Source organism: Allosphingosinicella indica, from assembly GCF_900177405.1.
GTDB classification, from domain to species: Bacteria; Pseudomonadota; Alphaproteobacteria; order Sphingomonadales; family Sphingomonadaceae; genus Allosphingosinicella; species Allosphingosinicella indica.
This window is the reverse complement of sequence record NZ_LT840185.1, coordinates 1-110663: the sequence shown is the minus strand read 5'-3', so window position 1 is coordinate 110663 and position 110663 is coordinate 1. Positions and strand designations below refer to the sequence as shown.

The following is a 110663-nucleotide window of genomic DNA, read 5'->3' as shown; positions in this document are numbered from 1 at the left end:
CAGGGAATGATCCTATGCGACAGCATCGAGCGCCTCTTCGAGCGAGAAGCGTCCTTCCCAAAGGGCGCGGCCTACGATCACCCCGGCGCTCGACAGACGTCGCAGATCGTCGAGCGAAGAGACGCCGCCGGACGCCTGCACCCGCGCTTCCGGTAACCGCTCTGCGACGTCGTCGAGCAATGTGAGATTGGGGCCCTCAAGCATGCCGTCCCGGCCGATGTCGGTGACGAGAAGATGCACGTCGGGCGGAAATTCCGCGGCGACCTCCCAAAGCGAACGGGCGGCACTTTTCGTCCAGCCAGCGGTCATCACGACGGGATTGCCGCGGACAAGCGAGACGTCGAGCGCGAGCGCCAGCTGCTCGGTGCCGAATTCCTCGAGCCAGCCGCGTACGCGGCGCGGATCGTCTGCCGCCAGGCTTCCGACGACCACCCGTGCCACTCCGGCATCGAGCAGGCGTGCGACCTCGTCGCGGCGGCGGATGCCGCCGCCGACCTGAAGAGCGAGCGACGCGCCGGACCGGACCAGGCGCATGATTGCCTGATGCTGGACCGTCGTGCCGGCATGGGCGCCGTCGAGATCGACGACGTGCGCCCATGTGGCGCCCGCCGCCGCGAAGGCCGCGAGCGCTGCGGCCGGATCGGCCGAATAGGATGTCGCATCGTCGAAGCGGCCCTGCTTCAGGCGCACCACTTCGCCGCGCATCAGGTCCATCGCAGGATAGAGGATCATTGCGACAACCAGGCCTTGAGGAAGCGGGCGCCCGGCTCCGCCGAACGCTCGGGATGGAATTGCGCGCCCCAGACATTGTTGCTGGCGACGAGCGCGGCGATCGTCCGGCCATAAACGACCTCTGCCGTCGTCGCGGCGCTGGCGTCGCAGGCGAAACTGTGCGCGAAATAGAGATGGTCGCCTGCATCGAGGCCGAAGCCGGACTCGGCGCGCGCAAGGCTGTTCCAACCCATGTGCGGGACCGGCAGGCCGCGCGCGCTCTTCAATGCGCGCACGGTGCCGGGCAGGATGCCGAGACAGGCGGTGCCGCCTTCCTCGCTTCGCTCGAAGAGCAATTGCATGCCGAGGCAGATGCCGAGCAGTGGCTGGCGTAACTGTTGGATCACTTCCGCCAGTCCCAGCGCATGGATGCGTGCCATGGCGTAGCCGGCGGCGCCCACCCCGGGCAACACGATGCGGTCGGCGGCCGCGATCGCGCCCGGATCGCAGGTCGTAACCGGCGCCAGGCCGAGACGCTCGAAGCCGGCGCGGACGGACCCGAGGTTGCCGCAGCCGAGATCGACGATCGCAAGCATCACAGGAGGCCCTTGGTGCTGGGGACGCCTCCCGCCTCGCGGCGGATCGCCTGGCGCAGCGCCCGGCCGAGCGCCTTGAAACAGGCTTCGGTCTTGTGATGGTCGTCCTCTCCCGCGACGCGCACATGGACCGTCGCGCGGAGCGCATCGGCGAACGAGCGAAAGACATGCGCGGTCATCATCGTCGGATAGGCGCCGATATGCGTCGCGGCGAAGCTGCCCTCGAACAGGCTGTACGGCCGGCCGGACAGGTCGAGCAGAATTTCGGCGCGCGCTTCGTCCATCGGCAACGAGAAGCCGTAGCGGCCGATACCGCTCCGGTCGCCCAGCGCCTTGGACAGCGCCGATCCGAATGCGATCGCGCAATCCTCGATGCAGTGATGCGCATCGACGTGAAGATCGCCCGTGCAGGTCAGCAGCAGCGAGAAGCCGCCATGGGCTGCGACCTGGTCGAGCATATGGTCGAAGAAGGGGACGCCGGTGTCGATGCGGCGCGGCGCGGCAGCATCCAGGTCGATTGCGACGGCAATGCGGGTTTCGTTGGTGTCGCGCGCGATGTCGGCGCGCCGCGATCCGACCGGACTGTCGCCGATGCCCAGCGCGGCGAGCACCGCGTCATTCTCCGCGCGCGTGCCGATCGTCAGGCGGACACCGCCGGGTGCCGCCGTTTCGCGGAAGCGGGCAAGGATGCCGGCAGCAGCGAAACTTTCCCTGAGCTTCGCGGGATCCTTCGCCTCGAGAAACAGGAAATTGCCGCCGCCGTCGCGAACCCGGTCGAGGCCGGAGGCGCGACGCAGCCGCTCAGCCATGCGCGCGCGTTCTGCGATGATGCGCGCGATGCGATCGGCATGGAGTCTGCGCCGTTCCGGCGCGAGCGCGTCGAGCGCAGCGGCGATGGAAAGGCTCGACAGCGGATAGGGCGGCAAGGCGCGTGCGGCGAGCGCGATCAACGCCCGGCTTCCGATCGCAGCTCCGATCCGTGCCCCGGCGAGGCCAAAGGCCTTGGACAGGGTCCGTAGCACAACGAGATTGGGCCGGCGGACAGCCTCGCGCGCGACGCTCTCGGCACAGGAGAATTCGATATAGGCCTCGTCGACGACGAGAATCGTCTCGGGGAGCGCGTCCGCGATCGCGCACAGGGTGTCGGCAGCGACGATTCCGCCGGTCGGATTGTCGGGCGAGCAGAGGAAGGCGAGTTTGAGGCTAGGCGTCGCGCGTGCGGCAGCGACGAAGCCTTGCGCATCCAGCGCGAAGTCGGGGCCAAGGTAATGCTCGACGACGCGGGCGCCCTGGAGCCGGGCGAAATGCGCATAGGCCGTGAAGGTCGGCGGCGCGATCAGGATCGCATCATCTCCCGGACGGCAGAAGGCGCGGATCAGCATGTCGATCGCATCGTCAGCGCCGCGCGTGACGACGAGCGCGTCGGGATCGACGCCATAGAGGCTCGCCAGCATGGCCTTCAGCCGGGCGGGCTGCGGCTCGGGATAGCGGTTGACGCTGGCGGCGAGCGCAGCGGGTCCCAGCGGCTCGAAGGGATTTTCATTAGCATCGAGCTTGATCGTGTCGCCCGGCACTGCGCGCGGCGGGATGTCGAAATCCCCCAGCGCAACGATTTCTGGCCGCGCGAGCCGTTCGGCGAGGCAGGTCATGCCGCCACCTGTTCGGCGCGCGCCTCGGCGGCGCGCGCATGGGCTTCGAGACCTTCCAGCCGGGCCAGCGCCGCGGCAGGCGCGGCGATCGCGGCGGCGGCGGCGGCATCGATCGACTGGACCGTAATCGCCTTCAGGAAGCTGTGCACCGATATGCCGCTCCAGGCGCGCGCGGCGCCGTCGGTCGGAAGGACATGGCTCGAGCCGGCGAGATAGTCGCCGAACGTCTCGGCGGCATGGCGCCCGACGAAGACCGCTCCGGCGTTGCGCACCCGTTCGAGCAACGGCGCGGGATCGGCCACGGCAAGCGCGAGATGCTCGGGCGCATAGAGATTGGCGATAGTGACGGCCTCGTCGAGATCGCGCGTCAGGAGGATGCGCCCGTTGCGAAGGGCGCTTCGGGCCGTCTCCACGCGCGGCAGCAAGGGCAGCTGGCGCTCCAGTTCGGCTGCGACGCGCGCCGCGACATCCGCGCTATCGGTGGCCAGGAGCACTTGCGCCGCGGCATCATGCTCGGCCTGGCTCAGTAGGTCGGCGGCGATCGTCGCGGGGTCGGCGCCGGCATCGGCGATGACCAGCAATTCGCTCGGGCCTGCCGGAAGGTCGATCGCCGGGCCTCCGGCCATGCTCGCCACCAGCGCCTTCGCCGCGGCGACCCATGCGTTTCCGGGGCCACAGATCTTGTCGACCCGCGGGATGTCGCCAGCGCCGAAGGCGAGCGCTGCGATCGCCTGAGCGCCGCCCACCGTCCAGATCGCGTCGATGCCGCAATACTCTGCGGCAAGGGCGATCGCGGGATCGAGGCCGCCTGTAGCCGGCGGCGCCACGACGACGAGCTCGGGCACGCCTGCCGCGCGCGCTGGAAGCGCCAGCATGAGCAGTGTCGAGAAGAGCGGTGTCGCTCCGCCCGGGATGTAGAGACCGATGCGCTCGATCGGGCGCCAGACCTTGGCGACATTGAGGCCGGGCATCGTTTCGACGGTCACGTCGCGCGGCCGGCAGGCATCATGAAAGGCGGCGATGTTGCGAGCGGCGAGCGCGATCGCGGCTTGATCCTTGTCGGCCAGCTCGCGGCGGGCGGCTTCCGCCGCGGGTCCGACGGCAAGCCGCTGCGGAGGCGTCTCGTCGATGCGGATGGCGATCTCGGCCAGCGCGTCCCATCCTCCGTCGCGGACATCCTCGACGATCGATCGCACGGCGTCACGCAGTCCAGCCTTGCTGCGCTGGGCCGGCCGCACCAGCGCGGCGGCGCGGTCCGCCGCGTCCAACCTCTCCCAGTCCAGGATCTTCACAGCATCATCTTCTCGATGGGAAGGACGAGAATGGCCGATGCGCCATTGGCCTTCAGCTTGTGGAGCGTCTCCCAGAAGACCGACTCCTGGCAGACCGCATGCACCGCGAATTGGCCCGGCCGCGCATGAAGCGGAAGGATGGTGGGTGCCTCGGCGCCGGGAAGCAGCGCGCTGATCGCCGGCAGCGCCGCTTCCGGCGCGTTGAGCATGATATATTTGGACTCCTTGGTGGCGAGGACGCCGCCGATGCGGCGGACGAGGCCGTTCATGGTCTCTTGCCGCGCTTCATCGAGCGCGCCGCGGGTGCGGACCAGTACCGCTTCGCTTTCGAACAATGTCTCGAGCGGCCGAAGCCCGTTCGCCTCGAGCGTCGCGCCGGTCGAGACGAGATCGCAGATGAACGGCGCGATGCCGAGACGCGGTGCGAGTTCGACCGCGCCGTTCATGGTGACCACGGTGGCGGCGATCTGCCGCTGCTCGAGGAAATCGCGCACGATGTGGGGATAGGACGTGGCGATGCGGGCTTCGCCTAGGTCGGCGAGGCCGTGCCAGTCGCTTGTAGCCGCGGCCGCAAGCTTGAGCGCGCAGCGTCCGAAGCCCAGCGGCGAGAGGATCTCGTACCGGCTGTCGCGCTCGGCGAGCTCGAACTCGCGCAAAACATTGCTGCCCACGATCCCGAGCTCGCAAACCCCGTCGGCGACGAAGGTCGGGATGTCATCGTCTCGGACATACATAAGGTCGGCCGGAAAATTCTCGATCCGCGCGGTGAGGGCGTTCTTACCCTCCTGCAGGCGGAGCCCCGCGTCGCGCAGCAGCCGGCGACTCTGCTCGGCGAGCCGGCCCGATTTCTGGATCGCGATGTGCAGGCGACTGTCATCGGTCCGCATCGCGGGCCTCCAGCGCGGCGATGGCATCGCGATAGCCCTGGTGGGGCTCCTGGTTGAGGAACCGGGCCACGCGAACGACCGTGGTTGTGCTGACACCAGTAGCCTCATGGATTTCCCGGTAGGACATGCCTGTGGTGAGCAGTCGCGCGACATGCCAACGCTCGGCCAGGCTGTGCACCTCCGCTGGCGTACAAAGGTCGCGCAGCAGCCGCAGCATCGCTTCCCGGTCCGCCGGGGTGAGCAGGGCGTCGCACAGATCGTCGGTAAGATCCTGCGAAGACTTGACAGAGGACACGAGCAGTCTCGTTTGTTACATCACGATAACACGGTGTCACGGTGTTACAGGCGAGTTTTCGCACATGCAAGCCCCGTCGGCGAAGCCAGGTGGGAGTGGCACACGTCGGACGGCGGCATGGCTGACGCGAACGACGTCAGGTCTCAGGATGGCTGCGCGCGAGCGTCCTGAACGTGATCGACCATCGGCAGGCTGCGATCGGGGCGATGCTATGCTCCCACTCCGTTCGCACAGGGCCGGACAGGCAGTATAGCGAGCGAGGCGGAATCGGCACGGTCGCGCGCTCGAAGCCGCGGACGCTGCGACGGCGGAAGCGGAGCGCCGCTTCGGCGCCGAGCGACACACCGAATATCTCGTCGAAGTCGGGGCGGTCGCGGTGCCACCCGATACCCGCGCCCGGATCGTAGCGCGTGAGGAGGACCTGCGCCAAGGCGTCGGCATCCCGCTTCGCGCGAGCGGCGATGCGAATTCTGAGCGCCGTCAGCCAGTCCGGGAGGGGATTTGCTGGAGCGAGGCGCTGGCGCTCGAAGTCATAGTGCCAGCCGTAAGACGCGGTAAGCCGCTTGCCGAGCCATTGCTGGAAGCGAAACGGTGCCAAGCCGCTCGCGTCGATCTCGCGCTTGAGCGCCTCTTCTTCGCCTTCCTGGATCAAGCCTTCCCACAGCTGGAAGCCGTTGGGGAAGGTGCTCCCGAAAAGGTCGGACTGTTGCGCGGACATGTTGCCGAGATGGTGCGGTCTCTCCAAAGTCCAAGCCAGGCGGCCTCGAACCGATAGGGACGCGTGCATCGGATCGCCGCGACGGGACGTTGAAGCGGCATGACATGGGACGTGAGCGCGGAATGGCAGCCGCTGGCTCTTTATGCGGTGGTCGGCGCATTGTTGCTGGCCCTCCTGTTCCGGCTTCCCTTCATCGGAGGCTTGCTGCGATCGCTGTTTTCGCTGGCGCTGCTCGGTCTATGCCTGTTTCTCCTGCTCCAACAGGCGCCCTTCGATGCCAATCTCTCCAGGCTGACGGCGCCGTTCGGCCTCGACCGGCAGCAAGTCGAGGGCGGAGAGGTTCGGATCCCCTTGTCCGGGGACGGCCACTATTGGGCGAACGTGTCGCTCGACGGCGTCGAGCGGCGCATGCTGATCGACAGCGGTGCCACCGTAACCGCGCTTTCGGAAGCGACCGCACGCGCCATGGCACTTGAGCCCGATGCCGGGCTGCTGCCTGTGGTGATGCAAACCGCAGGAGGCCTCGTCACGGTTCGGACCGCAACCCTGTCGCGGATGCAGCTCGGCCCGATCGAAGCGCGCAACCTCAAGGTCGTCATCAGCCCGGCGCTCGGTGACTTCGACGTCCTCGGCATGAATTTCCTGTCGCGTCTTGCCGGCTGGCGGGTCGAAAATTCGGTGCTGATCCTGACGGGCTCGAACGGGACGGCCGATAGCAACGCCGTGCCTTTCAGCGCCCGATCAGGCGCATGATCAGCATTACGATCCCGGAGACGATCGAGCCGACGACTGCCAGCGACAGGAGGGCTGCTTCGACCCGGATGCCGAGGGAAGAGCGTTCAGGCTCGGGATCGCGGAAGGGCATTTTTCGATGATCTGCGCGAACCACGGTTCGTGCAAGCCTCAAGAATGGAAGCGGCCGGAGCCAGAATTGCGGCAGTGGGGCGACTTCCGGTCAGCCGCAGATAGAGGGGTCGGTGTGCTCGAGCCGCCTGCGTGGCTCGTTGCCTGCCGCCAGCGACCAACGGCGCTAGCCGTCGCGATGGCCGGCGTACCAGTCCGCATAAGGCGTGCCCCCGATCAGCCTTCGATTGAGGTCGGGAGCGCCGTCGCTCCACCAGACAGGACCGCGCTCTCCCAATGAAATCTTGGCCTCGTCGACCGCCGCGCGCGCCGTGCGCTCCTGCTCCGGATCGCCGTTGCGCCGTGCGGCGCCGACTGCGCGTCGGGCCTCCATGAGTTTCGCCACGAGTGTCGCGCGACGGTCTTCGGTAAGCGACGGGTCGGACATCCGCCAGAGCCGGCCGCGCACGACGAAGTAACGGCCATCGGGCGTGACGGGATGACCTTCGTGTCCAACGCGTGTCACCGCTCCCGACTTGTGGTCGCTCAATGCGCCGGTCCGGGGGGCGCCAGCAGCTCTTCCGCCTTGGCCATGATGTTGCACCAGGTCCGGTAACCGCCGGTGTCGCCGCGGTTCAAAAGCGCGTCGGCCCTTTGTGCCGCCTGACAGAGGGCATCCTCGCCGTGCCGCTCCACCATGTGATGCGCACACGCCCAGAGCTCCCAGTCCGAAAGACGGCTCACGCGGTTGCGCGCCGTGTGACCCATGGATCGCTCGTTCGGCGCATGATGATGCTTTCAGCCGGGAAGCAACGCGCCTGGAAGGCGAGCACGTCCTGGAAGCTGCCGCGAAGCCAGGCATCATATTCGTCCCGGCGCAACAGGACCGGCATGCGGTCATGCACGGGGCGGATGGCGTCGTTGCAGTCGGTCATGACACCGGAATAAACCGAGCCCCACTCGGCACTGTCGCGCCACAGGCCCGCCCAGCCGAACAGGGGCTCATCCTGCACGCTGAACCACGTCCTCGTCTTGCTCCCCTTCACGCCTTCCGCCTCGGCGAATTCAGTGACGGGAATGATACAGCGCCATTGCGGCTTACGCGCGAAGCCGATCCACATCGCCTTGTTGAGGTCGGCAATATTGTTGACCGGCTTTGGCTGTGAACCGGGCTTCATCGTCTTGAGCCGGAGCGGAAAGCCCCAGATCATCGATTGAAGGCGACGACTGTCGCCTTCGCCGCGCACGACGAGTCCAGGCTGGCCCGGATATACGTCCGGTCCCGCGTTGCTTGCGACCGGATCGGGAACGCCGAAATGAAGGGCGATTTCAGCGGCGCTTTTCCGGACAGTGTAGAGATTGCACATGGCGCAAGCTTAATCGCGGGTTCCGAAATTCAAAGCCGCGAATGCGCGCTATGCTGCAATCAGCGATCTAGGATGTCGCGAAGACTCCGTCGCGGTGATAGACCGCGGTACGGGTCGGCTCGATCGCTTTGCGATCAGAGCGACGTAGACATCGTGGATTCGGATATCCGCGCACGGCTTCGAACCTGTCGCCGCGTCAGCACAGTCCCCGCGCTCTCAGACTCGTCCAGCCCGCGCGCGCGACGATGACGTGATCGACGAGGCGCAGGTCGAACGTTCGCGCCGCCTCCACGAGTGCGCAGGTCGCTTCGATGTCGGCGCGGCTGGGCTCCGGATCGCCACTCGGATGATTGTGAACGAGGATCAATCCGGTGGCAGCGCAGTCGAGGGCGCGCTGCAGGATCGCACGGATCGGAAGGTGGGCGCTATCTACCGCGCCCCACGCAATGACGCCCTCGTCGATCAGCCGGTTGTCGGCCGCGAGAAATAGGACGCAAAGCGTCTCGACCGTTCGAAAGCCGGCTTCGAGCTTCAGATATTGGGCGAGCGCCTCGCTGCTGCCGATGATCGGGCGGGAGAGTGCCTCATGCCGGAGGGCATGGCGATGGATCGTGGCGCAGAGGTCGAGAACGTCCTGCGCACGGCCTTCGGTCACGACCGCTGCGCGCGCATGAGCCGAGGCGGCGAGCGTTGCTCCCAGCGATCCGAAGCGGCGGAGGAGATCATGCGCAAGCTTCGACGCTTCGGATCGGGCTGCAGGCGCCAGCAGGCAGGTCAGAAGACGGGCCGCTTCCGCCCGATCCGCGTCACGATCGCAATCAGGACAAGCTGCGGATAGCTCCAGACTGCCATGACGAAGCCATAACCGTTGCGCATCATATCGGGGTCCGCGAAGCGCGCGCCGTGCGCGAGGACGGCGAGCAATTGCAGGGCGCTCAGCCATAGCGGCCAGTAGCGTTCACTGCGCAGGGCGACCGCAACGAACAGCGCGAACATGGCGAGATCGACGGCGAGGATCGCCGGCTCGACCGCGGCATAGCGCGTGGCCAGCGGCGAATTGACCGCCCAGGTCGCGACGCAACCGGTGAACATGATCAGCGCCGCGGCGCGTTCTTCGCGGGCGCCGCGCGCCAGCGCATAACCGCAGCAGGCGAGGAGCAGCACGAGAAAGATCACCATCCGCACCAAGCGAGGCAAGCATTGCCGGTCTCATCCCGTCAATACCGCTCAAGCGGCCTCGCTGTCGCTGGCCAATCTTGGCCCGAGGATCTTCCAGGAATCGGGGCATTCGGAAAGGTCGCCGGCAGCAAGTTCGCGCAGATCGAGCCCGGCCAGACCCTCATGGGCATCGATGACCAGTTCGCGCGCTCGAGCGGAGCAGGCGATAGCTTCGATGAGCTTGCCGACCGCGTCCCGGCCGGTGCGTGCCGGCACGCCGGCCGCGACGCGGCTTTCGAGCAATTCGGCCGTCAGCCGCGCCTTTGCGGCGAGCGCCGCGTCGGAGAGGCCTTCGGTCGATTTGATTTCCTCGGCGATCCGCCGCGCGGAAGCTATGATGGCATTGGACATGCGTTTCTCCCTTGCGCCGGCGCGCCGACGCCTTGTTGATGGTGTTGCGGGAAGCTCAGCCGGCGGCGCGCAGAAGATGACCGACGATGCGCACGATCCCCCACGCGATGGACACCAGGGCGCCAAGTGCCGCTGCCAGTCCGACCGCGATCGCGCCGATCCACATCAGCCTCGCCCTTGCGCTCAACCGGTTCGGCTCGCCTGGCCAGCTCGGCAGCGGCCAGCGTTGCCTGTCGCCTCGCGCAAGTCGATACGGCGCCCTTTCTTCTCTCACCTCCCATGGCGCGCCGACCCGTTCCTCCCGCCTTGGGAATGCGGGAGGCGCGCCGTCCGGGGCAAGCGGCGGCGGGTCGCATACAACGCGCTTGTAGTCGGCATAGTCTTCCAGCTCTTCGAGCAGCCGCGCTGCTTCGATGCTGGTCGCAACGCCGAGCACGCGGCGCGCGGCGCGCAGGCGTTCGTTGACCGCGAAATGGCTGATGCCGATCTCGCGCGCGATTTCCTTGGCGGACTTGCGGGTGCGGAAGCGGCGCAGCACCTCGCGCTGCGCGTCGGTGAGGCGGCGGATGCGATCCACGTCCGATGTCATGGCATCGGTCTCGGCGGTCCGACGTGGGCCTCCGTGCACAGATGCCGACGTGCGATGAGCCTCCGAGTCATGCGGGGCAATCATGCGCTGCGCGGGCGCCCAAGGCTAGCTCACAGAAGCCGGCGCCATCCCGTCCGCACGAAGTCGCGTGCATCGCGCGCCAGCCGCTGGGCGCGGAGGCGCAGGGCAGGATCCTCAGTGCGCCAGTTCGAAGGCGCCACGCGCGCGATCAGATGCTGGGCGATCTGGCGCTGGGTGGCACCGAAAGCGAGCGCGTCATGAGCCCTGAGCAGGAGTACCCATCTTCTGGCGCGGGCTTCCGCCGGAAATAACGCGCCGGTGAATGTGCCGGTGCTGGCGAAGCGAAGCCAGCGCTGGAGCGTCGCAAGCGGCGCTTTCGCGCTCGTGAGCCCGGCGATGCGATAGCCGATCCTGACGGGCCATGGTCCGGCGCGGGACGCGCTGAGGTCGAGCCGAAGCGCGTGGAGGCCGTCGGTGAAAAGAATATGGCGAACGCCGTGGCTGGCATGAACCGCGGCAGCGCCCGACCAGAGTGCTGGCGCGATATGATCGCTGGGATCATCGCAAGCGGGGAGGACGGTTGCTTCGAGAACGTGCGGATGGGCCTCGCGCCTCCAGAGCGGCGCCGCGGCTTGAAAGGCGAGCGATGGCGGCGCCGGGCAAACCAGCCCCCATCGTTCTGCCATGCCGCTCGCCCCGGCTTCGAACTCAGCGCGATAGGCGGCGTTGCGGCGGAGACCCTCCCAGGCGAAGACGGAGCGGCCGGCTCCGAGGAGATGGGCATAGGCGTCCGCATCCTGCCAGCAAGGCGCAGTGGGCGGCATCGCCGACCGCCCGGCCTAGCGGGACGCGGGATCCACCATATTCGCCATCGCATCCCGCTCCTTCCGTGACGAAGGATGGCGGCGGCTGGCACTATGGGACTATCCGCCCATTCGGGGGGATTGCTGCGGGAAGGGAATGACATGGTCGCGCAGCGCGCAGACGACAAGCTGCGCCCTGGTCGCGACGTCGTAGGCTGCGCGCGCGCGCTTCACATAGCCATGCACGGTCTCGGCGCTCAGCCCGAGGATCACGCCGATCTCCCAGTCCGATTTACCCTCCGCAATCAGCCGCACGCATTGCCGTTCGCGGCGCGAAAGCCGCGGCGGGGCAGTCCGGTCGAGCAGCCGGAGCGCTGCGCCGAAGGCGTGGACCGCGATACTTTGCGCCGCATGCCGATGATGGGCTTCGAGCATCACACCGCGCGCGCCGACGAAACTGCATGAGGCGACCGGCTCACCAGCCGCGTGAAGTGGAACGGTGATGCCATTCTGCATCCCGAACGCGCGCCCTCGGGCGAGCAGGCGGCGGTCCGCATCGGTCATCGCCACTAGGCGCGCGACGCTTCCCCATGAGAAAGCACAGGGCGTCCGCGCACAGGCGCGGTGGATCGGGTCGCCACGGACGGCGAGCCGCTCGAGCTCCTGAAGCCAGTCTTCGGGGTAGGTGTGCAATCGTATCAGTCCCGGACGGTCCTCGCGGCTGGCAGCATGATGGAGGAGCGCAAAGTATCGGAAACCGAGTTTGGACGTAGCCGCGCCCAGCAGCCGGCCAAGACTTCGAAAACTGTCGCAGCGCCCGGCGCGGGCCGCAAAGCGATCGGTCAGGCGGGCGTTTCGAGTGGACATTCGCGCGGAACAGTTGCGTGCCCGGCGGCATGCCATTTGTGCCTTGCAGTATAGTAATCGATATATGTCCGATACGGATTCATAAATATTCCCTATGAAAGGCGATGCTTTGGGTAGATCGAACTATGCTCTCCAAAGTAACGCGAACGCTATAAACGTGATACTCGCTATAAATATTTAATTTTTCTGGTAGGTTAGCCTTTTCAGGCGTCGACGGGGCCGTTTGAGACACGGCGAAGCGCGGCAGAATGGAAAGGCGACTGCGGGAATTTGCGGCTTGGATCGCATTTTCCGCGGGCGACGGGAGCGCTGTTCAGGGAATTCGACAGGATCGACGTCTTCACGCGTGAAATCGCCGCCTTGCGAAAGGATGAGGACCTTGCCCACGCACTTACGGAAATCGCGAGGGACATGGGGTTTCGCTATTTTGCCTTGACGCACCATCTTGACGTGAAAGTCGCCGCTTCGCCAAACGTTCGGTTGCACAATTACCCGCCTGACTGGGTGCGCTATTTCGACGACAATGCGCTCGGCCCTTCCGATCCGGTCCATCGCGCGACCCATATGACGAGCGTCGGTTTCCCCTGGTCCGAGCTCTCCCGCCTCATCCCGCTCTCCGCTCGCGACGAGGACATACTCGAGCGTGCCGCGGCGAGAGGTGTGGGCGAGGGCTTCACGGTGCCGGTGCACGTGCCGGGCGAAGCGCATGGTTCCTGTTCCTTCGCCACGGCGCACGGCCAGGCGCTCGACGCAGGTCAGTTTGCGGCGGCGCAACTCGTCGGGGCCTTCGCGTTCGAAGCGGCGCGGCGGATCGCCTGTATGCGGCGGCCCCTCGCCGAGCGCCCGATGCTGACCGACCGGCAACGCGATTGCGTGCTCTGGGCGGCGCGCGGCAAATCCGATTGGGAGATCGCTCAGATCCTCGGGGTCAGTCACGAGACCGTCATCCGGCATCTCAAGCTCGCCCGCGAGCGCTACGACGTGTCGCGCCGATCGCAGCTGATGGCGCATGCGCTATATGACGGCGCGATCGGGTTCGCTGACATTTTCGACCGGTAATCAATGCCCATTTCTGGGAATAGCGCGCCGTCCCGGACGGCGCGACGCTCACGGCCTTCCCGCAAGGAGGTTGCCGATGACCATGTCGACGCTCAGGGGGCACGCACCGATCGGCGGGCTTCTTCTCCACACCATGTTCGAGGCACGAAAGCGCGTCTTCGTCGACCTGCTCGGCTGGGACGTGCCGGTGATCGCCGGCCGCTACGAGATCGATCAGTTCGACGACGATCATGCGACTTATGTCATTGTCGGCGATGACGATGGCCGGCATCGCGCCTCAGCGCGGCTGCTGCCGACTACGCGGCCGCACATCCTTGGCAGCTTGTTTCCCCAGCTTTGCATCGGCGATCCGCCCCGCGGCGAGGATATCGTCGAGATCACGCGTTTCTGCCTCGATCGCTCGCTGGTGGCGTCACAACGCCGCGCCGCGCGCAATTGTCTGGTGGCGGGGCTTGCGAACCACGCACTCGAGCTCGGCATTCGCTATTATGTCGGTGTCGCCGAGATCGGGTGGCTGGAGCAGATCGTCGCGTTCGGCTGGCAGTGCCGGCCGCTCGGCTTTCCTGCCAAGTGCGGATCGCATATCCTGGCGGCGGTCGAGATCGAGATCTGCGCCGAGACCCCGGCGTTGCTCGCCGCCAACGGCATCGCGTCGGACGATGCCCCCGACGCGCTTGCGGCGTGACGCGGACATGACGACCGCCCCTCGCAACAGCTCGGCAATCGCCGCCGCGTTGCGCCGCGACGGCTTCTGCATCGTCCGGCGCGCAGTGAGCCCGGCCCTGGTCGCGAAAGTCGATCGCGCGCTGGCTCGAGACTTCGAGGCGACGGCCTTTTCGCGCGGCCCGTTCTACGGCGAGCGGACGAAGCGCTTTGGCGGTCTGCTCGCCCGCTCGCGCCACTGCGCTCGCCTTGTCCTCCAGGATGTGATCCTGGCGGCGGTCGAGGAACTGCTCTTGCCCTGGTGCGATAGCGTGCAGCTCAACCTGACGCAGGCGGTGGCGCTTCACCCGGGCGCGCTGGCACAGGCTCCGCATCGCGACCAAGACATGTGGCGCGGTACGATCGGCGAGGTCGAATATCTGGTCAACGTCATGTGGCCGTTCACTCGCTACGACGCCGACAACGGCGCGACTTTGGTCTGGCCGGAAAGTCATGGCGCCGCAGCCCTTGCGGCCGAGCCTGCCGGCGATCCGCTGGTGGCGACGATGGAGCCTGGCGATGCGTTGGTTTTCCTGGGATCTGCGCTGCATGGCGGTGGCGCCAATCGCAGCGATGCGGTCCGCCGCGGCGCGATCATCTCTTATTGTCTCGGCTGGCTGAAACCCTACGAAAATCAGTGGCTGGTCTATCCGCCCGACGTCGCGCGCGATTTCTCGCCGGAGCTCGCCGCGCTGGTCGGCTATCGCCAGCACCGGCCCAATCTCGGCAATGTCGAAGGCCGCTGTCCGTCGCTCCTTCTCCAGGAAAGAATGGAATGGGCGGGCGCCGAGGACGCGTTGCGACCGGATCAGGCGGAGATGGTGGCGGCGCATGCGGCCGAGCAGCGCGCGGCACAGAGATGAGTCCCGGGGCAATCTTCGAGCGGGTATATCTCGCGCTTCGCGACGAGCTCCGCTCGGGCCGGCACCCGCCCGGCGCGCATCTCGAACCGGCAGCGCTGGCAGATGCGCTCAATGCCAGTATCACGCCGGTGCGCGACGCGCTGCATCGCCTGGTGGGTGAGCGTCTCGTCGAAGCGCCGCGCGGTGACGGCTTTCGAACGCCGATGATCACCGAAATGGGACTGCGCCACCTTTATGACTGGATCGCCGCGCTCCTGAGGTCGGCGATACCGCACGGTGGTCTGACGGCGGATGATCCAGGCGCCGGCGGACCTGAAACGCCGGCAGACTGGCTGCGCGCCATAGCTGCCGTCGCCGCCAATCCCGAGCAGCGTGCCGCGATCGAGCAGCTGCTCGATCGACTTGCACCCTATGCGCCGGCGGAACGAAACGTCCTCGGGACGGCCGACGAAGCAGAGGCGCAGACGTGGCGGGACGCGGCGGTCGCGGTATCGCCCGTGCCGCTCAGGCGGGCGATCGCGGAACATTTCCGAAGGCGCCGCCGCGCGGCGCACCTTGTTGTCGCGGCGCTGCACGCGCTGGCGAGCGACCCGCCCTGACGAAGCCCAGTTTTGCGGATGGGACGGCCCACCGTTCAGATTTACGCTCGGCAGGTTTGGGTGAATACCGAAAGAAGAACCATCGCTTGGCGGGACTGCGTCAAGAAAGCACGCCCGGTCCATTCATATCCGGGATCGTCAACACAGCCTGTTCCAGGGCGGCGTGGAAAAAGCAGGGCACCTTCCGGCCCTTCTCGTATCGATAATCGAGGAGCATCCATCCAAGGTCGCGGTTAGCGAGGCCCGGCGGCACGGTTGGCGTTATGTCCAAGCCTGTTGCATCCACAAGGGTAGCGGGAAATTCCATCGCACCGAGATGTGGAGGGCGAAAGAAGCGTTGCTGGCGCAGCCTCCGGTGAAACATGTCGATGTGCTTGCCGGCGGCAGCGGTCGGTTCTTCGTCCTCGCCGATGTCGAGATGCGCCTCGATGAGATACTCCACATCTTCGAGCCACACGGCAGCGCTACCGCGTTCAAACATTTCGCGACCCCGCACCGCGATCGGCCGGCGCACGGCGATGCTCGACACGCGCCAGTGGATGCCGGGTTTCCAGTGAACCGCTTCGAGCAGGCCTCGCGCCGCGCTGGCTGTCATCACATCATAGGTGACACGTGCGGTTCGGAATTCAGGGCGCGCGAAGCAGGCCCGCGGTCCGGTGGCGAGGAGTTTTATCGGCATCGTCGAACCACACTATGCGGCCAGGCAGCGTCGCAACACCGGGCGGCAGACGAAAATGCCCGCCGGGCAGCTCGACCGCCGATCATTGCGACCCTCGCCCAGTCCAGTACCGATCCCACCGAGCCGCGAACCCTGAGCGTGCCATCGCCGTGCTGAGGTCGCCGGCCGTGGAATTGGAGCACCATGCGGCCGTTCTATCGCCCTTGCCCGATCCTGCCGAGCGGCAGACGAGCGTCTCGCCGGAGACGAGAATATGGCCCGTCGGCGCGCGGCCGACCGGCTTTCCGATGAGGCGGACGAGATAGTCGCGCGCGCGGATCGGGTCGGCGGCAGGGCAGGGATGTCCTTTCTTGCAGCTGCCGTCCATTTCGCGCGCGGCGATGCCCGACAGTCGGATCTTCGGACCTTCCGCGCACCATATCGGACCGTCGCCGTCCCACACATGCGTCGGCGTGCAAGCAAAGGCGAGCCCGGCGGCGATTACTTCGGCGAACATGTTTGCTTAATCTCCCCTCACGCGATGTCTCAAGGTCCGGCGAGAGCGTTTGGGCAAAGGACCTCTCGCCTTAATTGCCTTGCACGGTCGATATTTAAACTAGATTGTGAAGTGGTCCAGTTCGCGGCACTCGACATATGAACCGGTGTGTAGGCTGGCAGTCATATTATCTGCATATCGATGCAAAATTATTTCGGTATATCGAATCTTTGTTTGCATCCTGGTTTTGCTGCCCAAAGCAGCGAAAGGAGAGAATGCGATGAAGATCATGTATAGGCCGGCGCCATCCCGTGCCCTCGGTTCCGTCAGCCGTGCGACCAAGGGGTCTGGCGGCATGATGCCGGAGGCGAGCGGGCTCTGGTATCGCGCCGGGGTGACCGCCGACTGAGCGACGGGCAGGCGGGGCGCGCGGCGCGCGTCCCGCCTGCTCCAACAATCGCCAAATATCATCCGTATAAGTTTCGTGCTTCCGGATGCCGCACCTAGCCTTCTTCGAGCCGCCGCATCGATGCGGCGTGCCAAGCAAGGAGAAGATGCGATGAAAAAGAACAGCAACGCCCGCGCCGTGCCGCTCGGCGTCGTCACCACCGACACGCGTGGTGGCCCCATCGGCGTGTTCGAGGAAACCGGGCTCAAGGCGCAGAGCGGCATTTCGGCCGACTGAGCAGCCGGCGCGCGGGGCGATGCGCCGCCCCGCGCGCCACGCCATCGCTGACCGTCATGCCATACCCTCACCCTACGGGTCTCGCCATCGTCGATGGGCAGGCAGTGGTCCTCGACCTTGCCGCCGATCGCTATGTCGCGATCGGTGAGCCCGGCATGAGCGAAGAAGCGCTAACGCGGGCGCTGCGCGATCAAGGCCATCTACGCAACGGCGAACCGCTCGCGTCCCTCCAGCCGGACATTGTGCCGCCCGAAGCCGAAATCGGCGAGGGCGCTGGCGCACAGTGCCGCGCTCGCATGTTCGAGCTGCTTCTCGACCAGCTCGCAATACGCACGGCGTTGCGGCTCGGAGCGATCGCGCGGCTGGCCGCGCCACCCGCGATTGCCGTGTGCGCCGAGCGAGGCAGTTTGGAAGCCGAGGCCGCAGCCTATCGCGACGTGCGGCGCCTGATCCCGCTCCCGCCGATCTGCCTGGCCGATTCCCTGGCGATGCGGCGCTGGCTCGCCCGGCGCGGCATCGCCGTGGCGCTCGTGTTCGGCGTGAAGCTGTCGCCGTTCGCCGCGCATTGCTGGCTCCAGGCGGGGAGCCGCGTCGTCAACGACAGTCTCGACAATGTGCGGCCGTTCACGCCGATACTCGCGACATGACGGGCTGGCGCTACGCCGCAATGCTCGGGCCGCAGGATGCCGTGGCCGAACGCGCCGCCGATCGCCGCCTGCGCGATTGCGGCCTCGTGCCGGCAGCACGGCTGCCTGGAATATCCTTGTTCGTATCGCGCGACTGCCCGTGGCTTTCGAGCAGGGACGGTGTGCTCGTCGTCGGGAGGCTGCTGCGCCGTACCGATGGCCGACCGTGCGATCCGGGCGATGCGGAATGGGGTGCGGCAGCCAATGCCGCCGAACGGCTGACTCGCCGCTTCTGGGGATCTTATGTCGCCTTCATGCCCGATGGCGGAGGGCATGCCGTGCTGCGCGATCCGTCGGGCGGCGTTCCGGTCTATGGCTTCGGCCTTGGCGACGTGACAGTGTGGTGTTCGGACATAGCGGTGGCGCGGGCGCTGGAGGTCGCGCTCCATCCTGATCCCGATTTCATCGGCAGCTGGCTGCTCCATCCTTATCTTCGCGGTGCCCGTACCGGCTGCGCGGGCGTGTCCGAACTCGTGCCGGGGACCATGGTGCGCGGCGCAGCGCCACCCGTAATGATCTGGAACCCGTGGACCTTCGCGGCTCCCGAAGCCCGTATCGATGATCGGGAACAAGCGATCGAGCGGCTCGGCCGCGCGCTCCGGATGGCGATCGCCGCTCCCTTTCGCGACGAGCGGGATCTGTGGGTGCAATTGTCCGGCGGGCTCGATTCCTCGATCGTCGCGGCGGCGCTCGGCGCAGCAGGAGCCGCACCGCATGCGCTCAACTATCGCACCAGCACGCGCGATGGGGACGAGCGCGAATATGCGCGCGCCGTCGCGCAGCGGTTCGGACTTGCGCTGGACGAGCTGCTTGCGCCGGATCCCGCCCCAGGACTGCCGGATATCGGGCCTGCCGGATTCCGGCCACCACCCAATCATGCGATCCTTGCCCTCCAGGCGGCGATCCGGGATCATGCGGTCGCCCGGGGTGCGCGCTGGCTGATCGACGGCGCCGGGGGCGATAATATCTTCTGCCATTCGACCACGGTCGCGCCGCTCGCCGACGCCTGGCGCGCGGGCGGGCTTGCGGCCGCAGCACGGTGCGCCGGCGACCTGTCGCGCATCACCGGCAGTCCTATCGGACGGGTCATGACGATGGCGCTGCGTCGCGGTCTCCGCCGCCGGCGAGCCTGGAAGCAGGACCGCACCTTCCTGTCGCGCGCGTTTGCCGGCGACCGTCCTGAAGCCCACCCATGGCTAGACGCGCCCGGAAATGCCTGGGCGGGCAAGCGCGAGCATGTCGCCGCGCTGGTCAGCATCCGCCATTTTCTCGAGCGCGGCCTCGAGGAAGTAGGCCCGCACCTAGTCCATCCCCTGCTCGCCCAGCCGCTCATGGAGACGTGCGTAGCCATTCCCGCGGAAATGTGGGTCGCGGGCGGCCGCGACCGGAGCGTCGCCCGCGACGCCTTCGCCGACCTGCTGCCGCCCGCCGTGCGCGATCGGCGCGGCAAGGGGCGGCTCGAAAGCCTCTTCCTCAAGACCTACGTCCGCGACCGCCCTGCGCTGCGCACGATTTTGCTGGATGGGGAACTGGCGCAGCGCGGACTGATCGACCGGGCCGCGCTCGAGACCTATCTCGCACGTGAGGGCGAACCTGGCGACGTGCTTTACGTGCGGATCCTCCACATCGCCGCGCTCGAACTATGGCTCGCCGCGCTCGCCGCGCCAGCGTGAGGCGAGTGCTTCCCAGCGCGCAAATTGCTCTGCCTTGAGCGGGTCGGGGTCGCGCACGCCCTGCAGCCAGAAGCGGAACCAGTCGAGGTTGCGGGCATAGGCGGCCGCCTTGTGGCGTGGCTGCAGTTTGTAATGCGCCTCGTCGGGAAAGCCGTACATCTCGACCGGTGTCGGCAAGTTCGAAAGCCGCGCGTGCAGCTCGGTCGCGCCGCGCAACTCGTGCTCGGGGAGCTGGAGCAGCAACGGCGCGCGGATGCGCGCCGCGTCTAATGCGGGCGACAGCAGGCGCCAGTGCTCGGGGGTCGCCTCGGGAGCGCCCAGTCCCCAATAGTCGCGCAGGACGCCCGGATGCATGCGGCCGCGCATGGCGTTCGCCCAATAATAATGTGGCTCTGGCTGGGTCGAAGCGAGCGACAGTGCCTTGAGCAGACTGCTGTTGCGCGCCACCCACATGGTGACCTCGCTGCCGAAGCTGAAGCCGCCCATCCCGACGCGGTCGCGATCCACACGCCCGGCTTTGGATTCGCGCACCACCAACTTCTCGATTGCATCGAGCGCGTCGCGGTAACTGGTGACGCCATCGGAGTTGCCGGGCCGGTCGACCGCGTTGATGCAGACGACGGCAAAGCCGGCGTCGATCAGCGCGGCGAACGGCCACTCGTCGCCTTCGCCGCCCCGCAGATAGCCCTGGCAGCGATAATAGCTGATGAAGAGGGGACGAGGAACCGGCGGCCCGCGCGGCGTGAGCATTAGCCCATAGGCAGTGCCGCCCGCCGACGCCCATGCAAGACGTTCGACCTGCGGGAGATCGCGTGCACGCAGCGCTGCATTGGGATCATGGAGGAGGCGCGTCGATCCGGTGGCGATGTCGATCGCGACGATACGCGGCGGGGCGATGGGGCTGCTCGCCACGCAGATCAGCGCCGATGGCGCCGCGGCGCACGGCGTCTGACCGTCCCGATCGCCGGCGAGCAGACCGTCGCCGCCGGCAAGCCTGCGAACGTCACCGTCGGCGACACTCCAGCGAAAGAGTGTCTGGTCCCGGAAGCCATCGCGCATCGCGACGAGCAGCACGTCTCGGCCCGGTTGCCACGCCATCCAACTGAACCGGCCGGCGGCGCAAAGCGTTTGCGGACATTCGTGGCGCACACCGGCGACGGTCTCGACTTCCAGCCGCATGCGTCCGTCGTCCCAGATCGCCCGCGCGAAATTCCCGGTCGTGCTACGCGTCTCGAGCGGAGGCGGCGTGAACTGGATCGGCGACACGACCGGCGGCAGGGGAGGGGCCTCGGAGGACGCGTCCGCCAGCGTCTGGAGATTTAGGCTCCGCCAGGTGAGCGGCGTATCGGCGAGGAGCCCCTTACGCGCGAACCAGACACCGGTCAGCCGCTGGGTCGCCTTTCTGCCGTCGATCATCCCGCCGCCGGTCAGCGCCTGCATGAGATCGACGGAAGGGTCGATCCGGATGCCGGAGTCATATTCGGCCCGCTCGGCGCGCTGCACGGCGGCGCGGCTCGCACCCGTCGCATATCGCAGCGTTCGGCCGCCGGACTCTGCGACGACAGCCCGGATATTCCCGTCGTGGACGGCAACCGGCGCGCTCGCGCTGCCGTCCGCCGCGGTGCGCCACAGACCGATGGCACCATCGGCCAGCACTCGGTGAAAAAGTGCGGAGCCATCGGCAGACCAGACCGGCGCCGCTGCATCGATCGCGCCGGGATCGACATAGACCGGCGCTCCACCGCCGCCGACCCGGCGGTCGGCGCCGCCATCCACTTCGGCAACCCGCCATTCGAGGGCGTAGTCGTTGCGCGCCAGATCGGCGCGGTGCACGCGATAGGCGACGCGCAGTCCGTCGGGCGACACTGCCAGCCCCGTGATGTCGGCCACCTCGACGATCTCGGCAATGGTCGGCGCTGCCGCGGGGGCGGCGCTTGCTGCCGCCGCGAAAGCGAGTGCGAGCAAGCGATGCCGCGTCACCATGTTCGCCGCACCTGGAGCGACACCGAGCGGCCGCGCGCGCTCGCATTCACCGGGTCGTAGCCGATACCGCGAACCGATCCCGGATCGGGCGCGAGGAACGGCGGGTCGCGGTCGAAGGCGTTGAGCACGCTGAGCCCCAGGCGCGTGCCGCGCAGCCATTCCGGATCCCCGGTCCCAGCGCTGTAGCCGAGGAAGAGGTCGACGGTGGCGTAGCTGGATACCGGAACGCGCTCCGCCCGGCGGTTGTCATTATAAGCGCCGCTGTAGTTGACGATCGCGCTTGCCGTCCACGGACCGCCCTCCCAGGTCAGCCCGCCACGCAGCCGCCAGTCGAGCGGGCGATAGGGGGTGTCGACGGTTTCGACCGCGGGTGCGGCGGCGGTGAGCTGATCCTTGAAGCTGAGGATGTGGCTGGCGTTGAGATCGACGCTCATGCGCCCGGTCCCGAGCGCGAAGCCGTAGCGCAGGCCGACGTCGAAGCCGCGCGTCTTGGACACGGCGGTATTGTTGAACCGCGCATCGACGATCGCGATGACCTGGTCTGCGGTTGCTCCGCCCGGCGTGAAATTCGGTCCCGAGAAGTCGAGCACCTGGCCGGCCCCGGCCAGAAGATCGCGAACCAGCGCCTCGGCGGGCGACCGCGTCACCACCGGCTCGTAGGCGGGATCGCCGATCACCACCACCGACTGGACGGGAATGGCGATGCGATTGGTGAAGCGGATGGCATAATAATTGGCGGTCAGTTCCAGACCCGGCACGGCCGGGGGCCTGAAATCGCCGCCGATCGTCCAGCTGCGCGATCGTTCGGGCTGGATGGCCGGATTGCTGCCGACGAGGGCCATCGAGACACCGGGTGGCGCTTCTGCGGGATTTATGAACAGCAGTCCGGACGGATAGAGGAAGGCATTGTAGTAGCCGGTGGTTTCGGGAAGCAGCGGCGCGCGGAACGAAGTGTCGTAGGAGCTTCGGAACGCGAGTCCCTCCAACGGCGACCACAGGATCCCGACCTTGGGATCGAAGGTTGCCTTGTAGCTGTCATAATCCTCGAGCCTGCCCGCTGCCGTCACCACGAGCCGCTCGACCAGCGGCATCCGGTTTGCCGCCGACACCAGCGGGATGTTGAGCTCGCCGAACAGCGCGCGAATGACCCGGTCGCCGGTGCGGATCGTCGGGGCGTTCACCTGGGTCTCGAAATAGTCGCGATACTCTTCGCGGCGGTGCTGCGCACCGAGCGCGACCCGCAGCGGCCCGGCCGGCAATTCGAGCAGCGAGCCATCGAGCTTCGCCGCGAATTCGAGCATGGCGTTTCGCGTGTCGAAGATGTTGACGAGGCCCTGACCGGCCGACTCGTCCTGGCGCTGGCGCGTGGCATTGACGAAATAATTGCCTTCGGCGCGAAGCCGCCAGTCGCCCCCGAGGTCGGCGGTCATCGTTCCGGCAAGCCCGGTTGCCCGCGAGCGCGCCTGGACATTGGTGACGATGAGGCCGCCGCCGGTATAATAGTCGCGGTCGGTCCGCCGGTCGGAGTGCGTACCCGTCACTTCCAGCGAGATCGCGTCGCTCAGATCCTGCGCGACCACGCCGTAGACGCTGTGCCGCCGCTCCTTGGGAAAGAGGAAGAGATCCTCATTCTGCCCGATTGGAAAGTCGCGGTCGCCTGCGCGGATTTCCCCGTCGTCGCGATATTCGTAGGAGAGGAGCGCCCGGCCGCCGGACCAGTCGGTCCCGGCATTGGCGCCGAGCAGGAGCTGATTGCCGCCGCCCTGGGTCGTCGTCCCGATCTGCGCCAGCGTTTCCACTCCGGTGAAGCGGCTCTTGAGGATGAAATTCACTACCCCGCCGACCGCGTCCGAGCCGTAGATGGCCGATGCGCCGTCGGTGAGGATTTCGACGCGCTCAATCGCCGAAACCGGAACGAGCGAGATATCGACGAACGAGCCCGTGCCGCTGGGCGCGAGACGGCGGCCATTGACCAGCACCAGCGTGGCGCGCTGTCCGAGACCGCGCAGGTTGACGCCAGCGCCGTGCGAGGTGATGTCAACGATTCCGGGGCCGTTGAAATTCTCCTGGTTCACTCCGCCGCCAAAATTCTGCGGCACCTGCCGCATCAGCTGTTCGGTCGACGTGGCGCCCGACCGTTCGATCTCCTCGCGCGTCACGGTGACGATCGGCGACGTCGGCGCGCCGCCGCGGATATTCGTGCCGGTGACGACGATCGGATCGCCGTCCGAGGCGCCGGCCATCTCCACGATCGCGATCGCGTCGCCAGCCAGGCGCGCCTCCAGCCCGCTTCCGCCGAGCGCTGCGCGCACCGCCTCGAGCGGCGTCAGCCGGCCACGAACGGTCTGGGCTTTTCGACCGGCGACCAGCTCGTCCGGCGCGATGATCGTGACTCCCGCTTGGCTTCCGATCGCGCGGAGCGCGGCTCCGAGGGGCTGTGCGCCGAGTGCATATTCGAGCGGCGCGGCATCGGGCTGCGCTCCCGATGCCGCACCGCCCGGCGCCGCAGCTACAAATGCGAGCGCGGCGCTGGCTCTCAAAAGAAAGGTCTTGGTCATCGGCATCTTCCCCCTCGCTGCGCGCCCTTGGGCAGGCGCGTCTGTGGGGATTGATGCGGATGGGGATGCTTACCCCCCCCTTTGGCCGAAAATTATTCTCTGGCCCGGAGGACGATCTCGTCCGGTGTCCGCCGGATCGTCAGATCGAGCGCGGCGGCAGCGGCGCGAGCGAGACCGTCGGTGTCGCCGGCTCGGACCGTGCCGGTCAGGCGGCGTGCGCCGGCGGACGCGGCGCTCAGCCTTATCTTGACTTTGCTGTAGCGATTGGCCTCCGCAACGACTTCGGCCAAAGTCATTCCGTCGAGTTCGATCAGCCCCGAAGGCCAGTTGCGGGGCCGTGATGCAGTCACGCGGGCGAGCCGTCCGTCCGCCCTTCCGGAGGCCCCCTGGGGCGGCGAAAGACCCAAGGCGCCCGTGGGGGATTTCACGGTGAGGCGTCCTCGCAGCAGACGGACATCCACGCCTTGCTCGGTCGCCATGATGTCGAATAGGCCGCTCCCGGATATCGTGAACTGCGCGGCCCGTACCGTTTGGACATGCTCATCCGATGAGATGCGAATGCGGCCTGCATCGAGCCGGACAATGTTCTGCTCGGAATCGAGCATGGTGACCGAAGTCGCAGTGTCGAGCGACATTGTGCCACCATCCGGCAACGCAGCGCTCCGGATTTCGCCGACCGCCGTCTCGAGGGTCGCGGCAATGGCTTGCCGGTCCCCAGTGATACGCCCGGCCAAGAGCATCACGGCAAATATGGCGAACAAGGCCGAAGCAGCGACCGCGAGTCGCGGTGCAAGCCGGCGCCCGGTTTCGACTGTCGGCGCGGACCGCGGCGCGCGGTCGGCAGATTCGAACGTGCGCGACACGGCGTCGAACGCGTCGGCGTGAAGCGGGTGCGCGGCATACCAGTGCTCGAATGCTGCCCGGTCTTGGGGGCTGGGCCTGTTTCGAAGTCGCGCAAGCCAGGCGCCGGCTTCGCGGCGCAGGCGTTCCCGCTTTCCGAACCGGCCTATCCTCAATTCAGTCCCGTTCCATCAACCGATCGAGATCGGCAATCGCCTTTCCCATGATCTTCTCAACCCTCCGCTCCGATACCCCGGCGCGTTCCGCGATCTCGGCATAGCTTAGACCATGGACGCGGTGGGCGAGAAAGATGTGCCGGGAACGGGGTTTCAGCGCGAGCAGCGCCTTCTCGACACGGCGAAGGCGATCGCGCTGCTCGAGCTGCTGGTGATAATCGTGCGTGGTCGCCTGCTCTTCGACCAGAAGATGAGCCTTGCTCGCTCGTGCAGTTGCCGCTCGCGCCCGTTCGCGAAGCAGATTGGCGGCTGCGCGAGACATATAGGCGGGTGGATTTTCGACTTCGCTTGACTGGCGACGGCCGGCAAGACGCGCAAACAGGTCGTGCAGCAAATCACCGGCCTCATGCCGAGAGGCACGACGTCCGAAGAATGCGAGCATCCTTGCAGCATGGGCCCGGTAGAGGTTGGCGATCGGGAGCGTATGGTCCGCGCCGCCCATCTCGTCATCGCCCTCGAGAGCAAGCCAGAAAGCGATCTCCTCGTCGTCATGCGCCATGGCTCCCGTGACCTTCACGGCATGACTCGCGAGAAATAGAAATCTTGTTGCATCGCCTCTTTCCCTCGAGGCGAACCGGCAAAGAGCCGGGTGTTGAGAACGCGCTTGGACGCGCGCCGCCGTCTTTAATCGCAAGCGATCTGGACATTCACGGCGGCCACCCGGCCGAATCTCGGCTAAACAAGCGAGGTTCTCACGCCTCGACGCCGCATCGGGCGCTTCAGCACTCTAGCAGAGTGAATGGCCCGCGCAATGCTTCTACTAGTTCACTGTCCGGGGTGAGATAAAGACAGAGAGAGTATTGCCAAATTATCCCTCTGTTGCGGCCACTTATTATAAAGCGCGATATCGTTATTGGACTGATACCCAACGACAGTCCAAAATGTGGAGCCGCCGAGCCGGGAACGGCTTCACGTCGGACCGACACGCGACATCTCCCGCGTAGCTCGAAGTGGTTTGCCCGAGTGAGGAGAGGAGTGAGTCCGTCTGTCGCTCGTTTGATGAGCTCGCAGCTGCCTAGAAAATAAGGGGCCATCGATGGGGCCACGGCGCATATTTAGATCAAAAAAACCAGCAAAAACAACGAGATACAAAGCTGTTTCGAGTCCGACCGGGGGCACCATTTGTTTCGGCAGCACCGGGAATCCGGCGGGGGAGGCGCGATCCCTCAACGACGAGGCGCCCTGGAACATTGTGGGTCCCCCGGGGCCGCCGGCCACCCGGCTCACATCGCGGCGTCGATTGTGAGATCGGTTCAGAAGTCGCGGCGGCGGTTCTGCGTGCCACCGGCGAGCGGCAATCGCTCCTCGTCGATCAACTGGCCGCCCTTCATCACCCAGACGATCTTCTTGGCATTGTCGATATCGACCGTCGGATCGGCGCTGAGCAGCACCATGTCGGCGAGCTTGCCGGGCTCGATCGATCCGAGGATGTCGTCCTTGCCGAGGTGCTTGGCGCCGTTGAGCGTGGCGATGGTAACGATCCGTGCTGCGGGCACGCCGGCTGCCTGGAGCAATTCCATCTCGCGATGCACCGCCGGCCCCAGCGTCTGATCGGTGGCTATGGCGATCACCCCGCCCGCCGCGTCGATCATGCGCATATTTTCCTGCGCGATGGGCGTCATCAGCTTCATCCACCAGGTCCAGCCGCGCTCCTTCCACGCCGGCAGCGTCTTGCTACGCATCTCCCCGATCTCGGCCGCGTTGTAGGCGGCGCGGTAGAGCGGCTGGTCGAGATATTCGGGGTGCTCGACGAGGCGGCTATAGCCCTCGCCGATCGTCAGCGTGGTCGCCATGGCAACCTTCTTGGCGCCCATCAGCTTGGCGAATTCCTCGCTGATCGGGCCCTGGATGACGGGATGGGCGAGGCTGTCGATGCCGGCGAAGATCGCTTCGGTGGCGCGCAGCTCGCTGGACGTGTGCGCCGTAGTGCGGATGCCGTGGCGGTTCACCTCCAGGATGATCTCCTGCATCAGATCGAGCGGCAGCAGCGTGATCAGCGGGCGGGTCCCCCAGCCATGCTCGTCGAGCGTGAGCTTGACGATATCGGGCTTCTGCTCTTCCAGATATTTGAGGAGCTTGGGCTTGTCCTCGCTCCAATTGTCGATGGTGATCGCCATGCTGTCGCCGTGGCTGCCGGGATAGGTGACGAGATTGCCGGTCGCGAAGATGCGCGGCGACTGGATCTTGCCAGCGCGCTCGTCGGCGCGCAGGCCCAATATATGCTCGGGCACGTTACCCGCGTCATAGACCGTGGTGACGCCGGAATAGAGATAGCTCGCGAGCGCCTGGAGGCCGGCGACACGGGCCGCTTTGGCGTCGGCCTGTGCGGTCGCGGGGATGGGCGCCGACGGATTTTTCGGATCCTTGCCTACCATGCGGCGGCCGTCGCCGCCGCGGGCGCCCTGGAGATGGATGTGGACGTCCATCAACCCAGGGATGAGGTACCTGCCGGTCCCGTCGATACGCTGGCCGGACACCTTCGGCGCCACGGCGGTGGGCGTGACGAAGGTGATCTTCCCCTTGTCGATGCCGATCGACATCGCTTGCTGATTGGGCTGGCCGGTTCCGTCGATCAGCGTCACATTGTCGACGATGTAGTCCTCGGCAGCCGCCGGAGCGGCGAGAACGATCGCGATCGCGCTGGCGGCGATGCCTCCGACGAACTTTATTGCGTGCCGCTTCATTCGCTCACCCCCTTGCCAGCCTGCTTGAACACGATGCCGTCTCGCATCACGAAATCGACGTCGAGCACGGCGCGGATGTCCTGCAGCGGATCGGCGTCGAGCGCGATGATATCGGCGGCGAGCCCCGGCGCGATCTTGCCGCGATCCGGCACGCCGCCGGCCATCGCCGCGTTCACCGTGCCGGTCTTGAGCGCCTCCATCGGCGTCATGCCGGCCTCGACATATTCCAGCATTTCGTAGCCGTTTGTGCCGTGCGGGGCGATACCGTTGTCGGTGCCCAGCGCGATGTTGACGCCCAGCCTGATCGCCATCCGCACCAGCTTCTTCGGCTGGTCGCCGAGCTGGTAGAGCTTCGCCAGCGAATTGGGCGCCAAGTCCTTGAACGGCCCCTGCCGCACCTTTTCCGGCGTGTCGCCGACCCAGGTGATCGGCCACACCGTCGGGACGAGCCAGGTGCCGCGCTGCTTCATCAGCTTCAGGCTTTCCTCGTCCGCCCACATTGCATGTTCGATCGAATCATAGCCGGCGCGCACTGCGGCATCGATGCCCGCTTTGCCGTGCGCGTGGGTGGTGACCTTGCGGCCCATGGCGTGGCCGGCCTCGACGATGGCCTCCAGCTCTTCCTGGGTGAATTGCTGCCCGGTGCCGGCGTCCGATTCATCGAGGACCCCGCCGGTGACATGTACCTTGATGACGTTGGCGCCATATTTGATCGCGTTGCGGACCGCGCGCCGGCAATCGTCGGCACCATCGCAGACGCCCGGGCGGATCTGCGCTTCCATCAGGTCGCGGCGCAGGCCGTGGGCATCGGCATGGCCGTTGGTCGGGCTGATCCCTTCGCCTGCCGCGATGATCTTGGGACCGGCAACGATCCCGTCGCGGATCGCATCGCGTAGGCCGAACATCGAGTCGCCCGGCGATCCGAGGTCGCGGACGGTGGTGAAGCCCGCCATCAGTGTACGGTAGCCGTTGGCATAGGCGTTGACGGCATAATATTCCGGGCCTTGCCGCAGCCGCGTCATCGGGCTTCGCGCGGCTCCGCCGGACGATAGGTGGACGTGCATGTCCATGAAGCCCGGGAGTACGAACTTGGTCTTGAGGTCGATCACGGCGGTGTTCGCAGGCAGACCGAGCCCGGCCGCATCGAAATAGCCTTGCCGGACGGAATTGATCCGGCCGTCGCCGCCGACGATGATCGTCGCCTGCTCCATCGGCCGCTCGCCCGGCACCGCCAGCAGCTTGCCGGCATGGAGGATGCTGGGCGTTGCGGCGAATGCGGCGGGGTGGGGCGGCGTGCCCGGCACCGGCGTCGTTTCGGCGTTCGCCGCGTTACCCAGGACCATGGTCAGCGCCGCGGCGCACACCCATCGCATCTTCATCTCGCACCCCCGTCTACCGTCACAGCGGATCGCAGGCTAATCGCATGGCCGATAAAAGGGAATATGAAAATGGATATGAATATGTAGAAGCGGCGGCGAGCGAGACACTCACTCGACCCATTCGAAAAATTCGATCGTATAGCCTTCCGGATCGCGCACCTTGAACTCTACGGTGCGACCGTTGCCGCCGCGGTGCAGCTCGTGGCCGATCCCCTCGGCCTCGTGGCTCGCGATCCGCTCGTGCCACTGTTGCAGCGCGCGCGTCTGAATCGACAGGATCGCGCCCTTGTTGGTTCCGGCAAGGGGCTGCTGGCTGCCATATCCCTTCCCGACCAACGCGAGCTGGCTGCCCTCATGGATGCGGAACAGCACGAGGCCTTCGGCGATCAGGATCTTCTCGAAGCCCAGGACCCGATGATACCAGTCCGCCGCCGCCTGCAGATCGTTGTAGTAGAACATGGTGAGCACACCATCGACCGGCGGGATCGGCGTGGTCTGGCTCGGGGAGTCGGGCATGGGATCATCTAGGCGCGAAACGCCGGTCATTCATAGAGATCGATATTGCGCTCGATGCGCTGCAACGTTTTGCGCAGCGAAGACAACAGTTCCGCGTCCAGCCCCTCCAGCGCCATCTTCTCATGCCGGTAGGCGGATTCGCGGATTGCGTCGAATGCCTCCGCGCCTTTTGCGACCAGGGTGATGTCCGACATTCGCGAATCGTCGGCGGAAATCCGCCGGGTCACCATGCCGTCCTGCTCCAGTTGCACGACCACGCGGCTCACCGTCGGCTGTTCCATCAAGGTATAATCGACGATACCGCTGATGCTGAGCGTGCCGTAGGAGCGCAGCACGCTGAGCACCCGCCATTGCGACAGATTGATCCCGATCGCCTTCAGCCGGCCCTGCAACCGGACGTTCAATCGGTTGGTGACGCGATAGAGCTGATAGGGGAGGTAGTCGTCCATCCACCGGTCGCCCTTTTTGAACGCGCCCTCGGCGGCAGTCGTCGCCCTTTTCGTCGGTCCGGCCAACGCATCCCCCACGGTCATGTGCTCGTTCCTATTGCACGCTATTGAGGGAAGACGCAAAATCTATATGCAAAGGGATATATATTTGCATATAGACAAATTGCGGCTTGCGAGTGAGGGGGTGGCATGAACAAAGCGTCCGACAAGGTGGCCGGCGAAGTCTGGACGTCGAAGCTCGCTTTCCTTTTCGCGACCGCGGCGGCGGCGATCGGCCTCGGCAGCCTCTGGCGCTTCCCCTATGTCGCGGGCGCCAACGGCGGCGGCGCGTTCGTGCTCCTCTACATTCTGTTCGTGCTGGTCATCTGCGTGCCGATCATGATTGGCGAAATGGCGATGGGCCGGCGTGGCCACGGCAGCGTGATCGGCAGCATGAACCGGCTGATCCGTGCCGAAGGTGCCTGGAGCGGCTGGCGGGCGATCGGCTGGCTGAGCATCGCCATCCCCTTCTTCGGCCTCAGCTATTACAGCGTCGTCGCGGGGTGGGGCGTGGATTATGCCCGGCTGGCGATCGTGCGCGGCTTCGCGGGCATCGACGCAACCGGATCGCGCGGCGTGTTCGAGGAACTGATCGGATCGCCCTGGCGGCAGGCGGCCTTCCAGTTCGCCTTCATCGCCGGGGTGGCCATCGTCGTGGCGCTGGGCGTGCGGCGCGGCATCGAGTTCGTCTCTAAGATCAAGATGGTCGCGCTGTTCGTCGTGCTGATCGGGCTGGTCCTCTACAATGCCGTCACCGTCGGCCTCGGCCCGTCGCTCACCTTCCTCTTCTATCCGGATTTCAGCGCGCTGACGGGCGCCGGTGTGCTTACCGCGCTCGGCCAGGCCCTGTTCTCCACCGCAATCGGCGTCGGCGTGCTGATGACCTACAGTGCCTATCTGCCCAAAGGCGTCTCATTGCCCCAGTCCGCGGCGATCGTGTCGGGATCGGTGATCTTCATCGCAATGATGGCGGGGCTGGCGATCTTCCCTTCGGTGCTGTTCTACGGGCTTGAGCCGACCGAGGGGCCGAACCTGATTTTCGTGACGCTTCCGGTGGCGTTCGGCGGCATGCCGGGCGGACGGATCGTGAGCATCGCGTTCTTCAGCCTTATCGCATTGGGGGCGTTCACAACGGCGGTGGGCATGCTCGAACCGGTGGTCGCCTGGCTGATGGAGCGCACCGGCCTGCCGCGCGCGCGCCTCTCCTATCTCACCGCGCTCGCCATCTTCGGCGTCGGCCTGCCGTCCACCTTGTCGTTCAACCTGCTGAAGGACGTCCATCCGCTCGGCTTCCTGCCGCCCTTCGCGGGCAAGACCTTCTTCGACGTGCTCGATTTCGGCATCGCGGACTTGTTGCTGCCGCTGAATGCGCTGCTGCTCGCGCTGTTCGCGGGCTGGGCGATCCGGCGGACCATCACCCCGGTCGAAACCGATCTCAGCCCGTCCGCCTTCCGTATCTGGCACCTGACCGTCGCCATTGTCGCGCCGGTCGCCATCGTCGGGCTGATGATTCACATCCTGGCCTGAATCGAACCTGCCGATCCTGCCATCCTTCGGAGTATCCCTGCCGTGACCCTGATCCCCGATCTCGACGCAGTCCGGGCGCGTTTCGCCTCGCTGCCCGACCTCGCCTATTTCAGCAGCGGGTCCTACGGCCTGATCGCCGACAGCGTTAGCGGCGCATTCGAAGACTATATGGCCGATCGCATCGCCAATGGGGCGAATTGGGGCGGCTGGGTCGGCCGGCTGGAATCGGTGCGCGGCCAGGTCGCGCGGATGTTCGGCGTCGATACGGACGAAATCGCGATCACCGGCTCGGCATCGGCGGGCATCAACGCGATCGCCAGCGCGTTCGACTTCACCGGGCCGCGCAACAAGATCGTCCTCTCCAATTTCGAATTCCCGACCAGCGGGCAGATCTGGCACGCGCAGGAGCCGGCCGGCGCGCGGATCGAGCATGTCGAGGAAGCCGGGGACGGCACGATCGCGCTCGAGAATTTTGCCCAAGCCATCGACGATCGCACCGCCATCGTGGCGATTTCGCACGTCTGCTATCGCCACGGCGGCAAGATACCGGATGCCGACATCCGCGAGATCGTCCGCATCGCGCATACCCATGGCGCTATCGTGATCCTGGATTGCTACCAGTCGGTCGGTGCGGAGCGCATCGACCCGCGCGACCTTGGCGTCGACATCTGCGTCGGCGGCATGTTGAAATATCTGCTCGGCACCGCGGGCATCGGCTTTCTCTACGTGCGCGCCGATCTGACGCAGGAACTCGCGCCGCGCGCCACCGGCTGGTTCGCGCAGGACGATCCGAACGCGATGGATATTTTCGCCAATGCGCCCAGCGCGACGGCGCGGCGGTTCGAGGCGGGAACGCCGCCCGTGCCGAGCCTGTTCGCGGCGGGAGCGGGGCTCGCGCTGATCCTCGACATCGGCCTCGACGCCATCGGCGATCATGTGCGCACGATCACCCGTTACGCGCTCGATCGCTTCCAGGCCGAGGACATCCGGGTCTTCACCCCCGATGACGACGCCCGGCGCGGCCCGCTGATCGCCTTGCCGTCTCACGAGGAGGTGAAGCTGGTCGATGCGCTGGCCGCCGACAAGGTGATCACGTCCAGCCGCGACGGCAGGATCCGCGCCGGCTTCCACTTCTACAATGACGAGGCGGACGTCGAGCGACTGGTTGCCGCCCTCATCAAGAACCGCGATCTGCTGGGGCCAGTTGGCTGACGGCATCACGGGGCTGCATGCGCAGGACGGGGGAGGGCGTGAGCCCTCAGGAAGCGCGCCGCCGAGTCAGTAATTGATCCCGGGATTGTCGCCGGGGTGAATGAGGCCCACGACGTCCATGCCCTCTGGCGCTGTGCACTCCAGCGCATGAAGATGCTTGCGCGGGAAGAAGATCACGTCGCCTGCGCGCACCCGCGCCGCGCTGCCCTCGTTCCAGATGATCCCCTCGCCCGAAAGGATGACCAGCGCCTCTTCGTAGAGATGGCGGTGCATCTCGGCGCGAGAGGTCGGAATATGGCCGATGAACTGCGCAGCTGTGGTCGAGCCGATGCGTTTGTCGACCAGCATCTGGAACCAGCGCGGCCCCATCGCGGTGCGGCCAGCCTCGTCGATCGGCACCACGCGTTCCGGCCATGCCTGATCGAAATGGGGCGGCATATCGGCCTGCTCGTCCAGTGCTTCCACCGCCGGGCAAGCGGAGACATAGGCCGTCAGCGCGGTTGCGGCATGGACGCGAAATGCCTCGCCGGCGCGGACATAGACACCGCAGGGCGCGGAAAGCGCGAAGCGGCGCTCGCCGATCTCGATCTCGCCATTGCCGCTCCGCACCCACAGGATCGCATCTACGCCACGCGCCGATAGCACCGGCGAAGCGCCACTGGTCAGCCGCAGGTGGAATTGCGATTGATGCTGCGCTCCCAGCGAAGGCGCGACCAGCGTGCTCAGTTGATAACGATCACCGGAGTCAGGGGGCGACACGACGAAGCAGCAGCCATCGAGGCGGGCGAAGCCGTCGGTCCCGGCCGCGACGATTGGCGGCTGCGGCCCGGCGGCGGCGGTGTCGTCATCCTCATATCCGCCAGGCAGGTTGCTATGCGTTCCATCACAGAAGGGCGGCGTCTGGGTGTGCTTGCAATCGCAGAACAGCACCTCTTCGCCATCCGCCTTGGCAACATATTGGACGGGTTCGAAGCCCGTCCCGATATGCGAGCGGCCATCGCAGAACGGCTGCCGGGTCGAACGGCCGCAAGCGCACCAGGGATAGGTGCGTCCGGCCCTCAGCTCGCGATAATAAGGCTTGCGGTTCGCGATGCGCGGGCAATCCAGCGAGCAGTCATGGCCGGTCACGACATCTGTCCCACATGCTGAAAAAGGGGAGGGGAGCCGTCGCCCCCCTCCATGTCAACTCAGAAGCGCTTGGTCAGTTCGATCCCGACCGTCCGGGGGCGGTTGGTGATCTTCGTGGTCGGCACATTGGCTGCCGCCGCCAGGAACACGTCGCCCTGCACGTCGAAGATATTGTCCATGAACAGCGCCACGCCCAGGCCATTATCGTCATTGTTCGCGCCGATCCGGGCATTGACGAGGCTGAAGCTGCGCTGCGTGCGATAAAGGTTGAGCGCGCCCGCAGGAACGACGGGACGCAGCTCCGTACCGGACTTGCCCTTGAAGCTGTAATCGCCGCGGATGAACCCGTTCCATCCTTCGACGAGTTCGGCGCTGTACTGCGCTGAGAAGTTGGCGGTGAAGGCCGGGATGCGAGGTATCTTGTCGCCCTTCCTGCCGGGGGCCGCGATGTCGGCGCTGACCTGGTCCTCGGTCAGCTCGCGCTTCGGCAGCCAGTTGAAGCCCGCCGAAATGTCGAGCCCGTCGGCCGGGCGCGCCTGCACTTCCACTTCCATGCCCTGGATGCGGGCAGCGCCGGCATTGCCGATGAAGCCGAACGAATTGGTCGGATCGCGGCCGGTGACCTGGATATTGTCCCAGTCGATCTGGTAGATTGCCGCATTGAAGATCAGGCGGCGATCGAACCAGGTCGATTTCATGCCGAGCTCGTAATTCCACAGAGAATCCGATTCGTAACCATCCGGCACCGCCACTGCGGCGGACTGGTTGGTGCCGCCGAGGCGATACCCCTTTGCCGCGAGCGCGTAGAAGGTGAGGTCCTGGGTGGGCTTGAACGATATCTGGCCCTTCGGAATGAAGCGGTTTTCGTCCACCCGGCGATTGTAGGGAGCGGGCAATGTGCTCCCGAAGGTCGGGAACTGGAACAAGGTGGCGCCATTGTCGCGCTGCTTCGCTTCGAACCAGCGCAGGCCGGCCATCACCTCCAGGCTGTCGGTAATGTCGAACGTGCCTTCGCCGAAGATCGCCTTTTCCTTGATCCGGCGCGTGTTGATGCGGGCGAAGGCACACGGGTTGCATCCCTCGATGCCGGCGCCGGGAGCGGTGGAGAAGCCGGTGGGCGGCGTGCTCGCGACGATCACATCGCCATTCTCGTCGACCAACGGCGAGAAGCTGCGAAAATCGGAATCGCGATCGCGGTAGAATACGCCGGTGACCCACTGGAACGGCCCGCTGCCGGTCGAGTTGAGGCGCGCCTCGAAGGTCTTCTGGTTCAGATCCTGCGTCTGATCGGTGAGCTGTGGCACGAGATCGGGCCGGACGCAGGGATTGCCGCTGGGGCAGATTTCGCCTGCTGGGCCAACGCCAAGGGACCAGACGAAATTGTCGCGATAGAATTGCAGATTGCGCTTGTAGACCGACCCCGTGACGGTCAGCGCCGCGAAGCCCAGATCGCCATTGGCGGTCAGCGAGTAGAGCTCCTGCCGGTCCGGACGCGGCGATTTGACGTAGCTGCCGGAATTGAATTTCCCCGTTTCGAAATAAGCGAAGCGCGGCACCCGGTCGTTCCAGCCCGGATCGCTGCTGTCGCCGCGCTCGCGGAAGCTGTCGTACGGGCTGTATTCGCTGGCGCCATTCGTGTCGCGCCGCTGATACCAGGCCATGGCGTCGATCGACCAGTCGGGCGATGGCTCCAGCCGCAGGATCGCGCGGAAGCCGGCCGTGTTGTCCGAATTGATGTTCTTGTTGCCCAGCCGGACGTTGTCGACATAGCCGGCGGTGCGATCATAATAGCCGACGACGCGCAGGCCCAAGGTGTCCTGCACGATCGGCATGTTGATCATGCCATAGATGTCGCCGCCCTCGTTGCCGCCGGACACGATATTGGCTTCGACCTTCACCGATCCTTCGACGGTGGACAGGTTCGGCTTGTTGGTGATGAAACGGATCGCGCCCGTCTGCGAATTGGCGCCAAACGTGGTGCTCTGCGGCCCCTTCAAAACCTCGACGCGCGACATGTCGTAAAGCTGGAGGTCGCCGATCTGCGAGCCGCTGTCTCCGGTCGAGCTCTGGATGCCGGGAATGGGCACCTCGTCATAATAGACCGCGACCTGTTCCTGCCCGGCCGACTGGATGCCGCGCAAGGTGTAGCGCTTGAGACCCGGTCCCTGATTGGTGAAAGTAAGGCCAGGGACTTGATAGGCGAAATCTTCGAAGCCCGAGACACCGCGTCGCGCCAGCTCCTCGCCGCCGATGGCGCTGATCGACGCTGGAATGTCCTGCAACATCTCCTCGCCGCGCTTGCGGGCGGTGACGACGATATCGCCGCTTAGCCCCGCGTTCGACGCTGTCGGCCGCGGCGGCGCGGCGTCCGGGGCGGGCGCTGGCGCGGCCTCCTGAGCGAGCGCAGGCGCGGCGGCGGCCACGCATGCGATCAGCGATGTCGCGGTTAGAAGTCCGGTTGCGCGATGCCCCATCTCGAATCCCTTCCTCTCAGAATGTTATTTTCTCATTCAATCATTCATATTCTTTTTCATACTTTATGGTTGATTTAAGCTTGAAGCAAGTGGCCTTGACGCGAAGTGACAAGCCTTTGTTATCTATATTTAAAAACTGGAAAGGCGCTTGCTCACGCGTTCTGTGGAGCTCCATCGGATGCGTTATTCGCCGAGCCATCTCGCGATAAAGTTCCGCCTTGGCTAAACGGCCGGTGCCGTCACCACGCGGTCGGGGCCATCGTTTGATGCTTCGGCGCCAATTGCGATTGTTTTACATTGCCCGCCTGCTGCCGACTCAGGCGGTCCATCTCCCGCCCAGCGCCTTCAACAGATCAATCTGAGAACGGCTGATTTGGGCGTCTGCGAGGGCAAGTGCGGCTTCTGCGTCCGCGAAGGTCCGTTCCGCATCAATTTGGGCGAGGCTGTCGATCTGGCCTTCGCGTCGCTGCGCGCGCGTGATCCGGGCGGCTATCGCTGCCTCGTCGCGCGCCGCCAGCAACGCCTGCCACCGCTCGATCGCTTTCGCGTAGTTCGACAGTCCGGTCTCGGTTTCCTCTAGCGCCGTCAACACGATGCCGTCGAAGGCGGCGAGCGCTTCTTGCGCATCCGCCTCGGCGCCAGCAATCCTTGCGCGTGCCTGGGTGGGATTGACGGCCCAGCTGATCAACGGGCCCAGCAGCCAGTTCAGCGGCCCGGCGCCGAACAGGTTGCCGAGCCCAGAGCTGGTCGACCCGACCGATCCGCCGAGGGTGATCCGCGGATAGAGGTCGGCGGTAGCGACCCCGATCCGGGCGGTCGCCGCAGCGAGACGGCGCTCGGCGGCGCGAACGTCCGGCCGGCGCGCGAGGAGGGCAGCGCCGTCTCCGACGGGGATCGGGTCGTCGAGGCGAAGCGTCTCTTGGCGCGCGGCGGCGACCGGCGGCAGCCCCGCCGGGGTCCGTCCGGTCAGCGTCGCAAGCCGAAAGAGCGCAGCCTGCCGCTCGGCGGCGATGGCGGGCACCTCCGCCTGGCGCTGATTGCGCAGCGCTGCAACGCGCGCCGTGTCGAGGCCGGTCGTCATGCCGACCTCGGCGCGGCGCTGCGTCACCTTCAGCGATCGATCGAGAAGCGCGACGATCCGCTCGGCGACGGCGAGCCTCTCGGCGGCCGACGCGGCATCGGCATAGGCGCGCGTCGTGTCCGCGACGATCGCAACGCGCACGGCATCCGCATCCGCCTCGGCTGCGGCGACATCGCCGCGGGCGGCTTCCACGCCGCGGCTGACCCGGCCGAACAGATCGACTTCGTAGGCGACGTCGAGCCCGGCATCGACGGTCCAGTCCTCACGCGCGGCGCCCGCCGGGCGCTGGATCGCCGATGCGCGGCCATATGTCGCGCTGGCTCCGGCGGTGACCTGCGGCAGCCGGTCGCCCTTTACTTCGCGCAGGCTTGCGCGTGCCTTCATCAGGCGCGCGGCGGCGACGCGGATGTCGGTATTGGCGGCAAGCGCGTCGGCGATCAGTCCGTCGAGCACCGGATCACGATAAAGCTGCCACCAGCGGTCGTTGGCGGTCGGGGATGGGCTGACGGCGGCGCTGGCCGACACAAACGGGCCGGCGGCGCCCGTCGGGACGGCCGGAGGCGCATAATCGGGGCCGGTCGCACACGCCGCGAGCGCGAGCGCTGCGGTGGAGGACAATAGAGTGCGGATCATGGAGACATCTCCTTATTCGGCGGGCTGCAGCAGCGCCGGCGGTGCGGCGCGGCGGCGCCGCAATCGGTCGCCGAGCGCGCGGCAGACGACATAGAAAGTGGGTGTGAATACGAGGCCGAAGCCGGTGACGCCGAACATGCCGAAGACGACCGCGGTGCCCAGCGCCTGGCGGAGTTCCGCGCCGGCGCCGCTGGCGATCATCAGCGGGACGGCGCCGAGGATGAAGGCGAAGCTCGTCATCAGGATCGGGCGGAGGCGATCGCCCGCCGCGCGGATCGCCGCCTCCACCGGCGACAGCCCGTCCTCCGCTTCGGCCTGCCGCGCGAACTCGACCACCAGGATCGCATTCTTGGCGGCGAGCGCGATCAAGACGACCAGCCCGATCTGCGTCAGCACATTGTTGTCCATGCCGCGCAGATTCACGCCGATCATCGCGGCGAGCAGGCACATCGGCACGATCATGATGATCGAGAGCGGGAGGACCAGGCTTTCATATTGTGCCGCCAGTACGAGGAAGACGAACAAGACCGCGAGCGCGAACACCAGCGCTGCCGTGTTGCCCGCCAGTTGCTGCTGGAAGGCGATGTCGGTCCATTCGGTGCCATAGCCGTTGGGCAGCGTCTCGGCGGCGAGCCTTTCCATCGTCACCAGCGATTGGCCCGACGAGAAACCGGGCGCGGTGTTGCCGTCAACTTCGACCGCCGGGAACATGTTGTAGCGCACCACACGATAGGGGCCCGTCTTGTCCTCGAAGGTCGCGACCGATCCGATCGGGACCATGCCGCCGGCATCGGACCGCGTCTTGAGGCTTGCGATATCCGCCGGGGTCTGGCGGAACGGCGCGTCGGCCTGCGCGGTGACGCGGTAGGTGCGGCCGAGCAGGTTGAAATCGTTGACGAAGACCGAGCCGAGGTAGACGTGGAGCGCCTCGAAGACGCGTTCGGGCGGCACGCCCAGCATGTCGGACTTGCGCCGGTCGATGTCGACGAAGATCCGCGGCGTCGACGTGTCGAAGAAGGTGTAGGCGCCGGCCAGTCCCTCGGCCTGATTGGCCTTGGCGATCAGCGCGTTGGCTTCATTGCCGAGCGCCTGGTAGCCGTGGCCGCCCCGGTCCTGCACCATCATCCGGAAGCCGCCGGCGGCGCCGATGCCCTGAATGACGGGGGGCGGCACGATCATCAGCCGCGCCTCGGTGATGTCCGCGGTCGCCTTCTGCGCCTCCGCCATGATCTGGTCGACGTGCAGGCCCGGCCGGTCCTTGAACGCTTCGAGCGGGATGTAGGCCGCCGCCGCATTGGGCGCGAGCGTCTGCGACGGCCCGTCGAACCCGGCGAGCATCACCGCACCCTTGACGCCCTCGAGCGGCAGGATGCGGCCCGCGACCTTGCGCATCACGGCATCCGTCCGTTCGACCGAAGATCCCGACGGAAGCTGGATGACGGTCAGGAAATAGCCCTGGTCCTGCTGGGGGATGAAACCGGTCGGGGTCGTCCAAAGCATCGCGCCGGTGGCGGCGATGAAGCCGGCATAGGCGATCATCACGCGCCTCGGACGCGTGACCAGCACGCGGGTCATAGCGCCGTAGCGCGCGCTCATCGCATCGAATCCGCGGTTGAAGGCGTCACCCGCGCGGCGGACGCTGCGCATGAACCGGGAGTGCGCCGGCGCGTCCTCGGCATGATCTTTGAGCAAGAGGGCCGCGAGGGCGGGGGACAGCGTCAGCGACACGATTAGCGAGATGATGGTCGCGGTCGAGATTGTCGCCGCGAACTGCTGGTAGAAGGCGCCGGATAGGCCGGTCATGAACAGGGTCGGGATGAACACCGCGCAGAGGACCGCGACGATGGCGACCAACGCCGCCGAAACCTCCTCCATCGAGGTGAACGCCGCCTGCAGCGGCGACATGCCGCGCGCGAGGTTGCGTTCGACATTCTCGACCACCACGATGGCATCGTCGACGACGATGCCGATGGCCAGCACCAGACCGAAGAGCGACAGATTGTTGAGCGAATAGCCGGCAACGAGCAGGACCGCGAAAGTGCCGATCAGCGACACTGGTATCGCGACGACGGGAATAATCGCGGCGCGCCAACGCTGGAGGAAGACGACAATGACGAGGACGACGAGGACCACCGCCTCCAAGAGCGTCGTCATGACCGCGTCGATCGACTGGGCGATGAACTCGGTCGGATTGTAGATGACCTTGTAGGCAAGGCCCGGCGGGAAGCCCTTCTCGAGCGATTCCATCTCGGCGGTGATCGCCTCGGCGGCCGCGAGCGCGTTAGAACCTGGGCGCTGGAACACGCCGAGCAGGACGGTCGGCTCGCCCGAGAGATAGGTGTTGGTCGCATAATCGGCCGCGCCGAGCTCGACCCGTGCAACATCGGAGACGCGCACTTGGCGTCCGTCGGGATCCGAGCGGATGACGACATTGGCGAACTGCTCGGGTTCGGTCAGCCGGCCCTGCGTCTCCACATTGAGCTGGAAGGCATTGCTCTGATTGTAGGGCGGCTGGCCGAGCGTACCGGCCGCAACCTGGACGTTCTGTGCGCGCAGAGCCTGGACGATGTCGCCCGCGGTGAGGCCCAGCGCCCCGGCGCGGCCCGGATCGATCCATACCCGCATCGCATAATCGCGCGCGCCGAAAAGCTGGACATCGCCGACGCCTTCGATCCGCGCCAGCCGGTCTTTCACCTGCGTTAGCGCGTAGTTGGACAGATATTGGGTATCGTGCGAGCGGTCGGGCGAGACGAGGTTGACGACCATCAGGAAGTCCGGCGTCGTCTTCTTGGTGACGATGCCGAGGCGCTGGACTTCCTGGGGCAGGCGCGGCGTCGCGATCGCGACGCGGTTCTGAACGAGCACCTGCGCGGCGTCGAGATCCGTGCCCGACCTGAAGGTAACCGTGATCGTCACCCGCCCGTCGCCGGTCGATTGCGACGATTGGTACAGCATCCCGTCGACGCCGTTGATCTCCTGCTCGATCGGCGCGGCGACCGTTTCCGCGACCGTCTCGGCCGAGGCGCCGGGATAGGTCGCCGCGACTGTCACCGTCGGCGGCACGATGTTGGGATATTGGGAGACCGGCAGCCCGAGATAGGCGAGCGCGCCGACGATCGTGATGACGATCGCAATGACGGCGGCGAAGATCGGGCGGGTGATGAAGAAGCGCGAAAGGCGCATGGGAGGCTCCCCGTGTGGAGGATCGAGAGAAGGCGCGGGAAAAGCGGCCTAGCGGGTGGCGAAACTCGCTTCGTCGGCGGGCGGCGTTGGCGGCGGCGTGGTCCCGGCGCGGACCGTGGCGATCCGCCCGGCGCGCACCGCAACCTTGCTGCCTGGGCTGGCGAGTTGGGTGCCGTTGACGATGACGCGATCCGCGAGCGAAAGGCCGGTGCGCACGATCCGCAAGCCCTCGACGACCGGGCCCAGCGTGACCGGCCTTGCTGAGACAATTCCGTCGCGGCCGACTGTCAGCACGATCTTCCGCGCCTGATCGGTCTGGATTGCGGTGTCGGGCACCAGCAATGCCTGTGCGGTTGCGCCGTTGGCGAGCCGCATGTTGCCGAACATGCCGGGAGTCAGGAACAGATCTGCGTTCGACAGGACAGCGCGCGCGCGCACTGTCCCCGAGCGTGGGTTGAGACCGTTGTCGGTGAAGTCGAGACGGCCGGTGCGAGCATAATCGGTCTCGTCTTGCAGCTTGACCTCGACGCTTGCGCCGTCCGATCCCGACCGCTTCGATTTGAGAAACAGCGCTTCGGACGCGTCGAAGGTGAAGTGGATCGGATCAAGCGCGTTGATCGTCGTCAGCAGCGTTCCGCCGGTGTCGCCCGCCGACACGAGATTTCCGGCATCAATGCGCCGGTCCGAGATGCGGCCCGCGATCGGCGCCCGCACGCGGGTGAATTCAAGATCGAGCGCGCGGGCCTCGACGCGCGCGCGGCTGGCCGCGAGCGCCGCCGTCGCAGCCCGGACGCGCGCGCGGAGCTGGTCGAGATCGCTGGTCGACACTGCATCGTCGGTCACCAGCCGGTTGGCGCGGTCGAGGTTGGCCGTGGCAAGCGCGAGGTCGCTGGCCGCGCTCGCTACGCTGGCACGCGCCTCGGCGAGAGCCGCGGCATAGGGGCGGGGATCGATCGTGAAGAGGAGCTGGCCCTTCCCGACCATCGCTCCGTCCGTGAAGTGCACGGCGGTGACCGCTCCGGACACCCGCGGGCGCACCTCGACTGACTGGGATGCCTCAAACCGACCGACATAATCGTCCCATTCGATCACCGCGCGGACGAGCGGGCTAACCACTTCGACCACGGGGGGCGGCGCTGCGGCGACGGCGGGCGCTTCCCGATGCAGAAGCGCCCAAGCCGCGGCGGCTATGACAACGCCGAGCGTGATGAGGCCGGCCCAGCGCCAACGTCTCCCCAGGACCGTATCCGTGACGCTGCCGTCGGCTTGCACCTTGCTGATCATGTTCATGCCGCGGCCTTTTCCTGCGCTCGCGCCGCATCGATGCTGGCCGCCATCCGATCGAACTGGCCTGGCGTGAAGCCGACTTCGTGGAAGGCCTCACGCTCGGCGGCCGGAAGGGTGCTTCCATGATGCCAATAGAGAACGGCGATCCGGCGAAGCGCTTCCAGGCGGGGGTCGGCCAGCTGCAGGTTGTGAAGCCCGGCACGGAAGACCTTGCCGAGCGCCACCGCCAGCCGACCCGGCGTCGCGAGCGATGATAGGCGATCGAAACGAGCAAGCGCCACCACCGACCATTCGAGCGCCGTCAGCCGGGCAGCGGGCAGCGCGGCCGCAGGCTGAACGACGCCACCCAGGGCAGCAAGGGCAGGGGTTTGGGCGAAATCGACATATGCCATGGAAGTTTCCCTGAAGGCGCACGTCTGCCTCACCGCAGCTTCGAGCTGCGGCAGCGGCGCATGCAGTTTGTCTAAAGCGCGAGCTGCCGTCGCCCGCATCGGTGGCGGGACAGGGTAAGGCTCGCGCTGGATGGGTTAGTCTTGTCCGCCCGCTAAACCGCCGCGGTCCCGCTACATCGATGGACTGTTCGCTCTGTCATTTTCCGGTACCTCCCGGCACGCCGCCCTTCGCAGCCTTTCCATACCAATTGGTATAGAAAGCGGTTCAGCGGTCGTCAATGTCTTTTATACCGGTCGGTAAAAATATTTTATCGGCCCGGCCACATGAGGAGGCTGGTCTCCACCACGCGCTCCAGATCGGCGCGCGACGCGCCCGATCCGGCCTGTACCGCCATGCCTTGGAGGATTGCATAGAGATAAGCTGTGAGGCCGGCGACATCGACATGGTCGGGGAGATCGCCGTCGCGCTTGGCCTGTTCGAACCTCCCTACAAGCGCGGCCTGTGAGGACGCGCGCCGCTGGATCACATCGGCTTTGATCGATTCGGCTTCGGCGCCGCAGGCCGTTGCACTGATGACGCCGAGACAACCCTTGGGGTCGCATGCGCTGGTCTGCGCATCGATCGCGCCCCGCATGAAATGTTCGGCGACGGCACGGGCGGTCGGCTGCTTCAGCGCCTCGCGCGTATATTCGAGCTTTTCGGCCTCGTAGAGGTCCAGCGCCTTGTGGAACAGCGCCTCCTTGTTGCCGAAAGCAGCATAGAGGCTCGGCTTGGTGATGCCCATCGCCTCGGTAAGATCGGTCATCGAAGCGCCTTCATAGCCCTTTGACCAGAAGACGCCGAGCGCAGCGGCAAGCGCCTGATCCACGCAAAATTCCCGAGGGCGGCCCTTCTGAACTTTGAGCGCATTTTCCATAATGATCGGTATATAAATTCGCTTGGCGGGCCGTGCAAGGGTACGAAGGTCCGGGCGCGGGGACGCGCCCGGACCGGTCAGTCGTCAGGCGGCTTCGCGCTCGGTCTCGACGGCGCTCAGCGGCGGATTGGTGCCGGTGATCGGGATCTTGCGAGGCTTCATTGCCTCGGGAATTTCCCGTTCCAGCGAGATGGTGAGGAGGCCATTCGCGAACTCCGCAGAGCGGACCTCGACGAAATCGGCTAGCTCGAAGCGTCGCTCGAACGGCCGCGCCGCGATCCCGCGGTGCAAATAGTCGCCGTCGTCACGGTCCTCGGTCCTGCGCCCGGTGACCACGAGTTCGCCCTGTTTCGCGACGATCTCGATGTCATCCGGGCCGAAGCCGGCGACCGCGAGGGTGATGCGATAGCGATCGTCGCTGAGCTTCTCGAGATCGAATGGCGGGTAATTGTCGCCCGCCTCGGCCCGCATCCGGCCCTCGAGCATGTCGAAGAGCCGGTCGAAGCCGATCGTGGAGCGGCGATAGGCGGTCAGGTCGAAGTCGTTTCTCATTTCCAAATTCTCCTGTTGAAGCAATTTGGGCGTGAGACGCGCCGGATGAGAGCCGGCGCCCTCTTGTCCCAGCCGGGCCCCGGAAGGCAGCCGACGACCGGAAAATTGGTAACGCCTTCGCGGTGTTCAAGAGGATGATTGGCGGGGAAGTCGTGGCGTGTCGGCGGCGTTCTCACCAGGCGCCCAGTTACTGCGCATGAATTCGTGCAAGCTGCCTCTTGCGGCATAAATGTCTACCGTTTTGTGTCTAGGCGCGCCTCCGGGCCGGCCGAGATTCACACTTAAGCGTTTATGTACGCCCAAACGCGCGAAATGACGACCGAGCCTTCGCCGACCGCGGACGCCACCCGTTTTACGGAGGCCGCTCGCACGTCACCGACGGCGAAGATGCCCGCCCGCGATGTGGCGTAGGGTGAGTCCGCGCCAGCTTGGTCCCCGGTCAGCACGAAGCCCTTGCCATCAAGGGCGACAAGCCCAGAAAGCCAGCCGGTATTGGGCGCGGCTCCGACCATCACGAACATTGCGCAGGTCGATATCGGGCGCGCTTCTCCGGTTCGGGCGTTGCGCAGCGTCACTTGCTCGAGCCCGTCACCACCGTCGACTGCCACGATCTCGGCACCATATTCGATCGTGATTGCAGGGTCCGCCTCCAAGCGGTTGGTGAGATAGCTCGACATCGACTGGGCGAGGCTGTCACCACGCACGACAAGGCGCACGTGCCGTGCCGAGCGCGAGAGATACATTGCCACCTGGCCCGCCGAATTGCCCCCGCCGATGACAATCGCTTCCGCATCTCGGCAATAGCGCGCTTCGTTTTCAGTCGCGGCATAATAGACGCCGGCACCTTCGAACTCACCCAGACGATCGATCGGCAAGCGGCGATATTGCACGCCTGTCGCAACGACTACGGCGCGGGCGCGGACCCGCTGGCCGTTGTCAAAGGTGGCGCAGAAACTGCCGTCATCAAGCTCCGCGAGGTCGACGACGCGGCGGGGCATGGCGAACCGGGTGCCGAACTTCATTGCCTGCACCTCCCCGCGCCAGACGAGGTCGGCGCCCGAGATGCCGGTCGGAAAGCCCATATAATTTTCGATACGGCTCGATGTTCCCGCCTGGCCCCCGATCGCGGTATCCTCGACGACCAATGCTGACAGTCCCTCCGCCCCGGCATAGACTCCGGCGGCGACGCCCGCAGGACCGCCGCCGACGACGAGAAGGTCGAAACATTCCTCGTCCTCGAACTGACGGCTGAGGCCAAAGAGCTGCGCGAGCCGGTCCGGGCTCGGATCGTCGATCACCTGGTTGCGGCCGAAGACGACCAGGGGGCGGTCGGGTGCCATCGCGCAGCTCGCCGCGACCGCGCGTGCCTCCGGGCTTCCCAGATCGTGCGACTGGTAGGGCAGGTGATTGCGGCTGGCGAAATCGGCAATGCGCCGGATCGCGCGATCCTGATCTTCGCCCACAAGAACCAGCGATGCGTCCCGTGCGTCGAGCTGGCGGCGGCGGCGCGCGGCTAGCACCGTGATGATGATGTCCGACATCTCCGGGATCTCGGACATCAGCTTCAATATGGTGTCGCGCGGAACCTCGATGACGCGCGTATCCTGCGCGGCGCGCATCGGCATCGTCCAGCTGCCTCCGCCGAGCAGCCCGATCTCCGCCATGAATTGCGTCGGGCCGAGCGTCGAGGGCACGAGCCGTTCGCCGGTATAGGCGTTTACGACCTCAATCTCGCCTTCCTCGACATAGACGAACCGGTCGGCTGGCTCTCCCGGCTGGACCAGCATCGTGCCGGCGGGAAAGAAGGCAGCGCTGCCGACGGCGCGGATGGCTTCCACATGCGATGGTGCGAGTGGTACGCGCTGCATTTCGCGAAGGTCCCGGCCGATCGTCTCCATAAGCTCTCCCGGAAGCTGCCCGCCGATGTCGCGCGGGCCGCCAGCTTAGCACGACGCGCCGATGTTCAACGAGCCCGCATGCGCGATCGGTATCCGCGCGCGACAGGCCTGCAGGAAGCGGCTTGCGCGCGGGCGCGCGGCGAGGGATGATCGGTCATGGCGATTGGGGGGCGTGCAGGATGACGGCTGGGGTCGGTGGAACGGGGGAGGCAGACGCGCCGCCGACGGGCCAGGCCTCCGCACAGGTGCCGGCGCCGGATGCGGATGCGCCAGTTGTTCACGCCCATCACCATGAAGAGCATGACGATACGCAGACCGCCGCCTACCGGCGCGATCGGCTGCTCGCTGCCTTAACCCTGATCGCGGGCGTCGGGCTCGCGGTGGCACTACCCTTCGCGCTGCGGGCCGGCGCCGAATTTTTCCTGCCGGTGACCGCGGCGCTGGTGATCGCGATCGCTTTGGTGCCGCTGCTCGAATGGTTCGAGCGGCGCCGCGTACCCTCGGGTCTCGCCGCCTTCAGTTGCGTGCTGCTTTTCCTGGGCATCGCCAATGCCGCCGTGGCGGCGATCGTGGTGCCGGCGACCGCCTGGGTGCAGATGCTGCCCGAGCGGATCGGTCGCGTCCGCGATACGCTGGCGCCGATCCTCGACGTCTATGCCAGCCTGGAGAAGTTCATCGACGATGTCGTGCTCCAATTCGGCAAGGGCGGCGGCGAGGTTCAGAAAGTGGCAGTGGAGACGCCCAACTCGATGCTCGATCTCATCGCGACCTCGGCGCCGTACGCGCTGATCCACGCCTTCTTCGCCCTGCTCGTCATCTTCTTCTTCCTCGCCGGCTGGACGCGGATGCGCAAAGCCACGATCACGACACGCGCCAGCTTCGACGGTGCGATGACGACGGCGCGCGTCATCCAGCAGGTGGTCGATTCGACCTCCACCTATCTCGGCACGATCACGCTGGTGAATATGTCGGTCGGGCTGCTGATGGCGCTGCTGCTCTGGGCGATTGGGATGCCGACGCCGCTGATGTGGGGCGGCATCGTCGCTGTGCTGAACTATATCCCCTATCTCGGGCCGATCGCGTCCTCGGCGCTGCTCGCGCTCGGCGGGCTGATGGTGTTCTCCGATCCCTGGTATGCGCTGCTGCCGGTCGTCGCGTTCGTCGGCGTCCACATGATCGAGGCGAACATCTTGACGCCGGCGCTCGTCGGGCGGCGGCTGACGATCAATCCGCTGCTCATCCTGGTGGCACTCAGCTTCTGGACATGGGTGTGGGGGACGACCGGCGCGCTTCTCGCGGTGCCGCTGCTCATCATCTTCAAGACGGTGCTCAACGCCGCCGGGCGGCCGGATATCGCGGGGTTCCTATTCGAGGAGGGGACGCTCACCGGCCACCATCACGACGACGATGATTAGCGAGGCTCGGCCGCCCCGATAAAAAGCCGCCCGGGCTTGTTGACAGCATTTGGCGGCTCCACTAGTCCGCCGCTCACCCTACGCGGGTGTAGCTCAGTTGGTTAGAGCGCCGGCCTGTCACGCCGGAGGTCGCGGGTTCGAGCCCCGTCACTCGCGCCATTTTCTCATTCGAGTTTTCTGTCTTGCGCGTCACGGGCACCCGTTGGCCGCGGCAACGTATTTCGTATACGCTGCGCGCGAACCGACCGGAGATGCTATGCGCACGATCCTTCTCCTCGCCGCCGCGACGATCCTGATCGCGCCGGCGATGGCCGCTGCACAGCCTGTCGCTCAGGCGCAGCCAGCGCCCGGCAAGGCCGACACCCGCCTCAAAGCGATCTACGATGCCGAGTGGGACTGGCGGCTGAAGGAGATGGCGCGCGAGGAGGATGAGGAAGGCCGCGACATCGCGTCCGACCGCATGCCGCGCGTCGATGCTGCTTCGCAGCAGCGGCGGCTTGCTTACTGGACGAAGGCGTTGGCCGATGTCCGCGCGATCCCGAAATCCGATCTTTCCGCCGAGGAGCAGGTCAACGCCGCAGTGTTCGAGACGATGGTCGAAGCCGACATCAACGACATCCGCTACAAAAATTACGAAGCGCCGTTCAATTCGGACACCTTTTTCTGGACCAGCTTCACGCCCCGCCAAGGATTCAAGGATGCCGCATCCTACCGCCGCTATCTCGGCCGCCTGCGCGACGTGCCGCGCTATTTCGATGAGGAAACGGTCAACATGCGCGCCGGGCTCGCGCGCGGCTTCACCGTGCCCCAGGTGTCGGTGACGGGGCGCGACAAGACGATCGAGCCCTATCTCCAGACCGGCGAGGAAAACCCGCTCTACACGCCGTTCAAGGACATGCTGGCATCGATGCCGGAGGCCGAGAAGGCGCGGCTGCGCGCCGAGGCGCGGCAGGTGATCGACGGTCAGGCGGTGCCCGCCTACACCAAGCTTCTCGCCTTCATCCGCGACGAATATCTGCCCAAGGCGCGAACCAATATCGGCGCGTCCACGCTGCCCGACGGCAAGGCCTATTATCAGGCGATGATCGAGAAGTTCACGACGCTCAAGCTCACGCCCGCGCAGATCCACAAGATCGGCCTCTCAGAAGTTGCGCGCATCCGCGCCGAGATGGAAGCGACGAAACAGGAAGCGAAGTTCGAAGGATCGCTCGCCGAATTCATGACCTTCCTGCGCACCGATCCGCAATTCTACGCCAAGACACCGCACGAGCTGCTCGCCGACGCGTCCTATTGGGTGAAGAAGGCGGACCTGAAGCTCAAGGACACGATCGGCTTCCTGCCGCGCTACCGCCACGGCATCCTGCCGGTGCCGCCCGCACTCGCGCCGATCTACACCGGCGGGCGCGGCGGGCTCGAAAGCTGCCTGTTCAACACCTACAATTTGCCGGCGCGCCCGCTCTATACGCTGCCGTCGCTCGCGCTGCACGAATGCACGCCGGGGCACAGCTTCCAGGCCGCGCTCGCGCTGGAGGGGCCGGATCGCCCGGCGTTCCGCGACAACATCTATTTCTCGGGCTATGGCGAGGGGTGGGGCCTCTACACCGAGTGGCTCGGCACGGTAATGGGCATCTATGAGACGCCTTACCAGAATTTCGGGCGGCTGACCTACGAGATGTGGCGCGCCGTCCGCCTCGTCGTCGATACCGGTATCCATGAATATGGCTGGAGCCGTGATCGTGCGATCGCCTATATGAAAGAGAATGTCGCGCTCTCGGACCACGAGATTACGACCGAGGTCGATCGCTATATCGCCTGGCCGGGCCAGGCCGTCGCCTACAAGCTGGGCGAGCTCCAGATCCGCCGCCACCGCAACGAAGCCGAGGAAGCGCTAGGGCCGAAGTTCGACCAGCGCAAGTTCCACGATGCTATCCTGGCGCTGGGATCGGTGCCGCTGCCGGTACTGGAAGCGCGGATGAAGCAATTCATCGCCGACGGCGGCGAAAACCCGCCGAGGCCTGCAACGGCGCCGTAGATCCGATGCCGGGGAACAGTCCTTACGATCGTTCTTCCGCCAGCATGTCGCGGGTGAGGATGCTGCGCGCACGACCATAGAGCAGGTAGACGGCAAGCCCGATCAGGTTCCAGATCACGAAGCGCATCAGCGTCAGCTCGGGCAGGCTCAGCATCAGATAGGCGCAGCCGAGGATGGCGAGCGTGCCGACCACATAAGGCTGCGGGCAGCGAAACACACGCGGCAGATCGGGCCGGGTGCGGCGCAGGATCATCAGGCACGCGCCGACCGCGATGAAGGCGAGCAGCGTCCCCGCATTAGCGAGCTCCGCCAGATCGCCGATCGTGAAGAAGCCCGCGAAGGCGGCGACGAAGAGCCCGGTGACGCCGGTGATGAGCACCGGCGATCCGGTGCGCGGCGAGACCTTGCTCGCCCAGCGCGGCAGCAGCCCATCGCGTGCCATCACAAAGAAAATGCGGCTCTGGCCATACATCATCACCAGGATGACCGAGGGCAGCGCGATGATTGCCGCCATCGCCACCGCGGTCGCCGCAAACGGATGGTCGAGCGAGCGCAGCACGAAAGCCAGCGGCTCGGCCGATCCGGCGAGCAACGTGTAGCTGACCGCGCCGACCGCACCGACCGCGACCAGCATGTAGATGGACGTCGCGGTCAGCATCGATCCGATGATGCCGATCTTGAGATCGCGGCCCGGATTCTTCGCTTCCTCGGCCGAGGTCGCGACCGCGTCGAAGCCGTAGAAGGCGAAGAACACGATCGCCGCCGCCGCCATCACGCCGCGCGTTTCGCCGCCCTGCACCGTGCTGCCGAAGCCGTAGGGCATGAAGGGCGAGAGATTGTCGGCATTGAAGGTGGGAAGGGTCAACGCCACGAACACGGCGAGCGCGGCGAGCTTGATGAAAACGAGGATGATGTTGAACGTCGCGCTCTCACGTGTGCCGGCCATCAGCATACCCGCGATCGCCAGCGCGACGAGCACCGCGGGGAGATTGACGATGCCGCCCGCATGCGGGCCGACCAGCAGCTCAGGCGGCAGCACGATTCCTGCCGATTGCAGCCAGCCGACGAGATAGGCGGACCAGCCCACCGCGACCGCGCTGCATGCCACCGAATATTCGAGGATGAGGCTCCAGCCGACGACCCAGCCGATCGTCTCGCCGAGCACCGTATAGGTGTAGGTGTAGGCGCTGCCCGAGGTCGGAATCATCGTCGCCAGCTCGGCATAGGCGAGCGCGGCGCAGGCACAGACCGCGCCGGCGATGGCGAAGGCTAGGATCACCGCCGGCCCGGCGCGGTCGGCGCCGACGCCGGTCAGCGTGTAGATGCCGGTGCCGACGATTGCGCCGACGCCGAGTGCGACGAGGTGCGGCCAGCTCAGCGTCTTACGCAGTGTTTGTTCCGCGCCGACATGATCCGCGGAATCGAGCGGCTTGCGCGGCCCCCGCACGCGCGCCCAGGCATTATGCGCCACCAGCATCCCCCTCTGTCCGGCCGGCGTCCGCCGGCTCTTGTTGTCCCGTCAGGCCGGTAGCTGCCGGCGCAGATCCTCCAGCGTCTGATCGATGTGCATGCGCAGCAGCCGCGCGACGTGATCGCCGTCGCGGCTCAGCCAGGCGTCGATGATGTGGCGATGCTCCTCGTTGGCGCGCTCGTTGCGGCCGAGCGGCTCGAGATGCACGCGGACATAGCGTTCGGAAAGGATGTGCATCCGCTCGATGATGGTCGCGGTCACCGGCTGCGCGGCGGGGCGGACGAGCGCGAGATGGAAGGCGCGGTTGGCGGCGCCGACGCTGAGGTCGTGCTGTGCGGTCACCCGCTCGAGTTCGACGAGTGCGGCCTCGGCGCGGCGACGCTCCTCGTCGCTCGCCTGGCTCGCGGCGGCGGCGGTCGCGTCGGGCTCCAGCTTCAACCTCAGCGCGAACACCTCCTCCGCCTCGGCGGCGCTGAGCTGGCGGACGAAATAGCCGCGGTTGGCCTGCGATCGCAGCAGTCCCTCCTGCTCCAGCCGGGTAAGCGCCTCGCGCAGCGGAATTTTACTGACGCCAAGCTCGGCGGCGAGCGCGTCCTGCCGGATTGGCAGATCCTGGGGGACCGATCCCGCGAGAATGCGGTCGCGGACCAGTTCCGTAAGCTGTTCGGAAAGGTTGCGGACGACGATGCTCATCGTCCGCTCATAGCGCCTTCACATAGCTTGTCGTCATGTTCGTGTAGAAGGCGCGCGCGGCACGGCCTTGCTCGCGCGGGCCGTAGCTGGAGTCCGCGACACCGCCGAACGGCGCGTGATAATCGACGCCGGCCGTGGGCAGATTGACCATCTTCATCCCCGCCCGCGCGCGCCGCTTGAACTCTTCGGCGTGGAGCAAGGATCGCGTGCAGATGCCCGCCGACAGGCCGAAGCGGTTGCCGTTGAGCACCGTCATCGCCTCGTCGAACCCCGAGACGCGGAACACGCCGGCGACCGGGCCGAAAATTTCCTCCTGCCCCAGCGTTCCTTCCGGCGCGGCGCAGTCGAAGAGGGTGGGGGCGTAGAAGCACTGCTCCATCGCCGCCCCGCTTCCGCCGAATACCGGCTTGGCGCCCGAGGCCTCGACCGCAGCCACCTGCCGAGCGATCGTCTCCTTCTGGTGGGGCGCGGCCAGCGGACCGACCTGAGTTGCGGCGTCGGTGGGGTCGCCGATCTTGAGCGCCGCCACGCGCTCCCGCACGGCGTCGATGAAGCGGTCGGCGATCGCATCCCCGACGATCATCCGGGAGGTCGCGGTGCAGCGCTGGCCGGCCGCGAAGAAGGCGCCGTTGACCGCGCAGTCTACGGCATTGTCGAGGTCCGCGTCGGCCATCACGATCAGGCCGTTGACGCCGCCCATCTCGAGCTGGACGCGTGCGCCGCGCTCGGCGGCCGCGGCGCGCACCCGCGCGCCGGTGGCGACCGATCCAGTGAAGCTCACCGCATCGACGCCGTCCGCCTCGACGATCGCCCTGCCGGCATCGCCCATGCCGAGCAGCATGTTGACGCTGCCGTCCGGAAGCCCGGCGCCCGCGATGACCGCCATCAGCGCGTCGGCGGTGGCGGAGGCAATCTCCGACGGCTTCCAAAGCACCGCATTGCCGTAGGCGAGCGCGGGGGCGATCTTCCAGGCGGGGATGGCGATCGGGAAATTCCACGGCGTGATCGCGGCGACGACGCCGACGGGGACGTGATCGACCTCGACGATCGCACCGGGGCGGGTGGAAGCGAAACGCTCGCCCGCGTTGCGCAGGGTCTCGCCGGCGAAGAAGTCGAACAGCCGCGCGGCGCGCATCACCTCGCCCTTGGAATCGCCCAGCGTCTTGCCGGTCTCGCGCGCGATGAGCAGCGCAATGCGGTCGGCCTCGGCGCCGAGCGTCCGCCCGATCCGCGCCAGCGCGTCGGCACGCGCTTCGATGCCCGCTGCGGCGAGCGCCTCGACCGCCTGTCGCGCCGCGTCCACCACCTCGGCCACCAGCGCCGCATCCGCCTCCGGCCCCTCGACGTGAAGGTCGTCCGCACGCGCGGGATTGTCCTGCGCGAAGGCGGCAGCGCCTTCGCGGCGGTTTCCGGCGATATGATGGGCGAGTGTGATGGTTTCGATCATTGCTCTCTCATGAGACTGAGAAGCCCGCCCAGAACGGGTCTTCGCGGTCGATCCAGATGGTGTTGTAGCCGGTAGCGATCGCCGATCCCTCGATCGACGGGACGATGGCCGGCAGCTCGCCGACGCGCGCCTCGGCTTCGACCCGGCCGGTGAAGCGGCTGCCGATATAGCTTTCGTGAACGAAAGCGTCGCCCACCGACAGGCGACCCGTACCGGCAAGCTGCGCCAGCCGCGCCGAAGTGCCGGTGCCGCACGGGCTGCGGTCGATCGCGCTGTCGCCGTAGAAGACGGCGTTGCGGCCGTCGGCGCCGTCACCTTTCGGCGCGTCCGCCCACAGCACATGGCTGACGCCGCGGATCGATGCATCGAGCGGATGGACGGGCTCGTAAGCGGCGCGCACCTGCTCGCGTACGATGCGGCTCAGCGCCACCAGGCGCTCGGCGCCGAGATCGTCGAGGCCCGTATAGGCGCCCTGCGGCTCGACGATCGCGTAATAATTGCCGCCATAAGCGACATCGACGGTCAGCGGACCGAAGCCTGGCACGTCGATCTCCAGTGCCTGCCTGGCGAGATAGGCGGGCACGTTGTGGATGCGCACGGAGCGGACGCGATCGCCATCCGTGCGATAGGCGATATCGATGATGCCGGCGGGGACTTCGATCCGCAGCCCCCCTGCCTCACGCGGGGTGATGAGGCCGTTCTCCAGCCCGAAGGTCACCATGCCGATCGTGCCGTGGCCGCACATCGGCAGCGATCCGCTTGTCTCGATGAAGAGGATGCCGCAATCGCTGTCGTCGCGCGTCGGCGGATAGAGGAACCCGCCCGACATCATCGCGTGGCCGCGCGGCTCGAAGCAGAGGCCGGTGCGGATCCAGTCGAACCGTTCGAGGAAATCCAGCCTCCGCTCCGCCATCGACGCGCCGCGCAGCGGCGGCGCGCCGCCGGCCACCAGCCGGACTGGGTTTCCAGCGGTATGGCCGTCGATGCAGAAGAAGGTGTGGCGCATCGGCGTCAGGCGGCCGCCCTGGTGAGCGTCGGCCGCGTCGCTGCGGCTTTCTCGACCATTGCGATTACCTCCGCGCGGCGCGCGCCGGCGAGCGGCATGCGGGGCATGCGCACGCGCTCCGATCCGCGGCCCATCACCTGCTCGGCGAGCTTGATCGACTGGACGAGATCATGGTCTGCGTCGAGATGGAGCAGCGGCATGAACCAGCGGTAGATCGCGCGCGCTTCGTCGAGATCGCCGCGCTCGACCGCCGCGATCAGCGCGACGGATTCCTGCGGGAAAGCGCTGGTCAGCCCAGAGACCCAGCCGACAGCGCCGAGCAGCAGCCCTTCGAGTGCCACATCGTCCAGGCCCGCCAGGACGAGCAGGCGGTCGCCGCAGCGGTTGATGACGTCGGTCACGCGCCGCGAATCCGGCGCGCTTTCCTTGATCGCGACGACGTTGGGGATTTCGGCCAGCCGTTCGAGCACGTCGAGCCCGATTGAGACGCGATAGGCGGGCGGGTTGTTGTAGAGCATCACCGGCAGCGCGGTCGCCTCTGCGACCGTCTTGAGATGGGCGTAGAGCTCGTCCTCGGTGGGGACATAGACCATCGCGGGGAGGACCATCAGCCCATCGACCCCCGCGGCTTCGGCATCGCGCGCGAAGGCGACGGCACGGTCGGTCGAGAGTTCCGAGACGCCCGTAATCAGCGGCACGCGCCCCTTGAGCTTGCCGACCGCCCCTTCGAGCACGGCGCGCTTTTCGTCGGGGAGCAGCGAATTGTTCTCCCCCACCGTGCCGAGCAGGACGAGCCCGTCTACCCCGTTATCGACTAGCGCCTGCTGCACCTTCACGGTGGCGGGAAGATCGAGGGATAGATCGTCGGCAAATTGCGTGGTGGCCGCGGGATAGACACCGTGCCAAATCGGTCGCGTGTATTTCACCAAGATCCTCCATTGAGCCTCGGTATCGTATACGGTATATTATCGAGTATGCCAATCGGGAAATCGGGACCTGCCGAAACGGCGATCGTCATCGGCGGGGGGATCATCGGGTTAAGCTCCGCGCTGCATTTGGCGATCAAGGGCCTTCGCGTCACGATTGTCGATCCCCAATTTCCGTGCCGGGCGGCGTCGTGGGGGAATGCGGGCCATATCGCGGTGGAACAGGTCGAGCCGCTGGCCTCGATGGCAGTGGTGCGCAGCCTCCCGAAACGGCTGTTTCCGGCGGGCCCGGTGGCGCTGCCGTTGCGCGATATCGACACTTGGCTGCCTTTCACGCTGAAGCTGGTCCGCGCCGCCGCACCCGATCGGTTCGCGCGCGGCAAGCGGGCGCTCGGCGCCTTGCTGGTCGAGGCACTTCCCGCCTGGCAACGGCTTGCCGATACGGCAAGCGCGGGCGATCTCGTCGTCGCGGACGGCCATTACGTCGTCTGGGAAAGCCCCGCGACGGCCCGCGACGGCCGTGCGGCATGGGAAGCGGCGGACAAGGGCACGACGCACATCCGCGATCTGACGGCGGACGAGCGCGCCGGGCTGGCGGCGCTGCTCGGGCGCGATCCGGCTGGTGCGGCCCGTTTCGAGGGGACGGCACGTATTGCCGATCCCGATCTGCTTGCGGAGGCGCTCGATGCGGCCTTCGCAGCACTGGGCGGCGAGAGGCATACAGCGGCAGTGCGCCGCATCGCGTCCGACCAAGCCTCCGTGGTTCTCGACGACGGCAGCATCTTGTCCGCCGATTGCCTCGTCCTCGCGGCCGGCGTCGCCTCGCGCGATCTTCTCGCGCCGCTCGGCCACAAGGCGCCGCTGATCGCCGAGCGTGGCTATCATATCCAGTCCGCGGCCAGTGATTGGCCTGCGGACTTTCCGCCGGTCGTGTTCGAGGACCGGTCGATGATCGTCACCCGCTTCCGCTCCGGCATCCGTGCTGCCGGCTTCGTCGAGTTCGCGCGATCCGCGAGCCCGCCCGATCCGCGCAAGTGGGATCGGCTGGAGGCGCATATCGATGCGCTCGGCCTGCCGTTCGATAGGCCTCGTGCGCGCTGGATGGGCGCGCGGCCGACCTTGCCTGACTATCTTCCGGCGATCGGCCGCAGCCGCCGTGTGCCCAACCTCTTTTATGCCTTTGGGCACCAGCATCTCGGCCTCACGCTCGCGCCTGCGACCGGCGAGGCGATCGCGGCGCTCGTCACCGGCGATGCACCCGCGCTAGACCTTTCGCCATTCGACATCGCACGCTTCGAGGGACACGCATGACAATCGGTATCGGCGGATCGACGGCTGCGGCGGAGCTCGCCGCGCTCACTCCCTGGCAGGACCGCGCGCCGCCCATCATGCGCGAGGAGAGGCTCGCGCGGATCGAACGCGCGCGTTCGCTGACCGCCGCGGCGGGCGCCGATGCGCTGCTGATCGGTGCGGGCGCCAGCCTCCGCTATTTCGCCGGCGTGCCGTGGGGTGCGACCGAGCGGCTGGTCGCGATGCTGCTGCCCGTCAAGGGCAGCCCGGTCGTCATCTGCCCGCGGTTCGAGCTCGGCACGCTGGAAGCGGATCTCGCGATCGATGCCGACATCCGGCTGTGGGAAGAAGACGAGAGCCCGTCGGCGCTCGTATCCGGTGCCTTGAAGGATGCGGGCGCGGCGCGACTGGCGGTCGATCCCGATATGGCGTTCGTGATGGTCGATCGCATCCGCAGCGCCGCGCCATCGGTCGCGCTGATCGACGGATCGCAGATCGTGACCGGTTGCCGCTCGATCAAATCCGCTGTCGAACTGGCGCTGCTCGGCCAGGCGAAAGCTATGACGCTGGAGGTGCAGCGCCGCGCCGCGCGCATCCTCGCGCCCGGCATCACCGCCGCGGAGGTGCGCCGCTTCATCGACGAGGCGCATCGTGGCTTGGGCGCCGCGGGGAGCAGCTTCTGCATCGTCCAGTTCGGCCGCTCGACCGCCTTCCCGCACGGGCTTCCCGGCGAATCGGTGCTCGCCGAGGGCGACATGGTGCTGATCGATACCGGCTGCACCGTCGAAGGCTATAACAGCGACATCACCCGCACTTATGTGTTTGGCGATGCGGATGCCGAGCAGTGCCGCATCTGGGAGGTCGAGCGCGAGGCGCAGCAGGCCGCTTTCGATGCCGTCCGACCTGGCGTGCCCTGCGCCGCCGTCGACGATGCCGCCCGCGCGGTACTGGAAAAGGCGGGGCTTGGGCCGGACTACCGGCTGCCCGGCCTGCCGCATCGCACCGGTCACGGCATCGGCCTTTCGATCCACGAAGGCCCCTACCTGGTGCGCGGAGACCTGACCCCGCTCGTCCCCGGCATGTGCTTCTCCAACGAGCCGATGATCGTAGTCCCTGATCGCTTCGGCGTCCGCTTGGAAGATCATTTTCATGTGACCGAAGACGGCGCCGTCTGGTTCACGGAGCCCTCGCCCTCGCTCGACGCGCCGTTCGGAGAAGCCAGATGAAGATCATGCCGTGGATGCTCGCCGCGCTCGCGCTTTCCTTAGCTTCGCCCGTCACCGCCGCGCCGTCGGCCGAGCAGGAAAAAGCCGCGATCCGCGACGTGATCGCGCGGATGCAGGCGGCGTGGAACCGGGGAGATTTCCGCGGCTATATGGCAGGCTTCGCCAACCCCGACGTGATCTTCGTATCGCGCGGTAAGTTGCAGGACGGCTGGCAGGGGACGCTGGATCATTACATCCGCGATTATGGCGGCTCAGAGAATCTGCGCGGCAATCTGCGCTTCTACGATATCCGCATCGAGATGCTGGGGCCCGATGCCGCGCAGCTCATCAGCCGCTATCGGCTCAGCCGCCCGAAGAACACGCAGGACGGGATCAACACCCGGCTGATGCGCAAGCGCGAGGGCAAGTGGGTGATCGCGCTCAATCATGTCTCGGCGACCGAAACGCCCTAGGGGCGGCGCCAGTGGCCCGTCTCCATCCAGCGGAGCAGCGGCTTCAGCGGGAAGATCCAGATGATGCCCGCGACGGTGTAATAGAGCGCGAGCAGCGGCCACGGCGCCGTCTCGATCATCTCGCCGATCGTGACCGCGATTACCGCCCAGCCCGCGATCAGCAGCAGGATCATCGCCATGCCCACCGGCTGGCGCCATGTCGGTTCGCGCCTCACCGGCAGTCGATCCAGCGCGAAGGGGTGACGATCGCATCGAGCGGGGCGTCCCACGGATCGGCGGGCAGGGCGTCTTCGCTGATCTGCATGTCCCAGGCCACGCCTATGGCTTTCACGTCGCTCGCGGCGCGGAGATGCGCGAGCGCGCGGTCGTAATGGCCCTTGCCCAAGCCGATGCGGGTGCCGTGCCGATCCGCTAGCACCAGCGGCACCAGCACGATGTCGGGCGCGAGCGCTTCGGCATCGCCGGGTGGCTGGAGCACGCCCCACGGCCCGGGTTCGGTCGCCGGCGCCGCGCGGAACATCATCCGCGAATCGCGGTCAGCGAACCACGGCAGCGCCGCGGCCTGGCCGGGGGTCAGCGCGTCGAGGATCGCGAGCGGGCTGATTTCGTCCCTCATCGGATGATAGCCGGCGACCGCGCGCGCGGAGCCAAGATGGGGCAGGGCGATCGCGGCCAGCGCCGCCTCCTGCGCATTACGCGCGTCGGCGTCCAGCGCACGCGCAAAGGCACGCCGCGCATCGCGCGCCGCTTGCCGCCTGTTGGGCTTGGAGGGGGGTGACGGGACCGCCATGGCCGTTTGCCGGAATATCCTCTGACGCCTCAACGTCAGGTGGGGACCATTTGCGTCGGACCAGGGTCCGGGCAGGGACAGCCCCCGAGGATGTCTTATCGCCTCAGGGATGTTCGCAAGAGCTCGTACCGGGCAGAACCCGTCATCGCCCTATCTAGGAAGTCGCGGCGTCCTTCTCAAGCCTGTCGGCCAGCGACTCGAAACGCGCGGCAAGCTGCTCCAGCGCCTCGGCCATCGCCGGATCGGCAGCAGGCGCGGGCGCGCGCCCGGCGCGGATTTCGACCAGCTCGTCCGCCATCAGCAGCGATGCGAACAGCAGGTGCCGCGCCTCGCCCATGTTGCCGACCGCAGCAGCGGCTTCCTTCGCCTTGGCATCGACTGTGCGGGCGAGCGTCTTGAGATGCTCCTCCTCGCCGTCGCGGCAGGCCACCGGATAGCTCCGGTCGCCGACCATGAGGTCCACGGTCGCCATCAGCGCGCCTCCACTTCGAGCAGCCGGTCGATCTGGGTGATCGCGCTCTCCACCTTGTTGCGGAGCGCCTGATGCGTCGCGCGGAGTTCGATGAGTTCGCCGTCGTCGCGCTGCGGTTGCGGGCGCGGCGCGGATGCCGCCGCCTCGATCCGGGCGAGGGCCCGCTCGATCCTCTGAATCGCCGCCTGGGCGCGTTGGTCTGCCATGCCCGACGAATAAGCCTGCCGCGTTCAGGCGGCAAGCGTCCAGCGCGCGGCTCGGCGCCGGGGCGGGGCGGTTGACGGGCGCGGCTCCGCGCTTAAAGGAGCCGGGCAGGCCGGGCCGCGAGTCCGCGCCCCTTCCCATGCCCGATGAGGACCCAGCCTTGACCGCGCACCCCAAGATGCTTGCCGACGCCATCCGGGCCTTGTCGATGGATGCGGTGCAGGCGGCCAACAGCGGCCATCCCGGCATGCCGATGGGCATGGCCGACGTCGCGACGGTGCTGTTCACCGAAGTCCTCAAATATGATCCGCAGGATCCCGACTGGGCGGACCGCGACCGTTTCGTGCTGTCGGCGGGGCACGGATCGATGCTGATCTATTCGCTGCTCCACCTCACCGGCTACGCGCACCCGACGATCGAGGAACTGTGTGGCTTCCGCCAGCTCGGCAGTCCCTGTGCCGGACATCCCGAAAATTTCATGCTCAAGGGCGTGGAATGCACCACCGGACCGCTGGGGCAGGGGTTCGCGATGGCGGCCGGCATGGCAATCGCCGAGCGGCACCTCAACGCCGTGTTCGGCGACGATCTCGTCGATCATCGCACCTGGGTCATCGCGGGCGACGGCTGCCTGATGGAAGGCATCAATCACGAGGCGGTCGGCCTCGCCGGCCATCTGAAGCTCGGCCGGCTCAACGTGCTGTGGGACGACAACCGGATCACCATCGACGGCGGCACCGATCTCTCGACCTCGGAGGACATCCCCGCCCGTTACGCCGCCTCGGGCTGGCACGTCGCCGAGTGCGACGGCCATGATTTCGATGCGATCCGCAAGGCGCTCGCCGAGGCGCAGGCCGATCCGCGGCCCAGCCTCGTCCGCTGCCGCACGATCATCGGCAAAGGCGCACCCAACAAGCAGGGCACCAGCGCCACCCACGGCTCGCCGCTGGGCGCCGACGAAGTGGCGGCCGCGCGCAGGGAGCTGGACTGGAGCTATCCGCCGTTCGAAATCCGCGATGAGGTGCGCGATACCTGGGCCGAAGCAGGCCGTCGCGGTACGGAGGCACGCCGCGCTTGGGCCGGCCGGCTTGACGCGCATTCCGACGCGGCCGATTTCCACCGCCGCATGGCGGGCGAGCTTCCCGCCGATATCGGCATCAAGGCGCATGTCGATGCTCTGATCGCCGCGCCGCAGAAGATCGCGACGCGCAAGGCATCCGAGCTGGCGCTCGAGGCAATCAACGCGGCGCTGCCGGAGACGGTCGGTGGCTCGGCCGATCTCACCGGATCGAACAATACCAAGACCAAGGCGATGACACCGCTGACCGCCGACGACTACGCCGGCCGCTACATCTATTACGGCATCCGCGAATTCGGCATGGGCGCGGCGATGAACGGCATGGCTCTGCATGGCGGCGTCATCCCCTACGGCGGCACTTTCCTGGTGTTCAGCGACTATTGCCGCCCGGCGATCCGCCTGTCGGCGCTCCAGAACGCGCGCGCGATCTACGTGATGACGCATGATTCGATCGGCCTCGGCGAGGACGGGCCGACTCACCAGCCGGTCGAGCATGTGATGAGCCTGCGCCTCATCCCGAACCTCGCGGTTTTCCGCCCCGCGGACGCGGTGGAGACGGCGGAATGCTGGGAGCTCGCCCTTAAGCGCAGGGACGGCCCGTCGGTGCTGGCGCTGACCCGCCAGAACCTGCGCCAAGTGCGGACCGAGGCTGCGGGCGAGAACCTTTCCGCGCGCGGCGCCTATCGCCTCCGCGCCGCCAAAGCCGAGCGCCGCGTCATCCTCATCGCCACCGGTTCCGAAGTCGAGATCGCGCTCGACACCGCCGACCGGTTGGAGGCGAAGGGCATCGGCGCCGATGTCGTCTCGATGCCGTCCTGGGAGCTTTTCGCGCAGCAGGCTGCCGCTTGGCGCAATGATGTGCTGCCCGATCTGCCGCCGGAAAAGCTGCTCCGCGTCTCGATCGAGGCGGGCACCACGCTCGGCTGGGAGCGGCACACGATGGTGAAGGGGCTGCGCTTCGGCCTCGACCGCTTCGGCGCCTCCGCGCCGGCGGAGGATTTATTCAAGCATTTCGGCCTCACCGCGGACGCCATCGCGCCGCAGATCGAGGCCGCGCTCAAAGGAGATCAATGACATGGCGACCAAAGTTGCGATCAACGGTTTCGGGCGTATCGGCCGCCTCGTGGCGCGCGCGATCCTGGAGCGCCCCGACAGCGGGCTCGAACTGGTCGCGATCAACGATCTCGCCGACGCCGAATCCAACGCTTTGCTGTTCAAGCGTGACAGCGTCCATGGCGCCTATGCCGGCGAGGTAAAGGCCGACGGCAATGACCTCGTCATCGACGGCAAGCGCATCAAGGTTACAGCGGAGCGCGATCCCGCGGACCTGCCGCACAAGGATAACGGCGTCGATCTCGTCCTTGAATGCACCGGCTTCTTCACCGATCGCGCGTCGGCCGAGAAGCATATCGCGGCGGGCGCCAAGAAGGTGCTGATCTCGGCCCCCGCGAAGGGCGTCGACTTGACCGTCGTCTACGGCGTCAACGACGACAAGCTGGAGGCGGGGCACACCATCGTCTCCAACGCGTCCTGCACCACCAACTGCCTGGCGCCGGTCGCCAAGGTGCTCAACGACGCGATCGGCATCGAGCGCGGGCTGATGACGACGATCCACGCGTATACCAACGACCAGAAGATCCTCGACCAGATCCATTCCGACAAGCGCCGCGCCCGCGCCGCCGGCATGTCGATCATCCCGACCACCACCGGCGCCGCGCGCGCGGTGGGCGAGGTGCTGCCCGAGCTGAAGGGCAAGCTCGACGGCTCCGCCGTCCGCGTGCCGACGCCCAACGTCAGCCTCGTCGATCTCACCTTCACGCCGAAGCGCGATACCGATGTCGCGGAGGTCAACGGCCTGCTCAGGAAGGCTTCCGAGAGCGGCCCGCTCAAGGGCATCCTCGCCTACACCGACGAGCCCCTGGTCTCGATCGACTTCAACCATAGCCCGGCAAGCTCGACGATCGACAGCCTCGAAACCGCGGTGCTGGAGGGCAAGCTCGTCCGCGTCGTCTCCTGGTACGACAACGAATGGGGCTTCTCGAACCGCATGGTCGACACCGCCGGCGCGATGGCAAAGCTGGGCTGATGGCTGGTCTCCCCTCCCGCTTGCGGGAGGGGTCGGGGGAGGAGCTGTTCCGCCCCACTGCCCGCCGCCGACAAGCCCTCCCCTAGCCCCTCCCGCAAGCGGGAGGGGGAATTGATCGAGAGGAAACATGACCGCCTTCAAGACCCTCGACGATCTCGGCGACATCCACGGCAAGCGGGCGCTGGTGCGCGTCGATCTCAACGTGCCGATGCACGATGGCGCGGTGAGTGATGATACGCGTTTCCGCGCCACGCTCCCCACCGTCACCGAGCTTGCCGACAAGGGCGCGATCGTCCTGCTGCTGGCGCATTTCGGCCGGCCCAAGGGCGAGAAGCGGCCCGACATGTCGCTGTCGCTCGTCACCCGCGGCTACAGCCATGTGCTCGGCCGCCAGGTCCAGTTCGTGCCCGATTGCCAGGGTGATGCGGTCGCCGACGCGCTGAAAGTACTGCGTCCCGGCGACGTCGCGATCCTCGAGAACACCCGCTTCCACAAGGGCGAGGAGAAGAACGATCCTGCGCTCGTCAAGGCGATGGCGGCAAACGGCGATCTCTACGTCAACGATGCCTTCTCCGCCGCGCACCGCGCGCATGCCTCGACCGAGGGGCTCGCGCATCTGCTCCCGGCCTATGCAGGCCGCGCGATGGAAGCGGAGCTGAAGGCGCTCGAAGCCGCGCTCGGCAATCCCGAGCGGCCGGTCGCCGCGGTGGTCGGCGGCGCCAAGGTCTCGACCAAGCTCGGCGTGCTGAAGCATCTCGTCGCGAAGGTCGATCATCTCATCATCGGCGGCGGCATGGCCAACACCTTCCTCGCCGCGCGCGGCGTCGATGTCGGCAAGTCGCTGTGCGAGCACGATCTCACCGGCACTGCCGAGGACATCCTCGACGCGGCGGAGCGCGCGAACTGCACCGTCCACCTTCCTTACGACGTGGTGGTCGCCAAGGAATTTGCCGCCAACCCGCCGTCTCTGCGCACCTGCAATGTCCACGAGGTCGCCGCAGACGAGATGATCCTTGATGTCGGCCCCGCCGCGGTCGAGGCGCTGTCGGACGCACTCAAGAATTGCCGGACGCTGGTCTGGAACGGGCCGCTCGGCGCCTTCGAGACACCGCCGTTCGATGCGGCCACCGTCTCGCTCGCCCGCTATGCCGCGGCGCTGACGCAGGAAGGAACGCTCGTTTCGGTCGCCGGCGGCGGCGATACCGTCGCGGCGCTCAACCATGCCGGGGTCGCGGACGATTTCACCTTCGTCTCCACCGCCGGCGGCGCCTTCCTCGAATGGATGGAGGGCAAGGAGCTGCCGGGCGTAAAGGCGCTGGAACCTGCCGCATGATCACCATCCAGGCGATCGATCATGTCGTGCTGCGCGTCGTCGATCTCGATCGCGTCGCGGGCTTCTACATCGACGTGCTCGGCGCGCGGTGGGAGAAACGTCAGGAAGCGGTCGGCCTCTACCAGCTTCGCGTCGGCACATCGCTCATTGATCTGGTGCCGATCGACGGCAAGCTCGGCAGCATGGGCGGCGCGGCGCCCGGCAAAGAAGGCCGCAACGTCGATCACGTCTGCTATCGCGTGCTGCCGTGGGACGGCGCCGCGATCCTCGCCGAGCTGAACGAGCATGGCATCGAAACCGAGATTGTCTCGCGTTACGGTGCGGAGGGCGAGGGGCCGTCGATCTATCTCGCCGATCCCGAAGGCAATACGCTGGAGCTGAAGGGCCCGCCCTGGGCGCCGGTTCCGCGCGACGCGCGCGGTTGAGCCGTACATTCCATCAGATCAAGGACAGACGATGCAACATTCCGAAATGCTGGCGAAGATCGAGACGGGCAAGGGCTTCATCGCGGCGCTCGACCAGAGCGGCGGATCGACCCCCAAGGCGCTCAAGGGCTACGGCATCGAGGAAGGCGCGTGGAGCGACGAGCAGGAGATGTTCGGCCTCATCCACAAGATGCGCAGCCGCATCATCAGCTCCCCCGCTTTCACCGGCGACAAGGTGCTGGGCGCGATCCTGTTCGAGCGGACGATGGATGGCGAGGTGGGTGGCAAGCCGACCCCCCAGGCCCTGGCCGAAAAGGGCGTCGTCCCCTTCATCAAGATCGACAAGGGGCTGGAGGACGAGGCGAACGGCGTCCAGATGATGAAGCCGATGCCGGAGCTGGACGCGCTGCTCGCCCGCGCCAAGGGGCTCGGCGTGTTCGGCACCAAGGAGCGCTCGGTCATCAACCTAGCCAACCGCGAGGGCATCGCCGCCGTCGTGAAGCAGCAGTTCGAGGTCGGCCGCCAAGTGCTCGCCGCGGGGCTTGTGCCGATCATCGAACCCGAAGTCAGCATCAAGAGCCCCGAACGCGCCGAGGCGGATGCGATCCTGCTCGACGAACTGACCAAGGCGCTCGACGCGATGCCGGGCGACGACAAGGTGATGCTCAAGCTCAGCCTGCCGGCCAAGGCAGGGCTGTTCGATAGCCTCGTCGATCATCCCCGTGTGCTGCGCGTCGTCGCGCTTTCGGGCGGGTACAGCCGCACCGACGCCTGCGCCGAGCTCGCCAAGAACCGCGGCGTGATCGCCAGCTTCAGCCGCGCGCTCCTCGAAGACCTCCGCGCCCAGATGAGCGACGCAGAATTCGACGCTGCGCTCGGCTCGGCGATCGACGAGATTTACGCGGCGTCCGTAACAAAGGCGTGATCGGAATGCCCGCCCTCGTCATTGCGAGCGAAGCGAAGCAATCCATACGCCGGTGGATTGTCGCGTCGCTCCGCTCCTCGCAATGACGGGAAAAGACATGGATGAAGACGCTCTCGCGCTCGACCCCGAGTTCGCCGCGCGCTTCCAGCGCGACGAGGCGCGGGGGGATTGCCAACTCTACCTGATCTCGCCGCTCGATGTCGGCGGCGACTTCCCGGACCGGCTGGCAGCGGCGCTCGACGGCGGCCCGGTCGCCGCCTTCCAGTTTCGCGTGAAGGGCGCCGATCAGCATGAAGCAGCGCGGCTCGCGGAGCCGCTCCAGCGACTTTGCGCGGATCGCGATGTTGCTTTCATCGTCAACGACGACATGGCGCTCACCAAGCGCATCGGCGCGGACGGCGTGCATCTGGGGCAGGGCGACGGCGATCCGCGCGAGGCGCGGGCCTTGCTCGGCCCATCGGCGCAGATCGGCGTCACCTGCCACGATAGCCGCCATCTCGCGATGGACGCGGGCGAGGCGGGCGCGGATTATGTCGCGTTCGGCGCCTTCTTCCCGACGACCACCAAGGAGGTCCGCCACAGGCCGGAGCCCGTAATTCTATCATGGTGGTCCGCCCTGTTCGAAATTCCCTGTGTGGCGATCGGCGGAATCACCCCCGCAAACGGCCGGTCGCTGGTCGATGCGGGAGCTGATTTCCTCGCGGTGTCTGGCGCGGTCTGGAACGATCCGCTCGGTCCGGGTGCCGCAGTGGCCGATTTCGCGGAGCTTCTGCGCCGCGCCGAATGAGGCAACTTGTTTCGGCACCGGCGCGTTGAGCGCGGGACCGAAAAGGAGCTTGCCCGTGACCCGTCGTAAAGTTGCGTTCGCTTATCTCGCCGCCACGGCGCTCGTCGCCACCGGCGCCGCTTATGCCCAGCAATCCGCCGCGCCGAGCCCGGGCGTCGAACCCGCGGCATCCTGGGTGCCGCCGGGCACGCAGGGCTCGCCGATCGACGGCACCATCTTCCACGCGCAGGTGCTGCTCGATCGCGCCGGTTTCACGCCCGGCGTGATCGACGGCCGCAAGGGCATGTCGTTCGAAGGCGCGGTGAAGGGGTTCCAGGAATCGCGCGGCCTCAAGGTCACCGGCGAACTCGACGGGCCGACCCGTGCCGCGCTGATGCAGGACCGCGCGCCCTCGACGCTGATGCTGCGGATCGACGAAAGCGACGCGCGCGGCCCATTCTTCCAGATCCCCAAGGAGCCCGCCGATCAGGCCAAGCTCGAGCGGATGGGCTACCGCAACCTCATCGAGAAGATCGCCGAGAAATTCCACACCACGCCGCGCGCGATCGTCGATCTCAACGGCCCCGGCAAGACGATCGGCGCGGGATCGGTGCTGCGCCTCCCCAACGTGCTGCCGTCCGGTCGCAATTACGCGGGTGTCGAACCGGAAGTCGCGCAGATGCTGAGCGACTATAACGTCTCCGCCAGCCAGCCGAAGGCCGATCGAGTCGTCGTCGACAAATCGGATGGGGTGCTCCGCGCCTATGACGCCGAGGACAAGCTTATCGCCCAATTCCCCGCGACGATGGGCAGCAAGCACGATCCGCTGCCGCTGGGGAACTGGAAGATTCAGGGCGTCAGCCTCAACCCGGACTATCAGTTCAATCCGGAAATCCTGCGCACCGCCAAGGCGAGCCAGGGCAAGCATGTCCTGCCGCCGGGGCCGAACAATCCGGTCGGCGTCGTCTGGCTCGATCTCAACAAGCCGCACTACGGTATCCACGGCACGCCCGAACCCTCGACCATCGGCCGCGCGCAGAGCAACGGCTGTGTGCGCCTTACCAATTGGGATGCCGCCCGGCTGGCGTTGATGGTCAAGCCCGGCACCCCGGCGATCTTCCAGGCATGAAGGGATTCGGCACTTTCCTCACTATCGTCGTGACGGCGGTGGTGACGTGCCTCTTCACCAGCCTGTTCTGGATCGCCGCCTACAGTAGCGGCAGCAAGGGCGAGGCGGAGCAGGCCGCCTCGGGCGATCCGCCACCGCCCAAGGCTCAGCCCGACGCCCCGCGCACGGTCGCGGTCGCGCCGTCCGGGCTTGCCTTGCCGGTGGCGGGCGTGCGGCCCGATCAACTCGTCGACACCTACAACCAGGCGCGGGCTGGCGGCGATCGTTCGCACGACGCGATCGACATCATGGCGCCCGCTGGGACGCCGGTCGTCGCCGCCGCGCCGGGCACGGTGGAGAAGCTCTTCTTCAGCGAAGGCGGCGGCGGCATCACCGCCTATGTCCGCTCAAACGACCGCAACTGGATTTATTATTACGCACACCTGCAATCCTACGCGCCGGGGCTTGCCGAAGGACAGCGCATAGCGCGCGGCGCGCCGGTCGGCCTCGTCGGCAGCACCGGCAATGCCAGCCCCGAAGGTCCGCACCTCCATTTCGCGATCCATCGCACGGCGCCAGCCGCCTCGTGGCATGAGGGCGAAGCGATCAATCCCTACCCGCTCCTTGCCGGAAAGGCCCCCGCCCGCTAAGGCCCGCGCGGCTCTTTTCAATCAGCAGGTAGATCATGAAGATCAGCGGCGTGGACATCCGTCCCGGCAATATCATCGAATATGAAGGCGGCATCTGGCGCGCGGTGAAGATCCAGCACACGCAGCCGGGCAAGGGGGGCGCCTACATGCAGGTCGAGCTCAAAAATCTGATCGACGGCCGCAAGAACAATGTCCGCTTCCGCTCCGCCGAGACGGTCGAGCGCGTCCGCCTCGATACCAAGGACTTCCAGTTCCTGTTCGCCGACGGCGACGATCTGACCTTCATGGACAAGGACACCTACGAGCAGATCATGCTGCCGCGCGACCTGCTCGGCGACGCCGCGGCCTTCCTGCAGGACGGCATGGACGTCATCATGGAGCTGCACGAGGAGAAACCGATCAGCGTCCAGCTTCCCGACACGATCGAGGCAGTGATCGTCGAGGCGGATGCGGTGGTGAAGGGGCAGACCGCCTCTTCGAGCTACAAGCCCGCGATCCTCGACAACGGCGTGCGCGTTATGGTGCCGCCGCACATCTCTTCGGGCACCAAGATCGTCGTCGACGTCTACGAACAAACCTACGTCCGCCGCGCGGATTGAGCATTCCCCTCCCGCTTGCGGGAGGGATTAGGGGAGGGCGTGTCGAAGGCCGCGCGCTTTACCTTCCAGAAACAGGCCCTCCCCCGGCCCCTCCCGCACGCGGGAGGGGAGGAGCATCAACATGGTTTCCCATTCCGGCCTCATCACCGTCATGCAGAAGGCCGCGCGCAAGGCCGCGCCGCGGCTGCGCCGCGATTTCGGCGAGGTCGAGCAGCTTCAGGTGAGCCGCAAGGGCCCGGCCGACTTCGTGTCGATGGCCGATCGTCGCGCCGAGCAGACGGTGATGGAAGAGCTTCGCCATGCGCGGCCCGACTGGGGCTTCGTGATGGAGGAAACGGGGATCGTCGAGGGCGATCCCACCAAGCCGCGCTGGATCGTCGATCCGATCGACGGCACCACCAACTTCCTCCACGGTATCCCGCATTTCGCGATCTCGATCGCGGTGCAGGAATCGCGGCCGGGCGGCTGGGGCGATATCAGCCACGGCCTCGTCTATCAGCCGCTCACCGACGAGAGCTTTTGGGCGGAGAAGGGGCGCGGCGCCTGGCTGCAGGATCGGCGTCTCCGCGTCTCGTCTCGCCGCGATCTCGCCGACGCACTGGTCGCGACCGGCATTCCGTACAAGGCGCATGGCGATCTGCCGCGCTTTAACCGCATTCTCGATGCGCTTGCGCCTGAAGTCGCCGGTATCCGCCGCTTCGGATCGGCTGCGCTCGATCTCGCCTGGGTCGCGGCCGGCCGGTACGACGGCTTCTGGGAAGAGGATCTGCAGCCCTGGGATATCGCCGCCGGTCTGCTGCTGGTGCGCGAGGCGGGCGGTTTCGTCACCGATTATCGCGGCGCCGATCGCACGCTGGAGACCGGCCAGGTGCTCGCCGGTAACGACCAGCTCCACAGCCGCCTTCACAAGCTCGTCGCCAACGCGCTGCGCTAGCACCAAACGACAAGTGCCCGGACATCGCTGCCCGGGCACCCGTGTGACGTTCGGCAAGCCAAACGCCATCCCCCTTTAGAAGCGACCACGGCCCGCACGCATCCCCCACCTCGCCGGGGGAGCGGGGCCGAAGCCTCCCCGAACCGTGGCCTTGCCATCGGTTTCGTGAGGCGAGGGTTAACGGATGCGCTGGCCGGCTGTCACCCGCGAATTGCCCTTTGGTGGCTTTTCGGCCAGCCGCTGTTGCCACGCCGCAACAGCCCTGCGGACCCCCAACCGCGGTTGCTTTGCCTCTGGGCGCTCCCTAAGGGCTGGAGCCACTCCACGCCCTATCCAGGACGCCCGATGCGCCTTTCCCGTTACTTCCTGCCCGTCACCAAGGAGACGCCCGCCGATGCGCAGATCGTCAGCCACAAGTTGATGCTGCGCGCAGGCCTCGTCCGCCAGACCGCCGCGGGAATCTACGCATGGCTGCCGCTCGGCCAGCGCGTGCTCAAGAAGATCGAGCAGATCGTCCGCGAGGAACAGGATCGCGCGGGCGCCGTCGAATTGCTGATGCCGACACTGCAGTCAGCGGAGCTGTGGCGCCAGTCGGGACGCTACGATGCCTACGGCCCCGAGATGCTGCGCATCCGCGACCGGCACGATCGCGACATGCTCTACGGCCCCACCAATGAGGAGATGATCACCCAGATCTTCCTCGGCAACGTCAAATCCTACCGCGATCTGCCGCGCATCCTCTACCACATCCAGTGGAAGTTCCGCGACGAGGTGCGCCCGCGGTTCGGCGTGATGCGCGGCCGCGAATTTCTGATGAAGGACGCTTATTCCTTCGATCTCGACGAGGCCGGCGGGCGGCACAGCTACAACCGGATGTTCGTCGCCTATCTCAACACCTTCGCGCGGATGGGGCTGCGCGCGATCCCGATGCAGGCCGATACCGGGCCGATCGGCGGCGATCTCAGCCACGAGTTCATCATCCTCGCCCCGTCGGGCGAGAGCGAGGTCTTCTATCATTCCAACTGGGAGAAGGCGCCCGAGCTCTCCGCGGTCGATTTCGACGATGTCGCCGGGCTCCAGTCGATCGTCGACGGCTATACCGCCGATTATGCGGCGACTGACGAGAAGCGCGATGCGGATCGCGAGGCAGCCGCCGGCGAAGCGCTCCGCCAGTCGCGCGGCGTCGAGGTCGGCCACATCTTCTTCTTCGGCACCAAATACAGCGGGTCAATGGGGATGAGCGTCCAGACGAAGGACGGGACGAACGTCTATCCGCAGATGGGCAGCTATGGCGTCGGCGTATCGCGGCTGATGGGCGCGATCATCGAGGCGAGCCATGACGATGCGGGCATCATCTGGCCGGAGAGCGTCGCGCCGTACAAGGTCGGCCTCGTCAACATGCGCGTCGACGATGCCGCCTGCAGCGCGGCGGCGGATGACCTGTACCGCAAGCTGGAAAGCGCTGGCGTCGAGACCCTCTACGACGATCGCGACGAGCGCGGCGGCGCCAAGTTCGCGACGATGGACGTGATCGGCCTGCCGTGGCAGCTCATCATCGGCCCCAAGGGGCTGGAGAAGGGCGTGGTCGAACTCAAGCGCCGCGCCACCGGCGAGCGCGAGGAATTGAGCATCGACAGCGCCCTCAAGCGGCTGGGCGCGGCATGATCTTGCTCCGCGCGGGCACACCGTCATGATTCTCTCGCGCTACGAACGGATGGTCGCGGGGCGTTATCTTCTCCCCGGCAAGGGCGAGGGGTTCATCTTCCTCGTCGCCTCAATCAGTTTGTTCGCGGTCACCCTCGGCGTCGCTGCGCTGATCATCGTGATGAGCGTGATGAACGGCTTCCGTGCCGAGCTGTTCGACAAGGTCGTCGGGCTCAACGGCCATGCGGTGATCCAGGGCTATGGCGGCCGGCTCGAGGGCTGGCGCGTGATCGCATCGGAGGCGCAGAAGACGCCCGGGGTGGTCTCCGCGCTGCCGCTGATCGAGCAGCCGTTGATGGCAAGCTATTCGGGCCGGGTCGAAGGCGTCCTGGTGCGCGGCATGCGCACGCAGGACATTCTGTCCAACCGGTCGATCAAGGGCAATGTCGTCGCCGGATCGCTGCAATCGCTCCAGCCCGGATCGGACAATGTCGCGATCGGGGTGCGGCTGGCGGAATCGCTTGGCGCGCAGCTCGGCGGGCAGATCAGCCTCATCAGCCCGCAAGGCCGCGACACGCCGTTCGGCACGGTGCCGCGCATCGTCTCCTATACTGTCTCGGCGATCTTCGAAGTCGGCGTCTATGATTACGACAAGGCGTTCGTGATCATGCCGATGGAGGATGCGCAGACGCTGCTCATGCTCGGTGATGCGGTCGGCATGGTCGAGGTGAAGACGGTCGATGCGGACAAGGTCGGCGAGATCCTCGCGCCGCTCGCCCAGCGCTTTTCGAGCCAGGCCGCCGTCGCCGACTGGCGCAGCATGAACTCGGCGCTGTTCGAGGCGCTGTCGGTGGAGCGGGTGGCGATGTTCGTCATCCTCTCGCTCATCATCCTGGTCGCGGTGTTCAACATCCTCTCGTCGCTGATCATGCTGGTGCGCGCCAAGACCCGCGACATCGCGATCCTGCGGACGATGGGCGCCTCGCGGAACAGCCTGCTGCGCGTGTTCATGACCGTCGGCATCACCATCGGCACGCTCGGCACGATCGCCGGCCTGGCGCTTGGTGCGGTGGCGCTTTACTTCCGCCAGCCGATCGTCTCCTTCGTTCAGTTCGTCACCGGCCAGAACCTCTGGGATCCCTCGATCCGTTTCCTGACCGAGCTCCCCGCCAAGACCGATCCGTTCGAGGTGCTCGCCGTCAGCTTCATGTCGCTGGGCTTCAGCTTCCTCGCGACGCTCTACCCCGCGTACAAGGCGGCGAGCACCGATCCGGTGCAGGTGCTTCGCTATGAGTGACGTGCTGATCGTCGAGGATCTGCGGCGCAGCTTCACCCAGGCCGGCGTCACGATCGAGGTGCTGCGCGGCGTGAACCTTCGCGTCGGCCCCGGCGAGATCGTGGCATTGCTCGGCCCGTCGGGCTCGGGCAAATCGACCCTGCTCCAGGCGGTGGGTCTGCTCGAAGGCGGGTTCGAAGGTTCGATCCGTATCGGCGGCGAGGAAGCGGCGCGGCTCGACAATGACGGGCGGACGCGGCTGCGGCGCGATGCGCTGGGCTTCGTCTACCAGTTCCACCACCTGCTGCCCGATTTCAACGCGGTCGAGAATGTCGTCTTGCCGCAACTCATCCACGGCGCCGACATGCCGGCGTCGCGCGCGCGGGCGGATGGATTGCTCGACGCGCTCGGTCTCGGCCATCGCCTCAGCCACCCGCCGAGCAAGCTGTCGGGCGGCGAGCAACAGCGCGTCGCGGTCGCCCGCGCGCTCGCCAACCGGCCCGCGCTCGTGCTCGCCGACGAGCCCACCGGCAACCTTGACGAGGCGACCGCCGACATCGTCTTTGCCGAGTTCCTGAAGTTGGTGCGGGGCGAAGGCTCGGCGGCGCTGGTCGCGACCCACAACGAGCGGATCGCCGCGAAAATGGACCGCGTGCTGCGCCTCCACGACGGCCATATCGAATAGCGCGGCTTGGAGCGCGCCCGCGCCCGCGCTAGGATCGGGCGCATGACCTATCGGATATGGACGCCGCTCGCGGCTGCGGTGCTGGTCGCAGGCTGCAACCCGGACAATGGTGCTTCTGGCAATATCGATCTTTCGCTGCCCGATGGCGACGCCGCGGGCTGCGCATCGGCCGCTTCGCTCGCCGCTGTCCGGGAGGATGCCTTCCGCCGTATCCGCGCCGCGGTCGGTGCGGACCGGGATGCGATCACGGCACTCGATCAGGCGGCGAAAGTGACGATTGCAGGCGCGTCCGAGGTCGCCGACGGCATTTGCGGCGGCACTTTGGTGATCGCCGCGCCGGGCATCGGCGATGGCGGCCGCGCCGAGGAGGCGATCGAGTATCGCGCCGCGGGCGAATCCGGCCGCGTCATCGTCCAGGGTGGCGAGGCGATGTTCGACCGGCTGGCAGGATACAATCCCCGTGCCGCAGCGCGTCCCAGCCCAACCCCGACACCTGAGCCTTCGCCCGAACCGGAAGAGAATGTGAGTTCCATCCCGCTCGATCCGCTGCCGCCCGCGCCGCCGACCGACGGCGAAGGGCCGGGGCGCGTGAAGACGCCGCCGGTGCCGCAGGAAATGCTCCCGGTCGGGCCCGAGGGCGAATAGCGAAAGCTGTGGACAAGCCGGGGTTACACCTTCCCCCCGGCAGCGCGAACGCCCATAGTGGACGGATGGCCGCGCCTTATGTCCCGCTGCGTATCTTCTCTTGCTACTCCATGCTCGACGGCGCGATCGAGCCCAAGGCGATTGCCAAGCAGGCGAAGAAGCTGGGCTTTCCCGCCGTCGCGCTGACCGACCGCAACGGCCTCTATGCCGCGATGGCGTTCACCGACGCGTGCAAGGCAGAAGGCGTCCAGCCGATCGTCGGCGCGATGCTCGGCGTGGCGCGGCCGGGTGGGCAGGGGGCGATCGACTGGCTCGCGCTCTATGCGCAGGACTCCGCCGGTTACGACAATCTCTGCGCCTTGGTCTCCACAGCGCACCTCGGACGCCCGGTCGAAGAGGGCGCGCACGTCACGCTCGATGCGCTGGCCGGGCGCACCGATGGGCTGATCGCGCTCACCGGCGGCGCCGATGGCGCGCTCGCCCGGCTGCTCGCCGAGGAGCAGGCCCCGGCCGCGCACGAGTATCTTTCGCGGCTGGAAGCGCTGTTCCCGGGTCGGCTCTATATCGAACTGTGTCGCCGAGGTAATGCGGTCGAGGAAGCGGCGGAAGCCGCGTTGGTCGATCTGGCATATGCGCGCGATCTGCCGCTCGTCGCGACCAACCCCGCGCGCTTCGCCGAAGCGGCCTTCCATCCTGCGCACGACGCCATGCTCTGTATCGCGCAGTCGAGCCAGATCGACCGCGACGATCGCGAGCGCTCCTCTCCCGAAGCGTGGATCAAGCCGGCGGAAGACATGCGCGCGCTGTTCGCCGATCTGCCCGAGGCGATCGATAATAGTGTGATCGTCGCGCAGCGCTGCGCGGTGGGCGCGCCCAAGCGCAAGCCCATCCTCCCCAGCATCGCCGGCGATCTGGAAGCTGAGGCGGAGCAGCTCCGCCGCGACGCCCGCGCCGGGCTCGAGACGCGGCTGGCCCAATATAACGATCTCTCCAAGGAGGCTCGGCAGGCCTATTTCGATCGGCTGGAGTTCGAGGCCGACGTCATCATCGGCATGGGCTTTCCCGGCTATTTCCTGATCGTTGCGGATTTCATCAAATGGGCGAAGGAACAGGGCATCCCGGTCGGCCCGGGCCGTGGCTCGGGCGCCGGGTCGGTGGTCGCATGGTCGCTCACCATCACCGATCTCGATCCGCTGAAGCTCGGCCTCCTCTTCGAGCGTTTCCTCAATCCCGAGCGCGTCTCGATGCCGGATTTCGACATCGACTTCTGCGAAACGCGGCGCGGCGAGGTGATCCGCTACGTCCAGGCAAAATATGGCCGCGATCAGGTCGCGCAGATCATCACCTTCGGAAAGCTGAAGGCCCGCGCGGTACTGAAGGATACCGGACGCGTTCTCCAGATGCCGTATGGCCAGGTCGATCGGCTCGCGAAGCTGGTGCCCAACCACCCGACCGACCCGTGGACGCTTGAGCGTGCGCTGAACGGCGTCAGCGAACTCGCCGCTGAATATAAGTCGGATCGCGACGTGCGTCGGCTGTTCGATCTGGCGATGAAGCTGGAGGGCCTGCCGCGCCACAGCTCGACCCACGCCGCGGGCGTGGTGATCGGCGATCGCCGGCTCGACGAACTTGTCCCGCTTTACCGCGATCCGCGCTCCGACATGCCGGTCACCCAGTTCGACATGAAGTATGTCGAGGGTGCGGGCCTGGTGAAGTTCGATTTCCTCGGCCTCAAGACGCTGTCGGTGCTCCGCAAGGCGGTGGAGATGCTCGCGCGGCGCGGCATCGCGGTCGATCTCGACCGGCTCGTCTGGGACGATCCGGAGGTCTTCGAGCTCCTGAAGCGCGGCGAGACGGTCGGTGTGTTCCAGCTCGAATCGGAAGGCATGCGGCGCACGCTCGCAGCGGTGAAGCCGACCAATTTCGAGGACATCATCGCACTCGTCTCGCTTTACCGCCCGGGACCGATGGACAACATCCCGATGTTCGGCGCGCGTAAGAACGGCCGCGAGCCGATCGCCTATCCGCATCCGCTGCTCGAGGATGTGCTGAAAGAAACCTACGGCATCTTCGTCTATCAGGAGCAGGTCATGCAGGCGGCGCAGGTGCTCGCCGGCTACAGCTTGGGCGAGGCCGATCTGCTGCGCCGCGCGATGGGCAAGAAGATCCAGTCCGAGATGGACGCCCAGCGCGAGCGGTTCGTCACGGGCTGCGCGGCGCACGACATCGCGCCACCCAAGGCCAACGAACTGTTCGACCTCATCGACAAGTTCGCCGGCTATGGCTTCAACAAGAGCCACGCCGCCGCCTACGCGCTCGTCGCCTATCAGACCGCGTGGCTGAAGGCGCATCATCCGGTGGAATTCTACGCCGCGTCGATGTGCTTCGACACGCACCAGACCGACAAGCTGGCGATCTTCGTCGAGGACATGCGCCGGCTCGATGTCCCCTGCCTGCCGCCCTCGGTGAACCGCAGCGAGGCGGAGTTTTCCGTCGAGGCGGCAGGGGACGGCCACGCCGTCCGCTATGCGCTGGGCGCGCTGAAGGGCGTCGGCGGCAAGGCGATGGAGCAGCTCGTCGCCGAACGGACCGAGCGCGGCGGCTTCGCCAGCCTCGACGATTTCGCCGAACGGGTCGATCCGCGCCTCCTCAACCGCCGCCAGATCGAAAGCTTGGCCGCGGGTGGCGCGTTCGACGAGATCGCCCCCGACCGCGCCGCCGTCCACGCTGCGGCTGAGACGATCCTTGCCCATGCGGCCAGCGCCGAGGATGCGCGCACCAGCGGGCAGGGGGGTCTGTTCGGGGGAGAGAGCAACGTCGTGCCTATCCGCATGCCCAAGGCGGAAAGCTGGACGCTTGCCGAGCGGATGGCGGCGGAGAAGGAGGCGTTCGGATTCTATTTCTCGGCGCATCCGGTCGATCGCTACCGTCACCTCGCCGAAGCGCATGGCGCGCGGACGTTCGCCGCGCTCTCCGCTCTGCCCGCTTCGGCGGATGGTGGCCGCACCGGCGGGGTGATGGCGGGGCTGATCGAGGATGCCCGCTGGCGCACCTCGGCGAAGGGCCGCCGCTATCTGATGGCGACGCTCTCCGACGCCTCCGGCCAGTTCGTCGCGACCGTGTTCGACGATGCCGCCGCGGCTGCGGTGGAGGAGGGCGCGCGCTCCGGCCTCTGCGCCCTGCTCAACGTCGAACTCGACCGGCGGCCCGGAGAGGAAACGCCACGCGTCACCATTCGCTCGCTCCAGCCGCTCGAAAGCCTCGCCGGCCGCACCCGCCTCCAGATCGTCGTCGAGGTCGAGGACGCCGCCACGGTGCCGCGCCTCGCCGCGGCGGTCGCGTCCGCGCGCGGCGGCAACGGCCAGCTCCGCCTCCAGGCTGAGACGGAACGCGGCCCGGTCGAACTGCTGCTCGGGCGTGATTTCCTGCTCGATGCCGAGCTGGAGGCGCGCATCGCCCGGCTTGACGGGGTGCTTTCGGTCCGCCTCGCCGTCGCCGAGGCGCCGCGTTTGGCGCTGGTGTCCTGACCGCCGCCCCGGGGGGCTTCGCATCGCGGCCGTCTTCGCTAAGGTAAGCGAAAAGACGAACGGGAGACGGCGATGCTGGGCGCGATGCAACATTGGCCGCTGCGGATCACGCGGCTGATCGACCATGCCGAGCGCGAGCATGGCCCGCGCGAGATCGTGTCGCGCTACGCCGCTGGCGATGTCGTCCGCACCGACTGGGCCGGCATTGCCCGCGACGCACGCCGCCTCGCCAATGCGCTCGAACGGCTGGGGATGAAGCCCGGCGACCGGATCGCCACCCTGGCGATGAACCACGGCCGCCATCTCGTCGCCTGGTATGGCGTGATCGGCATGGGCGGCGTGCTCCACACCGTGAACCCGCGGCTGTTCGAGGAGCAACTCGTCTATATTTGCAACCATGCCGAGGACCGTATCCTCTTCTACGACGCCGCCTTTGCGCCGATCGTCGAGAAGCTGAGGCCGCAGCTCACCACCGTCGAACATTATATCTGCTTCGATCCGGCCGCCGGGGACGTCGGTTTCGAAGATCTGATCGCGCCGGAGAGCGCCGATTACGCCTGGGTGGACGGCGACGAGCGCGATCCGGCGATGCTCTGCTACACATCGGGCACCACCGGTAATCCGAAGGGCGTGCTCTACGAGCATCGCTCCACTGTGCTCCACGCGCTGACCGAAGTGATGCCCGACGTGTTCGCGCTCTCCAACCGCTCGGTCGGCCTCCCCATCGTGCCGATGTTCCACGCGGCGGCCTGGGGCCTGCCCTTCGCCGCGCCGATCGTCGGCATGAAGCTCGTCTTTTCCGCCGATTACACGCCGCATGTGATGTGCGATCTGATGCGTGACGAAGGCGTCACCCACACCGCGGGCGTGCCCACCGTCTGGCTCGCGCTCATCGGCCATGTCGAGGCAACGGGCGCCGAAATGGGTCCGCTGCAGATTGTCACTATCGGCGGGTCGGCGGCGCCGCGCGCGATGATCGAATGGTTCATGAAGCGCGGCATCCAGGTCGGCCACGCCTGGGGGATGACCGAGATGTCGCCGCTCGGCACTTGCGGCGGCCGCCCCGCGAACTGGGACGACATGGACTGGGCCGAGCAGCTCGATCTCGTCTCCAAGCAAGGCCGCGCGCCGTTCGGCGTCGAGCTGCGCACCGTCGACGACGACGGCAATGTCCTGCCGCGCGACGGCCGGACCTCCGGGCGTCTGCAGGCGCGCGGACCTTGGATCGTCGAGCGCTATTTCAAGGCGGATGAACCTTCGACCGAAGATGGCGGCTGGTTCGACACCGGCGACGTCGCGATCCTTCATACCGACGGCGTGCTCCAGATCACCGACCGGTCGAAGGACGTCATTAAATCGGGCGGCGAGTGGATCAGTTCGATCGATCTCGAAAATGCCGCGGTCGGCTGTCCCGGCGTCGCCGAAGCCGCGGCGGTGGGTGTGCCGCATCCCAAGTGGGACGAACGTCCGATCCTCCTCGTCGTCCGTCGCGAGGGTACGAACGTGAGCGAGGCGGACATCCTTGATCACCTGCGCAACCATGTCGCCAAATGGTGGCTGCCCGACGAGATACTGTTCGTCGACAGCCTGCCCCACACCGCGACCGGCAAGCTGCTCAAGACCGCGATCCGGGACCAGTATCGCGACTACAAGCTCAAGGCGGCATGACACCGCGGACTGGTCAGAACAGCCGCATCTGATCGCCCTCCGGCGGCTGGAACAGGTCGGTGCGCAGATGGAGCCGCTCCCGGTTCAGCCCGTGCTTCGCCACCGCGCGCTGGAAGCGGATGCGGAGCAGATCCGCCCACGGCCCTTGCCCGCGCATCCGCGTCCCGAAATTCGGATCGTTGTCGCGCCCGCCGCGCAGCGATCGGATGATCGCCATCACCTTGCCGGCGCGGTCGGGATAATGTTCGTCGAGCCAGGCGCGGAACAACGGCGCCACCTCATGCGGCAGCCGCACCGGAATGTAGAATACTCCCTTTGCGCCTGCCTCCGCCGCCGCCTCGACCAGCGCCTCCATCTCGTGATCGGTGATCGCCGGAACCACCGGGGCGATCGAGACGTAGGCGGGGACGCCGGCCTCGGCGAGCGCCTTCACCGCCGCCAGCCGCTTGCGCGTCGCCGGCGCGCGCGGCTCCAGCGTGCGTGAGATCGCGGGGGTGAGCGAGGTCACCGATATCGCGACATGCGCGAGGCCGAGCGCGGCCATCGGCGCGATGAGATCGAGATCGCGCAGCACCCGGTCGGACTTGGTGGTGATGCTGAACGGGTGATTGGTCTCCTTCAGCACCTCGAGGATCGACCGCGTGATCCGCCACTCATCCTCGATCGGCTGATAGGGATCGGTGTTCGTCCCCATCGCGATTGTTTCCGGCACGTAGCCGCGCCTGCCGAGCTCGGCGCGGAGCAGCTTCGCGGCATCCGGCTTGGCGAACAGCCGCGTCTCGAAATCAAGGCCGGGCGAGAGGTCGTGGAAGACGTGGGTCGGCCGCGCGAAGCAGTAGATACAGCCGTGCTCGCAGCCGCGGTAGGCGTTGATCGAGCGGTCGAAGCCGATGTCAGGGGAAACGTTGCGCGAAATGATCGTCTTCGGCCGCTCGACGGTGACAGTAGTGCGCATCTTGGGCGCCTCGCCGTCGATCCCCTCGCGCGCGTCGAGCCAGTCGCCGTCCGCCTCGCGCGTCGCCAGCCCGAACCGCGTCGGCACCCGGTTGTCGGGCGCGCCGCGGCCAGGGCGGACTTCGGGATTGCGCATAAGTGGGAACATAACACGAACATTTTGTTGGCACCAGTCATTCGTCATCCCGGCGAAGGCCGGGATCCACCTTTCTTGCTCATTGCGTCGCGGCCCAAGAAGATGGATTCCGGCTTTCGCCGGAATGACGGGAGAATGGATAATGATCGACTGGCACTGGCGGCCGATGACACCAACCGACCTGTCCGGCGTCACTGCTGTCGCCAAAGTGGCCTTTCCCGATCACCCCGAAGCGCCCGAGCGTTTCGCCGAGCGGCTGCGGCTGAGTCCGGGCAACTGCTTCGTGCTCGCCGATACGGACAAAATAGCCGGCTACCTCATCGCCTATCATTGGCCGCTGGGGGAAATGCCTGCGCTGGATGCCCCGCTCGACGAGCTGCCCGAAAGAACGAGCGCGCTTTACCTGCACGATCTCGCGCTATTGCCGGAAGCCGGCGGGTCTGGTCGCGCGCGCGCAGGCATCGCTCTGCTTGTCGATCGTGCGAAGGCGGACGGCTTCACCACGATCGGCTTGGTGTCGGTTAACGACAGCGCCGCCTTCTGGACACGGCTCGGATTCGCGGAGGTCACTCGGGATGCCGCGCTCACCCGGAAGCTCGCGAGCTACGGCCCCGATGCGCGCTACATGATCCGGCGCGTGTGAGCCCCGCCCCTCAGTCGCTCGCCGCCGCCTGCGTCGGGCGCGGCGTGATGCGCACCGCGGTGGGGCCGGACATGCCGGGGAAGCGCGGCCACATGCCCTGCGCCAGCGCTTTGCGGCTGGTCGAGGTCTTGTCCGCCTTCTCTTCGTAGATCCAGTAGTTGCGGAGCACGATCGGCACATAGCCGCGCGTCTCCCAATAAGGGATGCTCTCGATGTAGAGCAGAGGATCGCCGCGATCCATGTTGCGCAAATTCCATTCGGCGATCGGCGCCGGGCCAGCATTGTAGGCGGCGATCACCTTGGGGAGCAGCCCACCGGTGCCGCCTTGCCCCCGCAGATATTCCAGATAGCTCTGGCCATATTCCATGTTGCCGGCGGGGTTGGTGAGCTGGTCGCGGCTGAACGGGCGGCCGCTCCAGCGGGCGATGTCACTCGCCGTTCCAGGGCGGACCTGCATCAGCCCCACCGCGCCCGCCGGGCTCACCACTTCGGTGCGGAAGTTCGATTCCTGCAACGTGTGCGCGAAGACCAGCGACTGATCGACGCGCCAGCCGCCGGTCGGCGTCCAGCCCGGCATCGGGTAGCGCGCGCCGTAATTCACCCGCGCCCCGCGCGGCGCATTGTGCGCCAGCCAATATTGGGTGGAGGCGAGGTTTAGGTCGCTTGCCAGGTGCAGCATCGCGTCATGATCGGCATTGCCGCCGATCCGCGCTTGGTGGCGGATGAAGGTGTCGGCCAGCCCGGTCTCGCCGATCTCGGCGAGCGCCAGCGCGGCGCGGACGTTGGGCTTGCTGCCGATCCGCTGCCATTCTGCGTCGCGGAAATCGTGCAGCTCCGAAAAGCCCGGCGCGCGAATGCCGAGCGCGCTGGCGGCGATCAGCCCGTAGAAGGTCTCCTTCAGCCGCGATGCGGTGCGCAGCCGCGCCTGCACCCGCTCGGGCCGCCCGCACATCATGTCGGCGCGCGCCGCCCAATAATTGCCTGCTGCCATCAGCTCGGGGTCGCCTGATCGGCTGCCGACCGTCGCGAACGCGTCGCCCGCCGCGTTGCAGTCGTGCATCCGCCAGGCGGCGAGCCCCGAGACCCATGCCGCCTGCAGCGCCCATTCCCCCGAGCCGCCGCGTGCGACGTCCGCGAGCCGCTTCGCGTCGCGGTCGGCGCCGATGATGTAATAGGACCAGGCGATGCGCTGGCGGAACTCGGTCTGCGTCTCGAGCGGCAGGTTGTAACCTTCGGACGCCAGCAGCGCCTCGGCCGTGACGGGCTGGTCGCCGACGATCAGCGGCTGGATCTTCGCGTCGAGCGCGCGCGCGAGCGGATCGGTGCTGGTCGATCGCGCGCGGCCGCGGCGCGGCTGGCTGCCGGCCCAGACCAGATTTTGCGCGACGGGAATGTTGGGAAGGCTCGTTGCGCCGCGCGTCGTCGCGAGGCGAGAGAGCTGCGCGGCCTGCGGCAGATCGGGCGCGACGGCGATCAGCGTCAGCAATTGGTCGAGCGATACGGTCGGCGATCCTTTGGCGAGATAGAGCTCCGCGCGCGCCGCATTGTGGAGAAGCCCCGGCTGCGTGCCGTCCAGCCGCGTCGCCGCGTCGCCCCAGTTCGCGCCGCGGATCGATGCGAAGATCGCGCGATAATTTTCGCGCTCGGACTGGCTCAACATCGTGGGCAGAGCATGCTTCGCCTGGCCGCGCGCGAGACGGGCATCGCCGGCTACGGCAGGCGCGACGGGCAACGCCGCCGCTGCCACCGCGGCGAGAAGGAGGAAGCGAAGTCTGGTCATCCGTCCAGCTCCCGTATCAGCATTTGCAGGTCGGCCCAGGCGTGCGCCTTGAGCGCGGGCTGGCGCAGCAGCAACTCGGGCGACAGCGTCGCCAGCGTCCGTATTGCGCCCGCGGGGGTTTCCAAATCGTGCCACCGGCCCCGCGCTTGCGCCACCGTTGCGCCCAGCATCGCATGCGCCGCGCCGTCGCCGAACAGCAGCAGCGCGCGCGGCTTGGCGAGCGCGATATGATGGAGCGCGAGATCGGTGCACTGCCGTGCCGCATCGCCGGACAGCCGGCCGCTGGGCGCGCGGAAGCAGGATAGGGCGGCGAGGTACATCGACGACCGGTCGCGCCCGATCGCGGAGAGCATCCGGTCGAACAGCCGCCCGGCGTCGCCCGATAGCAAAGTGCCGGCGGCGCAATCTTCGGACGCCGGCATGTCGATCACGATCATCAGCCCGGCGGCAGGATCGCCCGAGGGGCAGACGCGCGGCGCGCCCGGCGCGTGATGCGGCAGCGCGTCGCTGGTCGCGAGATGATCCTGGAAAAGGCCGAGCTGATCGGGAAGTGCCGTTGCCGGCGCGGCAGGTTCCGGCATCGCGGCTGGCGGGGCCGGCTCCGAGGTCTTCGCGCGCAGCCAATTGCGTGGCTCCTCGCCGACGATCACGTCGATGCCCGCGTCCGCCCACCACTCCAGCGCGCTCGCCGCAGTGGCGGGATCCAAGGTCTCACCCCGCTCCACGCCGCCACTTGAGTCAGTCCGCGGCGGTCTGGTCAACCGCAAACCGCTGGCCTATCTGCAAAGCGTTGGCCGTTTGCGGTGAAAGGCGGCGGCAGGGCGACACGGAAGGACGGTGAATGGCGGACCGGGAGTCGATGCAATATGATGTGGTGATCGTCGGCGCGGGTCCCGCTGGCCTGTCTGCTGGCATCCGCCTCAAACAGCTTGCCGACGAAGCGGGGCGCGAACTTTCGGTCTGCATCCTCGAAAAGGGCTCCGAGGTCGGCGCGCACATCCTCTCCGGCGCGGTGGTCGATCCCCGCGCGCTCGACGAACTGATCCCGGACTGGAAGGAGCGGGGCAGCCCGCTCACCGTCCCGGTCACCGAGAACCATCATTGGGTGCTCAGCCGCACCGGCAAATATGCCGTGCCGCATCTGATGATGCCGCCCTTCATGAACAACAAGGGCACCTATACGCTCAGCCTCGGCAACCTCTGTCGCTGGCTGGCGGGGCAGGCCGAGGCGCTGGGCGTCGAGATCTTCCCGGGCTTCGCCGCCGCCGAGATATTGTTCCACGACGACGGATCGGTGAAAGGCGTCGCGACCGGGGACATGGGCGTCGCGCGCGACGGGACGCACAGGCCCGATTACCAGCCCGGGATGGAGCTCCACGGCAAATACACCTTCTTTGCCGAAGGGGTGCGCGGCCATCTCACCAAGGAATTGAGGCGCATCTTCGCACTTGATTCAGAGAGCGAGCCACAAGTATATGGAATCGGGCTGAAAGAGCTTTGGGACATCGATCCCGCCAAGCACCAGGCCGGCCGGGTCATCCATACCCAGGGCTGGCCGCTCGACGATGCCTGGGGCGGCGGCTTCCTCTATCATCAGGAGAACAACCAGGTCGCGCTAGGCTTCGTGGTCGCGCTCTCCTACAAAAACCCGCACCTCGCTCCGTTCGAGGAGTTTCAGCGCTGGAAGCAGCACCCGTCGATCCGCGCGATCCTGGAGGGCGGGCGCCGCGTCTCCTATGGTGCGCGCGCGATCAACGAGGGCGGCTATCAGGCGATCCCGAAGCTCGTCTTTCCTGGCGGCGCGCTGATCGGTTGCTCGGCGGGCTTCGTCAACGTGCCGCGCATAAAGGGCAGCCACACCGCGATGAAGAGCGCGATGCTCGCCGCCGAAGCCGCCTTCGCCGCGATCTCGGCCGAGAGGGCGGGGGATACGCTCGCCGACTATGACACCGCGCTCCACGCGTCGTGGGTAGCGGACGAACTGAAGATGGTCCGCAACGTCGAGCCGATGGTCGCCAAGTTCGGCGGCACGCTCGGCACGATGCTGGCGGGCGCAGACATGTGGATGCGCTATTTGAAGATCGGACTGCCGTTCACGATGAAGCATCATCCCGATCACAGCCAGATGTGGCGGCAGGACATGGCGCCCAAGATCGCCTATCTCAAACCCGACGGCGTCATCAGCTTCGATCGTCTCTCCTCGGTGTTCCTGTCGAACACCAATCATGAGGAGGATCAGCCGATCCACCTGACGCTCAAGGATCCCGATATCCCGATCCGCCACAATCTGCCGCTCTATGACGAGCCGGCGCAGCGTTATTGCCCGGCGGGCGTTTACGAGGTGGTCGGCGAGGCGGAGGGAGATCCCCGCTTCGTCATCAACGCGCAGAATTGCGTCCACTGCAAGACGTGCGACATCAAGGATCCGCCGCAGAACATCAACTGGGTGGTCCCGGAGGGCGGAGGAGGCCCCAATTATCCCAACATGTAAGCATCTTATCGCTGCCACGACGGCGCTGGCGCTGGTTCCGGCCGCTGCGCATGCCAATGTCAGCGATCGCTCGCTGATCAGCGCTTATGCCCAGGCGCGCGCCGCCGACAGCTTCGGCGCCCCGGAGCGCGCGGCGCAGGGCTATGCCGCCGTCATGGCGGCATCGCCCGAGGACGCGGGGCTGGCCCTCCGCGCGCTCGATCAGGCGTTGGCGGCGGGCGATCAGGCGCTGGCGGTGCGCGCCGCGCGGACGCTCGAACGCGCCGGCATGGCGACCGCCGAGGCGCGCTTCACGCTTCTCGCCGATGCGCTCACCCGCAAGAACTGGAAGGCCGCATCGGCCGAGATCGCCGCGCTCGACGAAGATCGCGTGTTCATGCTGATGACGCCGGTCCTCAAGGCCTGGCTCAGCTTCGAGACGAAGAAGCGCGACGCGCTCGCGCAGCTCGACGCCGCGGGGCAGGACCGGACGGTCGGCTCCTATATCGCCGAGCATCGCGCATTGCTCCTTTTAGCGCTCGGCCAGCGCGACGCGGGGCTGGCGGCGCTCGAACCCCTGATCGCCGGCGAGGGCGGGCGGGCCCAGCGCCTCCGCATCGCCGCCGCCGCGACGCTCCAGCGCCGGCGCGACCGCGCCGCGGCGGAAACGCTGTTGGCGGGCGACAAGCCGCCGGTCGCGGCGGCGCGTGCGATGCTCGCCGCCAACCAGCCGATTCCCGGCGCGATCGACAGCGCGCGGAGCGGCATCGCCGAATTCCTCGCGCGCCTCGCCGCCGACATCGCCGGCCAGAACGCGCCGGGCGCCGGCGTCGGCTTCGCGCGGCTCTCAACCTTCCTCGCGCCGGAGAACAGCGAGACCTGGCTGGTCGCCAGCGACCTCCTCGCCGCGACCGATCATCGCGAGACGGCGCTCGCCGCGCTCGACGCCATCCCCGCCGGCGATCCCTTCCGCGCCGCGGTACAGGACAGCCGCGTCCGCCTGCTCGCCGCGACCGGCGATCGCGAAGGCGCGCTGGCCCGCGCCGAAGCGGCCGCGAAGCGTGAGGGCGCCAATGCCGCCGAATGGACCCGGCTCGGCGATCTCTACACCGAGGCGAAGAAATATACCGAAGCAGCAGAGGCTTATGGGCAGGCTCTGACACTCGCCAGCGACAGCGGCCCGCCCGCGAAATGGACTCTTCACCTGCTGCGCGGCAGCGCGTTGGAGCAGGGCGGGCGGTGGAACGAGGCCAAGCCAGAGCTGGAGGCGGCGTACAAGCTCGCGCCGGACCAGCCGATCGTCCTCAACTATCTCGGTTATGCCCAGCTCGAGCGGCGCGAGAATATCGTCGAGGCGGAGAAACTGGTGCGCGAGGCGAGCCGGCTCCAGCCCAACGACGCGGCGATCACCGACTCGCTCGGCTGGGCGCTCCACCTCAACGGCAAGACCGATCAGGCGATCCCGCTGCTCGAGCGCGCCGCCGTCGGCGAGCCCAACGATCCCGCGATCCACGAGCATCTCGGCGATGCCTATTACAGCGTCGGCCGGCGGATCGAGGCACGCTTCGCCTGGGCGGCGGCGCTCGCCGCGGCGGAGGAGGATGAGGATTCCACCCGCATCCGCGCCAAGATCGATACGGGGCTGACGCCGCAGCTCGCATCGCCCTGATGCGCGAAATCGCCTACGCCAAGGTCAACTTGGCGCTCCACGTCCGCGCGCGCGAGCCCGACGGCTATCACCGCATCGAGACGCTGTTCGCCTTTTGCGAACATGGGGACGCGCTGGAGGTAGCCGAGGCGGATGAGATCATTCTGTCGGTCGATGGGCCGTTCGCCGAAGCGGTCGGCGCAGGCGAGGATAATCTCGTCCTCCGCGCCGCGCGCGCGCTCGCCGCACGGCATGGCGTCACCCGCGGCGCTGCGCTCCACCTCGACAAGAGCCTGCCGGTCGCGGCGGGCATCGGCGGCGGGTCAGCGGATGCGGCGGCGGCGCTCCGCCTGCTGGCGCGCTTCTGGTGGCTGGACGCGGACGAGGAGACACTTTGCGGCATCGCCGCCGGGCTGGGCGCGGACGTGCCCGCGTGCGTCGTCTCGCGCACGGTACGCGGCGATAACCGGGGCGACGTCCTGACTCCGTCGGACGAAAATTGGAGCGGCACCCCCATTCTTCTCGTCAACCCGCGCGTGCCAGTTTCGACGCCCGCCGTCTTCGCGCGCTGGGACGGCCTGGATCGCGGCCCGCTCGGCACCGCGCATGCGGGCCGCAACGATCTGGAGTCACCGGCGCGCAGCCTCGCGCCGGAGGTGGGCGATCTGCTGTCGCTGCTCGGTGCGCAGCCGGGCACGACCCTGGTCCGCATGTCGGGCTCGGGCGCCACCTGCTTCGCCTGCTTCGAAGATGAACCCGCGCGCGATGCGGCGGCGGCGGCGCTGGAGGCTGCACAGCCAGACTGGTGGACGCTCGCGACTCGTCTCCGCTGACCCACGAATCTCGCTAGGGGACAGGTTTTTCAGCATGTTAACCATTATGTCCCGCATTCGAACGTCGTGGCACGCCTCTTGCTGACAAAGGTTTACGGGTCGAGGCGGGTCCGTGGTTCCCGCCGACATCCGCGCCCGGTCCCTTGTCCTTTCGTGGGAGGGCAAGCGCAGAGGCTCTCGGGGGGTCCGGATCGCCAGGCGATCCGGCCCTTTCTTTATGGCCCGCGCTCTGCGATGCGCAGCCGATGTTCGATCTCATCATCGACGGCGAAGTCGCCCGCCTGACGCTGAACCGACCGGAGGCTCGCAACGCGATCCCGCTCGACGGCTGGGACGCGCTCGCCGCCTGCGTGCGCGAGGCGGAAGAATGCGCGCGGGCGCTGATCCTCGCAGGCGCAGGCGGCGCCTTCTCGGCGGGCGCGGACCTCACCGCATTCGCTACCTTCCACCATAACAGCGAAGCCGCAGCCGGTTTCCGTCACGCGATGCGGCGCGGGATCGACGCGCTGCGCGACTGCGCCATCCCGACGATCGCGCTGGTCGAGGGCGCCTGCTACGGCGCCGGAGTCGCGCTCGCCATCGCCTGCGACATCCGGATCGCATCGCCCGCTGCAATCTTCGCGATCACCCCCGCGAAGCTCGGCATTTCCTATCCGCAGGAGGATATCGCCCGGCTCGTCGCGCTGGTCGGCCCCGCGCAGGCATCGCGGCTGCTCCTCGCGGCCGAGGCGGTGGATGGCGCGGAGGCTGCGCGGATCGGGCTTGTCGAGCGTTGCGACGCCAATGCCTCCACAGTCGCCGCATCGCTGGCGGGCGCTATCGCAAGCCACGATCCAGACAGTATCGCAGCGCTCAAGCGCGGCATCGCGCTCGCCGCGCGCGGCGTAGCGAGCGATACCGGGCAGGACGAAAGCTTCGATGCGTTGCTGACCAGCGATGCGCTGGCCGAGCGGCTTCGCGCGCGCCGGGATGCGCGCCGCCTTGCCTGACCCATGCGGCTGCGCCACAACCCGCCGATGCGCGCGCTGATCCTCCTGCTTCTGCTCACCGCATGTGGCGCCTCGCCCGAGGCCGCCGAACAGGCGATGGCGCCCGATGCCGATAGCGGCCGGATCGAATGCGCGCTGGCGGGCGCGGCCGAATTCGCGCCGCGCTGCACGCTCGAGCGGATGGCGGAGCCGGAGGGGCTGATCCTGGTGATCCGCGCGCCCGACGGCGGGTTCCGCCGCCTGCAGGTCGTGCAGGATGGCCGCGGCGTCGTCACCGCCGACGGATCGGAGACGGCGCTGGTCACGCCGATCGGCGGCAACCGCATCGAGGTCGCGGTCGGCGCGGACCGCTACCGGCTTCCCGCCACCGTCAAATGAGCGAGCGCCCGATCTGGTCCGCGGCCGAAATGCGCGCTGCGGAGGAGGCCGCCATCGCGGCAGGCACGCCGGTCGAGACGCTGATGGACCGCGCCGGCCGCGCGGCGGCGGAAGCGATCTGGCGTTTCGCAGGCCCGCTTCCGGCGCTCGTGCTGTGCGGCCCCGGCAACAATGGCGGCGACGGCTATGTCATAGCCCGGGTGCTGAAGGCGCGCGGCATGGACGTGGCGGTCGCAGCGCTCGGCGATCCGAAGACGCCCGCCGCGCATGCGGCGGCTGGGGCTTGGGCCGGGCCGGTCGCGACATTCGAGAGCGCGGAGCCGCGCCCGTTGCTGATTGACGCCTTGTTCGGCACCGGCCTCCGCCGCAGCCTCGACGACGGCGTTGCCGCGCAACTGGCGGCGCTGGCGGAAGATGCCGCGGTAAGGGTGGCGGTCGATCTGCCGAGCGGTGTCGCCACCCATGACGGCGCATTGCTCTCGCCGGTGCCGGTCAACGATCTCACGATCACCTTCGCGACGCTCAAGCCCGCGCATCGCCTCCAGCCCGCCGCCCGCCATATGGGGCGCATCGTGGTCGCCGCCATCGGCGTCGCGGGGGAGAGTGCGCTGGCCGAAATCGGCCGCCCTCTGCTCCGCGCGCCCGGCCCGGACGATCACAAGTACAAGCGCGGCTTCGTCCTCGTCGCAGGCGGCGACCTCGCCGGCGCGGCCGAACTGGCTGCCGAGGCGGCGCTGCGCGCAGGGGCGGGCGCGGTGCGGCTGCTCGGCGTATCGCCCTCGGCGGCGCTCCCGCGCGCGATCATGCAGTCCGGGACGATCGAAACCGGTCTCGACGACGACCGGCTGGGCGCGGTCGTGTTCGGCCCCGGCACGTTGCCCGGCCCGGAGTCGGATCTGCTGCTCACCCAGCTCCTCGCTTCGGACAAGGCGCTGGTGCTCGATGCCGGCGCGCTCGTCCTGCTCGCCAATCGGGGGCCGGACGCGCTCCGGGGTCTGCCCGAGCCGGCGATCCTCACGCCGCATCCCGGTGAGTTCTCGCGGCTGTTCGGCGAGATCGGCGGTAGCAAGGTCGATCGCGCGCGCGCCGCCGCCGCGCGCTCGGGGGCGGTGGTCGTCGATAAGGGGCCGGACACCGTGGTCGCCGCGCCCGACGGCCGCGCCGGGATCTCCGCCGGTTCCTCGCCCTGGCTAGCGACCGCGGGTTCTGGCGACGTGCTGGCGGGCGCGATCGCCGCGGCACGCGCGGCGGGGTTCGATGCCTTCGCCGCTGCCAAGGCGGGGGTCTGGCTCCACCAGCGCGCCGCCGAGATCGCCGGCCCAGGCCTCATCGCTGACGATGTCGTGGAGGCGCTAGCTCTCGCCTTCGCCGAATGTACGTGAGCGAGACGATCGTCCGGATCGCGGCGCGCGGTGACGGCGTCACCGCATCCGGCCGCCACGTCGCGCTCGCCGCGCCGGGTGATTGGGTCGATGCAGCGGGCGCACTGACGACCGGCCCGCACCGCGCCGCGCCGCCCTGCCGCCATTTCCCCGAATGCGGAGGCTGCCAGCTTCAGCATGTCGACGACGCGGCTTATGCCGATTTCGTCCGCGACCGCATCGCCGGCGCGCTGGCCGCGCAGGGACTTACGGCGGACATCCGGGCGCCCCATCTCTCGCCGCCGCTGAGCCGCCGCCGCGCATCGCTCCGGGCCGAGCGGCGGGCCCAAACGGTGCTGCTCGGCTTCAACGCCGAGGCTAGTCACCGCATCGTCGACATGCGCGCATGCGATATCCTCCGGCCCGAGCTGTTCGCGCTCGTCGCGCCGTTGCGTGCGCTGCTCGCCACTATCCTTGGCCCCCGCCACGCCTGCGGCGTTCGGCTGACGCTCGCCGATCAGGGCGTTGATCTGTTGTTCGAGAAGCTTACGGTCGATGGTCTGGCCGCGTCTGAAGCGCTCACTGCCTTCGCCGCTGAACATCGCCTCGCCCGCCTCGCGGTCGACGACGGTTATGGCCCGGAGACGCTGTGGGAGCCCGAGCCGACCACTGTTACGCTAGGCGGCATCCCCGTCGCGCTGCCTCACGGCGCCTTCCTCCAGGCGACCGACGATGGCGAGACGGCGCTGGTTGCTGCGGTCCGCGAGGCCGTCGGCGATTCGGCAACAGTCGCCGATCTCTTCGCCGGCCTTGGCACCTTCGCGCTGGCGCTGCCCGGCCGCGTCTATGCCGCCGAAGGCGCGCGCGATGCGGCTCTGGCGCTGAAGGCCGCAGCAAACCGCGCGCAGCGCCCGGTCTTCGTCGATCACCGCGATCTCTTCCGCCGCCCGCTCGACGGCGTCGAACTCGCGCGGTTCGACGCCGTCGTGCTCGATCCGCCCCGCGCCGGCGCCAAGGAGCAGGCGGCCGCGCTCGCCGGCGCGGACGTCGCGCGCATCGCTTACGCCTCGTGCAACCCCGCCACCTTCGCCCGCGACGCAAAGACGCTCGTCGAAGGCGGGTGGCGCCTGGCCTGGGTCCAGCCGGTCGGGCAGTTCCGCTGGTCCACCCACGTCGAGCTAGTCGGCGCGTTTACGCGCTGAGGCTACCCGCCAACCGTCACCCCGGACCTGATCCGAGGTTCACCTTCTTTCGCTCTGCGTCCCGTTCAGGAAAAGGTGGATGCCGGATCAATTTCGGCATGAGGAGGCAAGGGGGCGAAGGCGCGCCAGCCTCCGCCCCTTCACCTCAGTCGAACAGCTTCCCGAAGGCGCGCTTGGCGCGCTGCTTCCAGTGGCCGCGGTGATAGGCGTCGCTGGCCAGCAGCGGCAGCACCGTGGTCGCCTCGGCGAACACCATCTGCTCCATCGCGGTCGAGACCTTGCCCCAGCTCGCCGCCTCCTGCAGCGTCGAGGAAGAGCAGGCGCCGTCGCGCACGTCGGCGACGGTGATCTGAACCGCATATTTGTGCACCTCGACATCCTCGTGACCGAGGATCTCGGCGCAGACCACGGTGTCCTGCACGAAATTCTTCGGCACGCCGCCGCCGATCATCAGCAGGCCGGTCGTGCCCGCCTTGATCTTGATGTCGGTCAGCTCGCGGAAGTCGGCAATGCTGTCGATCGTCATATAGGGCTTGCCCGCCTTCATGGCGTCGACCTGATGCTTGACGAGGCCGAAGCCCGCCGAGGAATCGGTGAAGGCCGGGCAGAAGATCGGCACGTCATGCTCGAAGGCGAGCTTGACGAGGCTATTGTCCTTCTTGCCGTTCTTGGTCAACCAGCGGCCCATCTCGCGGATGAAGGCGCGGCTCGAATAGGCCTTGGGCTCGACCGCATTGGCGATGTCGCCGATTGTATGATCGGTCTCCTGCAGTTTCTCTTCGTCGATATAGGTGTCGTAGATGCGGTCAATGTAGAGCGAGCGCAGGGTATCGTCGTCCGGGATTTCAAGTGCTTGGTAATGCTTGTGGCCAAGCGCTTCGAAGAAATCCATGTCGACGATCGTGGCGCCGGTGGCGACGATGCAATCGACCATGTTGTTCTTGAGGAGCTCGGCATAGAGATCCATGCAACCGCCCGCCGAGGTTGATCCCGCGATCACCAGGATGATCGAGCAATCGGGGTCGCTCAGCATCTGGTTGTAGATCTCGGTCGCGCGGCCGAGGTCGCGGCTCGAGAAGCTCATCTTCTTCATCGCATCGACGATCGGACGGGCGTCGAAGCTCGTGATGTCGATATGCTCGACCTCTGTGCCGAGCAGTTCGGCCTTGCGGGTGTCGTTGACGGCGGCGTCGTTCATTTTTCACATATCTCCATGCGGCGTCATTGCGAGGAGCAAAGCGACGAAGCAATCCAGCGGGCCTTCGCCGCGCTGGATTGCTTCACTGCGCTCGCAATGACGAAATGGGGCTACAGCGTAACGACGTTCGAAGGAACCGCGCGTTCCGCGGCGGTCGCGTACATCGTCTCCATCGGCTGATCGCCGACGATCTCGCGGAGGTCCGAACCGAAGCCGTTGAAGCCGGTGCGCATCGCGCAGCCATAGGCGCCGAGCATGCCGATCTCGACGTAGTCGCCGGGGCCGACGTCCGCAGGAAGCAGGAACGGGCCGGCCATATGGTCGAGGTCGTCGCAGGTCGGACCGTAGAAGCTGAATGCGATGTCCTTGGCGTCGGACGCCGGCTCGCGCACCAGCTTGACCGGGAAGCGCCAGCCGACGTGCGCAGCATCGAACAGCGCACCATAGGCACCGTCATTGATGTAAAGCTCGTCGCCGCGGCGCTTCTCGACACGGACCAGCACGCTCGCATATTCCGCGCAGAGCGCGCGGCCGGGTTCGCACCACAGCTCCGCCGAATAGGAAATCGGCAGGCTTTCGAACGCTTTGTGGATCGTTTCGAAATAGGTTTCGAGCGGCGGCGGCTCCATGCCCGGATAGACCGACGGGAAGCCGCCGCCGACGTCGACGATATCCACTGTGACGGCGGCATCGACGATCGCGGCGCGCACGCGCTCCATCGCCTCGGAATAAGCGGCAGGCGTCATCGCCTGGCTGCCGACGTGGAAGCAGATGCCCATCGCGTCCGCCGCTTGGCGCGCCGCGAACAGCAGCTCGCGCGTCTCGCCCGGCTCGGCGCCGAACTTGGACGCGAGACTGAGCTTGGAATGATCGGAGGAGACGCGGAGGCGCACCAGCAGGTTGAGGTCGCTCGCATCGCCGGTCGCGCGCTGGATCTTGCGCAGCTCGTCCATCGTATCGAGCGAGAAAGTGCGCACGCCGTGCGTGAAATAAGCTTCCTCGATCGCTTCCTCGGCCTTCACCGGATGCATAAAGCACAATGTCGCCTGCGGCAGCGTGCGCGCCACCAGGCGCACCTCGGCGATCGACGCCACGTCGTAATGCGTGACACCGCTATCCCACAGGATTTCGAGCAGATCGGCCGAAGGATTGGCTTTCACGGCATACATCGACCGGCCCGGAAACTTCTCGACGAAGAAGCGGGCGGCACGCCGCGCGGCGTGCGGACGAAGAAGCGTGACCGGCTGCACCGGACGGCGCTCGGCGATCTCGGCAACCGTGACGTTGCCGGTAGAGGCGGTAGCTAGCCCCAGCGCGCTATGATGCTTGTGCAACTCAAGGGACCTCCAGGGGTATTGTTGACGATCAAGCTGCCTTGCGGTTTGGAAGTCCCCATGGGGCAGCGGCGGGCGATATATGGCCCACGTACCCCCATGTAAAGTGTTTCGAAAAGGCGAGGCCGATCAAGGCGTTGCCATGCCGGGACGAATCGTTTTCTGGCCGCGCGGATCGTGCGTCAGCTGCGATGAATCGATGGGAGAATGCATGACGGGCAATCGAAAGCCGCAGCGAGCGGGAGTCGTGGCGGCGGCGGAGCGGCTCCGCGGCCATGTAACGGAGACGCCGCTGCTGCCGCTCGCGTGGCAGGGGCGGCGGCTGTGGATCAAGGCGGAATGCCTTCAACAGGGCGGCAGCTTCAAGCTCCGCGGCGCGATGAACCGGCTGCTTCAGCTCGACGATGCGCAGAAGGCCGCGGGCGTCGTCGCCTTCTCGTCGGGCAATCACGCGCAGGGCGTCGCGCTCGCGGCGCGGCAATTGGGCATCGCGGCGACGATCGTGATGCCGCACGATGCGCCGGCAGTGAAGCGCGACGCCACTCTGGCGGCGGGCGCTTCGGTGGTCGGCTACGACCGGCTGCGCGAAAGCCGCGAGTCGATCGGCGCGCGGCTGGCCGAGGAGCGCGGCGCGGTGCTGGTGCCGTCGTTCGACGATGTCGACGTCATCGAGGGGCAGGGCAGCGCGGGGGTCGAGATCGGGCGCCAGATGGCGGCGCTCGCGGACGGGCCGCCGGAGATGGTCCTCGTCTGCTGCGGCGGCGGCGGGCTTTCGGCGGGGATCGCGCTCGCTTTGCCCGATGCCGAGATCGTCACGGTCGAGCCCGAGGGCTGGGACGACATGGCGCAATCGCTTGCCTCTGGCGCGATCGTCGAAGTGGGCAAGGACGCCCCTCCGACGCGCTGCGACGCGCTCCAGACGACGCGTGTCTCGCCGCTCACCTTCGAAGCGCTGCGCGATGCGGGCGCCCGCGGCGTGGCGGTGAGCGAAGGCGAGGTGCAGGCGGCGATGGCCTTCGCCGCGCGGCACCTGCGGCTGGTCGCCGAGCCGGGCGGGGCGGTGGCGCTCGCGGCGGCGCTGTCCGGCCGCGCCGGGCCGCTGCCCGCCCGGACGGCGATCCTCGTCTCCGGCGGCAATGTCGATCCGGCCTTCTACGCCGAAGTCATCCGCGCCAATCCCGCGCCGTTCGAGGTCGCGGCATGACGGGCGGGCTTGGCGCGACTCTGCTCTCGATCACCGTCCTCGGCGCGTTCGCGCTCATCGGCGGCGGCATCTGGATGATCGCCAAGCAGCGCGATCGCCAGAAAGGCCTGCTGATGATCGCCGCCGCCCTGGTGCTGGCGGCGAACGTCGCGATCTGGGTGGTGTAGTTCGACGCGAGTCCCCGGCGAAAGCCGGGGCCCAGTCGCCGCCCTTAGCTACGGATCACTTGATCGGGCAGTTCGGGTCGAGCCGCATGTCGAGATAATTGTCCACCGACGCCATCAGCTCGGTCATCTCGTTGACGAAGAAATGGTTCGCGTGCGGGATGGTGTCGTGGTGGATGGTGATGTGGCGCTGGGTGCGCAGCTTGTCGACCAGCTTCTGCGTCGCAAGCGGGGTCACCACCTCGTCGCCCTCGCCCTGGATGATGATGCCCGATGACGGGCAGGGCGCGAGGAAGCTGAAATCATACATGTTCGCCGGCGGCGCTATCGAGATGAAGCCGCGCACTTCCGGGCGGCGCATCAAAAGCTGCATGCCGATCCACGCGCCGAAGCTGAAGCCGGCGATCCAGGTCGTCTCCGCCTCGGGATGAATCTGCTGCACCCAGTCGAGCGCGCTCGCCGCGTCGGACAGTTCGCCGATGCCGTTGTCGAAGATCCCCTGGCTCTTGCCGACGCCGCGGAAGTTGAAGCGCAGCGTCGCGAAGCCGCGGCGCATGAAGGTCTTGTAGAGCGCCTGGACGATGGCATTGTTCATCGTGCCGCCGCCCTGCGGGTGCGGATGGAGGATCAGCGCGACCGGCGCGCGCGGGCGCGGGCCCGGCGAGAAACGGCCTTCGAGGCGGCCCTCGGGGCCGGGAAAGATGACTTCGGGCATAGGTTCGACGATCCGGATGTTCGGGTGCCGCGCGGGGATGCTGGCAGCCGGGCGGTGCGCCCTATATAGGTGCCCGTTGCAAAGTGCAACTTTTGCGAATCGTTCGCAAAAACACGAGGCCCGCGCCGTTCGAATGCTCTATCTCGATTACCAGGCGACGACGCCGCTGGCGCCCGAAGCGCTGGACGCGATGCTGCCCTGGCTCGGCGGGCCGGACAGCGAAGGCTTCGCCAATCCGGCCAGCCAATATCGCGCCGGCCGCGCCGCTGCAGCGGCGGTGGAGGTGGCGCGTGGCGACGTGGCGGCGCTGCTTCCGTCGGGGGGACGTGTCTATTTCACCTCCGGCGCGACCGAGGCGCTCAACTGGGCGCTGACTGCGGGCGTGCGGATCGCGCCGGGCGGCGTCGCTGGCAGCCCAATCGAGCATCCCGCCGCGCTGCAATGCCTCGAAAGCCTTGGTGCATCGTTAATTCCCGTGGGCGCCGACGGCCGCGTGCCGCCGCCAGATCCGGCGCTGCTGCCCAAAGGTGGCATCGTCGCGCTGATGCTGGTCAACAACGAGGTCGGCACGATCCAGCCCGTCGCCGATTATGCCGCCGCGGCGCGCGCAAAGGGCAGCCTGCTGCTCTGCGACGCGGTGCAGGGCTATGGCCGCATGGCGATCCCCGAAGGTCCGGATCTGATCGCGATCAGCGCCCACAAGATCCATGGCCCCAAGGGCATCGGCGCACTTTGGGTGCGCGACGGCGTGCGCTTGCCGCCGCTGCTGCTCGGCGGCGGGCAGGAGCAGGGAATGCGCGCCGGCACCGTCCCGGTCGCGCTCGTCGCCGGTTTCGGCGCCGCCGCCCGCCTCGCCGCCGAGCGGATGGAGGCCGATACGGCGCACGTCGCGCAACTCTGGGATACGGCTATCGAGATGCTACCCGGCTGGACGGTGAACGGGTCGATCACGCACCGCTACCGGGGCAATCTCAACGTCCGCCGCGCGGGCGTGAATGGGGTGCGGTTGCTCTCCGATGTCCGCGATGCCGCGTTCAGCCTCGGGAGTGCCTGCGGCAGCGGATCGGGCAAGACGAGCCATGTTCTCCGCGCGATGGGGTTGTCCGAGGCAGAAACCCACGCCAGCATCCGCCTCGGCTTCGGCCGCTACACGCAGGAGGCGGAACTCCGCGAGGCGCTCGGCCTGATCCATGCCGCCGCCGAACGCCAACTGAGCCTCGCCGCATGACGGCGGTGCGCTTCATATCGGCTGACGGCGATCGCATTCAGGAGGTTGCGGGACAGGGGGGCGATCGCCTCCTCGACATCGCCCAGAATGCCGGCCAGCCGCTCGAGGGCACTTGCGAAGGGCAGATGGCCTGCTCCACTTGCCACGTGATCGTCGAGGCGGAGGATTTCGCGAAGCTGCCGCGCGCCAGCGAGGAGGAGGAGGACATGCTCGATCTCGCCAGCCACGTCACCCGCCACTCGCGGCTCGCCTGCCAGATCTGGATCGATCCCGCCTGGGACAGCCTCACCGTCCGCATCCCCGGCGCCGCGCGCAACATGCAGGGCCGTTGATCCGCGCTACGTTTCCCCTGGCCGCACTTCTGTTGGCCGGTTGCACTTCGCTGCCTGCGCCGCGGCTTTCGTCCTGCGCGGTTGCGCCGCGGCCTCAGATCGCGTTGTCGGCGGACGGGCGGACGGCGAGCACGCGGATCGACGTGCTCACCTACAATGTCGAGGGCCTTGCCTGGCCGGCGCGGAGCGGCCGCGGACCGAAGCTGAAGGAGATCGGCAACCGGCTCGCGGCAATGCGCGCGGCGGGCGCCGCGCCCGATGTGGTGCTTTTTCAAGAGATGTTCAGCCGCCGGGCTACCCAAGCCGTCACGGCGGCGGACTATCCGGCACTGGTCGCCGGGCCGGCGCGCGGCGCTGCACAGCCGCCGCGTGCGGGGCCGCGCCTTCCCGGCCGCCGCGTCGTCACGCGCGGGGAGATTGGCATCAAGTTCCTCTCCGGGGGGCTCGCGATAGCGTCCGAATATCCGATCGTCAGCCACAGCGCGCAGCCGTTTCCGCGCCGGGCGTGCGCTGGCATTGACTGCCTTGCCAACAAAGGGGTGCTCCATGCGCGGATCGTCATCCCCGGCGTTCCCGGTACGCTCGACCTCTTCAACACCCACATGAATTCGCAGCGCGCCTCGCGCGCGCCGGAGGACCGCCATCTCGCCGCGCACCGCCGACAATCCCGTGCGATTTCCGAATTCGTCGCGCTGGAGGGAGATATCGCGCGGCCGATGGTGCTTGGCGGCGATTTCAACATGCGCCATTCCGAGCCGCGCTTCGATCGCTTCGTCGAGATGCAGCCGATCGCCATCGTCCACCGCTGGTGCAGCGAGCGGCCGCAGGAGTGCGATGTGCAGATGTCGTGGGACGGCGACGAACCCTGGATGGACACGCAGGATCTCCAGCTCTTCTGGTCGGGCGAGGGGGTGACGATCCGCCCCGTCCGCGTCGAGGCGATGTTCGACGGCGGCGCGACCGGCCCGCGGCTCTCCGATCACGACGGCTTCCGCGTGACCTACGATCTGAGCTGGCCCGCGGGGATGCCCGGCGCGGCCTGCGCGCCCTGATCTTGCCAGCACCGGCGCCATCGCCCATATGCGCCGCGGGAGTCGGGCGGACGGAGTTGTCGCCAACCCGGTCAGGTCCGGAAGGAAGCAGCCGTAACGATTTCGCTTCGGGTCGTTCCGGCTCCCACCCATGAGATGCCGAGCGGAGCGCAGCAGCGCGTAGAGCCATCGAATGGCGGCCGGCCTGCGGCTTAAGCCGACAGGACCGACGGCGCGGCTTCGCCGCGACGCCCAACTCCAAGAACAAAAAGAGATTCCAGCTTTCGCTGGAATGACGCCGGGCCGCGTCCTACCTTCGCCCCGATGTCCTCCGAATCCCCCGATACCTTCGCGCTCGGCCTCGACGAGCCGCCGCAGCCCGCGGCGGCGCAACCCTATCGCGTGCTCGCCCGCAAATATCGCCCCCAGTCCTTCGCCGAGCTGATCGGCCAGGATGCGATGGTGAAGACGCTGGGCAATGCCATCCGGCGCGACCGGCTCGCGCACGCCTTCCTGCTCACCGGCGTCCGCGGTGTCGGCAAGACCTCGACCGCGCGGCTCATCGCCAAGGCGCTCAACTGCATCGGCCCGGACGGCGCCGGCGGGCCAACCATCGACCCGTGCGGAGTCTGCGAGCCCTGCCGCGCGATCGCCGAGGGGCGTCACATCGACGTCGTCGAGATGGATGCCGCCAGCCACACCGGCGTCGACGACGTGCGCGAGATCATCGAGGCGGTGCGCTACGCCGCCGTCTCGGCGCGCTACAAGGTCTACATCGTCGACGAAGTCCACATGCTCTCCAAGAACGCGTTCAACGCGCTCCTGAAGACGCTGGAGGAGCCGCCCGCGCATGTGAAATTCCTGTTCGCCACGACCGAGGTGAACAAGGTGCCGGTGACGGTGCTGTCGCGCTGCCAGCGTTTCGATCTGAAGCGCATTTCCGCCGAGCAGCTCGCTGCGCATTTCGGCGAAGTCGCGGAAAAGGAAGGCGTCGCGATCGAGCCCGAAGCGCTGACGCTCATCGCGCGCGCGGCGGAAGGGTCGGCGCGCGACGGCCTCTCGATCCTCGATCAGGCGATCGCGCACGGCGCGGGCGGCGTCACCGCCGATCAGGTGCGCGCCATGCTCGGCCTCTCCGATCGCGGCGCGATCCGGGCTCTGCTGGCGCTGCTGCTGGCGGGCGACGCGCCGGGCGCGCTGAAGGCGGTGCGCGATCAGTATGAGCTCGGCGTCGAGCCCGCGGCGCTGCTCCGCGGGTTGCTCGAATCGGTGCACGGCATCACCCGCGCCAAGGTCGGCGGTGCCGACGATCCGGCGCTGTCGGTGGAGGAGCGCGAGGCTTATGCCGACTGGGCGGCGGCGATCGGCTATGCCGCGCTCCACCGCCTCTGGCAGTTGCTGCTCAAAGGGCTGGCCGAAGTCCACAATGCGACACTGCCGCTCGAGACGGCGGAAATGGCGCTGCTGCGCGTCATCCACGCGACCGACCTGCCCGATCCCGGAACACTCGCCCGGCAGATGGCGGGGGAGGGCGGCATTCCGCCCGCCGCCGCCACGCCCGCGTCGCACGGAGCGCCGGCCGCGCCGCCGCCGCCCGTATCCGCGGCTCCGGGCCGTCCGGCCAGCTTCGCCGCGCTCGTCGATGCGCTGGATCAGGGCGGTAAGCCGCTGCTTGCCCAGCAACTGCACGATTTCGTCGGCCTCGTCCGCTATGCCCCGCCGCTGCTCGATCTGAAGCCCTTGAAGCCCTTCGCCGCCGATTTCGCGCGCGATCTCGCTGCAGCGCTCAAGGCGATGACGGGGGAAAGCTGGCAGGTCGCGCTCACCGAGGACGGCGCGGCGGAGCCTTCGCTTCGCGATCAGGAACTCGCGGAAAAGCAACGGCTCAAACAGAAAGTGCTGGACACGCCGGTCGTCCGCGCGGCTTTGGACGCCTTTCCCGACGCCGAGCTCGTCGATTATAGTTTGAACGAACAACGGAGCGCCTGATGCCCAACCTCGACGATATCATGAAGATGGCCCAGAACGCCCAGGCCGAGCTGCAGAAGGCGCAGGCCGGGCTCGATACGATCGAGGTGGAGGGCGTTTCGGGCGGCGGCATGGTCAAGGTCCGCGCCAGCGCAAAGGGCCGCATCATTGCTGTCGATATCGATCCGAGCCTGCTCCAGCCGTCCGAAAAGCAGATGGTAGAGGATCTCGTCGCCGCCGCGTTCAACGACGCGCGCGCCAAGGCCGATGCGGCCGCCGCGAGCGAGATGCAGAAGATCACCAGCGGCCTCCCGCTCCCCCCGGGCTTCAAGCTCCCGTTCTGAGTTTCCAGGACAAAAGTGGTCACCCCGGACTTGATCCGGGGTCCACCTTCTTAAGACCGGCGCCACAAAGAAGATGGATACCGGATCAGGTCCGGTATGACGATCTGTAGGTCAGGTCTCGCGGCGCACCTAAAGCCCGTTCAGCGCCGGCGCCGGTTCCTCCGCCGACGGCGCGGGCGCGGCCTCGATCGCCACCGGCGGCGCTTCCACCGCGACCGGCGCGCCGATGTCGGGCGCGTCGATATAGTCCTCGGGCCGCTCCTCGCGCGGTTCGGCCTTGGGCGCGGCCTTGCGATCCGGCGCCTTCACCGCCTTTTCCGGACGGTCCGGGGGCGCAGTCTCGCCGCCCGCGTAGACGCAGGAATCCAGCCCATCGCGCGCCACCACGCCGATCCGCGCCGCGATCGAATTGCCGTAGCGGCGGGTGAAGCCGCTCGGCGCGATCGCCTCGCGCTTTTTGGGCAGCGGCAGGATCGCGGCGATCCGCGCGGCCTCGTTGCGGCTGAGGGTTCCCGCGCCCTTGCCGAAATAGCGCTGCGCCCCGGCTTCGACGCCATAGGTGGCGATGCCCGTCTCGGCGATGTTGAGATAGACTTCCATGATCCGGCGCTTACCCCACATCTGCTCGATCAGCAGCGTGAACCAGGCTTCCAGCCCTTTGCGGAAATAGCCGCCGCCCTGCCACAGAAAGGCGTTCTTCGCGGTCTGCTGGCTGATCGTCGATCCGCCGCGGATGCGGCCGCCCTCGGCATTGCGGCGCATCGCATCGGCGATGGCGTCGGTGTCGAAGCCGCCGTGGCTGCAGAATTTGCTGTCCTCGGCAGCGATTGCGGCGCGCACCATGTCGCGGTCGATCCGTTCGAGCGGCGTCCAATCCTTGGTCACCGATCGTCCGCCGAGCAGATCGCCCGCCATCGTCAGCGTAAAGGGCGGCGGCACGAAGCGGTAGGCGAGCACCCAGAGGATGCTGCCGACGACAAAGATCAGGATGATCCGGACGATCCAGCCGAATATCCGGCCAAATCCACTGCGCGGCTTCCCCCGCCGCTTCGATCCCGTGCGCGCCATGCGGCGTGATTAGCGGGGCGTCTCCGTCGCGTCATCGGGGAAGTTGGGGTTGTGGACTGCCAGCGGGCCAACGAAGCGGACCATCATCACCTCATCGACCGGTGCGTCCTCCGATCCGCGCTTGTACGCAAAGCGCTGCACGCCCTCGCGATGGAATCCCATGCGTTCGTAGAAAGCGAGGCCTCCGCGATTGTCGGCTTCCGCCTGCAGCTCGATCCGGGTCACGCCGGCGGCTTCGAGCTCGGCGATCACCTCCGCCACCATCGCACGTCCCGCCCCGCGGCCCTGGAAGGCGGAAGCGATCGCCAGTGGCCCGAGATGCGCGACATGCGCGCAGCGGCCGTGCTGCCGGCCGGTTTTGCAGAAACCCGCAACCGTGCGGTCGATCTCGATCACATGAAGATCGCCGTCGTCGAGCATCCGGTCGAAGATCGGCCGGAAGTCGGCAAGCGGCATCGAATCATGGCCGAGATAGGGAATGACGCTGCCGTCCACATAGATGGCGTGGACGGCAGCGATATCGTCGGGACGCGCGCGGCGCCGTCTCACATCGCAGGCAGCAGACGCCGTTCGCCGGCGAGGTTCATCAGCGCCTTCTGAAGCTTCTCGAAGGCGCGGACCTCGATCTGGCGGATGCGCTCGCGGCTGACGTCATAGACTTGGCTGAGCTCTTCCAAAGTCTTGGGATCGTCGGTCAGCCGACGCTCGGTCAGGATGTGCCGCTCGCGGTCGTTGAGCACGTCCATCGCGTCCATCAGCATCTCGTGGCGGACCTTGCTCTCCTCGGCGTCGGCGACGCGCTCGTCCTGCAACGGATCGGTATCGACCAGCCAGTCCTGCCATTGGCCCTCGCCATCCTCACGCATGGGTACGTTGAGCGACGTGTCGCCGCCCATCGCCATGCGGCGGTTCATCGAGATGACGTCATCCTCGGTGACGCCGAGATCGGTGGCGATCTTGGTCACGTCCTCGGGCTTCAGGTCGCCGTCCTCGAACGCTTCGATACGGTTCTTCATCCGGCGGAGGTTGAAGAACAATTTCTTCTGCGCCGCGGTGGTGCCCATCTTCACGAGGCTCCACGAGCGCAGGATGAATTCCTGGATCGAGGCGCGGATCCACCACATCGCATAGGTCGCGAGGCGGAAGCCGCGGTCGGCGTCGAACTTCTTCACGCCCTGCATCAGCCCGATATTGCCTTCGGAGATCAGCTCGCTGACCGGCAGGCCATAGCCGCGATACCCCATCGCGATCTTCGCGACGAGGCGCAGGTGGCTGTTCACCAGCTTGGCGGCGGCATCAGTGTCCTGATGCTCCTCCCACCTTTTGGCGAGCATATATTCCTCTTCCGGCGCCAGGATCGGAAATTTCTTGATCTCAGCCAGATAGCGGTTGAGGCCCGCTTCGCCTGCGGCGGCGGCGGGGATGGTTGCCGGAACGTTTGGCCTCATAGCCATGGATTCGCATTCTCCCTGGTGCGCGCGATTCGATACGCCGCGCGGCACATCTTCTATACGGAAAGCGCTGTGAACAGTTCCTGCATATCCGACGGAACGGCGCTTTCGAACGACAGGTTTCTTTTCGAAACCGGATGAATAAACTCCAATTTGGCCGCGTGCAAGGCCTGGCGGCGGAAACCCAGTGTTTCCAGAACCGCACGATGCGCCTTTCGCGTGCTGCCGTAGACCGGATCGCCAAGCAGCGGATGGCCGATCGAGGTCATGTGCACGCGCACCTGGTGTGTCCGCCCCGTTTCGAGACGGCATTCGACCAGCGCCGCGTCCCTGAGGACGGTCTCGACCCGGTAATGCGTCACCGCGCGCCGCCCCTGGCCTTCGCCGGTGATCGCGATCTTCTTGCGGTTGGACGCCGAGCGCGCGAGCGGTGCATCGATCGTGCCCGATCGCGGCAGCGGCACACCCGCGACGATCGCCTTGTAGCGCCGGTCGATGCTGTGCCGCTTGAACTGCGCGGCAAGGCCTTCGTGCGCGACATCGGTCTTGGCGACCACGAGCAGCCCCGACGTGTCCTTGTCGATCCGGTGGACGATCCCCGGCCGCGCCACCCCGCCGATGCCCGAAAGCCGCCCCGCGCAATGGTGGAGCAGCGCGTTGACCAGTGTCCCGTCGAGATTTCCCGCCGCAGGATGGACCACCATCCCCGCGGGCTTGTCGACGATCAGCAGATGCTCGTCCTCGAAGACGATTTCGAGCGCGATGTCCTGCGCCTCGTTATGCGCCGGCGCGGGGGCAGGGACGGAAATGGCGTAATCGCTGCCTTCGCGCACCTTCGTGGCCGGATCGCGCACCGCCGCGCCGCCCGGCCCGGCGACCTGCCCGCTCGAAATCAGCGCCTTCAGCCGCTCGCGGGACAGGGTGGGGATGGCGGATGCCAGCGCCCGGTCCAGCCGCCATCCGGCGGCCTCCGCGCCCAGTGTCACATTTATGGTCGAGGCCCCCCCAGACATCCTGTAGGAAAGATGGGTCGCGGCCGCGGTTTTTCAAGGGGCGCGGGGCCATCGCAGCCCCGCATTTAACGCGGCGTAAACCATCGCCTTGCAAGCCTAAGTGCAAGCGGCCAATAGGGGACGCGACGGACTGTTGAGCCGCCACGAGGGGCGATTGCGCATGAAATCCCACGAATTCGCCAGCCTGTTGTGCTCAAGGCTGTGCCACGATCTGTTGTCGCCGGTCGGCGCGCTCAACAACGGCATCGAGCTGCTCGCCGACGAACATGATCCCGAGATGCGCGCCCGCTGCCTCGAACTGCTCGCCGAAAGCGCGCGGGCGTCGGCCAACAAGCTCAAATTCTTTCGCCTGGCGTTCGGCGCGGCCGGCGGTTTTGCTGACGAGGTAGACACTCGCGAGGCGCGCGTCGCGATCGAGGGCCTGTTCGGGGGTGATGGCCGCATTCAGCTCGGCTGGATGGTCGACGAGCCGACGATCAGCAAGGCGGCGCTCAAGGTGCTGCTCAATCTCGTCCTCATCGCCGGCGATGCGCTGGTCCGCGGCGGGCGGCTCGACGTCGGCGTCGAGCGAACGGACAAGGGCGTCGAGATCGTCGTCCGCGCGGAAGGCACGCGCATCGTCCTCGATCCCGAGCTCAAGCGCGTGCTGAGCGGCGATATCGACGAGAATGAAGTGGCGCCGCGCGCCGCCGCGGCCTGGCTGGTCCACAGCTTGGTGCGTGAAGGCGGCGGCGATGTTCAGGTGGCCGACGAGCAGGAAGGACTGCTGCTCTTCGGGTCCTCGCTTCCGGCCTGAGGGATGCGGCGATGATCGACGCGATCGACACGCCTTCGCCCAATTTCGACGATCGCGAGCTGCCGGTCTCGATCCTCGTCCTTCATTACACCGGCATGCAGGACGCGGCCTCCGCCATCGCCCGCCTGTCCGATGCCGAGGCCAAGGTTTCCTGCCACTATCTCGTCTCGGAAGACGGGCAGGTGCTGCGCATGGTGGATGAGGAGAAGCGCGCCTGGCACGCCGGCCGTTCGCACTGGCGCGGCATCCGCGACGTCAATTCGGCGAGCATCGGCATCGAAATCGTCAACCCCGGCCACGAATTCGGCTACCGGCCGTTTCCCGAGCCGCAGATGGCGGCACTGATTCCGCTCGTGTCGGACATCATGATCCGCCGCGATATCTCCAAATCCAACGTCGTCGGCCATTCGGACATCGCCCCTAGCCGCAAGCAGGATCCGGGCGAATTGTTCGATTGGGCGCGGCTCGCCAAGCTCGGCCTCGCCATCGCCCGCCCCACCAAGGGCCTCGCCGATCCGCACTGGACCGATGCCGGCTTCCTCCTCGCGCTCGAACGCTTTGGCTATGACGTCGCCGACGGCCGCGCAGCCACCGTTGCCTTCCAGCGCCGCTTCCGCCCCGAACTGATCGACGGCGTGATCGACGGCGAGAGCCGCGCGATCCTCCTCAGCCTGCTCTTGGATCGCGAGCGCGGAATCGTTAGATAGGCGCCGCCAGAGGGTCGGGCGGCCGCGGCTCGACATATGTCGGGGCGAGGAAAGTCCGGGCTCCACGGAAACACGGTGCCGGATAACGTCCGGCGGCTTCGGGCTTCGTCCGGGGTCAGGGAAAGTGCCACAGAAAGCAGTCCGCCGCGTTTCGGCGCGGTCAGGTCGAAAGGGTGGGGTAAGAGCCCACCGCGCGCCCGGCAACGGGGGCGGCACGGCAAACCCCACCGGGAGCAAGACCGAATAGGGGCGGCGCATGGGCCTGGTTCCGGCCCGTCGCCCGGGTTGGTTGCTTGAGGGGCGGAGCAATCCGTCTCCTAGAGGAATGGCCGCCCATCCCCGGATGACGGGGTGGACAGAACCCGGCTTACAGACCCTCTGGCATTCTTTTCGCGGCGCCGCGGGTGGCGAAGCCGATGCGGCTTGTCTATCTTGGCGCAATGGCACGGCCGGGACGATCGAACGACTGGGGTTTCCCCCGCTGGCGCGGCTACGGCAGCGAGCGTGGCGCGACGCAGGTGCGGCTGTGCGATCGGCACGGCTGCGAGGAGCCGGGCGATTGCCCCGCGCCAAAATCCCCCAACAGCCCCGAGCGCTGGTATTTCTGCGAGCGCCACGCCGCCGAATACAACCGCGGCTGGAATTATTTCGAGGGGCTGAGCGCCGAGGATGCCGCCGCGCGCGAGGCGGGCGAGCGGCGCGACGCCGGCGGGTTCGCCAACGCCTCGCACTATGGCTGGGGCGGTCCCGGCGACGGCACCCGCAGCCGCGACGAGATGCGCGCGCTCGACGTGCTGGAGCTGGAGAGCGGCGCGGGGTTCGACGATATCCGCCTCGCCTATCGCCGGCTCGCGAAGGCCAATCACCCCGATCTTAACAAGGGCGAGGAAGCCGCGGCGCGCTTCCGCGCGGTGCAGGCTGCCTATGACGTGCTGCGCAAATCCGAAGAACGGCGCGCGGCGCTGTCGCGCTGACTGAACCGATCAGGCGGGCGGAACCTCGCCCATCGCCATGAACGTGCCCGAGACATGGGCGATCGGATCGTCGGGATCGCCGTCGTGTGCAGTGCCGCGCACGAACGCCACCGTCTTCGTCGTCCGATAGCATTCGCCGCGGCCGATGATGGTCCGGCCGGGCGTCGCGGGCCTCAGATAGTCGATCCTGAGGTCGAGCGTCGCTTGGTGCCGGAAGCGGCCGATCCGCGCCCAAACCGAAATGCTGGTCGCCATGTCCATCAAGCTGATGATCGGCCCCGAGGCGATCACGCCCGTCTCCGTCACGCCGATCAGCGTTTCCGAATAGGGGAGGGCAAGTTCCACCCAGTCTTCGCCATGCGCGTGATAGACGATACCGAGCGCGCCGCCGTGACCGATCTGCGCGGCGATGCCGGCGAATTTCTCCGGGTCGAACGCCCGCGTCCAGTCGATCGCGTCGCTCATGCCGCGTAGCGCTTCGCGGTCTGGCGGATCAGCGCGATCATGTTGGGAATGCCTTGGGTGCGATTGGAGCTGAGCTGGTTCCGGAGGTCGAACGGCGCCAGCGCGCCCTCTATATCGGCGGCGGCGATGTCGGCTGCGCTGCGGTCCTGAACCGTCAGCAGCACCAGCGCGACGATCCCCTTGGTGATCGCCGCATTGCTGTCCGCAAGGAAGTGGAGGCGGCCGTCGTCGCCGATCGTCGGATAGATCCACACCGCCGCCGAGCAGCCGCGCACCAGCGTCGCATCGGTCTTGAGCGCTTCGGGCATCGGCTCGAGATCGCGGCCGAGATCGATCAGCAGCCGATAACGGTCGTCCGCATCGAGCAGTTCGTAATCGGCAAATATATCGTCGAGCGCGGGCATCAGTCAGTCCGGAAGCGGAAGGGGTGCCTCGTCCTTGCGAGAAGCGAAGCGCCGAAGCAATCCATACACGCCCCGCCGGGCACCCCAGATCGTCATGCCGGACCTGATCCGGGATCCATCTGCTTGTCGGCGTCTACCGGCTGGAAACCCAGCCGGCACCAGCGCGCCGCCTAGCGGTCGCGCAGACGCTCGATCTCGTTGGCGAGGCTGTTTTCTTTTTCGATGGTGATCCGCTCCAGCGTCGCGACGCGATCCTTCAGCGTCTTCACCTCGTCGCGAAGGCGGCGGTTCTCGGCGTCATCGACATGGACCTCATCGCCATGGCGGTTGCGGCGGATGCCATAGCGGGCGCGAAGAATGCTGGCGATGGCGGTGATGGCGACGATCGCCACCACCATTTCGAACGGACCCATTCCCTAAAACTCCTAGAACCGACTCAGTTGGTCGGCTTGCGCAGACTCTCGATCTCGTGGGTAAGCGAATAGCCGCCGTCCGTCACGATCCTCTCGACGTTCGCCAGCCGGTCCTTCATCGATCCCAACTCGGCGCGGAGCTGCGCATTCTCCTGGCTGAGCAGTTTCACCCGCTCCATCGCCTCCTCGTTCTTCTTCGGATAGACCGCCTGGCCCCACATGCCATCGAGCGGATAGCCGTGGCGGATGCGCAGCCAGGTGGTGAACACCCAGCCGACGATCGCCGCGCCGCCGATCAGCAGTCCGCCACCGATCAGCCAAGGGAGAACGGGGATAAGAATCTGGTCTGCCATGTCCACGGAGATTTCCTTTCGCTGCCACATTTTTTAGAACGCCTCGCGGTCGTCGCCGCGCCAGGCCAGGACGGTGACGAGCACGAAGCCGATCGCCATTGTCAGCCAGAACATGTCGGAGGCGAGCAGAGCAGGCATCAGCGCAGCTTCTCGATTTCGGCGGCAGTGCGCTCGGCGGGGTCGGTCACGATCCGCTCCATCACCGCGATCCGCTCCTCCAGCCGGCCGATCTGGCCTTTGAGCCGAGCATTCTCCTCAGCCATCAACTGTGCGGCACGGGCGGCATCAGGCGATTCCGTCTTTTCGCTCATCCCCCAGAACTGGTCCTCGATCGGATAGCCGTGTTTGGCGCGTATCCAGGTGGTGACGACCCAGCCTGCCGTGCAGATTACAATGATGGCGATCACGAAGATCGGGCTTCCGAAATTCATTTCCATTCCCCTGAACGATCCGCGCCTCAGCGCAGTGCTTCGATTTCCTTGGCCAGCCGGCTTTCGCGCGACATCGCTTCATGCTCTATCGCGTCGATCCGGCGGTCGAGCGTCGCGCTGCGGTCCTCGCGCCATTCGCGGATCGCCGCCGCGTCGCTGCCGCCGGCGATGCCGCGCGTCTCGCGATGGCGCAGGTAGAGCGCCGCCGCGAAATAAGCCGCGATGAACCACGGGCTGCCCAGGATCACCGCCAGCACCACCGCGACGCGGACGAAGGTGGCGTCGATGCCGGTCGCGTTGGCGATGCCGGCACACAGGCCCAGAAGCTTGCCGTTCTTCCTGTCGATGCGGAAATTGCGGCCCTTCATTTGCTCCTCCTATCGTCGCGGGTGATGCGGTCTTCGCGGTTGATGGTACGGTCTTCGATGCCGATGCCGGCGGGGTCGACGCTGATCTGCTGCCAGCCGGGGTTCTCGGCGGCGATGATGCGCTCGATCGTGTTCATGCGCTCGTCGAGGCGGCGCGCGGCGCTGTGCAGTTCCTCCAGCAACCGTTCGTCTTCGCCGGTCAGCGTCGCGCCGCTCTTCCACTTCGTGACGTAGTGGAGGATCAGCCACGGCAGGCCGATGAAGATCGCGACGATGGCGACGAAGCCGTTCACGCGCTCAGCCCTCCTTGCTTTCGGCTGCCGGCGGCGCGCTCTTCACCCGCGCCTTCAGCGCGGCGAGTTCGGCATCGACTTTCTCGGAAGACCGCAGTTCGGATATCTCTTCCTCCAGTGTCTTGCCGGGAGCGGCGAGGCTCAGTGCCTCGGCATGGCCTTCCGCCATGTCGGCGCGGCGCTCGAGCAGGTCGAAGCGCGAGAAGGCGTCCTCGACCTTGGGGCCGGCATACATCTCGCGCATCCGGGCGCGCTGGTGCGCGCTCTCCAGACGGCTCATGATCGCATTCTGGCGCGCGCGGGCCTCGCGCAGCTTGCCCTGGAGCTTGGCGATGTCGCCTTCCGAGGCGCGCAGCGCATCGTCGAGCACCGCGATCTCGGCATTGAGCTGGTCGGCAAGGTCGGAGGCCTTCTGCTTCTCGACCAGCGCCGCCTTCGCCAGATCCTCGCGGTCCTTCGATAGCGCAAGCTCGGCCTTCTCGGTCCAGTTGCCCGCCAGCGCATCGAGCTTCGCGATCTGGCGGCGCATCTCCTTCTGGTCCGCGATCGTCCGCGCCGCAGATGCGCGCACCTCGACCAGCGTCTCCTCCATCTCCAAAATGATCATCCGGATCATCTTGGCGGGGTCCTCCGCCTTGTCCAAAAGGTC

At 67.1% G+C, this 110663-nt stretch carries 113 protein-coding genes, 1 tRNA gene, 2 other RNA genes and 1 pseudogene (1 of these 117 running past the window's edge); 53 read left to right on the top strand and 64 right to left on the bottom strand.

All coding sequences use genetic code 11. The annotated features are described in order from the left end of the window. The 8 genes from hisF to B9N75_RS00525 all read right to left on the bottom strand — a co-directional run. Positions 1-26 carry the 5' portion of an imidazole glycerol phosphate synthase subunit HisF gene (gene hisF / locus B9N75_RS00560; RefSeq protein WP_085217037.1) on the bottom strand. It extends 739 nt beyond the left edge of the window, so 26 of the gene's 765 nt are visible here — the first part of the coding sequence; it begins with the start codon at positions 24-26; its stop codon lies off the left edge, out of view. Continuing rightward, positions 13-732 (bottom strand): 1-(5-phosphoribosyl)-5-[(5-phosphoribosylamino)methylideneamino]imidazole-4-carboxamide isomerase, encoded by a 720-nt coding sequence (locus B9N75_RS00555; RefSeq protein ID WP_085217036.1) that lies wholly within the window; start codon positions 730-732, stop codon positions 13-15. The genes hisF and B9N75_RS00555 overlap by 14 nt, the downstream gene beginning before the upstream one ends. Beyond that, entirely contained in the window at positions 729-1307 is a 579-nt protein-coding gene (gene hisH / locus B9N75_RS00550) for an imidazole glycerol phosphate synthase subunit HisH (protein ID WP_085217035.1), read from the bottom strand. Before hisH ends, B9N75_RS00555 begins: the two co-directional genes overlap by 4 nt. Next, positions 1307-2956: a histidinol-phosphate transaminase gene (gene hisC / locus B9N75_RS00545; RefSeq protein WP_085217034.1), complete on the bottom strand. Its 1650-nt coding sequence runs from the start codon at positions 2954-2956 to the stop codon at positions 1307-1309. The genes hisH and hisC overlap by 1 nt, the downstream gene beginning before the upstream one ends. Next, the gene (gene hisD / locus B9N75_RS00540) at positions 2953-4248 is read right to left on the bottom strand and encodes a histidinol dehydrogenase (protein ID WP_085217033.1); all 1296 of its coding nucleotides are present in this window, start codon (positions 4246-4248) and stop codon (positions 2953-2955) included. Before hisD ends, hisC begins: the two co-directional genes overlap by 4 nt. After that, on the bottom strand, positions 4245-5135 hold the full coding sequence (gene hisG, locus B9N75_RS00535) for an ATP phosphoribosyltransferase (RefSeq protein WP_085217032.1): 891 nt from the start codon (positions 5133-5135) through the stop codon (positions 4245-4247). The genes hisD and hisG overlap by 4 nt, the downstream gene beginning before the upstream one ends. Next, a complete protein-coding gene (locus B9N75_RS00530; protein ID WP_085217031.1) occupies positions 5122-5430 on the bottom strand; it encodes a YerC/YecD family TrpR-related protein in 309 nt (102 codons plus the stop codon). Before B9N75_RS00530 ends, hisG begins: the two co-directional genes overlap by 14 nt. A gap of 136 nt (positions 5431-5566) precedes the next feature. Then, positions 5567-6148 carry an alpha-ketoglutarate-dependent dioxygenase AlkB gene (locus B9N75_RS00525; protein ID WP_085217030.1) on the bottom strand — a complete coding sequence of 194 codons (582 nt, stop codon included), beginning with the start codon at positions 6146-6148 and terminating at the stop codon, positions 5567-5569. A gap of 99 nt (positions 6149-6247) precedes the next feature. Between B9N75_RS00525 and B9N75_RS00520 the strand changes: the two genes are divergently transcribed. Then, complete coding sequence (locus B9N75_RS00520; protein WP_085217029.1) at positions 6248-6901, top strand: retropepsin-like aspartic protease family protein; 654 nt, start codon at positions 6248-6250, stop codon at positions 6899-6901. On the opposite strand, the gene B9N75_RS14385 is transcribed toward B9N75_RS00520, so the two are convergent. The 10 genes from B9N75_RS14385 to B9N75_RS00480 form a co-directional block, all read right to left on the bottom strand. Next, a complete protein-coding gene (locus B9N75_RS14385) occupies positions 6879-7013 on the bottom strand; it encodes a hypothetical protein (RefSeq protein WP_280173575.1) in 135 nt (44 codons plus the stop codon). The genes B9N75_RS00520 and B9N75_RS14385 overlap by 23 nt on opposite strands. Before the next feature lie 165 nt (positions 7014-7178). Further along, the gene (locus B9N75_RS00515; protein ID WP_085219319.1) at positions 7179-7439 is read right to left on the bottom strand and encodes a hypothetical protein; all 261 of its coding nucleotides are present in this window, start codon (positions 7437-7439) and stop codon (positions 7179-7181) included. A 98-nt stretch (positions 7440-7537) separates the two neighbouring features. Beyond that, positions 7538-7735 carry a hypothetical protein gene (locus B9N75_RS00510; RefSeq protein WP_244552375.1) on the bottom strand — a complete coding sequence of 66 codons (198 nt, stop codon included), beginning with the start codon at positions 7733-7735 and terminating at the stop codon, positions 7538-7540. Further along, positions 7732-8358, bottom strand: coding sequence for an SOS response-associated peptidase (locus tag B9N75_RS00505; RefSeq protein ID WP_085217027.1), 627 nt, complete (start codon positions 8356-8358; stop codon positions 7732-7734). The genes B9N75_RS00510 and B9N75_RS00505 overlap by 4 nt, the downstream gene beginning before the upstream one ends. A 196-nt stretch (positions 8359-8554) precedes the next feature. Continuing rightward, positions 8555-9013: a JAB domain-containing protein gene (locus B9N75_RS14155; protein ID WP_172840768.1), complete on the bottom strand. Its 459-nt coding sequence runs from the start codon at positions 9011-9013 to the stop codon at positions 8555-8557. Between the two features lie 119 nt (positions 9014-9132). Continuing rightward, positions 9133-9537, bottom strand: coding sequence for a hypothetical protein (locus tag B9N75_RS14150; RefSeq protein ID WP_172840767.1), 405 nt, complete (start codon positions 9535-9537; stop codon positions 9133-9135). A gap of 48 nt (positions 9538-9585) precedes the next feature. Beyond that, positions 9586-9927, bottom strand: a complete 342-nt coding sequence (locus B9N75_RS00495; protein ID WP_085217025.1) for an SDR family oxidoreductase — start codon at positions 9925-9927, stop codon at positions 9586-9588. Positions 9928-9982: 55 nt separating this feature from the next. Beyond that, positions 9983-10516, bottom strand: coding sequence for a helix-turn-helix domain-containing protein (locus B9N75_RS00490; protein WP_157123618.1), 534 nt, complete (start codon positions 10514-10516; stop codon positions 9983-9985). A gap of 110 nt (positions 10517-10626) precedes the next feature. After that, complete coding sequence (locus B9N75_RS00485; RefSeq protein ID WP_085217023.1) at positions 10627-11361, bottom strand: DNA -binding domain-containing protein; 735 nt, start codon at positions 11359-11361, stop codon at positions 10627-10629. Between the two features lie 99 nt (positions 11362-11460). Continuing rightward, positions 11461-12243 (bottom strand): helix-turn-helix transcriptional regulator, encoded by a 783-nt coding sequence (locus B9N75_RS00480; RefSeq protein ID WP_085217022.1) that lies wholly within the window; start codon positions 12241-12243, stop codon positions 11461-11463. Positions 12244-12477: 234 nt separating this feature from the next. On the opposite strand from B9N75_RS00480, the gene B9N75_RS00475 reads away from it, so the two are divergent. The 4 genes from B9N75_RS00475 (at position 12478) to B9N75_RS00460 (ending at position 15430) form a co-directional block, all read left to right on the top strand. Next, positions 12478-13266 (top strand): LuxR family transcriptional regulator, encoded by a 789-nt coding sequence (locus B9N75_RS00475; protein ID WP_425292402.1) that lies wholly within the window; start codon positions 12478-12480, stop codon positions 13264-13266. 76 nt (positions 13267-13342) lie between these two features. Continuing rightward, on the top strand, positions 13343-13951 hold the full coding sequence (locus tag B9N75_RS00470; protein ID WP_085217020.1) for an acyl-homoserine-lactone synthase: 609 nt from the start codon (positions 13343-13345) through the stop codon (positions 13949-13951). Between the two features lie 7 nt (positions 13952-13958). Further along, on the top strand, positions 13959-14831 hold the full coding sequence (locus tag B9N75_RS00465) for a phytanoyl-CoA dioxygenase family protein (protein ID WP_085217019.1): 873 nt from the start codon (positions 13959-13961) through the stop codon (positions 14829-14831). Then, complete coding sequence (locus B9N75_RS00460; RefSeq protein WP_172840766.1) at positions 14828-15430, top strand: GntR family transcriptional regulator; 603 nt, start codon at positions 14828-14830, stop codon at positions 15428-15430. The genes B9N75_RS00465 and B9N75_RS00460 overlap by 4 nt, the downstream gene beginning before the upstream one ends. Before the next feature lie 100 nt (positions 15431-15530). Here B9N75_RS00460 and cas5c read toward each other — a convergent pair whose 3' ends face one another. Further along, positions 15531-16109, bottom strand: coding sequence for a type I-C CRISPR-associated protein Cas5c (gene cas5c / locus B9N75_RS00455; RefSeq protein ID WP_085217017.1), 579 nt, complete (start codon positions 16107-16109; stop codon positions 15531-15533). An 82-nt stretch (positions 16110-16191) separates the two neighbouring features. After that, on the bottom strand, positions 16192-16605 hold the full coding sequence (locus tag B9N75_RS00450) for a hypothetical protein (protein WP_085217016.1): 414 nt from the start codon (positions 16603-16605) through the stop codon (positions 16192-16194). 259 nt (positions 16606-16864) lie between these two features. Between B9N75_RS00450 and B9N75_RS14380 the strand changes: the two genes are divergently transcribed. The 4 genes from B9N75_RS14380 (at position 16865) to B9N75_RS00440 (ending at position 19628) form a co-directional block, all read left to right on the top strand. After that, positions 16865-16993 (top strand): hypothetical protein, encoded by a 129-nt coding sequence (locus B9N75_RS14380; protein ID WP_280173573.1) that lies wholly within the window; start codon positions 16865-16867, stop codon positions 16991-16993. A 150-nt stretch (positions 16994-17143) separates the two neighbouring features. Next, the gene (locus B9N75_RS14375) at positions 17144-17269 is read left to right on the top strand and encodes a hypothetical protein (protein WP_280173572.1); all 126 of its coding nucleotides are present in this window, start codon (positions 17144-17146) and stop codon (positions 17267-17269) included. 56 nt (positions 17270-17325) lie between these two features. After that, the gene (locus B9N75_RS00445; RefSeq protein ID WP_085217015.1) at positions 17326-17916 is read left to right on the top strand and encodes a lasso peptide biosynthesis B2 protein; all 591 of its coding nucleotides are present in this window, start codon (positions 17326-17328) and stop codon (positions 17914-17916) included. After that, the gene (locus tag B9N75_RS00440; protein ID WP_085217014.1) at positions 17913-19628 is read left to right on the top strand and encodes an asparagine synthase-related protein; all 1716 of its coding nucleotides are present in this window, start codon (positions 17913-17915) and stop codon (positions 19626-19628) included. The genes B9N75_RS00445 and B9N75_RS00440 overlap by 4 nt, the downstream gene beginning before the upstream one ends. Here B9N75_RS00440 and B9N75_RS00435 read toward each other — a convergent pair. The 8 genes from B9N75_RS00435 to B9N75_RS00400 all read right to left on the bottom strand — a co-directional run bounded on the left by B9N75_RS00435 (position 19596) and on the right by B9N75_RS00400 (position 30357). Then, entirely contained in the window at positions 19596-21611 is a 2016-nt protein-coding gene (locus tag B9N75_RS00435; protein WP_085217013.1) for an Atxe2 family lasso peptide isopeptidase, read from the bottom strand. The genes B9N75_RS00440 and B9N75_RS00435 overlap by 33 nt on opposite strands. Then, positions 21605-24169, bottom strand: coding sequence for a TonB-dependent receptor (locus tag B9N75_RS00430; RefSeq protein ID WP_172840765.1), 2565 nt, complete (start codon positions 24167-24169; stop codon positions 21605-21607). Before B9N75_RS00430 ends, B9N75_RS00435 begins: the two co-directional genes overlap by 7 nt. 92 nt (positions 24170-24261) lie before the next feature. Beyond that, a complete protein-coding gene (locus B9N75_RS00425) occupies positions 24262-25185 on the bottom strand; it encodes a DUF4880 domain-containing protein (RefSeq protein ID WP_085217011.1) in 924 nt (307 codons plus the stop codon). A gap of 1 nt (position 25186) precedes the next feature. After that, positions 25187-25744, bottom strand: a complete 558-nt coding sequence (locus B9N75_RS00420) for a sigma-70 family RNA polymerase sigma factor (RefSeq protein ID WP_085217010.1) — start codon at positions 25742-25744, stop codon at positions 25187-25189. A 754-nt stretch (positions 25745-26498) separates the two neighbouring features. Next, positions 26499-27929, bottom strand: coding sequence for an amidohydrolase family protein (locus B9N75_RS00415; RefSeq protein WP_085217009.1), 1431 nt, complete (start codon positions 27927-27929; stop codon positions 26499-26501). After that, on the bottom strand, positions 27926-29308 hold the full coding sequence (locus tag B9N75_RS00410; protein ID WP_085217008.1) for a metal-dependent hydrolase family protein: 1383 nt from the start codon (positions 29306-29308) through the stop codon (positions 27926-27928). Before B9N75_RS00410 ends, B9N75_RS00415 begins: the two co-directional genes overlap by 4 nt. A 108-nt stretch (positions 29309-29416) precedes the next feature. After that, the gene (locus B9N75_RS00405; protein WP_172840764.1) at positions 29417-29824 is read right to left on the bottom strand and encodes a VOC family protein; all 408 of its coding nucleotides are present in this window, start codon (positions 29822-29824) and stop codon (positions 29417-29419) included. A 26-nt stretch (positions 29825-29850) separates the two neighbouring features. Then, entirely contained in the window at positions 29851-30357 is a 507-nt protein-coding gene (locus B9N75_RS00400) for a MarR family winged helix-turn-helix transcriptional regulator (RefSeq protein WP_085217006.1), read from the bottom strand. A 105-nt stretch (positions 30358-30462) separates the two neighbouring features. On the opposite strand from B9N75_RS00400, the gene B9N75_RS00395 reads away from it, so the two are divergent. Beyond that, the gene (locus B9N75_RS00395; RefSeq protein WP_085217005.1) at positions 30463-31839 is read left to right on the top strand and encodes a sodium-dependent transporter; all 1377 of its coding nucleotides are present in this window, start codon (positions 30463-30465) and stop codon (positions 31837-31839) included. A gap of 42 nt (positions 31840-31881) precedes the next feature. Beyond that, the gene (locus tag B9N75_RS00390; RefSeq protein ID WP_085217004.1) at positions 31882-33051 is read left to right on the top strand and encodes an aminotransferase class V-fold PLP-dependent enzyme; all 1170 of its coding nucleotides are present in this window, start codon (positions 31882-31884) and stop codon (positions 33049-33051) included. Between the two features lie 66 nt (positions 33052-33117). Here the strand turns inward: B9N75_RS00390 and B9N75_RS00385 are convergent, their stop codons facing one another. From B9N75_RS00385 to B9N75_RS00345, 9 genes are all read right to left on the bottom strand, one after another. Further along, positions 33118-34179 carry a cupin domain-containing protein gene (locus tag B9N75_RS00385; RefSeq protein WP_244552373.1) on the bottom strand — a complete coding sequence of 354 codons (1062 nt, stop codon included), beginning with the start codon at positions 34177-34179 and terminating at the stop codon, positions 33118-33120. Between the two features lie 59 nt (positions 34180-34238). After that, complete coding sequence (locus tag B9N75_RS00380; protein ID WP_085217003.1) at positions 34239-36653, bottom strand: TonB-dependent receptor; 2415 nt, start codon at positions 36651-36653, stop codon at positions 34239-34241. A gap of 316 nt (positions 36654-36969) precedes the next feature. Next, positions 36970-38367: an efflux transporter outer membrane subunit gene (locus B9N75_RS00375; RefSeq protein WP_085217002.1), complete on the bottom strand. Its 1398-nt coding sequence runs from the start codon at positions 38365-38367 to the stop codon at positions 36970-36972. 12 nt (positions 38368-38379) lie between these two features. Continuing rightward, the gene (locus tag B9N75_RS00370) at positions 38380-41550 is read right to left on the bottom strand and encodes an efflux RND transporter permease subunit (RefSeq protein WP_085217001.1); all 3171 of its coding nucleotides are present in this window, start codon (positions 41548-41550) and stop codon (positions 38380-38382) included. Positions 41551-41598: 48 nt separating this feature from the next. Then, the gene (locus B9N75_RS00365; RefSeq protein ID WP_085217000.1) at positions 41599-42840 is read right to left on the bottom strand and encodes an efflux RND transporter periplasmic adaptor subunit; all 1242 of its coding nucleotides are present in this window, start codon (positions 42838-42840) and stop codon (positions 41599-41601) included. Next, positions 42837-43328 (bottom strand): hypothetical protein, encoded by a 492-nt coding sequence (locus tag B9N75_RS00360; protein ID WP_244552372.1) that lies wholly within the window; start codon positions 43326-43328, stop codon positions 42837-42839. The genes B9N75_RS00365 and B9N75_RS00360 overlap by 4 nt, the downstream gene beginning before the upstream one ends. 209 nt (positions 43329-43537) lie before the next feature. After that, entirely contained in the window at positions 43538-44146 is a 609-nt protein-coding gene (locus tag B9N75_RS00355) for a TetR/AcrR family transcriptional regulator (RefSeq protein ID WP_085216998.1), read from the bottom strand. Between the two features lie 84 nt (positions 44147-44230). Next, the gene (locus tag B9N75_RS00350; RefSeq protein WP_085216997.1) at positions 44231-44698 is read right to left on the bottom strand and encodes an Hsp20 family protein; all 468 of its coding nucleotides are present in this window, start codon (positions 44696-44698) and stop codon (positions 44231-44233) included. 281 nt (positions 44699-44979) lie between these two features. Then, positions 44980-46596, bottom strand: coding sequence for an FAD-dependent oxidoreductase (locus tag B9N75_RS00345; protein ID WP_085216996.1), 1617 nt, complete (start codon positions 46594-46596; stop codon positions 44980-44982). Between the two features lie 179 nt (positions 46597-46775). Between B9N75_RS00345 and B9N75_RS00340 the strand changes: the two genes are divergently transcribed. From B9N75_RS00340 to B9N75_RS00330, 3 genes are all read left to right on the top strand, one after another. After that, positions 46776-48011: an AI-2E family transporter gene (locus B9N75_RS00340; RefSeq protein ID WP_085216995.1), complete on the top strand. Its 1236-nt coding sequence runs from the start codon at positions 46776-46778 to the stop codon at positions 48009-48011. A gap of 82 nt (positions 48012-48093) precedes the next feature. After that, positions 48094-48170, top strand: a tRNA-Asp gene (locus B9N75_RS00335). Positions 48171-48267: 97 nt separating this feature from the next. Then, a complete protein-coding gene (locus B9N75_RS00330; protein ID WP_085216994.1) occupies positions 48268-50043 on the top strand; it encodes a DUF885 domain-containing protein in 1776 nt (591 codons plus the stop codon). A gap of 22 nt (positions 50044-50065) precedes the next feature. On the opposite strand, the gene B9N75_RS00325 is transcribed toward B9N75_RS00330, so the two are convergent. The 5 genes from B9N75_RS00325 to B9N75_RS00305 form a co-directional block, all read right to left on the bottom strand. Beyond that, positions 50066-51490 (bottom strand): amino acid permease, encoded by a 1425-nt coding sequence (locus B9N75_RS00325; protein WP_244552460.1) that lies wholly within the window; start codon positions 51488-51490, stop codon positions 50066-50068. Positions 51491-51562: 72 nt separating this feature from the next. Continuing rightward, positions 51563-52207, bottom strand: a complete 645-nt coding sequence (locus tag B9N75_RS00320) for a GntR family transcriptional regulator (RefSeq protein WP_085216992.1) — start codon at positions 52205-52207, stop codon at positions 51563-51565. A gap of 7 nt (positions 52208-52214) precedes the next feature. Beyond that, positions 52215-53654, bottom strand: coding sequence for an aldehyde dehydrogenase family protein (locus B9N75_RS00315; RefSeq protein ID WP_085216991.1), 1440 nt, complete (start codon positions 53652-53654; stop codon positions 52215-52217). 7 nt (positions 53655-53661) lie between these two features. Beyond that, complete coding sequence (locus tag B9N75_RS00310; RefSeq protein WP_085216990.1) at positions 53662-54660, bottom strand: 4-hydroxyproline epimerase; 999 nt, start codon at positions 54658-54660, stop codon at positions 53662-53664. A 5-nt stretch (positions 54661-54665) separates the two neighbouring features. Further along, positions 54666-55586, bottom strand: a complete 921-nt coding sequence (locus B9N75_RS00305; RefSeq protein WP_085216989.1) for a dihydrodipicolinate synthase family protein — start codon at positions 55584-55586, stop codon at positions 54666-54668. Positions 55587-55634: 48 nt separating this feature from the next. Here B9N75_RS00305 and B9N75_RS00300 point away from each other — a divergent pair, with 48 nt between their 5' ends. From B9N75_RS00300 to B9N75_RS00290, 3 genes are read left to right on the top strand one after another with little or no spacing between them, the layout of a single operon-like run. Further along, positions 55635-56897, top strand: coding sequence for an NAD(P)/FAD-dependent oxidoreductase (locus B9N75_RS00300; RefSeq protein ID WP_157123617.1), 1263 nt, complete (start codon positions 55635-55637; stop codon positions 56895-56897). After that, positions 56894-58102: a M24 family metallopeptidase gene (locus B9N75_RS00295; RefSeq protein ID WP_085216988.1), complete on the top strand. Its 1209-nt coding sequence runs from the start codon at positions 56894-56896 to the stop codon at positions 58100-58102. The genes B9N75_RS00300 and B9N75_RS00295 overlap by 4 nt, the downstream gene beginning before the upstream one ends. 5 nt (positions 58103-58107) lie before the next feature. Then, positions 58108-58554, top strand: coding sequence for a YybH family protein (locus B9N75_RS00290; protein ID WP_197685138.1), 447 nt, complete (start codon positions 58108-58110; stop codon positions 58552-58554). Here B9N75_RS00290 and B9N75_RS00285 read toward each other — a convergent pair. The 4 genes from B9N75_RS00285 to B9N75_RS00270 form a co-directional block, all read right to left on the bottom strand. Further along, positions 58551-58769, bottom strand: coding sequence for a DUF2842 domain-containing protein (locus B9N75_RS00285; protein WP_244552371.1), 219 nt, complete (start codon positions 58767-58769; stop codon positions 58551-58553). The genes B9N75_RS00290 and B9N75_RS00285 overlap by 4 nt on opposite strands. Next, positions 58766-59344: a 5-formyltetrahydrofolate cyclo-ligase gene (locus B9N75_RS00280; RefSeq protein WP_085216985.1), complete on the bottom strand. Its 579-nt coding sequence runs from the start codon at positions 59342-59344 to the stop codon at positions 58766-58768. The genes B9N75_RS00285 and B9N75_RS00280 overlap by 4 nt, the downstream gene beginning before the upstream one ends. Positions 59345-59498: 154 nt before the next feature. Next, positions 59499-59816 carry a cell division protein ZapA gene (locus B9N75_RS00275; RefSeq protein WP_085216984.1) on the bottom strand — a complete coding sequence of 106 codons (318 nt, stop codon included), beginning with the start codon at positions 59814-59816 and terminating at the stop codon, positions 59499-59501. Then, positions 59816-60022, bottom strand: coding sequence for a hypothetical protein (locus B9N75_RS00270; protein WP_085216983.1), 207 nt, complete (start codon positions 60020-60022; stop codon positions 59816-59818). The genes B9N75_RS00275 and B9N75_RS00270 overlap by 1 nt, the downstream gene beginning before the upstream one ends. Positions 60023-60159: 137 nt before the next feature. On the opposite strand from B9N75_RS00270, the gene tkt reads away from it, so the two are divergent. The 16 genes from tkt (at position 60160) to B9N75_RS00190 (ending at position 79366) form a co-directional block, all read left to right on the top strand. Continuing rightward, entirely contained in the window at positions 60160-62169 is a 2010-nt protein-coding gene (gene tkt, locus B9N75_RS00265; RefSeq protein ID WP_425292401.1) for a transketolase, read from the top strand. Between the two features lies 1 nt (position 62170). Then, positions 62171-63181 carry a type I glyceraldehyde-3-phosphate dehydrogenase gene (gene gap / locus B9N75_RS00260; RefSeq protein ID WP_085216982.1) on the top strand — a complete coding sequence of 337 codons (1011 nt, stop codon included), beginning with the start codon at positions 62171-62173 and terminating at the stop codon, positions 63179-63181. A gap of 127 nt (positions 63182-63308) precedes the next feature. Then, complete coding sequence (locus tag B9N75_RS00255; RefSeq protein ID WP_085216981.1) at positions 63309-64514, top strand: phosphoglycerate kinase; 1206 nt, start codon at positions 63309-63311, stop codon at positions 64512-64514. Then, positions 64511-64939, top strand: a complete 429-nt coding sequence (locus B9N75_RS00250) for a VOC family protein (protein WP_085216980.1) — start codon at positions 64511-64513, stop codon at positions 64937-64939. Before B9N75_RS00255 ends, B9N75_RS00250 begins: the two co-directional genes overlap by 4 nt. 31 nt (positions 64940-64970) lie before the next feature. Next, entirely contained in the window at positions 64971-65864 is an 894-nt protein-coding gene (locus B9N75_RS00245; RefSeq protein WP_085216979.1) for a fructose bisphosphate aldolase, read from the top strand. A 97-nt stretch (positions 65865-65961) separates the two neighbouring features. Further along, positions 65962-66651 (top strand): thiamine phosphate synthase, encoded by a 690-nt coding sequence (gene thiE, locus B9N75_RS00240; RefSeq protein WP_425292400.1) that lies wholly within the window; start codon positions 65962-65964, stop codon positions 66649-66651. Positions 66652-66706: 55 nt separating this feature from the next. Continuing rightward, positions 66707-67759 (top strand): L,D-transpeptidase family protein, encoded by a 1053-nt coding sequence (locus B9N75_RS00235; protein ID WP_244552370.1) that lies wholly within the window; start codon positions 66707-66709, stop codon positions 67757-67759. Beyond that, positions 67756-68388, top strand: a complete 633-nt coding sequence (locus tag B9N75_RS00230) for a M23 family metallopeptidase (RefSeq protein ID WP_085216976.1) — start codon at positions 67756-67758, stop codon at positions 68386-68388. Before B9N75_RS00235 ends, B9N75_RS00230 begins: the two co-directional genes overlap by 4 nt. Before the next feature lie 35 nt (positions 68389-68423). Beyond that, the gene (gene efp / locus B9N75_RS00225; RefSeq protein ID WP_085216975.1) at positions 68424-68987 is read left to right on the top strand and encodes an elongation factor P; all 564 of its coding nucleotides are present in this window, start codon (positions 68424-68426) and stop codon (positions 68985-68987) included. A 121-nt stretch (positions 68988-69108) separates the two neighbouring features. Beyond that, the gene (locus B9N75_RS00220; protein ID WP_085216974.1) at positions 69109-69921 is read left to right on the top strand and encodes an inositol monophosphatase family protein; all 813 of its coding nucleotides are present in this window, start codon (positions 69109-69111) and stop codon (positions 69919-69921) included. Positions 69922-70266: 345 nt separating this feature from the next. Then, on the top strand, positions 70267-71586 hold the full coding sequence (proS, locus tag B9N75_RS00215; protein WP_085216973.1) for a proline--tRNA ligase: 1320 nt from the start codon (positions 70267-70269) through the stop codon (positions 71584-71586). Positions 71587-71611: 25 nt separating this feature from the next. Beyond that, entirely contained in the window at positions 71612-72862 is a 1251-nt protein-coding gene (locus B9N75_RS00210) for a lipoprotein-releasing ABC transporter permease subunit (RefSeq protein ID WP_085216972.1), read from the top strand. After that, on the top strand, positions 72855-73526 hold the full coding sequence (locus B9N75_RS00205) for an ABC transporter ATP-binding protein (RefSeq protein ID WP_085216971.1): 672 nt from the start codon (positions 72855-72857) through the stop codon (positions 73524-73526). Before B9N75_RS00210 ends, B9N75_RS00205 begins: the two co-directional genes overlap by 8 nt. A 42-nt stretch (positions 73527-73568) precedes the next feature. Then, positions 73569-74171 carry a hypothetical protein gene (locus B9N75_RS00200; RefSeq protein WP_085216970.1) on the top strand — a complete coding sequence of 201 codons (603 nt, stop codon included), beginning with the start codon at positions 73569-73571 and terminating at the stop codon, positions 74169-74171. A gap of 65 nt (positions 74172-74236) precedes the next feature. Next, positions 74237-77698: a DNA polymerase III subunit alpha gene (gene dnaE, locus B9N75_RS00195; RefSeq protein WP_085216969.1), complete on the top strand. Its 3462-nt coding sequence runs from the start codon at positions 74237-74239 to the stop codon at positions 77696-77698. 84 nt (positions 77699-77782) lie between these two features. After that, the gene (locus tag B9N75_RS00190; RefSeq protein WP_280173571.1) at positions 77783-79366 is read left to right on the top strand and encodes a long-chain fatty acid--CoA ligase; all 1584 of its coding nucleotides are present in this window, start codon (positions 77783-77785) and stop codon (positions 79364-79366) included. A gap of 13 nt (positions 79367-79379) precedes the next feature. On the opposite strand, the gene B9N75_RS00185 is transcribed toward B9N75_RS00190, so the two are convergent. Further along, the gene (locus B9N75_RS00185) at positions 79380-80456 is read right to left on the bottom strand and encodes a PA0069 family radical SAM protein (protein ID WP_085216967.1); all 1077 of its coding nucleotides are present in this window, start codon (positions 80454-80456) and stop codon (positions 79380-79382) included. A gap of 142 nt (positions 80457-80598) precedes the next feature. Here B9N75_RS00185 and B9N75_RS00180 point away from each other — a divergent pair, with 142 nt between their 5' ends. Next, positions 80599-81099, top strand: coding sequence for a GNAT family N-acetyltransferase (locus B9N75_RS00180; protein WP_197685119.1), 501 nt, complete (start codon positions 80599-80601; stop codon positions 81097-81099). A gap of 10 nt (positions 81100-81109) precedes the next feature. On the opposite strand, the gene B9N75_RS00175 is transcribed toward B9N75_RS00180, so the two are convergent. Together B9N75_RS00175 and B9N75_RS00170 are read right to left on the bottom strand one after the other, a co-directional pair. Further along, on the bottom strand, positions 81110-82879 hold the full coding sequence (locus tag B9N75_RS00175; protein WP_085216966.1) for a lytic transglycosylase domain-containing protein: 1770 nt from the start codon (positions 82877-82879) through the stop codon (positions 81110-81112). Further along, positions 82876-83586: a uracil-DNA glycosylase gene (locus tag B9N75_RS00170; RefSeq protein ID WP_157123616.1), complete on the bottom strand. Its 711-nt coding sequence runs from the start codon at positions 83584-83586 to the stop codon at positions 82876-82878. The genes B9N75_RS00175 and B9N75_RS00170 overlap by 4 nt, the downstream gene beginning before the upstream one ends. A 134-nt stretch (positions 83587-83720) precedes the next feature. On the opposite strand from B9N75_RS00170, the gene B9N75_RS00165 reads away from it, so the two are divergent. The 7 genes from B9N75_RS00165 (at position 83721) to B9N75_RS00135 (ending at position 91760) form a co-directional block, all read left to right on the top strand. After that, positions 83721-85370, top strand: coding sequence for an electron transfer flavoprotein-ubiquinone oxidoreductase (locus B9N75_RS00165; protein WP_085216964.1), 1650 nt, complete (start codon positions 83721-83723; stop codon positions 85368-85370). A gap of 154 nt (positions 85371-85524) precedes the next feature. Further along, on the top strand, positions 85525-87018 hold the full coding sequence (locus B9N75_RS00160) for a tetratricopeptide repeat protein (protein ID WP_085216963.1): 1494 nt from the start codon (positions 85525-85527) through the stop codon (positions 87016-87018). After that, positions 87018-87830 (top strand): 4-(cytidine 5'-diphospho)-2-C-methyl-D-erythritol kinase, encoded by an 813-nt coding sequence (locus tag B9N75_RS00155; protein WP_085216962.1) that lies wholly within the window; start codon positions 87018-87020, stop codon positions 87828-87830. The genes B9N75_RS00160 and B9N75_RS00155 overlap by 1 nt, the downstream gene beginning before the upstream one ends. Positions 87831-88075: 245 nt before the next feature. Continuing rightward, on the top strand, positions 88076-88819 hold the full coding sequence (locus B9N75_RS00150; protein ID WP_085216961.1) for an enoyl-CoA hydratase/isomerase family protein: 744 nt from the start codon (positions 88076-88078) through the stop codon (positions 88817-88819). A 27-nt stretch (positions 88820-88846) separates the two neighbouring features. After that, positions 88847-89197, top strand: coding sequence for a hypothetical protein (locus tag B9N75_RS00145; protein ID WP_085219314.1), 351 nt, complete (start codon positions 88847-88849; stop codon positions 89195-89197). After that, positions 89194-90579 (top strand): NAD(P)H-hydrate dehydratase, encoded by a 1386-nt coding sequence (locus tag B9N75_RS00140; protein WP_085216960.1) that lies wholly within the window; start codon positions 89194-89196, stop codon positions 90577-90579. The genes B9N75_RS00145 and B9N75_RS00140 overlap by 4 nt, the downstream gene beginning before the upstream one ends. Further along, complete coding sequence (locus tag B9N75_RS00135) at positions 90570-91760, top strand: class I SAM-dependent RNA methyltransferase (protein ID WP_085216959.1); 1191 nt, start codon at positions 90570-90572, stop codon at positions 91758-91760. Before B9N75_RS00140 ends, B9N75_RS00135 begins: the two co-directional genes overlap by 10 nt. 145 nt (positions 91761-91905) lie before the next feature. Here B9N75_RS00135 and B9N75_RS00130 read toward each other — a convergent pair whose 3' ends face one another. Together B9N75_RS00130 and B9N75_RS00125 are read right to left on the bottom strand one after the other, a co-directional pair. After that, positions 91906-92958, bottom strand: coding sequence for a 1,9-bis(guanidino)-5-aza-nonane synthase (locus B9N75_RS00130; protein ID WP_085216958.1), 1053 nt, complete (start codon positions 92956-92958; stop codon positions 91906-91908). A gap of 110 nt (positions 92959-93068) precedes the next feature. After that, complete coding sequence (locus B9N75_RS00125; protein ID WP_085216957.1) at positions 93069-94292, bottom strand: type III PLP-dependent enzyme; 1224 nt, start codon at positions 94290-94292, stop codon at positions 93069-93071. A gap of 211 nt (positions 94293-94503) precedes the next feature. On the opposite strand from B9N75_RS00125, the gene B9N75_RS00120 reads away from it, so the two are divergent. Further along, entirely contained in the window at positions 94504-95496 is a 993-nt protein-coding gene (locus B9N75_RS00120; protein ID WP_085216956.1) for a threonine ammonia-lyase, read from the top strand. Further along, entirely contained in the window at positions 95493-95663 is a 171-nt protein-coding gene (locus tag B9N75_RS14145; RefSeq protein WP_172840763.1) for a hypothetical protein, read from the top strand. Before B9N75_RS00120 ends, B9N75_RS14145 begins: the two co-directional genes overlap by 4 nt. Before the next feature lie 55 nt (positions 95664-95718). On the opposite strand, the gene B9N75_RS00115 is transcribed toward B9N75_RS14145, so the two are convergent. Then, positions 95719-96375, bottom strand: coding sequence for an alpha/beta hydrolase (locus B9N75_RS00115; RefSeq protein ID WP_085216955.1), 657 nt, complete (start codon positions 96373-96375; stop codon positions 95719-95721). Positions 96376-96508: 133 nt separating this feature from the next. Between B9N75_RS00115 and B9N75_RS00110 the strand changes: the two genes are divergently transcribed. The 6 genes from B9N75_RS00110 to B9N75_RS00085 all read left to right on the top strand — a co-directional run bounded on the left by B9N75_RS00110 (position 96509) and on the right by B9N75_RS00085 (position 101278). Further along, on the top strand, positions 96509-97603 hold the full coding sequence (locus B9N75_RS00110; RefSeq protein ID WP_085216954.1) for a cysteine desulfurase family protein: 1095 nt from the start codon (positions 96509-96511) through the stop codon (positions 97601-97603). Continuing rightward, complete coding sequence (locus B9N75_RS00105; protein ID WP_085216953.1) at positions 97600-97935, top strand: 2Fe-2S iron-sulfur cluster-binding protein; 336 nt, start codon at positions 97600-97602, stop codon at positions 97933-97935. The genes B9N75_RS00110 and B9N75_RS00105 overlap by 4 nt, the downstream gene beginning before the upstream one ends. Positions 97936-98039: 104 nt before the next feature. Beyond that, the gene (locus tag B9N75_RS00100; protein ID WP_244552369.1) at positions 98040-98987 is read left to right on the top strand and encodes an endonuclease/exonuclease/phosphatase family protein; all 948 of its coding nucleotides are present in this window, start codon (positions 98040-98042) and stop codon (positions 98985-98987) included. 34 nt (positions 98988-99021) lie between these two features. Further along, positions 99022-99119: signal recognition particle sRNA small type (gene ffs, locus B9N75_RS00095), an RNA gene on the top strand. 171 nt (positions 99120-99290) lie between these two features. Further along, on the top strand, positions 99291-100955 hold the full coding sequence (locus tag B9N75_RS00090) for a DNA polymerase III subunit gamma/tau (protein ID WP_085216951.1): 1665 nt from the start codon (positions 99291-99293) through the stop codon (positions 100953-100955). After that, positions 100955-101278, top strand: a complete 324-nt coding sequence (locus B9N75_RS00085) for a YbaB/EbfC family nucleoid-associated protein (RefSeq protein ID WP_085216950.1) — start codon at positions 100955-100957, stop codon at positions 101276-101278. Before B9N75_RS00090 ends, B9N75_RS00085 begins: the two co-directional genes overlap by 1 nt. A gap of 354 nt (positions 101279-101632) precedes the next feature. On the opposite strand, the pseudogene mtgA reads toward B9N75_RS00085, so the two are convergent. From mtgA to B9N75_RS00065, 4 genes and pseudogenes are all read right to left on the bottom strand, one after another. After that, a pseudogene (gene mtgA / locus B9N75_RS00080) lies at positions 101633-102346 on the bottom strand (monofunctional biosynthetic peptidoglycan transglycosylase); the annotation flags it as partial. Positions 102347-102355: 9 nt separating this feature from the next. Then, positions 102356-102895, bottom strand: coding sequence for a GNAT family N-acetyltransferase (locus B9N75_RS00075; RefSeq protein WP_085216948.1), 540 nt, complete (start codon positions 102893-102895; stop codon positions 102356-102358). Beyond that, positions 102892-103800 carry an RNA polymerase sigma factor RpoH gene (gene rpoH / locus B9N75_RS00070; RefSeq protein ID WP_085219313.1) on the bottom strand — a complete coding sequence of 303 codons (909 nt, stop codon included), beginning with the start codon at positions 103798-103800 and terminating at the stop codon, positions 102892-102894. The genes B9N75_RS00075 and rpoH overlap by 4 nt, the downstream gene beginning before the upstream one ends. Before the next feature lie 53 nt (positions 103801-103853). Then, positions 103854-104810 (bottom strand): RluA family pseudouridine synthase, encoded by a 957-nt coding sequence (locus tag B9N75_RS00065; protein WP_085216947.1) that lies wholly within the window; start codon positions 104808-104810, stop codon positions 103854-103856. Between the two features lie 160 nt (positions 104811-104970). On the opposite strand from B9N75_RS00065, the gene B9N75_RS00060 reads away from it, so the two are divergent. From B9N75_RS00060 to B9N75_RS00045, 4 genes are all read left to right on the top strand, one after another. Beyond that, positions 104971-105606, top strand: a complete 636-nt coding sequence (locus tag B9N75_RS00060; protein ID WP_085216946.1) for a histidine phosphotransferase family protein — start codon at positions 104971-104973, stop codon at positions 105604-105606. A gap of 11 nt (positions 105607-105617) precedes the next feature. Further along, positions 105618-106313, top strand: coding sequence for an N-acetylmuramoyl-L-alanine amidase (locus tag B9N75_RS00055; RefSeq protein ID WP_085216945.1), 696 nt, complete (start codon positions 105618-105620; stop codon positions 106311-106313). Positions 106314-106319: 6 nt separating this feature from the next. Beyond that, an RNA gene (gene rnpB / locus B9N75_RS00050) (RNase P RNA component class A) lies at positions 106320-106699 on the top strand. A gap of 54 nt (positions 106700-106753) precedes the next feature. Continuing rightward, entirely contained in the window at positions 106754-107287 is a 534-nt protein-coding gene (locus B9N75_RS00045; RefSeq protein ID WP_085219312.1) for a J domain-containing protein, read from the top strand. A gap of 9 nt (positions 107288-107296) precedes the next feature. On the opposite strand, the gene B9N75_RS00040 is transcribed toward B9N75_RS00045, so the two are convergent. The 8 genes from B9N75_RS00040 to B9N75_RS00005 form a co-directional block, all read right to left on the bottom strand. Beyond that, entirely contained in the window at positions 107297-107752 is a 456-nt protein-coding gene (locus B9N75_RS00040) for a PaaI family thioesterase (protein ID WP_085216944.1), read from the bottom strand. Further along, a complete protein-coding gene (locus B9N75_RS00035; protein ID WP_085216943.1) occupies positions 107749-108156 on the bottom strand; it encodes a SufE family protein in 408 nt (135 codons plus the stop codon). The genes B9N75_RS00040 and B9N75_RS00035 overlap by 4 nt, the downstream gene beginning before the upstream one ends. A 170-nt stretch (positions 108157-108326) precedes the next feature. Next, complete coding sequence (locus B9N75_RS00030; RefSeq protein WP_085216942.1) at positions 108327-108569, bottom strand: hypothetical protein; 243 nt, start codon at positions 108567-108569, stop codon at positions 108327-108329. Positions 108570-108592: 23 nt separating this feature from the next. Further along, the gene (locus B9N75_RS00025) at positions 108593-108922 is read right to left on the bottom strand and encodes a hypothetical protein (RefSeq protein WP_085216941.1); all 330 of its coding nucleotides are present in this window, start codon (positions 108920-108922) and stop codon (positions 108593-108595) included. Positions 108923-109059: 137 nt separating this feature from the next. Beyond that, complete coding sequence (locus B9N75_RS00020) at positions 109060-109353, bottom strand: hypothetical protein (protein ID WP_085219311.1); 294 nt, start codon at positions 109351-109353, stop codon at positions 109060-109062. 26 nt (positions 109354-109379) lie between these two features. Next, positions 109380-109721 (bottom strand): PspC domain-containing protein, encoded by a 342-nt coding sequence (locus B9N75_RS00015; protein WP_085216940.1) that lies wholly within the window; start codon positions 109719-109721, stop codon positions 109380-109382. Next, complete coding sequence (gene pspB, locus B9N75_RS00010; RefSeq protein WP_085216939.1) at positions 109718-110014, bottom strand: envelope stress response membrane protein PspB; 297 nt, start codon at positions 110012-110014, stop codon at positions 109718-109720. The genes B9N75_RS00015 and pspB overlap by 4 nt, the downstream gene beginning before the upstream one ends. A 4-nt stretch (positions 110015-110018) precedes the next feature. Continuing rightward, positions 110019-110657 (bottom strand): PspA/IM30 family protein, encoded by a 639-nt coding sequence (locus tag B9N75_RS00005; protein WP_244552499.1) that lies wholly within the window; start codon positions 110655-110657, stop codon positions 110019-110021. Positions 110658-110663 lie beyond the last annotated feature (6 nt).

Bases quoted from the DNA above. Each gene is read 5' to 3' on its own strand.
- B9N75_RS00555 (WP_085217036.1), bottom strand. From the start codon at position 732: ATGATCCTCTATCCTGCGATGGACCTGATGCGCGGCGAAGTGGTGCGC.
- hisH (WP_085217035.1), bottom strand. From the start codon at position 1,307: ATGCTTGCGATCGTCGATCTCGGCTGCGGCAACCTCGGGTCCGTCCGC.
- hisC (WP_085217034.1), bottom strand. From the start codon at position 2,956: ATGACCTGCCTCGCCGAACGGCTCGCGCGGCCAGAAATCGTTGCGCTG.
- hisG (WP_085217032.1), bottom strand. From the start codon at position 5,135: ATGCGGACCGATGACAGTCGCCTGCACATCGCGATCCAGAAATCGGGC.
- B9N75_RS00525 (WP_085217030.1), bottom strand. From the start codon at position 6,148: ATGTCCGCGCAACAGTCCGACCTTTTCGGGAGCACCTTCCCCAACGGC.
- B9N75_RS00520 (WP_085217029.1), top strand. From the start codon at position 6,248: ATGACATGGGACGTGAGCGCGGAATGGCAGCCGCTGGCTCTTTATGCG.
- B9N75_RS14385 (WP_280173575.1), bottom strand. From the start codon at position 7,013: ATGCCCTTCCGCGATCCCGAGCCTGAACGCTCTTCCCTCGGCATCCGG.
- B9N75_RS00515 (WP_085219319.1), bottom strand. From the start codon at position 7,439: ATGTCCGACCCGTCGCTTACCGAAGACCGTCGCGCGACACTCGTGGCG.
- B9N75_RS00505 (WP_085217027.1), bottom strand. From the start codon at position 8,358: ATGTGCAATCTCTACACTGTCCGGAAAAGCGCCGCTGAAATCGCCCTT.
- B9N75_RS14150 (WP_172840767.1), bottom strand. From the start codon at position 9,537: ATGGTGATCTTTCTCGTGCTGCTCCTCGCCTGCTGCGGTTATGCGCTG.
- B9N75_RS00495 (WP_085217025.1), bottom strand. From the start codon at position 9,927: ATGTCCAATGCCATCATAGCTTCCGCGCGGCGGATCGCCGAGGAAATC.
- B9N75_RS00490 (WP_157123618.1), bottom strand. From the start codon at position 10,516: ATGACATCGGACGTGGATCGCATCCGCCGCCTCACCGACGCGCAGCGC.
- B9N75_RS00485 (WP_085217023.1), bottom strand. From the start codon at position 11,361: ATGCCGCCCACTGCGCCTTGCTGGCAGGATGCGGACGCCTATGCCCAT.
- B9N75_RS00480 (WP_085217022.1), bottom strand. From the start codon at position 12,243: ATGGCATGCCGCCGGGCACGCAACTGTTCCGCGCGAATGTCCACTCGA.
- B9N75_RS00470 (WP_085217020.1), top strand. From the start codon at position 13,343: ATGACCATGTCGACGCTCAGGGGGCACGCACCGATCGGCGGGCTTCTT.
- B9N75_RS00465 (WP_085217019.1), top strand. From the start codon at position 13,959: ATGACGACCGCCCCTCGCAACAGCTCGGCAATCGCCGCCGCGTTGCGC.
- B9N75_RS00460 (WP_172840766.1), top strand. From the start codon at position 14,828: ATGAGTCCCGGGGCAATCTTCGAGCGGGTATATCTCGCGCTTCGCGAC.
- cas5c (WP_085217017.1), bottom strand. From the start codon at position 16,109: ATGCCGATAAAACTCCTCGCCACCGGACCGCGGGCCTGCTTCGCGCGC.
- B9N75_RS00450 (WP_085217016.1), bottom strand. From the start codon at position 16,605: ATGTTCGCCGAAGTAATCGCCGCCGGGCTCGCCTTTGCTTGCACGCCG.
- B9N75_RS14380 (WP_280173573.1), top strand. From the start codon at position 16,865: ATGAAGATCATGTATAGGCCGGCGCCATCCCGTGCCCTCGGTTCCGTC.
- B9N75_RS14375 (WP_280173572.1), top strand. From the start codon at position 17,144: ATGAAAAAGAACAGCAACGCCCGCGCCGTGCCGCTCGGCGTCGTCACC.
- B9N75_RS00445 (WP_085217015.1), top strand. From the start codon at position 17,326: ATGCCATACCCTCACCCTACGGGTCTCGCCATCGTCGATGGGCAGGCA.
- B9N75_RS00440 (WP_085217014.1), top strand. From the start codon at position 17,913: ATGACGGGCTGGCGCTACGCCGCAATGCTCGGGCCGCAGGATGCCGTG.
- B9N75_RS00435 (WP_085217013.1), bottom strand. From the start codon at position 21,611: ATGGTGACGCGGCATCGCTTGCTCGCACTCGCTTTCGCGGCGGCAGCA.
- B9N75_RS00430 (WP_172840765.1), bottom strand. From the start codon at position 24,169: ATGACCAAGACCTTTCTTTTGAGAGCCAGCGCCGCGCTCGCATTTGTA.
- B9N75_RS00420 (WP_085217010.1), bottom strand. From the start codon at position 25,744: ATGGCGCATGACGACGAGGAGATCGCTTTCTGGCTTGCTCTCGAGGGC.
- B9N75_RS00415 (WP_085217009.1), bottom strand. From the start codon at position 27,929: ATGAAGCGGCACGCAATAAAGTTCGTCGGAGGCATCGCCGCCAGCGCG.
- B9N75_RS00410 (WP_085217008.1), bottom strand. From the start codon at position 29,308: ATGAAGATGCGATGGGTGTGCGCCGCGGCGCTGACCATGGTCCTGGGT.
- B9N75_RS00405 (WP_172840764.1), bottom strand. From the start codon at position 29,824: ATGCCCGACTCCCCGAGCCAGACCACGCCGATCCCGCCGGTCGATGGT.
- B9N75_RS00400 (WP_085217006.1), bottom strand. From the start codon at position 30,357: ATGACCGTGGGGGATGCGTTGGCCGGACCGACGAAAAGGGCGACGACT.
- B9N75_RS00395 (WP_085217005.1), top strand. From the start codon at position 30,463: ATGAACAAAGCGTCCGACAAGGTGGCCGGCGAAGTCTGGACGTCGAAG.
- B9N75_RS00380 (WP_085217003.1), bottom strand. From the start codon at position 36,653: ATGGGGCATCGCGCAACCGGACTTCTAACCGCGACATCGCTGATCGCA.
- B9N75_RS00375 (WP_085217002.1), bottom strand. From the start codon at position 38,367: ATGATCCGCACTCTATTGTCCTCCACCGCAGCGCTCGCGCTCGCGGCG.
- B9N75_RS00370 (WP_085217001.1), bottom strand. From the start codon at position 41,550: ATGCGCCTTTCGCGCTTCTTCATCACCCGCCCGATCTTCGCCGCCGTC.
- B9N75_RS00365 (WP_085217000.1), bottom strand. From the start codon at position 42,840: ATGAACATGATCAGCAAGGTGCAAGCCGACGGCAGCGTCACGGATACG.
- B9N75_RS00360 (WP_244552372.1), bottom strand. From the start codon at position 43,328: ATGCGGGCGACGGCAGCTCGCGCTTTAGACAAACTGCATGCGCCGCTG.
- B9N75_RS00355 (WP_085216998.1), bottom strand. From the start codon at position 44,146: ATGGAAAATGCGCTCAAAGTTCAGAAGGGCCGCCCTCGGGAATTTTGC.
- B9N75_RS00350 (WP_085216997.1), bottom strand. From the start codon at position 44,698: ATGAGAAACGACTTCGACCTGACCGCCTATCGCCGCTCCACGATCGGC.
- B9N75_RS00345 (WP_085216996.1), bottom strand. From the start codon at position 46,596: ATGGAGACGATCGGCCGGGACCTTCGCGAAATGCAGCGCGTACCACTC.
- B9N75_RS00340 (WP_085216995.1), top strand. From the start codon at position 46,776: ATGACGGCTGGGGTCGGTGGAACGGGGGAGGCAGACGCGCCGCCGACG.
- B9N75_RS00330 (WP_085216994.1), top strand. From the start codon at position 48,268: ATGCGCACGATCCTTCTCCTCGCCGCCGCGACGATCCTGATCGCGCCG.
- B9N75_RS00320 (WP_085216992.1), bottom strand. From the start codon at position 52,207: ATGAGCATCGTCGTCCGCAACCTTTCCGAACAGCTTACGGAACTGGTC.
- B9N75_RS00315 (WP_085216991.1), bottom strand. From the start codon at position 53,654: ATGATCGAAACCATCACACTCGCCCATCATATCGCCGGAAACCGCCGC.
- B9N75_RS00310 (WP_085216990.1), bottom strand. From the start codon at position 54,660: ATGCGCCACACCTTCTTCTGCATCGACGGCCATACCGCTGGAAACCCA.
- B9N75_RS00300 (WP_157123617.1), top strand. From the start codon at position 55,635: ATGCCAATCGGGAAATCGGGACCTGCCGAAACGGCGATCGTCATCGGC.
- B9N75_RS00295 (WP_085216988.1), top strand. From the start codon at position 56,894: ATGACAATCGGTATCGGCGGATCGACGGCTGCGGCGGAGCTCGCCGCG.
- B9N75_RS00290 (WP_197685138.1), top strand. From the start codon at position 58,108: ATGCCGTGGATGCTCGCCGCGCTCGCGCTTTCCTTAGCTTCGCCCGTC.
- B9N75_RS00280 (WP_085216985.1), bottom strand. From the start codon at position 59,344: ATGGCGGTCCCGTCACCCCCCTCCAAGCCCAACAGGCGGCAAGCGGCG.
- B9N75_RS00275 (WP_085216984.1), bottom strand. From the start codon at position 59,816: ATGGCGACCGTGGACCTCATGGTCGGCGACCGGAGCTATCCGGTGGCC.
- B9N75_RS00270 (WP_085216983.1), bottom strand. From the start codon at position 60,022: ATGGCAGACCAACGCGCCCAGGCGGCGATTCAGAGGATCGAGCGGGCC.
- tkt (WP_425292401.1), top strand. From the start codon at position 60,160: ATGCCCGATGAGGACCCAGCCTTGACCGCGCACCCCAAGATGCTTGCC.
- gap (WP_085216982.1), top strand. From the start codon at position 62,171: ATGGCGACCAAAGTTGCGATCAACGGTTTCGGGCGTATCGGCCGCCTC.
- B9N75_RS00255 (WP_085216981.1), top strand. From the start codon at position 63,309: ATGACCGCCTTCAAGACCCTCGACGATCTCGGCGACATCCACGGCAAG.
- B9N75_RS00250 (WP_085216980.1), top strand. From the start codon at position 64,511: ATGATCACCATCCAGGCGATCGATCATGTCGTGCTGCGCGTCGTCGAT.
- B9N75_RS00245 (WP_085216979.1), top strand. From the start codon at position 64,971: ATGCAACATTCCGAAATGCTGGCGAAGATCGAGACGGGCAAGGGCTTC.
- thiE (WP_425292400.1), top strand. From the start codon at position 65,962: ATGGATGAAGACGCTCTCGCGCTCGACCCCGAGTTCGCCGCGCGCTTC.
- B9N75_RS00230 (WP_085216976.1), top strand. From the start codon at position 67,756: ATGAAGGGATTCGGCACTTTCCTCACTATCGTCGTGACGGCGGTGGTG.
- efp (WP_085216975.1), top strand. From the start codon at position 68,424: ATGAAGATCAGCGGCGTGGACATCCGTCCCGGCAATATCATCGAATAT.
- B9N75_RS00220 (WP_085216974.1), top strand. From the start codon at position 69,109: ATGGTTTCCCATTCCGGCCTCATCACCGTCATGCAGAAGGCCGCGCGC.
- proS (WP_085216973.1), top strand. From the start codon at position 70,267: ATGCGCCTTTCCCGTTACTTCCTGCCCGTCACCAAGGAGACGCCCGCC.
- B9N75_RS00210 (WP_085216972.1), top strand. From the start codon at position 71,612: ATGATTCTCTCGCGCTACGAACGGATGGTCGCGGGGCGTTATCTTCTC.
- B9N75_RS00205 (WP_085216971.1), top strand. From the start codon at position 72,855: ATGAGTGACGTGCTGATCGTCGAGGATCTGCGGCGCAGCTTCACCCAG.
- B9N75_RS00200 (WP_085216970.1), top strand. From the start codon at position 73,569: ATGACCTATCGGATATGGACGCCGCTCGCGGCTGCGGTGCTGGTCGCA.
- dnaE (WP_085216969.1), top strand. From the start codon at position 74,237: ATGGCCGCGCCTTATGTCCCGCTGCGTATCTTCTCTTGCTACTCCATG.
- B9N75_RS00190 (WP_280173571.1), top strand. From the start codon at position 77,783: ATGCAACATTGGCCGCTGCGGATCACGCGGCTGATCGACCATGCCGAG.
- B9N75_RS00185 (WP_085216967.1), bottom strand. From the start codon at position 80,456: ATGCGCAATCCCGAAGTCCGCCCTGGCCGCGGCGCGCCCGACAACCGG.
- B9N75_RS00180 (WP_197685119.1), top strand. From the start codon at position 80,599: ATGATCGACTGGCACTGGCGGCCGATGACACCAACCGACCTGTCCGGC.
- B9N75_RS00175 (WP_085216966.1), bottom strand. From the start codon at position 82,879: ATGACCAGACTTCGCTTCCTCCTTCTCGCCGCGGTGGCAGCGGCGGCG.
- B9N75_RS00165 (WP_085216964.1), top strand. From the start codon at position 83,721: ATGGCGGACCGGGAGTCGATGCAATATGATGTGGTGATCGTCGGCGCG.
- B9N75_RS00160 (WP_085216963.1), top strand. From the start codon at position 85,525: ATGGCGGCATCGCCCGAGGACGCGGGGCTGGCCCTCCGCGCGCTCGAT.
- B9N75_RS00155 (WP_085216962.1), top strand. From the start codon at position 87,018: ATGCGCGAAATCGCCTACGCCAAGGTCAACTTGGCGCTCCACGTCCGC.
- B9N75_RS00150 (WP_085216961.1), top strand. From the start codon at position 88,076: ATGTTCGATCTCATCATCGACGGCGAAGTCGCCCGCCTGACGCTGAAC.
- B9N75_RS00145 (WP_085219314.1), top strand. From the start codon at position 88,847: ATGCGCGCGCTGATCCTCCTGCTTCTGCTCACCGCATGTGGCGCCTCG.
- B9N75_RS00140 (WP_085216960.1), top strand. From the start codon at position 89,194: ATGAGCGAGCGCCCGATCTGGTCCGCGGCCGAAATGCGCGCTGCGGAG.
- B9N75_RS00135 (WP_085216959.1), top strand. From the start codon at position 90,570: ATGTACGTGAGCGAGACGATCGTCCGGATCGCGGCGCGCGGTGACGGC.
- B9N75_RS00130 (WP_085216958.1), bottom strand. From the start codon at position 92,958: ATGAACGACGCCGCCGTCAACGACACCCGCAAGGCCGAACTGCTCGGC.
- B9N75_RS00120 (WP_085216956.1), top strand. From the start codon at position 94,504: ATGACGGGCAATCGAAAGCCGCAGCGAGCGGGAGTCGTGGCGGCGGCG.
- B9N75_RS14145 (WP_172840763.1), top strand. From the start codon at position 95,493: ATGACGGGCGGGCTTGGCGCGACTCTGCTCTCGATCACCGTCCTCGGC.
- B9N75_RS00115 (WP_085216955.1), bottom strand. From the start codon at position 96,375: ATGCCCGAAGTCATCTTTCCCGGCCCCGAGGGCCGCCTCGAAGGCCGT.
- B9N75_RS00110 (WP_085216954.1), top strand. From the start codon at position 96,509: ATGCTCTATCTCGATTACCAGGCGACGACGCCGCTGGCGCCCGAAGCG.
- B9N75_RS00105 (WP_085216953.1), top strand. From the start codon at position 97,600: ATGACGGCGGTGCGCTTCATATCGGCTGACGGCGATCGCATTCAGGAG.
- B9N75_RS00090 (WP_085216951.1), top strand. From the start codon at position 99,291: ATGTCCTCCGAATCCCCCGATACCTTCGCGCTCGGCCTCGACGAGCCG.
- B9N75_RS00085 (WP_085216950.1), top strand. From the start codon at position 100,955: ATGCCCAACCTCGACGATATCATGAAGATGGCCCAGAACGCCCAGGCC.
- rpoH (WP_085219313.1), bottom strand. From the start codon at position 103,800: ATGGCTATGAGGCCAAACGTTCCGGCAACCATCCCCGCCGCCGCCGCA.
- B9N75_RS00065 (WP_085216947.1), bottom strand. From the start codon at position 104,810: ATGTCTGGGGGGGCCTCGACCATAAATGTGACACTGGGCGCGGAGGCC.
- B9N75_RS00060 (WP_085216946.1), top strand. From the start codon at position 104,971: ATGAAATCCCACGAATTCGCCAGCCTGTTGTGCTCAAGGCTGTGCCAC.
- B9N75_RS00055 (WP_085216945.1), top strand. From the start codon at position 105,618: ATGATCGACGCGATCGACACGCCTTCGCCCAATTTCGACGATCGCGAG.
- B9N75_RS00045 (WP_085219312.1), top strand. From the start codon at position 106,754: ATGGCACGGCCGGGACGATCGAACGACTGGGGTTTCCCCCGCTGGCGC.
- B9N75_RS00040 (WP_085216944.1), bottom strand. From the start codon at position 107,752: ATGAGCGACGCGATCGACTGGACGCGGGCGTTCGACCCGGAGAAATTC.
- B9N75_RS00035 (WP_085216943.1), bottom strand. From the start codon at position 108,156: ATGCCCGCGCTCGACGATATATTTGCCGATTACGAACTGCTCGATGCG.
- B9N75_RS00030 (WP_085216942.1), bottom strand. From the start codon at position 108,569: ATGGGTCCGTTCGAAATGGTGGTGGCGATCGTCGCCATCACCGCCATC.
- B9N75_RS00025 (WP_085216941.1), bottom strand. From the start codon at position 108,922: ATGGCAGACCAGATTCTTATCCCCGTTCTCCCTTGGCTGATCGGTGGC.
- B9N75_RS00020 (WP_085219311.1), bottom strand. From the start codon at position 109,353: ATGAATTTCGGAAGCCCGATCTTCGTGATCGCCATCATTGTAATCTGC.
- B9N75_RS00015 (WP_085216940.1), bottom strand. From the start codon at position 109,721: ATGAAGGGCCGCAATTTCCGCATCGACAGGAAGAACGGCAAGCTTCTG.